The organism is Polaromonas sp. DSP2-3-2b2 (assembly GCF_049895905.1).
Lineage (GTDB): Bacteria > Pseudomonadota > Gammaproteobacteria > Burkholderiales > Burkholderiaceae_C > Polaromonas.
This window is the reverse complement of the sequence record NZ_JAFCTH010000008.1, coordinates 1-111,337: the sequence shown is the minus strand read 5'-3', so window position 1 is coordinate 111,337 and position 111,337 is coordinate 1. Positions and strand designations below refer to the sequence as shown.

Below are 111,337 nucleotides of genomic sequence, written 5' to 3'. Positions count from 1 at the left end.
GTGCCTATTTTTGCCGCGCGTGCTGCCTGACGGAACACCGAATGCAATCTACATCCAGCGTTTGAAAGACAAACTCGGCAACAAGGCCAATGCCAGCGCCGAAGTCGAGTTCAGCGGCGCCAGCGCCTGGCTGGTCGGCGAAGACGGCCGGGGCGTGCCGCAGATCCTGGCGATGGGAACGATGACGCGGCTTGACTGCGCACTGGGCACCAGCGGGTTGATGCGGCAGGCGCTCAGCCTGGCGCTCAACCACACGGCCCAGCGCCAGGCGTTTGGCAAGCTGTTGATCCAGCAGCCGCTGATGCGCAATGTGCTGGCCGACTTAGCTATTGAAAGTGAAGCTGCCTGTGCCCTTTCCATAAGGCTCGCAAGGTGTTTTGATCATCAAGAAGATGCGCATGAGCAAGCCTTGTCGCGCCTGCTCACGCCGGTCGCCAAGTTCTGGATCTGCAAGCGCGGCAGTGCGTTTGCCCAGGAAGCCATGGAATGCCTGGGCGGCAATGGGTATGTGGAGGAGGGCGGCGAAGGCGTCATGGCGCGCATCTACCGCGAAATGCCGGTCAATTCGATCTGGGAAGGCGCGGGCAACATCATGGCGCTGGACCTGCTGCGCGCCTTGCGCAAGCCCGATGCCGTGGCTGCGCTGGCCCAGGAGTTGCTGGCAGCCAAAGGCGCGCATCCGGCGCTGGACCGGCTGGCCGCCGTGCTGCCCGTCCGCCTGAAAGAAATGGCGTCCGAGTTGCAGGCACGGCGCCTGACGCAGGATGTGGCGCTGGCCCTGCAGGCCGCTCTGCTCTGCCAGAGTGCTTCAAGCGCGGTGGCGGACGCCTTTTGCGACTCGCGCCTGGCGGGCCACTGGGGCCATACCTTAGGCACGCTGCCTTCTGGCACCGATTTCGACGGCATCATCGGCCGGGCCATGCCCTTGCAGGCCTGATACGTTGAATAATTCCAGTTTTCAGGAGCCCCGCATGACCACGCCGCCGACCTTGATCCTTCACCACTATCCATCCTCGCCCTTTTCGGAAAAAGTTCGGCTGATGCTGGGCTACAAGAACATTCCCTGGAAGTCGGTGGTCATCCCGATAGTGAGCCCCAAGCCCGACCTGATCGCCCTGACCGGTGGCTATCGCAAGACGCCGGTGCTGCAGATTGGCGCCGACATCTACTGCGACACAGCGCTGATTGCCGACGTGCTGGAGCACATCGAGCCGTTGCCCGCGCTTTACCCCGAACCCAGCAAGGGTCTGGCGCGCATCCTGGCGCATTGGGCCGACACCACGCTGTTCTGGACGTCGATGGCGTACAACCTGCAGCCCAGGGGAATTGCCCAGCTGTTCGAGCACGCACCGCCTGAATCAGCCCAGGCCTTTGCCCAGGACCGCAAGGCGATGAGCGCCGGCATGGCCCGCCAGCGCCCGCAGGATGCGGCTGCGGCGTACCGGTCGTATTTTCGCCGCCTGTCCGACATGCTCGACGACCGGCCTTTTTTGCTGGGCGACATGCCGTGCATCACCGACTTTGCGGTGTATCCCCCGCTGTGGTTCACGCGGGTCCGCACCTCGGTACTCGCCGGCTTGCTCGACGCCACGCCGGCGGTGCTGGACTGGATGGACCGCATGGCTGCGATTGGCCATGGCGCCATGGAAAAGTCGAGTGCGCAGGACGCCATCGCGGTGGCTGCCGCTTCCACACCGTCGGCGCTGCATGGCGATGTTTTTCAGGACGAGCACGGCATTGCGCTGGGCAGCGAGGTGCGGGTCTGCGCCGAGACTTTCGGCCAGGAGCCCAGCCAGGGCGAACTGGTGGCCGCCACCCGGATGCATTACACGCTGCGTCGCACCGACCAACGGTCCGGCCTGGTGCATGTGCATTTCCCGCGCATCGGCTATTCGCTGAAGGTTGTTGAAGCAGCATGAACGGCATTGAATGGCGTTACCTAGCGTTCGATGAACTGAGCGCTGCCCAGCTTTATGCCGTGCTTCAGCTGCGCAGCGAAGTCTTTGTTGTCGAGCAGGCCTGCATTTTTCAGGACATGGATGGTGCCGACACGCAGGCCAAACATTTGCTGGGCAGCTTGCAAGGCCGCCTGGTGGCCTACGCCCGCTGCCTTGAAGCGGGACGCACGTTTGCCGAGGCGAGCATTGGCCGCGTGGTGACCCGGGCGGCTGTGCGGGGCACCGGGGCAGGGCATGCCTTGATGCGCCAAGCCATCTCCTGCCTGTTGCGGGAACGGGGCGCCCAGGCGATCAGGATAGGCGCGCAGGCCCATCTGGAGGCGTTTTACCGTCAGCATGGTTTTCACCCGGCCGGACGGGTTTACCTCGAAGACGGTATTGCCCATGTCGAAATGCTGCGTAGTGTTTAATTTTTAAGGAGTTGCAGATGATCACGAATTTCAAAGGCAAGACAGCCGTGCTGACCGGTGCCGGATCAGGCTTTGGCCTCGAATGTGCACGGATTGGCGCAAAACTGGGCATGAATCTGGTACTGGTTGATGTGCAGCAGGACGCGCTGGACCAGGCCAGCGCCGAGATGATGGCGGCGGGCGCGGAGGTGCTTTCCTTCAGGCTCGACGTAGCCAGTGCACAGCAGATGCAGGCCATGAGCCAATCGGTGTTCGAGCGATTTGGCGCGCCGAATTTTGTCTTCAACAACGCCGGCGTCGGCTCGGGCGGGCTGGTCTGGGAAAACACCGTGAAGGACTGGGAATGGGTTCTGGGCGTCAATCTGTGGGGCGTGATTCACGGCGTTCGGCTGTTCACTCCCATGATGCTCGACGCAGCGGCCAAAGACCCGTCATGGCAGGGCCACATCGTCAACACCGCCAGCATGGCTGGGTTGCTCAATCCACCCAATATGGGCGTTTACAACGTCAGCAAGCATGCTGTGGTGTCCCTGAGCGAAACGCTTTATCAGGACTTGCGGCTGGTTAGCGACCAGGTTGGCGCCAGCGTGCTGTGCCCGTATTTCGTGTCCACCGGCATCAGTCAGAGCAAGCGCAACCGGCCCGCTGGCCTGGACGCCGAAAAACCGACCCGAAGCCAGCTGATCGGCCAGGCCATGACCGAGAAGGCCGTCGGCTCGGGCAAGGTGACAGCGGCTGAAGTCGCGCAAAAAGTGTTTGACGCCATGGCGGTCGACCAGTTTTACATTTTCAGCCATCCCAAGGCGCTGGGCAATGTGCAAAGCCGCATGGAGTGCATCGTGCAGCAGGCCAATCCGACGGATCCGTTTGCGGAGCGGCCCGAGATTGGCCGTGATCTGAAGGCGGCGCTGCGGGCTGGCTAGCCGGCCTTTAGCCTTGCCATTCCCACAGGCGGTTTCTTCTGCTGTTTTGGCAAGGCTTCATCGAACCGGCGCTCAGACGCCAGCCCTGGCGGCCCCAATGCATACCATCAGCAAGAGGCAAACCATCAGCCCTGCCACGACCGAAAGCCGGAATCGGAGGCGGCGCTTCAGACGCGTCCGGTGATCGCAGTAATCGCGGTAATCCCAGTTGCTTCGACGTTCACACATGCCGCGAAAGAACATAGCGTTGTTTCCTTTTGGATTGCAAGGCCGCGTCTGCAGGTAAAAAGGAAATTGCAAAATGCTGGGAACGACAAGCCCCATTCTTCAAGCAAAGTCCCGAGAAAAATTTACCGAATTTCACCGAAAGTCTGAAAAACTGCAAAAAATCATTGGCCTGATCTGCCACTGATGCCTAAAAGCGGCTATTTGTTTTTGCACACCTTGTGCCGTTGTGGTGCAGTTTCCTTAAAACCACGATTTCGACCAATCACTTCAATCGGTTACACAGTTTCTTGTAGCTCGAAAATACTTTCAAACTCATCCGTTCTCGGCAGATAAATTAAATGTCGGTCTTTTCATGTGTTTTTGTAAGATTTAAAACGTGAGTTTCCGTGAGAAATTTTAGTAACTGAACGTAATTAAGACCAGTGAGTGATGGATTTTTTCCTTGTTTTGCGTATCAATGCACCCTACGGTGTAAGTGTGAGAAGTTAATAAGTAACAATTTTCCAGACGAAGATCCGTAAAAGTCAGTAAGCTGACAGCCAACTGTCTCATGCTTAAACAATCTTCTGGAAGCGAAAGGCAAGGTAGGAACCATGGAAATTCGTAACGAGTCACAAGTCGCTTCAGACTTTTTGGTAAAAAACACTGCTGTGTCGTCCAGCCACAATCTGGCGCCTCACAGCGGCTTGCCGTCGATGTGGCCTGGTTTTTTAACGGGCCAAGCGGAGCAACCGGTTCGCGTCTTGTTGATTGACGATGATCCGCATATGAGCCGCGTCATCGCACATGAATTATTGGCCGATCTGCGTATCAATCTGCTGGGCCAGGGAAGCAGCGTTAAGGAAGGCCGTCGCCTGATCAGCCAAAACGAGTTTGATGTGATGCTGGTCGATCTCAATTTGGGAGACGGCACCGGCTTTGCACTCATCGAGTACATGAAGACCGTTCGTCCCATGGCGGAAGCCATTGTTATTTCGGCAATGGAAGACGAGCAGCATGCCTTGCATGCGTTCGAATTGGGCGCTACTGGATACCTGGTGAAAAATTCCTGGTTCGGTAATTTTCCACAAGCTGTTCTCCAGGTTGTCAACGGTGGCGCGTCGATCACTCCCAACTTGGCGCGACGATTACTCAACAAGTTTGAGCAGCCCCAGACCAACACTCAAGCACTGCAGGAAAGCAAAAATAAGGAAAAGCTGTCAGAGCGCGAAAAGCAGGTTCTTAAACTGGTTGCATCAGGCTACACGAGCACCGAAATCGGTTCCCGGCTGATCATCAGCGCACAAACTGTCAACACGCACATCAAGAACATTTACCGCAAACTCAATGTTCGCACACGCGCCCAAGCGGTAAGCTTTGCAGCAAGTCGCGGTTTGTTTTGATTCAAGTTTGCTGCTCGGTCTGACTTCATCAACGCAACAAACTCGAGAGCCGGTGCGAAATCTGAAAAAATTGTATTGGTGCCAGCGCTTTTAAACAGAGTGGCCTGTGCCTGCAGTGTCCGGAGCATGGGTTCGATTTGTTGTTTGCTGTCGGGGTCTGCGTAAAACCGCGGCGACCATTGCTTGCAGGGTGTAAGCGCCCGCTTCCGCCATCACGTTGCGGCACTGCCCAATGCCGACATTCCTGACGGCGTCAACCACCACCTTCGCTTTTAACAAACCACCGCTGGCCGGGCGGATCAAGAAAAAGAGACGGGCAAAAAGCTGTATGACAAAGCCCCTCTCGAGTCTTAACCAGCCGTGCGCAGCACCGACCAGATAGCCTGACAAACAAACAGTAGCGCATCGTGCCGCCCAGTAGGGGCGGCACTGTCGGCTTGCTCCGCCAAGGTCAGCAGCGCTTGAACTTTGCGCCATGGGTATGCTTCCAACTTGACGATGTGGCCGTGCAATAGTGCACTGTGGCACGACCGGCTGGCGTGAATCTTAGTGCCGTTCAGCTTAAGGAACTTCATGCGAGTTCATCGACAAAGCGTCGGCGAAAGCTCGCCAAGGCGTCGCGATCCGTGGTGGCTGCCGGCGGCTATGTAGCGAAAGCCCACCAAGTCGTTAGTCGGCCTTTGCAGTTTTCGGCCGGAGAGTACGCCCGTCGAATAGCCACACGCCAAAGTGGCCGGGTGGTAGGTCTTGGAGCCGCGACCGGCATACTGGCGCGTGACTTGGGAGAAATCGAGCTTGCTCTATCACCTCAACGACGAAGCGTGCCAGATGATTCGATGAGGGTAGGCATTGTTGTAGATTTTGGCTTATCGCCTTATGGGGCTGAATAGTCACCAGATTTCTATAAATCAGACTCGAAAAGACAGGATAGTCTTTCGGAAACGGTATCAAAGTGGCACAATCATTGTTGTTTCTGAAGGTCCTTCCTTGCCACAGTCGCATCCGCTAATCGGTTCAGCCGTGTTGCGGAAGGTTAATCAACCAAGCTTTAACCAGCTAATGTTTCCTTAAGGGAAACGGAGGTCAGCGGATATGAGTTCAAACTCGCAGTTACCTGCGTCTGTCTACACAGCCTACGAAGGCAATACCTATCTTTTCGGCGGCAACGCGCCTTACGTCGAAGATATGTATGAAAATTATCTTGCCAATCCCGGGAGCGTGAGCGATAACTGGCGTGAGTATTTCGACGCTCTGCAGCATGTAGCAGCAACGGACGGCAGCAATGCCAAGGACGTTCCGCATTTGCCCGTCGTCAATGCCTTTGCCGAACGTGCCAAGCAGGGCCAAACCAAAGTCGTGGTCGCCAGCGGCGCTGACTCTGAAATGGGCCGCAAGCGCACATCCGTCCAGCAACTGATCGCCGCTTATCGCAATGTCGGCGCACGCTGGGCCGACCTTGATCCGCTCAAGCGCGCCGAGCGAGACAATATTCCTGAGCTGGATCCGTCTTTTTACGGGTTCACCGATGCCGATCAGGAGATCGTGTTCAACACCAGCAACACATTCTTCGGCAAGGAAACCATGAGCTTGCGCGAGCTGCTCAACGCGTTGCGTGAAACTTATTGCGGCACGATAGGCGCTGAGTACATGTACGCCACCGACCAGAACCAGAAGCGCTGGTGGCAGCAAAAGTTAGAGAGCATTCGCAGCAAACCGAATCTATCCAAGGAAAAGAAGCTTCATCTTTTGGACCGTCTCTCGGCGGCCGAAGGTCTTGAGCGGTTTTTGCATACCAAATACGTTGGCCAGAAGCGTTTCTCCCTCGAAGGTGGCGAAAGCTTCATTGCCAGTATGGACGAGCTGATCCAGCGCGGCGGCGAAATCGGCGTGCAGGAAATCGTGATTGGCATGGCGCATCGAGGCCGGCTTAATGTGCTGGTCAATTCCCTAGGTAAAGTTCCGGCCGACCTGTTTGCCGAATTCGACCATACCGCGCCTGAAGACCTGCCCAGCGGTGACGTCAAATACCACCAAGGTTTCAGCTCCGACGTAATGACGCCTGGCGGTCCGGTTCACCTGTCGCTGGCGTTTAATCCGTCGCACCTTGAAATCGTAAATCCGGTGGTGGAGGGCTCTGTTCGTGCCCGCATGGACCGCCGTGCCGACCCCAAAGGCTTGCAGGTGTTGCCCGTGCTGGTGCATGGCGATGCGGCGTTTGCCGGGCAGGGCGTGGTCATGGAAACATTAGCACTGGCTGAAACCCGAGGTTATTCCACGGGCGGCACAGTCCACCTCGTGATCAACAACCAGATCGGCTTTACCACCAGCGATCCGCGCGACAGCCGTTCCACGCTGTATTGCACCGATGTCGTCAAAATGATTGAAGCGCCTGTGCTGCACGTCAATGGCGATGATCCGGAAGCCGTGGTGCTGGCAACACAGCTGGCACTTGAGTTCCGCATGGAATTCCAGAAGGATGTCGTGGTGGACATCATCTGTTTCCGCAAACTGGGCCACAACGAGCAGGACACCCCGGCGCTGACCCAGCCGCTGATGTACAAAAAGATTGCGCAGCATCCCGGCACGCGCCGAATCTACGCCGACAAGCTGACGGCGCAAGGCTTTGGCGAAACGCTTGGTGACGACATGGTCAAGGCCACGCGCGCCGCGCTGGACGCCGGCAAGAGCACATTTGACCCGGTAGTGACCAATTTTAAGAGCAAGTACGCAGTGGACTGGAGTCCCTTCGTCGGCAAGAAGTGGACCGATGCAGGCGACACGGCCATTCCCATGGCCGAGTGGAAACGTCTGGCCACCAAGATCACGACCATTCCTGCAACCGTCACGCCGCACAACTTGGTCAAGAAGGTGTATGACGACCGCGCCGCCATGGGACGTGGTGACATTCCGGTGGACTGGGGCATGGGTGAGCACATGGCTTTTGCATCCCTGGTGGCCAGCGGCTATCCAGTGCGCCTGTCAGGCGAAGATTGCGGACGCGGAACGTTCACGCACCGCCATTCCGTGATCCACGACCAAAGCCGTGAAAAATGGGATACGGGCACTTACGTGCCGTTGCAAAACGTGGCTGACAACCAGGCTCCGTTCGTCGTCATCGATTCCATCCTGTCTGAAGAAGCCGTGCTGGCCTTTGAGTATGGCTACGCGTCCAACGATCCAAGCACCATGGTGATCTGGGAAGCGCAGTTCGGCGACTTCGCCAATGGCGCTCAAGTGGTGATTGACCAGTTCATCGCTTCTGGCGAAGTCAAATGGGGCCGGGTCAACGGCATCACGCTGATGTTGCCGCACGGCTACGAAGGCCAGGGTCCGGAACACAGTTCGGCGCGTCTTGAGCGTTTCATGCAGCTGTCTGCCGATGCCAACATGCAGGTGGTCCAGCCGACCACCGCCAGTCAGATTTTTCATGTGTTGCGCCGTCAGATGGTACGCAACCTGCGAAAACCGCTGATCATCATGACGCCGAAATCGCTGCTGCGTAACAAGGATGCAACCTCGCCGCTGTCCGAGTTCACCAAGGGGGCTTTCCAGACGATCATTCCTGAAAACAAGGAAGAAATCATCAAACGGGGTGACAAGGTCAAGCGCGTCATTGCCTGCTCGGGCAAGGTGTATTACGACTTGGTCAAGAAACGTGAAGAAAAAGCAATTGACGATGCCGTGATTCTGCGTGTTGAGCAGTTGTATCCTTTCCCGCACAAGGCCTTTGCTGCCGAGTTGAAAAAGTACCCCAACGCCTCCGACATCGTGTGGTGTCAGGACGAGCCACAAAATCAGGGCGCCTGGTTCTTCGTGCAGCACTACATCCACGAGAACATGCTTGACGGCCAAAAGCTGGGCTATTCGGGACGCGCTGCGTCGGCTTCTCCAGCCGTCGGTTATTCGCATCTGCATCAGGAACAGCAAAAGGCGCTGGTGGACGGCGCATTTTCCAAATTGAAGGGTTTTATCCTGACCAAATAAGGGTCAAGTTATTTCCTGAAATACAAGAAAACACTCGAAAGAATCAAAATGGCAATCGTAGAAGTTAAAGTTCCCCAACTGTCCGAGTCCGTGGCCGAAGCCACCATGCTGCAATGGAAAAAGAAGGTCGGCGACGCAATCGCAATTGACGAAATCCTGATTGAAATTGAAACAGACAAGGTTGTCCTGGAAGTACCGGCGCCCTCAGCCGGTGTGCTGGTCGAACTGGCAGTCGCCGATGGTGGCACGGTGGTGTCGGATCAGGTGATTGCAAGAATCGATACCGCAGGCAAGGCCGGTGCAACGGCGCCTGCCGCTGCTGCGCCAGCCGCAACAACAGCATCGGTGGCCGCAGCAACGGCTCCGGTTGCAACGGGCGGCTCCATGGCGGGCGTTCCCATGCCTTCCGCTGCCAAGCTGATGGCGGACAACAGCCTGGCTGCAGGCAGTGTTCCCGGAACCGGCAAGGATGGACGTGTCACCAAGGGTGACGTTTTGGGTGCCACTGCTGCAGGTGCTATTAAACCGATAGCTGCTAGCGTAATACCGACGGGCGCACCGACCGTTTCCTTGCCTAAAGTGGCATCGCCAGTGAAAGCTGCCGACCTGGGTGACCGTCCTGAGCAGCGGGTTCCCATGAGCCGCCTGCGCGCCCGCATTGCCGAGCGTCTTTTGCAGTCGCAATCGACCAATGCCATTTTGACAACCTTCAACGAAGTCAACATGGCGCCGGTGATGGAGATGCGCAAGAAGTTCCAGGACGCCTTCAGCAAGGAGCATGGCGTCAAGATCGGCTTCATGAGCTTCTTTGTCAAGGCTGCGGTGCATGCGCTCAAGAAGTTCCCGATGATCAACGCATCGGTCGATGGCAACGACATCGTCTATCACGGCTACTTTGACATTGGCATTGCAGTGGGTTCTCCGCGTGGCTTGGTCGTGCCCATCCTGCGCAATGCAGACCAGATGAGCTTTGCAGAGATCGAGAAAAAAATCGCTGAATACGGCCAAAAAGCCAAGGACGGCAAGCTGGGCATTGAAGAAATGACTGGCGGCACCTTCTCTATTTCCAATGGCGGTACTTTTGGCTCGATGCTTTCCACGCCGATCATCAACCCGCCGCAGTCCGCCATTTTGGGCGTTCATGCCACCAAGGACCGCGCGGTTGTCGAAAACGGCCAGATCGTCATTCGTCCGATGAACTACCTCGCCATGAGCTATGACCACCGCATCATTGACGGCCGTGAGGCTGTGCTGGGTCTGGTCGCCATGAAAGAGGCGCTGGAAGACCCAGCCCGCCTGCTGTTCGATATTTAAACCTTGTTGGAGCCCAAGGCCACAGCCATGTGGCTTTGCGCCTCTGTCCCCTATTTACTGGAAAAGAACATGTCCAAACAATTTGACGTGATCGTCATCGGCGGCGGTCCCGGCGGCTACATTGCGGCCATTCGTGCCTCCCAGCTGGGTTTTAACGTTGCCTGCATCGACGAGTGGAAAAATGCCAAGGGCGGTCCCGCTCTGGGCGGAACCTGCACCAACACGGGCTGCATTCCCTCCAAAGCGCTGCTGCAATCGTCGGAGTATTTCGAGCACGCGGGCCACCACTTTGCCGACCACGGCATTGAGGTCAAGGGTCTGGGTCTCGATGTTGGCAAGATGATTGGCCGCAAGGACACGGTCGTCAAGCAAAACAACGATGGCATCATTTACCTGTTTAAAAAGAACAAGGTGACTTTTTTCCATGGTCGCGGCTCTTTTGCTGCCGCCAAGGATGGTGCCTACGACATCAAGGTCGCAGGCGCTGCTGAAGAAACCATCTCTGGCAAGCACGTCATTGTGGCGACCGGCTCTAATGCCCGAGCCTTGCCTGGTGCGCCTTTCGATGAAATAAACATTTTGTCGAATGACGGTGCCCTGCGCATCGGTGCAGTTCCGCAGAAACTGGGCGTCATCGGCGCTGGCGTGATTGGTCTTGAAATGGGTTCGGTCTGGCGCCGTCTGGGTGCCGACGTGACGATTCTTGAAGGACTTCCCACCTTTTTGGGCGTCGTTGATCAGCAGATCGCTAAAGAGGCGCACAAGGCATTCACCAAGCAAGGCCTGAAAATCGAGCTGGGGGTGAAAGTCGGCGAGATCAAGGATGGCAAGACGGGCGTGTCCATCGCTTATGCCAATGCCAAGGGCGAAGCGCAGACACTGGAAGTTGACAAGCTCATCATTTCCATCGGCCGCACTGCCAATACCATCGGACTGAATCCGCAAGCTGTCGGCCTGAGCCTGGACGAGCGTGGCGCGATTGTGGTCGATGGCGACTGCAAAACCAACTTGCCCAATGTGTGGGCGGTGGGTGACGCGGTGCGTGGCCCGATGCTGGCGCACAAGGCTGAAGAAGAAGGCGTGGCGGTCGCCGAGCGCATCGCCGGTCAGCATGGCCATGTCAACTTCAACACCATTCCCTGGGTGATCTACACCAGCCCCGAGATTGCATGGGTTGGCCAGACCGAGGAACAGCTGAAGGCAGAAGGGCGTGCTTACAAGTCCGGCACGTTCCCCTTCATGGCCAACGGCCGTGCGAGAGCGCTGGGCGACACCACCGGCATGGTCAAGATGCTGGTAGATGCCGCAAGCGACGAGATCCTGGGGGTCCACATTGTCGGACCGATGGCCAGTGAATTGATTGCCGAGTGTGTCGTAGCGATGGAATTTCGCGCCAGCAGCGAAGACATTGCCCGCATCTGCCATGCCCATCCTTCGCTGAGCGAGGCCACGAAGGAAGCAGCGCTTGCCGTTGACAAGCGCACACTCAATTTCTAAGGCCATCACCTAGTGTCATATCCGGTTCGGTCAGCTTACGACGCTGAATTATCTGCGCGGGGCTACGCAAGTGATCCCGCGCAGCTGCTGGCGATCGATGCGCTGGAGCGCTGTGCCACCGAGTGGGCAGCCTACAAGGGGAAGCGGTCCAATGCGTTGAAGAAGCTGATCAATCGCCCGCCCATCCCGCGCGGTGTGTACATGTACGGCGGGGTGGGGCGCGGCAAAAGTTTTTTAATGGACTGCTTTTTCAATGCAGTGCCACTCAAGCGAAAAGTTCGGCTTCACTTCCATGAATTCATGCGCGAAGTCCACCGGGAATTGCTGGATTTGCAAGGCACGCCCAATCCGCTTGATGCCTTGGGAAAGCGAATGGCGAAACGGTTCAGACTGATCTGTTTTGACGAGTTTCATGTGGCCGACATCACCGATGCCATGATCCTTCACCGCATGCTTGTGGCCCTGTTTGACAATGGCGTGGGATTCGTGACGACATCGAATTTTCATCCTGACAAGCTTTATCCCAACGGCTTGCACCGCGATCGTATTCTTCCGGCCATTGAACTGTTGAAGACGCAAATGCATGTCATCAATGTCGACAACGGCACCGACTATCGCCGGCGCACGCTGGAACAAGCCCGGCTCTATCATTCACCGCTCGGTCCCGGGGCCGACGCTGAAATGACTGAAACCTTCAACCGGCTGGCGGCCTGCCAAGATGAAAATCCGGTGCTTCAGATCGAATCCAGACAGATCCAGGCAAGGCGAAAAGCAGGCGGAGTGGTGTGGTTTGACTTCAAGGTTTTGTGCGGCGGGCCGCGCTCCCAGAATGATTATCTTGAAATCGCAACCCAGTTCCATACGGTTTTGGTCAGCGACGTGCCTTGCATGCCGCTCCGGATGGCCTCGGAGGCCCGGCGTTTCACATGGCTGGTGGATGTGCTGTACGACCGCCGGGTGAAACTGATCCTTTCGGCGGCTGTGCCGCCTGAAGCTTTGTACACCGAAGGTCCTCTGGTGCATGAGTTTGCGCGGACTGTCTCGCGGCTCAATGAAATGCAGTCCATGGAATTTCTGGCGCTGGAGCACAGAACGGTGGATACCACGTTGACATGAAATCTTTCGCCATTGCATTTTTGCTGTTTTCGCTTGGCGGTTTTGCAACATCGCAAACCGGTCCCGTGAATGTGCCAACTGCCGATATCGACGCGCAGAGATCCGCCATTGCCGCCGAGCGGGGCAGTCTGGAAGCCGGTTTCTTAAGCGAAGATGCTGCCTGCTACAAAAAGTTTGCTGTAAACAACTGCCTTGAGAACGTCAACGCCAGGCGCAGGGCCATCATGGCAGACTTGAGGCGACAGGAAATCCTGCTCAATGACGAGCAGAGAAAAAGCAAGGCTGAGCAGCAGATTCGCAAGAGCCAAGAGAAGTCATCTCCTGAAAGCATGCAGCAGGACAGCGACCGTCGGATCAAGGCGGTTGAAGATTTTCGAAGTCGGCAAGAGCGTGGCCATGAAAACGTGCAGCGACGTAGTGCCAATGTTGCGAATGAAGCGGCGGCCCGCGACGCAAACGCTACCCGACTTGAAAATCACGAGAAAAAAATACAGGCGCGCGCCGAGAAACAGGCCAACGCAGTGGAAGAAGGAAAAAAATTCAAGGAGCATCAGATTCAAGCACAGGAGCGTCGAGCCCGGCACGAATCTGATCGGGCAAATCGTGTCGGACCTGCTTCGAAACCGTTACCCTTGCCTCAGTAGCAGAGGCGGCCTAATCCAGCGACTCAAACTTAACAATCACCAGCGACAGATTGTCGCCAACGCCCCGTGCGCGCTTGCATGCTTTTTGAATCAGGAATTCAGTTCCTTCGCGCGGCGACAGCATTGACAGTGCAGACCCCATTTCACTGGTATTGAAGTAATGCCAGACGCCATCGCTGCAAGCCATCAACACGTCATTAGGCTGGAGTTTTGGAATGTAATGCTGGGCAATGGGTGGTGCTTCTTCCGCCCCCAGGCAACCCATGAGGATATTTGACTGAGGGTGATTGTTGGCTTCTTCTTCACTGATCTCGCCCTTGTCCACCAGCGTTTGAACATAGGAATGGTCCACCGTTTTGTAGACCAGTTTGCTGCCATGGAAGTGGTAAATCCGCGAATCCCCGGTGTGGACCCAATGGCATTCGCCACTCGGATTAATGAGGAATGCCGCCAGCGTGCTGTGGGGCTCCTGTTCAGAAGAAATCGCTGTCAGCTTGATGACGATATGGGCTTCCTCGACAATCTGCCTGAGCATCGATGGGCCGTCGTCCGTGTCGGGTGAATAGCGGTCAAAAAGCTGCTTTGCCGTCAGCATCACTTGGTCAGATGCTTTGCGTCCGCCGCTCCGACCGCCCATTCCGTCGGCAACGATGCCCAAAATACATTCGGGAATGCGGTGATGGCTCAGCAAGCTGACCTGGTCCTGCTGGTAGTCACGGTCTCCCTTGTGGATACCCGTGGAGGCTGTGATGCGGTAACTTTTGGTCATTGTGAAATTGGCAGTTTCGCTGTTTCTCGTTGTTTCTATTAACAGCGGCAATCGACGTATTATCAAGCTGCGTAAACGGAAAAACCCATTGATCCTAAATCATTCCTCTCCCCACCGACTGCTAATACAGCTCAAAATCGAACACGCAGACCTGAACGCACTTGTAGACAAGGCCGTGCATGCTCCGCACATCGACGAATTGCTGATGAAGCGACTGAAAAAACGCCGACTTCAGCTTCGGGACCGTATCTCACGGCTGGAAGCTTCATTGACTCCTCCCGAGCCTGCCTGATGAGTCTTGCATCCGAAGTGGATCAGGCCTTTTTGCCTGGAGGCGTCTTGTCGCGGACAACGGAGCATTTTGTTTCCCGCAGCGGCCAGAAAGAGATGGCATTGGCAGTTTCGCAGGCCATCGAGGGCGGGTTTCCGCTCGTCGTGGAGGCCAGCACAGGCGTTGGCAAGACTTTTTCGTATCTGGTGCCGGCCCTGCTCAGCGGCGAGCGGATACTTTTGTCCACTGCAACCAAGGCCTTGCAGGATCAACTGTTTGGACGCGATTTGCCTCGTCTGGTTGAAGCGCTTGAATTGCCAGTGAAGACTGCGCTGCTCAAAGGCCGGAGCAGCTACCTCTGCCTTCATCGAATGGAATTGGCCAGACAGGAGCATTTTTTGCCTGAGGGCGTATCGATGCGCTCGCTTGCCAGGGTGGAGGAGTGGTCGCAGGTCACGCGAACAGGCGATCTGGCGGAACTTCCCGGCCTCGACGAGCGTTCATCCATGATTCCCCTGATCACTTCTACGCGGGATAATTGCCTCGGTTCGCAGTGCCCACGTTTTCGTGCCTGCCATGTCAATCTTGCCCGCAGGGAAGCCATGGCGGCGAACGTCGTTGTCATCAACCATCATCTGTTTTTTGCCGATCTGGCAGTTCGCGAATCAGGCGTGGCTGAGTTGCTCCCCTCGGTGCGGATTGCCATTTTTGATGAAGCGCACCAGTTGAATGAAACGGGCGTGCAGTTTCTGGGAAACAACCTGAGCACTGGCCAACTGCTCGATTTTTCCCGGGATATGCTGGCAGCCGGCCTGCAACTGGCGCGCGGGCTGGTTGACTGGCAGGAAGTGGTTGCTGCCACCGAACAGGCAGCCAGGGAATTGCGCCTTTGTGCCGGAAAGCACTATCCCGGTACCAAGCTTCGATGGACTGATTTGGTTCCGGACGGTTTGCCCGCAAGCGATTGGCAGCAAGCCCTGGAGTCTGTCCACGCCGCATGCCTCCAAGCGTGCGCAGCACTTGACACGGTCAGCGAGATCGCGCCGGATTTTGTCCGTCTTCATGAGCGTGCAGCCCAACTGGCGGAGCGGGCCGAAAGCTTTTCCAATGCCTGCCAGGCCGGCTTTGTACGCTGGATCGACGTGGGTACGCAGTTACGCCTGGTCGAGTCGCCACTCGATATTTCTGCAGCTGTGAAAGGCAAAATGCTGGGTACGCCGGGAGAAGGCGTCAAGACTTGGATATTTACCTCCGCAACGCTGGGCGATGACGAAAAACTCAGCTGGTTTACGCAACCTTGCGGGCTAGAGGATGCCAGCGTACTGCGGATTGGAAGTCCATTCGACTACCAGCGCCAGGCCGCGCTCTATGTTCCGCCCAGCTTTCCCAAGCCTGGCGATCCAGCGCATCCTGTCAAGGTTGCTGAATCCGTGGCGATGTGGTCGCGCCAGTTGGGCGGGCGCACGATGGTGCTGACAACGACCTTGCGTGCCTTGAGAACGATTGGCGAGGCGCTGGTCGCTGCTTTTACGAATTCAGAAGACCCGCTGGTGCTGATGCAGGGCAGCATGCCGAAACGTGCGCTGATCGAGCGTTTTCGCGAAGGCGATTCGCTCGGCGGGAAAGGCTGCGTCCTGGTGGCATCAGCATCATTCTGGGAGGGCATTGACGTTCCCGGCGATGCACTGCAACTTGTCATCATCGACAAGCTCCCTTTCCCGCCGCCCAATGACCCTTTGGCCGAGGCCCGGGCAAAGATGCTGGAGTCGCAAGGGCGCAGTGCCTTTACCGATTACTTCCTGCCCGAAGCTGCTGTCGCGCTCAAGCAGGGGGCCGGTCGCCTGATACGCAGGGAGACGGATCAAGGTGTGCTGGTGGTTTGCGACAGCCGGCTGGTTTCGATGGGTTATGGACGCCGCCTGGTCAGAGCGCTGCCACCGATGCAAAGACTGCCATCGGAACAGGCGCTGATGGACAGGCTGGCGAGTCTCACCAGAACTTGTACCACGGGTTCTCCGCCGTCCTGAAGCCTTTGCTCATGTACTGGCTTTGGGGATAGCTTTTTTCCAGGATGCGGCGCATGTCGTCACGCAACTCAGTCATGCCAAGGGCATCGTAGGATTTGTAGAGAATGAAGGTGGCTTCTTCGAGCGCCGGAACGTCGCGGTAGTCGGCGATGGCGCTTTGCGCGCGGTTGATGGCGGCGACATAGGCGCCGCGTGAGTAGTAGTAGCGCGCAACATGGACTTCCGACTGCGCCAGCGAATTGACAATGTAATTCATACGCAGGCGTGAATCAGGCGCATAGCGCGAATCGGGAAACCGGGCGACCAGTTCCTTGAACGACTCGAACGATTCCTTTGCCGCATTCTGGTCACGCTCGGACAGGTCCTGACGCGAGATGAATCCGAAAAGGCCCAGGTTGTCATTGAAGTTCACCAGCCCTTTCAGGTATAGCGCGTAGTCCATGGCCGGGCTGGCGGGGTGAAGTTTGATGAACCGGTTCAGCGTGGCCAGGGCCTGGGCTTGCTCTCCGCCTTTATACTGGGCATAGGCCTTGTCGAGTTGCGCCTGCTGCGCCAGCGGCGTTCCAGCCGCGCGGCCTTCGAGCTTTTCGTAAAGCGGAATGGCCTTGTCGTAGGCGCCTGAACTGGCTTCGTCCTTGGCTTCGGCGTAAATCTTGTTCGGACTCCAGGTTGCAGTCTTGTCGGGCGCCGGTGTGGTTGAGCAACCCGACAACACAAACAAGCCTGCGCAAACGATTGCCACAAGCGGCGATGCTTTCGGGAAATCCGACAATTTGGCAAAAAACATAGCAATCGACCTTCTTGATGACTGATTCAGAACTGAGAAAATTTATTATATCGGGCAGCGTTGATGCCAAATCGCCCGACGACGATGCCCAGGACGAGGGATACGCCGCTGCAGAAATGGAATTGCGCCATGTCAGCGTCCCGGTTGAGAGCCACGGCAGCCGGCTCGACAAAGCCCTGGCCGGACTGGTGCCGGAGTTTTCACGCAACTACCTTCAGCAATTGATTGAAGCCGGCGGCGTAACGGTCAAAGGCATTAAAACCGTCAAGACCTCTGCGAAGGTGAAGGCCGGCGATGAATTGTCAATCGAGTTGCGGCCCACGCCCCAGAGCCAGGCTTTCAAGCCTGAAGCCATGGCGCTCGAGATTGTGTATGAGGACGCTCACCTCTTGGTGATCAATAAACCAGCCGGCCTGGTGGTCCATCCGGCCCCCGGCAACTGGAGCGGCACCTTGCTCAACGGCTTGCTTGCCCACGATCCCCAGGCTTCCTTCATGCCGCGCGCCGGCATTGTGCATCGGCTCGACAAGGACACCAGCGGCCTGATGGTGGTGGCGCGCCAGCGTCAGACCATGGACCAGCTGGTGGGCATGATTGCCGCCCGCACAGTGAGCCGGGAATACATCGCGCTGGCGCATGGCGCGTGGGAAGGCGCAAAAACCCGCCAGGTCGAGGCACCCATCGGCCGCGACCCGCGAAACCGGCTGCGCATGGCGGTGGTTGACCTGGAGAAAAATTCGGGCAAGACGGCTTCCACGGTGGTTTCCCTGATGGGCAACGCCGAAAAGCATTGCCTGGTCAAGTGCCGGCTGCATACCGGCCGCACCCACCAGATTCGCGTTCACATGGCATTTCTGGCCCATCCGCTGGTGTCGGATGCGTTGTACGGCGGCGCCCTTGCAGGCGACATGGCGCGCCAGGCGCTGCATGCCTGCCGGCTGGCATTTGCCCATCCGGCAACAGGCGAACCGATGGAATTCAAGTCGCCACCGCCGTCCGACCTGCTGTCTGCAATGGATGCTTTGGGCCTAAGATACAATCATTCCCTGTAGTTTTCTGCTACCGGCAATATGGCTTCCTGATCCAGGTAGAGCCCGCATGAACGCGATGCGCTGACAAAAGCGCCTTAATCCGCTTTCCTCCCGTTTATTTCGGAACGACCAATCATGAATACGACGGATGCCAGGCGCATCCTCGAAACAGCCCTTATTTGCGCACAGCAACCCCTGACGTTGCGCGAGCTTGGGGTTTTGTTTCAAGGGGATGTTGCGGCGGACAGCATAAAACTGGCACTTGGAGAGTTACAGGCCGAGTGGTCGGGCCGGGGTGTTGAACTGGTGCGTGTGGCCAGTGGATGGCGCTTTCAAAGCCGGCCGGAAATGCGTGAGTACCTGGACCGGCTAACCCCTGAAAAACCGCCCCGCTATAGCCGGGCGACGCTGGAAACTTTGGCCATCATTGCCTATCGGCAACCGGTCACGCGGGGCGACATGGAAGATATTCGCGGCGTGACGATCAACAGCCTGCTGCTCAGGCAACTTGAGGATCGAGGCTGGGTTGAGGTCATCGGTCACCGCGAGACAGTTGGGCGCCCGGCGCTGTATGCGACGACCCGCCAGTTTCTTGATGACTTAAGCGTTGAATCCCTGGCCGGGCTGCCGTCGATGAACGATACGCCGGCGCAAATTGCAAAGCTTGAACAGTTCGAGTTGGGCATGGAAGAAGTGCCTGGCAGTTTTTTGCCCTTGAGCCCGCCAGAATTGAAAATTTCGACCTATACCGAGGACTTGGCGCCGGATGCCGGTAAAAGTTCTCCACCTGATCCGCAGTAATCCGTCTGCCCGCTATCCACAGGAACGAATGTAAAAGCATGAACTCAAACGACAATCCGGCCAGCAAGCCATCGCCCATGCCAGAAAATGATTCAAATAGTGCTCTAGCGCACGACCAGCAAGCGCAAGCAGCTCCTGAATCAATAGCAATTGAAGAAAATGGCCGGGCGATGTCACCACCGGCCGGTGCGCGGCGACATGGCGCCAAACCGCTGCCGGCAACCATTCGCTTCGAAGACGTGATCACCGGCCAGTTCGATGCCGACGAAGACGATACCGCGCTCGACCTGCCCAAGCGGGTTCTGCTGCCTCAGCCGGAAACGCCCAAGCTGCACAAGGTACTGGCCCAGGCCGGACTGGGCTCGCGTCTGGAGATGGAGCAATTGATTCTGGAAGGGCGGATTTCCGTCAATGCCGAGCCGGCGCATATCGGCCAGCGCATCCAGTTTGGCGACACCGTCAAGGTCAATGGCAAGCCCATCCGCGTGCAGATCGAGCCACCGCCGCCGCGTGTCATTGCCTACCACAAGCCTGCCGGCGAAGTGGTGACGCACGATGACCCGCAAAACCGCCCGACCGTGTTCCGGCGCCTGCCCAAGCTGTTTCAGGGCAAATGGCAATCCGTCGGACGGCTCGACCTGAACACCGAAGGCCTGTTGCTTCTGACTAGCTCCGGCGAACTGGCCAACAAGCTGATGCATCCGCGCTTCGGCCTGGAACGTGAATACGCCGTCCGGGTGCTCGGTGCGCTGAACAACGAAGAAAAAAAGCGCTTGCTCGACGGCGTAACGCTGGACGATGGCGTGGCGCAGTTTGGCTCGATAGAAGCCGGTGGCGGAGAAGGCGCCAATTGCTGGTACCGGGTGACGATTTCCGAAGGCCGCAACCGCGAGGTGCGCCGCATGTTTGAAGCCGTGGGCCACGCGGTGAGCCGCCTGATCCGTATCCGTTATGGCGCCATGGTGCTGCCGCGCGGACTGAAGCGGGGTGCGTTTGTCGAACTCGACGAAAACGACATCTATGCATTGACCAGCGCGGTCAGCCGGTCAGAATCGCGGCCTGACCCGCGTGGCGACGCTGCCGTTCCGGGCCAGCCCGACGCTGAGGGCGGAGCCCCGCAGCGCCGCGATCCGCGCAGGAACGACCTTCCACGCAATACCGGCGGCCGGCGCCCCAATGCTGGCGCAGGCCAAACCGGCATCGTCCAGCCGCTCGATGATTCGCAGCCGCCGATGAACCGCAACGACGCGGCGCAGCGAGGCAACCGGCGTGGCGCCAATCCTGGCGCTGGCGGCGCCAGAGGCCGCAGCCAGGGCGGCAATGCTGGTCCGGCGACGCGCTTTGGACCTCCCGGCGCGGGCGGGCCGCAAGGCCAGAAGCGTCGCGACGACCGGGGTACTCGCAGCGATAAACCGGCTGGAGGCGCCCAGCCTGATCCCATGAAGACCTCATTTGGCTATATTGGCGCCGACACCTTCACCCGGCAGCGGCAAGACCAGGGCCAGCGCCGGGGCAGCGGCGGCAATGCCGGCGGCTTTGGTGGTGGCAGCAGCGGGGGACCGCGTCGCAATGGCGGCAATACGGGCGGTAATCGCGGCGGTGGCAGCCGGGGCGGAAACCGCTAGCCCTTTGCCGTTAGCTTTCCATTTCGCAGGGTTGCTCTGGAAGGAGCAAACCAGCGGGTTAAAATCACAGGCTTTATTCAGTCCTTGAATAATTTAAAAAACCCAATAACTCCAACATCTCTTAGGAAAACCCATGGCTATCGAACGCACACTCTCCATCATCAAGCCTGACGCCGTCGCCAAGAACGTGATCGGCCAAATCTATGCACGCTTCGAAGCCGCCGGCCTGAAAGTCGTCGCCGCCAAAATGGTTCATCTGTCGCAAGCCGAAGCCGAAGCTTTTTACGGCGTGCACAAGGCCCGTCCTTTCTTCAAGGACCTGGTCTCTTTCATGATCTCCGGCCCGGTGATGATCCAGGCGCTCGAAGGCGAAGGCGCCGTGCTGAAGAACCGTGACTTGATGGGTGCGACCGACCCGAAGAAGGCTGACGCCGGCACCATCCGCGCCGACTTCGCCGACAGCATCGATGCCAATGCCGTCCATGGTTCCGACGCTGTCGAAACCGCCAAGGAAGAAATCGCTTTCTTCTTTGCCGGTCTGAACGTTTACTCGCGTTAATCAGTGCGTACCGTCCTCATGCTTTGCCGCCCTTTGACGGGGTCGCCGCTTGTGTGGGGCGACCTATTGCATCGCTGCCTGCGATGACAACCAATCTTCTTGATTTCGATCTGGAGGGCATGGCAGCGTTTTGCGAACAGCTGGGCCAGAAGCGCTTTCGCGCGACCCAACTGTTTCGCTGGATTCACCAGAAGGGTGCGACCGATTTTGAGCAGATGACCGATCTGGCCAAAGCGCTGCGCGAAAAGCTGGCGGTCTCGGCCAATATCACCGGCCTTAAGGTGGTGTCCCGCTACGAGTCAACCGACGGCACCATCAAGTGGCTGTTTGACGTGGGCGCAGGCGATGTCATCGAAACAGTTTTTATCCCTGAATCCGACCGTGGAACGCTGTGTATTTCATCTCAGGCCGGATGCGCTGTGGGTTGCCGGTTTTGCTCGACCGGCCACCAAGGCTTCAGCCGCAACCTGACGACCGGCGAAATCATTTCGCAGCTTTGGTTCGCCGAGCACTTCCTGCGCAAGCACTTGGGCCGCGACGAACGTGTCATTTCCAATGTGGTGATGATGGGCATGGGCGAGCCCTTGCAGAATTATTCTCAGTTGCTGCCGGCGCTCAAGGTCATGCTCGATGACCATGGTTATGGTTTGTCGCGCCGTCGGGTCACGGTGTCAACCTCCGGCGTCGTACCAATGATCGACCGCCTGGCCAAGGATTGCCCGGTCGCTCTTGCCGTTTCGCTCCACGCGCCGCAGGATGCGCTGCGCAGCGACCTGGTTCCGCTGAACAAGAAATATCCGATTGCCGAACTGCTGGAAGCCTGCACGCGCTACCAGTCGGCAGCGCCTCGCGACTTCATCACGTTTGAATACTGCATGCTCGACGGCGTTAACGACCAGCCTGAGCACGCTCGCCAGCTGGTGGCATTGATGAAAACCCACGCGGCCAACGGCCTGTCGTGCAAGTTCAACCTGATTCCCTTCAACCCTTTTCCAGCTTCCGGCCTGGTGCGCTCGCAAATGCCGCAGGTCATGGCATTTGCTCGAATCCTGATGGATGCCGGCATCGTTACCACCGTGCGTAAAACGCGCGGCGACGACATCGATGCGGCCTGCGGCCAATTGGCGGGCGACGTGCAGGACCGCACCGGCGTGGACCAGCGCATGGCAGCACAGCGCCTGGGCATGTTGGGCGGCATCAAGGTGGTGGTACTCAACAAGGACGCGGTATGAAGAACATCCCACGTCCTGCCTGGGTTTTCGCCTGCTGGATGGCCGTGCTGCTGGGCGGCTGTTCCAGTCAGCCCGGCGCAATAGACGGGCTGGGCAACCGGACTGACCTGATCACCGATTCCGATGAAACAGACCAGCGCCGCCGGGCACGCCTGCGCGTCGAATTGGCCACCGGTTATTTTGAACAGGGCCAGACCAAGGTGGCCCTGGATGAAATCAAGCAATCGCTGGCTACCGATCCGAATTTTGTCGATGCCTACAACCTGCGCGGGCTGGTCTACATGCGGCTCAACGACATTCCGCTCGCGGAAGACAGTTTTCGCCGTGCGCTTGCCCTCAACGCGCGTGATGCCGGCGTTGCCCACAACTACGGCTGGCTGTTGTGCCAGCAGGCGCGCTACCCTGAATCATTCAAGCTGTTCGCCCAGGCCGCCGCCAATCCCACCTACACGGGCAAAGCCAAGACCCTGATGGCTCTGGGTGTGTGCCAGGTGAACGCCGGACAGTTAAGCGAGGCTGAGCAAAGCCTCATGCACTCCTACGAGCTTGATGCGGGCAATCCGGTGACCGGCTACAACCTGTCCAAGCTGTTGTATGCGCGTGGTGATCTGACGCGCGCCCAGTTTTACATCCGCCGCCTGAACAACAGCGAACTGGCCAACGCCCAGACGCTCTGGCTGGGCATCAAGACGGAGCAAAAGCTCAACAATCAGGAGGCGATGGTGCAACTCGCCAGTCAGTTGAAGAAACGCTTTGCGCAGTCCCCCGAGGCCGCAGCGTATGAAAAGGGCCTGTTCAATGAGTAAGGATGAAGCGGTGCTGGCGTCTGGTATTGTGATAAATCGTGAAGCGGCGGGCCAGCAGGACACCGCCGGTGCCTTGCTTCGCACCGCCCGGCAGTCGCAGGGCCTGGACATTGCCACGCTGGCCGCGCTGCTGAAGGTTCCGGTTCACAAGCTGCAAGCGCTTGAACAGGACCAGCCCGAATCGCTGGCCGATCCGGTGTTTGCGCGGGCGCTGGCCTCCAGCATGTGCCGCATCCTCAAGCTCGATCCGGCCCCCGTGCTGCATCGGTTGCCCGCGATAGCCGCGTTCAAGGTAACGTCACAGAACCGGGGAATCAACGCGCCGTTTCGCGGGCGTAGCGGCAGCCGGAATGCGATACCTTTTTGGGTGCATATTTCGCGGCCAGCCGTTCTGCTGGGCCTGGCTTTGCTGCTAGGTGCACTCGTGCTGATGTTCTTGCCGTCCATTCAAAAGGAAATTGCCAGCTACCGGCAAGCAGGCCAGCTTGAAACTGTCCCGGGCCAGGCGCTGGAATCTGGCTCTGCGACGACGACCGTGATCACCCCGACATCTCAGGGCAGCGATGTTCCTGGCGCGTCTTCCACCACGCTGACGCCTACCGATGTCCCGACAGCGATCACAGAGGCGGCGGCTTTGCCGCTCGCAACTGCTTCAGAAAGCGCCAACGGTGCCCCTGCTGAACCCACGGTGAACTTCAGCGCAAACAGCGCATCAAAAATAAAGGTGACTGATGCCAGCGGCCAGGTGCTTTTAGACCGCACGCTTCGCACCGGCGAGTCTGTCAGCCTGTCGGGCGTGCTGCCGCTGGCCGTGGTGGCGAGCCGTGCCAACGTCCTACAGGTTCGGGTGCGTGGTCAGGCGTTTGATCTCGCCAGCGTCACCAAGAACAACATTGCCCGTTTCGAGGTGAAATAGTGCAAACCTGCCTTCCCATCGCGTCTGCTTTTCCAAAACCGCATCATTCCATCCAGTCCCGGGTCGTCTGGGGTTCGCGCGTGGTGACCGTTGGCGGTGACGCGCCGGTGCGTATCCAGTCCATGACCAACACCGACACCGTGGACGCGATTGGCACGGCCATCCAGGTCAAGGAACTGGCCCTGGCCGGGTCCGAAATGGTTCGCATCACGGTCAACACGCCTGAAGCTGCCGCCGCGGTTCCCTATGTGCGCCAGCAACTCGACCGCATGGGTGTCGATGTTCCCTTGGTTGGCGACTTCCATTTCAACGGCCACCGCCTGCTGACCGATTACCCGGCCTGTGCGCAGGCGCTGTCCAAGTACCGGATCAATCCGGGAAACGTCGGCAAGGGCAACAAGCGCGATACCCAGTTCGGCCAGATGATCGAAGCAGCCATGCGCTGGGACAAGGTCATCCGCATCGGCGTGAACTGGGGCAGCCTTGACCAGGAACTGCTCGCCAGCCTGATGGATGAGAACAGCTTGCGCAGCACGCCCTGGGATGCCCGACAGGTGATGTATGAGGCGCTGATCACCTCGGCCATCGATTCGGCCAGGCGTGCCGAAGACATGGGCATGCGGCGCGACCAGATTATCCTGTCGTGCAAGGTGAGCGGTGTCCAGGATTTGGTGTCGGTGTACCGGGAACTGGCCCGGCGCACCGATCACACCCTTCACCTTGGACTGACCGAAGCTGGCATGGGAACCAAGGGCACGGTCGCTTCGACAACGGCGCTCGCTATCTTGCTGCAGGAAGGCATTGGCGACACGATTCGCGTTTCCCTGACGCCCCAGCCCGGCGAGGCGCGAACCCAGGAAGTGGTCATTGCCGCCGAAATTTTGCAGGCGCTGGGCTTGCGGACCTTTGTGCCCAGCGTAACGGCCTGCCCCGGTTGCGGGCGCACCACCAGCACCACGTTCCAGGAACTGGCCAAGCAGATCGACGACTTCCTGCGCGCCCAGATGCCAGTCTGGCGCGAGCAGTACCCGGGCGTGGAAAGCCTGCGGGTGGCCGTGATGGGCTGCATCGTCAACGGACCCGGTGAAAGCAAGCACGCCGACATCGGCATCAGCCTGCCCGGATCGGGCGAAGCGCCGGCTGCGCCGGTGTTCATCGATGGCGAAAAAAGACTGACCCTGCGCGGCGACAGCATTGCGCAGGAGTTTCAGGTGATCGTTGAAAACTATATTGAAAAACGCTTTGGCTCGCCTGCGCCGGCCCAGGCTTCCTGAACCACATGCCTGAAAAAATGAATGCCGGCCCGGCAGAAAAATCCGCGCCGGTCAAAATCGAAAAACTCGCCGCCGTCAAGGGCATGAACGACATTCTGCCGCCGGACTCGGCGCGCTGGGAATGGCTGGAAGACAAGGTTCGCGCACTCATGGCGCGTTATGCCTACCGCAACATCCGCACACCAATTCTTGAGCACACCCAGCTTTTCGTGCGCGGCATTGGCGAAGTGACCGACATTGTCGAAAAGGAAATGTATTCCTTTGAAGACCGTTCGGACAAGCATGGCGACCACGACCACCTGACCATGCGTCCGGAAAATACCGCCAGCGTGGTGCGCGCCGTGACCGAGCACAACCTGCTTTACGACGGGGGCAAGCGGCTTTACTACATGGGGCCGATGTTTCGCCGCGAACGGCCGCAACGCGGGCGCTACCGCCAGTTTCACCAGATCGGCGCCGAGGCCCTGGGATTTGCCGGTCCGGAAGTGGACGCCGAACTGATCCTGCTGGCTGCCGCGCTGTGGAAGGAACTTGGCTTGAGCGACTGGCGCCTCGAAATCAACAGCCTGGGCCAGCCTGAAGAACGCGCCCAGCACCGGGCGCAACTGATCGCGCACTTTGAACGGCATGCCGACGCGCTCGACGACGAGGCGAAAAGGCGCCTGCACAGCAACCCGCTGCGCATCCTTGACACCAAGAACCCGGCGATGAAGTCCGTGGTCGAGAGCGCACCGCGCCTCATCGACTTTCTTGGCGCCGAGTCGCTGGCGCATTTCGACGGACTCAAGGCCATCCTGGACGCCAACGGCATTGCCTGGACGCTCAACCACCGACTGGTTCGCGGGCTGGACTATTACAACCTGTCGGTCTTTGAATTCGTGACCGACCGCCTGGGCGCTCAGGGCACCATTTGCGCAGGCGGCCGGTACGACTGCCTGATCGGGCAGATGGGCGGCAAGCCGGCGCCTGCCGTTGGCTGGGCGCTGGGCGTCGAGCGCGTGCTCGAACTGATCAAGGAGGAGGACGCTTTTGGTGAACTCCCGGTGCCCGATGCCTATGCGGTAATTTCCGAAGCCTCTGCGCTGCCGGTTGTTCTGAAAACCCTGCAGGCCCTGCGAAGCGCCGGAATCAGTGTGCAAATGCATGCCAGCGCGTCACCGGGCAGCATGGGCAGCATGAAATCGCAGTTCAAGCGAGCCGATGGCAGCGGCGCACGATTTGCGCTCATTTTTGGCGAAGCCGAACTGGCCGAAGGCCGCGTTGCCGTCAAGCCGCTGCGCGGCGACAGCTCCGGGTCGGCCCCCGGCCAGACGCTGCAGTCGCTGGACGACGTGGCGGCATGGGCCCACTTGCTGAGCAGCAGCCCTGCGGTTTAAGCGCCAGCTCGGCGCTCTACAATCCCCCACTCAATCCAGTCCGCCCCGCGTCGGGCAGAACCTCTAGATATTTATGGCAAAACACCTCGATTTGGAAGAACAGGAACAGCTTGACGAGATCAAGCATTTCTGGAAGCAGTACGGCAACCTGATCACCTGGGCGCTGATTGTCGTCTTGGGTGCGTTTGCGGCCTGGAATGGCTATCAATACTGGCAGCGCAGCCAGGCGGCACAGGCATCGGTGATGTTCGAGGAGATCGAGCGCGCCATTGTGTCGGGCGACGCTGCGCGAATCGACCGTGCGCTGGCCGACATGAAGGATCGTTTCGCGAGCACTACCTATGCCCAGCAAGCTGGACTTCTCGTGGCCAAGGCCCATCACGACAAGGGCAACGCCGACGCCGCCCGCGCAACGCTGGCCTGGGTGGCCGACAAGGCATCCGATCCCGGCTACCAGGCCATTGCCAGGCTTCGGCTTGCCGGACTGCTGCTTGAAAAGAAATCTTATGACGAAGCCCTGCTGCAGCTTTCCGCTGCTTTTCCGAAGAACTTCGAGGGGCTGGTCGCCGACCGGCGCGCGGACATCCTGATGGCGCAAGGCAAAAAGGCCGAAGCCAAAGCTGAATACGAAAAAGCCTGGAAGGCGTTCGACGAGCGTACCGAATACCGGCGCCTGGTCGAAGTCAAGCTCAATGCACTGGGCGTTGATCCCACCGCCGGGCAGACCCATCTGGCAACTGCCGAAAAGGCCGGAGAAAACAAATGAAAATTCAATCATTTTGGCCATTTGCGCTTGCTGGGCGAGCGCCACTAGCTATCATTAGCATAGCGCTGCTGGCGGGCTGCTTTGGGGGCGTCAAAAAGCCGCAGCCCACGGAACTGCAACCGGTGACAGCGCTGGTTTCCGTGCGCCAAAGCTGGACCAGTCGCATTGGTCCGGTCAATTTCCCGCTCGATGCCGGTGTAGCCGGCAACAGCGTGGCTGTGGCCAGCGACGATGGCACGGTCGCGCTGCTCGATGCCCAGACCGGCCGCGACGTGTGGCGTCTGACCCTGAAAACGCCGATTGCCGCAGGCGTGGGAAGCGATGGAAAAGTTCTCGCCGTCGTCACGAAAGACAACGAAGTCATTGCCATGCAGGCAGGCCGCGAGTTGTGGCGTCAAAAGCTCACTGCCCAGGCGTTCACCGCCCCGTTCGTGGCAGGCGAGCGCGTGTTTGTGCTGGCGGCGGATCGTTCGGTCAATGCCTTTGATGGGCAGACTGGCCGAAAGCTGTGGGCGCAGCAGCGATCAAGCGAACCGCTGGTGCTGCGCCAGTCCGGCGTGATGCTGGCCGTTGGCGACACGCTGGTGGTTGGTCTGGCTGGTCGGCTGGCAGGCATGAACCCGTCAAATGGCAGCATTCAGTGGGAGGCGCCTATTGCCACCCCGCGCGGCATCAATGACATCGAGCGGCTCGTGGACCTGGTCGGCAGCGTCAGCCGGGTGGGTGACAGCGTTTGTGTGCGGGCGTTCCAGTCCAGCATTGGTTGCGTGAACACCACCCGTGGCAATGTGCTCTGGACCCGGCCTGCCAATGGCGTGCAGGGTATTCAGGGCGATGACCGGCTGCTGTTTGGCACGGAAGCCGATGGCACCGTGCTGGCCTGGAAGCGCAGCGATGGCGAGCGTGTCTGGTCCAGCGAGCGGCTGCGTCACCGGGGGCTGACCGCGCCGCTGCTGGCCGGCCGTTCCGTGGTGATTGGTGATGCCACCGGATTCATCCACCTGCTGTCGCGTGAAGACGGCTCCCTGCTCAACCGCCTGAGCACCGATGGCTCGCCCATTTCCGCTGCGCCGGTGCTGGCGGGCAACACCCTGGTCGCCTTCACCCGCAACGGCGGCATTTACGGCTTTAAGCCCGAATAACGGCATTCTCGCCAGAAACTTATCTACTCATTTTGATGAAACCTGTCATTGCGTTAGTTGGCCGCCCGAACGTAGGCAAGTCAACCCTTTTTAACCGGCTGACCAAGACGCGGGATGCGATCGTGGCCGACTATGCCGGACTGACGCGTGATCGTCATTACGGTAACGGCAAGCTCGGCCCCCATGAGTACATCGTCATTGACACCGGAGGCTTCGAGCCCGATGCCGTCACCGGCATCTACAAGGAAATGGCCCGGCAGACCCGCCAGGCAGTTGCCGAATCCGACGTGGTGATTTTCGTGGTCGATGCCCGTGCCGGCATCAGCGCGCAGGACTACGACATTGCCAACTACTTGCGCAAGCTCGGAAAACCGACGGTGCTGGCGGCCAACAAGGCCGAGGGCCTGCCCGAAGGCACGCAGGTTTCGGAGTTCTTCGAACTCGGGCTGGGTGAAATGCTGGCAGTGTCGGCATCGCACGGGCAGGGTATGCGGCTGCTGGTTGATCTGGCACTGGCGCCCCTCAATCTGCCTGATCCGTCGGAGGCGGTGGAGCAGGAAGACCCCGCGGTGATCAAACTGGCGGTGGCCGGGCGCCCCAATGTCGGCAAATCGACACTGATCAACACCTGGCTTGGTGAAGAGCGTTTGGTGGCCTTTGACCTGCCGGGAACCACCCGCGACGCCATCTCGGTGCCTTTCGAGCATGCCGGCCAGCGGTTTGAGCTCATTGACACCGCCGGACTGCGCCGCAAAGGAAAAGTTTTCGAGGCCATCGAGAAATTCTCCGTCGTCAAGACCCTGCAGGCGATCGAGAATGCCAACGTTGTGCTGTTGCTGCTCGATGCCACCCAAGGCGTGACAGACCAGGATGCGCACATTGCCGGCTACATCCTTGAAAGCGGCCGGGCTGTGGTGCTCGCCGTCAACAAGTGGGATGCGGTCGATGCCTACCAGCGCGAACTGCTTCAGCGCTCGATTGAAACGCGGCTGGGTTTCCTGAAGTTCGCGTCGATTCACCACATCTCTGCCATCAAGCGTCAAGGCTTGGGGCCGGTCTGGAAATCAATCGTCCAGGCGCACGCTTCGGCCAACCGCAAGATGTCTACGCCGGTGCTGACCCGCTTGCTGATGGAAGCGGTGCAGTTCCAACAACCCCAGCGTTCGGGCGTCTTCCGCCCCAAGCTGCGCTACGCGCACCAGGGCGGCATGAACCCGCCCATCGTGATCATTCACGGCAACTCACTGGAGCATGTGACCGAGTCCTACAAGCGTTACCTTGAAGGCCGGATACGCAAGGAGTTCGATCTGGTTGGCACGCCTTTGCGGATCCAGCTCAAGAGCTCGCACAATCCTTTCACGGATAAAGAATAGACCCAATATTACAAGGTCATGTAAATCGCTGTGGTATGGTCAAACTCCTATCAACTTCTGAACACGGAAAATATCGTGAGCAATAACAAAGGCCAACTTTTGCAGGACCCATTTCTCAACACCTTGCGTCGCGAGCATGTTCCTGTTTCGATCTATCTGGTCAACGGCATCAAGCTTCAGGGTCAGATTGAATCGTTCGACCAGTATGTGGTCCTGCTTCGCAACACTGTCACGCAGATGGTTTACAAGCATGCAATTTCCACCATCGTCCCAGGCCGCGCCGTGAATTTTTCGACGACCGAGTCTGAAGAATCACCGACCAGCTGAGAAGCCGTGACGCTCCGGTGAAAACACAAGCATTTGCCCTTCTGGTAGGGGTCGATCTGGGCCTTCCCAATTTTGATACTGATTTACTGGAACTTGGCCTGCTTGCGCAAACCGCAGGCTTGGAGCCCGTGGCGCGCGTTACTTGCAAGCGCAGGGCGCCAGATGCCGCGTTGTTCATCGGGTCGGGCAAAGCCGACGAGATCAAGATGCTCGCACTCGACACAGGCGCTACAGAGGTCCTGTTTGATCAGTCGCTCAGCCCGGCCCAGCAGCGCAACCTTGAGCGGCATCTTGAAATGCCGGTCAACGACCGAACGCTGTTGATCCTGGAAATCTTCGCACAGCGGGCCCGCAGCCATGAGGGAAAGCTGCAGGTGGAACTCGCTCGCCTGCAGTATGTCTCGACGCGGCTTGTGCGGCGCTGGTCGCACCTTGAGCGCCAGACGGGCGGCGCTGGTGTGCGCGGCGGTCCGGGCGAAAAACAGATCGAACTCGACAAACGCATGATTGGCGATGCCATCAAGCGAACCAAGGAACGCCTGACCAAGGTGAAAAAACAGCGTCAGACCCAGCGAAAACAGCGCGAGCGGCGCAATTCGTTTTCGGTTTCGCTGGTGGGCTACACCAATGCAGGAAAATCCACTTTATTCAATGCCCTGGTCAAGGCCACGGCTTACACCGCTGACCAGCTGTTTGCAACGCTGGACACTACTACGCGCCAGCTTTACCTGGGCGAGGCCGGACGCTTCGCATCGCTGTCGGACACCGTAGGCTTTATTCGCGATTTGCCGCATGGTCTGATCGATGCCTTTGCGGCAACCCTGAAGGAAGCGGTTGATGCTGATTTGCTGCTGCATGTGGTCGATGGCTCCAATCCGGACTATCTTGAGCAGATCGAGCAGGTGCAGCGCGTGCTTTGCGAGATCGGTGCCGAGGATGTTCCGCAAATACTCGTGTTTAACAAGCTGGACGCTATTGAAAAAAGCAGCTTGCCACTGCATTTGCAGGATATGTTCGAGCTCAAGGATGCCTTCGAAGGCGCCAGTCGCAGTGTCGAACGCGTATTTGTGAGTGCCAAAACCGGCGAGGGCCTGAGTCTGCTTCGTGAATTGCTGGCGGTTCAGGGTTCCCGTGTGCAGGCAGGCTATAGCCCCCAAACACCCCAATGATATTGCCCGACCTGGCAGTTTCATTAGGCACAATGTCGGTGTAACAAAAAAAGCGAGTTTTTTTCCATGAATTTGAATCCCGTGCTGCAAACGCTGACAAACTTTCCGGGTCGGCTCAAACATCGCGCCCAAGGCATATTCAATCTGAATGATCCGCGCTGGGGCCGGGATGAGGACAAACCAGCGTCCGATGGCTCCAGGCCCGAGGGATCGCGCGATGACCGGCAGCCGCCCAAGCCTCCGAATCGCCCGCAGGGCTCCAATCAGGGTCCGCCCGATCTTGACGAGTTGTGGCGCGACTTCAATCGCAAACTGGGCAACTTGTTTGGCGGTGCGAAGAACGGAGGCAACCGCGATGGTTTTGGCGGCGGCAACAACAAAGGCGGTGGCTTTCAGCCCGACATGAAAAATGCCGGAATAGGTGTTGGCCTGATTGCGGCAGTGGTGGCCTTGATCTGGCTGGGCACCGGCTTTTTCATCGTGCAAGAGGGTCAGCAAGCGGTGATCACACAGTTTGGCAAATACCGGTCCACGGTAGGCGCCGGCTTCAACTGGCGTTTGCCTTACCCCATACAACGTCACGAGATCGTCGTGGTCACACAGATTCGTTCGGTCGATGTCGGCCGTGACACCGTTCTCAAGGCGACCGGCCTGCGCGATTCGGCCATGTTGACGGAAGACGAAAACATCGTCGAGATCAAGTTTGCCGTGCAGTATCGCCTGAACGATGCTCGCGCTTACCTGTTCGAAAGCAAGGACCCGGCAGCTGCAGTGGTCCAGGCGGCCGAAACCGCCGTGCGCGAAGTCGTAGGCAAGATGAAAATGGACATGGCGCTTGCCGAGGAGCGTGACCAGATCGGTCCGCGCGTCAGGACGCTCATGCAGACCATTCTGGACCGCTATAAAGTCGGTGTCGAAGTGGTCGCCATCAATTTGCAGCAAAGCGGCGTGCGTCCGCCGGAACAGGTCCAAGCAGCTTTCGACGATGTGCTGAAGGCTGGACAGGAGCGCGAGCGCGCCAAGAATGAAGCCCAAGCCTACGCCAATGACGTGGTTCCCCGCGCGGTCGGTTCGGCTTCCCGCCTGAAGGAAGAGGCGGATGCCTACAAGGCCCGTATTGTGGCGCAGGCTCAGGGCGATGCGCAGCGCTTCAGTTCGGTGTTGACCGAATACCAGAAAGCCCCGCAGGTCACCCGCGACCGCATGTACACCGACGCGATGCAGCAGGTTTACACCAACGTGACCAAGGTGCTGGTTGAATCTCGCCAGGGTTCCAACCTGCTCTACCTGCCGCTCGACAAGATCATGCAGATGACCGGAACTGGCGGCGCGGCGGCAGGCAGCGATGCGACGGCGCCACTGTCAACATCGCCTGCAGCGCAAGCCCCGCTCAATGGGGTCCCTGTAGATTCCCGAGCTCGGGACGCTTCCCGCACCCGCGAACGTGAAACCCGCTAAGGAATACAAAAGTGAATAGAGTTGGACTTGTCGTTTCTTCATTGCTGGTGCTTCTGGCATTGCTCAGTTCCACGCTGTTCGTGGTGGACCAGCGCCAGTTCGGCGTTGTGTACGCCCTTGGACAAATCAAGGAGGTGGTTCTTGAGCCGGGCCTCAATTTCAAGCTCCCGCCTCCGTTTCAGAACGTTTCGTACATTGACAGGCGTTTGCTGACGCTGGACAGCACCGACTCCGAGCCGATGCTGACAGCCGAAAAGCAGCGTGTCGTGATCGACTGGTATGTGCGCTGGCGCATCATCAACCCTTCGGAATACATCCGCAACGTCGGGCTTGATGAAAAAGCCGGTGCCAACCAGTTGAATCGCGTGGTTCGCAATGCGTTCCAGGAAGAAATCAACCGGCGCACCGTCAAGGATCTGCTCTCGCTCAAGCGCGAGCAGCTGATGGCCGATGTCAAGAAAGAAGTGCTTGGCGTGGTACGGGGCGCCAAGCCCTGGGGCATCGATGTGATCGACGTGCGCATTACCCGCGTCGATTACGTGGAAGCCATTACCGAATCGGTTTACCGCCGCATGGAGGCCGAGCGCAAGCGCGTCGCCAATGAGTTGCGATCGACAGGTGCGGCAGAAGGTGAAAAAATTCGCGCCGATGCCGATCGCCAGCGTGAGATCACTGTCGCCAACGCCTATCGTGATGCGCAGAAGATCAAGGGCGAGGGCGATGCCGAGGCGGCCAGCACCTTTGCCCAGTCTTTTGGACGGGACCCCCAGTTTGCGCAGTTCTATCGCAGCCTGGAAGCCTACAAAGCCAGCTTCAGCAAGAAAAGCGACGTGATGGTAGTCGATCCTTCGTCGGACTTTTTCAAGGCCATGCGTGGTGCCAACAGTGGCAGCGCTTCAGGGGCCGCCTCCCGTTAACAAACGTCAGCTTTCCGGCACCCAGGCGATATGAATTGCCTTCACCAGCGGGCGGCGTTTATCAAGCAAAAGGGCAGTCTGCCCTTTTCTGTTTTTTGATCCAGCCCATGCCGGTAAAATCCTGTTTTTAACAGCTTACTAAATCTACATGCCCGCCTGGTCGTCATCTTGGCAATTGCCTGATCAAATTGCCGATGTCCTGCCTTCCGAGGCGCGTCACATCGAAGAACTACGCCGTCTGTTCCTGGACACCGCCCGCAGCTATGGCTATGAACTGGTCATGCCGCCGCTGCTGGAGCATCTGGAGTCGCTGCTCACCGGAACCGGTGAAGCGCTGGACCTGCAGACCTTCAAGCTGGTCGATCAGCTGTCGGGCCGCACACTGGGGCTGCGCGCCGACACCACGCCGCAGGTCGCCCGAATTGATGCGCATTTGCTCAACCGCAGCGGCGTGGCCCGCCTTTGCTATTGTGGTCCGGTGCTGCATACTCGCGCCGACCGGCCGCATGCGACCCGCGAGCCCTTGCAGTTCGGCGCTGAAATTTACGGCCATGCCGGTCTGGAAGCCGATCTGGAAGCCCAGCGGCTCGCGCTGGACTGTCTGAAGGCAGCGGGCGTCACCGATCTCATGATGGACATGGCGGACGTTCGCATCGTTGCCAGCCTGCTAGCCGGCGCCAGTCTTGGCCCTTCAATCCTGGCGCGCATCCATGCGGCGCTGGCGGCCAAGGATGCGAGCGAATTGGGCAGTTTGCTCGCTGGCCTGCATGGCGGCATTTCATCAGAAGCACGCGAAGGCATGATGGCGCTGCTGCAGCTCTACGGTGATGAACATGTGTTGTTTGAAGCTGAAAAATGCCTTCCGCGCTTGCCTGGCGTGCATGAAGCGCTACAAAATTTGAAGTTGCTCGCCGCCTATCTTCCTGATGTCAAGGTCAGCTTTGATCTGGCTGACCTGCGCGGCTACGCCTATTACAGCGGTGTCCGCTTCGCCATTTATGGCCAGGGCGCCGAGTTGGCCCGGGGCGGGCGTTACGACGAGGTCGGCGCCGTTTTTGGTCGCAACCGTCCGGCCGCCGGCTTCAGCCTTGACCTGAAGGAACTGGTCAGCGTGCTGCCGCCGCGACCCCTCAAGGCGGCCATTTGCGCGCCCTGGGGTGACGATGCCAGGCTCAATGCCGCCATTGCCCGCTTGCGGGCCAGCGGCGAAACCGTGACCTGCCTGTTGCCGGGCCATGACAATGAAGTCAATGAGTTTGACTGCGACCGCGAGTTGGCCCTGACGGCCGGCCAGTGGGTGGTGCAGCCCCGCCCTTAAGCCGCAACCCTGAAGCGGTACAAAATGCTGTGCGAAGGGCCGAGCCCGGCGCCAGCTTTATCCATTTGATCCTTAACGAGAACTGAAGATGACAAACAAACCAAGCGCAGCCACCGGCCGCAATGTCGTGGTCGTGGGCACCCAATGGGGTGACGAAGGCAAGGGAAAACTGGTCGACTGGCTGACCGAAATGTCGCAGGGCGTGGTGCGCTTCCAGGGCGGCCACAATGCCGGCCACACGCTGGTCATCAATGGCGTCAAAACCGCTCTTCACCTGATTCCGAGCGGCATCATGCGTCCCGGCGTGAAGTGCTACATCGGCAACGGCGTGGTGCTGTCGGCGGCCAAGCTGTTCGAGGAGATCGAAGGGCTGGAAAAAGCCGGCGTCGAAGTGCGCTCGCGCCTGCGCATCAGCGAAGCCTGCCCCTTGATCCTGCCTTTCCATGCAGCCATCGACATTGCCCGCGAAACCTTCCGCGAAAAAGGCGGCACCGAGAAAATCGGCACCACCGGCCGCGGCATCGGCCCGGCCTACGAAGACAAGATCGCCCGTCGCGCGCTGCGCGTGCAGGACCTGAAATACCCCGAGCGCTTTGCCGCCAAGCTGCGCGAGCTGCTCGACCTGCACAACTTCGTCCTGACCGGTTTCCTGAATGCGCCGGCCGTTGACTTCGACACGGTGTACGACGAAGCCATGCGTCACGCCGAACTGCTCAAGCCGATGATGGCCGACGTGTCGCGCGAGCTCAATGACGCGCACCAGGCCGGCGCCAACCTGCTGTTCGAGGGTGCGCAGGGCACGCTGCTCGACGTGGACCACGGCACCTATCCTTATGTCACTTCCAGCAACTGCGTGGCCGGCAATGCGTCGGCCGGTGCCGGCGTGGGGCCGGGCATGCTGCACTACATCCTGGGCATCACCAAGGCGTATTGCACCCGCGTGGGCGGCGGGCCGTTCCCGACCGAACTCGACTGGGAAGTCGAAGGCACGCCGGGCTGGCACATGAGCACCGTCGGCGCCGAAAAAGGCGTGACGACCGGGCGCAGCCGCCGCTGCGGCTGGTTCGACGCGGCGCTGCTCAAGCGCTCGGCGCAGGTCAACGGCCTGTCGGGCCTGTGCATCACCAAGCTTGACGTGCTCGATGGCCTGGACGAGTTGAAACTATGCACCGGCTACGAACTCGACGGCCAGACCACCGACATCCTGCCAATGGGCGCCGACGACATTGCCCGCTGTGTGCCGATTTACGAAACCCTGCCGGGCTGGAGCCAGAGCAGCGTGGGCGTGACGCAATATGACAAGCTGCCGGCCGCCGCACAGCGCTACCTGCAACGGATCGAAGAAGTCACCGGCGTGCCGATTCACATGATCTCGACCAGCCCGGACCGCGACCACACCATCCTGCTGCGTAACCCCTACGCGCTCTGAAGCCTTTAAATTTAGAAAAACAGGCCACTTGCGCAATAACTACGGGCGCAGGCAGCTATTAAATCAGGAGTAACTCCATGTTGACCGAAGACGGCAAGCATCTCTATGTCAGCTATGACGAATACCACAACCTGATCGAAAAACTGGCCATCAAGATCCACCAGTCGGGCTGGCAGTTCGACACCATCCTGTGCCTCGCGCGGGGCGGCATGCGCCCCGGCGACATCTTGTCGCGGATTTTCGACAAGCCGCTGGCCATCATGTCCACCAGTTCCTACCGCGCCGACGCCGGCACGGTGCAGGGCAATCTGGACATTGCCCGTTTCATCACCACACCCAAGGGCGAGATCGCCGGCAAGGTCCTGCTGGTCGATGACCTGGCCGATTCGGGCCATACCCTGAATGCGGTGATCCACCAGCTTCGCAACAACTACCAGCCGATCACCGAACTGCGCAGCGCCGTGATCTGGACCAAGGGTGTTTCGACCTTCCAGGCCGACTATTCGGTCGAGACGCTGCCAACCAACCCGTGGATTCACCAGCCCTTCGAGAGCTACGATGCGCTTTCGCCGGAGCAACTGATGGACAAGTGGAGGGTGTAGTAGCCCCCACGGTCGCTCACTGCGTGTAGCTTCCTGCCCCCCGAGGGGGCCACTGTGCCTGCGGTCCGGCGGAGCCGGTTCCGCAGCCCCGGTTGGTAGGGAAGGGAAAGCCCCCACGCCCTCGATTTCGTGTGGTTCGCTTCCCGCCGAAGGATTACTGCGCCTGCGGCCTGGCAAAGCCAGTTCCGCGGCCCTGGCTGATCAAAAGCGCATGCCGTTAACATGCGTGGATGAGCGATTTGTCCACCCAGCTGATTCACCATCCCTATCATCCACCCGCCGGCTTCGAGTCGGTGTCCCCCCCGGTCCACAAGGCCTCGACGATCATCTTCCCCAACGTGGCAGCCCTGCGCAGCCGCGACTGGAAGCACAAGACCGGTTACACCTACGGCCTGCACGGAACGCCGACCACCTTCACGCTGGAAGCGCGCATCGCGACGCTCGAAGGCGGCAAGTTCTGCACGCTGGTTCCGAGCGGGCTGGCTGCGGTCGTGCTGGTGGACATGGCCCTGCTGAAGTCCGGCGACGAGGTGCTGATTCCGGACAATGCCTACGGCCCGAACAAGGCCTTCGCGCAGTCCGAACTGGCGGCCTGGGGCATCAGCTGCCAGTTGTACGACGCGATGAACCCGGCCGACCTGGCCGCGCGGCTGAACGGCCGGACCCGCCTGGTCTGGCTGGAGGCGCCCGGATCGATCACGCTGGAGTTTCCTGACCTTCCCGCGCTGGTGGCCGCCGTCAAGGCGCACAACGCATCGGGCGGGGCACATCCACAGGCCGCCATCACGGCACTCGACAACACTTGGGGCGCGGGCCTGGCGTTCAATGCCTTCGCGCTGGGCGCCGATATCTCGGTGCAGGCGCTGACCAAATACCCGAGCGGCGGTGCCGATGTGCTGATGGGCTCGGTGGTGACGAACAGCGAAGCGCTGCACCACCTGATGCATTTTTGCCATATGCGCGTCGGCTACGGCGTCAGCGGCAATGACGCCGAACTCGTGCTGCGCGGGCTGAACAGCATCGCGCTGCGCTATGCCGCGCAGGATTCCGCCACGCGCCAGCTCGCCGGCTGGCTCCAGGGCCAGCCGCAAATCGCCGCCGTGCTGCATCCGGCATTGTCTGACTCGCCAGGCCATGCGCAATGGAAGCGCGACTGCACTGGCGCGGCCTGCCTGTTCAGCGCGGTCTTCCGGCCTGACATCACGCCCGTGCAGATCGACCGGTTTTGCGACAGCCTGCGGCTTTTCAGGCTTGGCTACAGCTGGGCCGGGCCGATGAGCCTGTGCGTGCCTTACGACATGGCGGCGCTGCGTGCCGTGCGCCCCTGGCCCCACCAGGGCGGGCTGGTGCGCTTTTCCGTCGGGCTCGAAGCGGTTGCCGACCTGCAGGCCGACCTGGCCCAAGCGCTGGCCGGCCTGTGAGCAAGGCCTGATGGCAATGCATTACAGTCAGGGCTACCTATTCACGAAAGCAAGCTGTGGCAACTCCCAATTACTCCTATGAAAAGCGCCAGAAGGAGCTGGCGAAAAAACGCAAGAAAGAAGACAAGCTCAAGCGCAAGGGCGAAGGCAAGCCTGAAGATGGCGATGTGTCCCCTGACGGCGTGCCGGATCAGGACAACATCAGCGAAGCCCAGCTTGACATACCGCCCGCCGGTTCCCCTCCCTGAGTCCTGAATTCAAGAAAAAAGCCTTCCAGCGCAACAGGGGTGTGCGCAACCAGCTATTGATCTGATAGCAAATTCACGACTGACCCGGCATCACCGCCACTGGTGATGCTGGGTTTTTTGCATCAAGCCTCGGCCAGCAGCGAACGGGCAAGGTCGGTCATGGCTTGCGCGCTGTGGTCGCGTGGCGCCAGGGCTCGCGCCGCTTCGTACTGGGTGAAGTTGCGCTGCATCGACTGCAGGTAGCCCGGGTCGTAATGCTTGACAAGCAATTCGAGCACCACCGACGCCACGTCGCCGCCGCGCGCACACACCTGCCAGTCCAGCACGGTGGCCTTGCCGCGCGCCTCGGTCAGGGCGCCGAGCCGATCGCAGAAGAATTCGATGTCCCGGACAAAAAAGTCATAGTCTTCCAGCAGCAGCGCCACGCGCTCGCCTTCAGGCAAATCAATGCGCAGGCAGGGGCTGGCGCGCATGGCGGCAATCAGCCCTTCGGGAACGGCCACGTTGCCGACCTTCTTGCTCTCGCTCTCGATATAGACCGGCCGCGCCGCATCGAAGCTGCACAGCGCCGTCCAGATGCGGCTGTCGTAAGCCTTCTGGCTGGGCTGGGCCACGCCCGGGATCATGCCAAGCACCGAACTGCGGTGGTTCGCCAGCGCTTCAAGGTCCAGCACCTGCGCCCCCTGCGCTCCAAGGGCCTGCAGCAGCCGCGTCTTGCCCGAACCCGTGGGGCCGCACACCACGCGGTAGCGGTGCCGCGCGGCGACTTGCGGCAGGTCCGCGACCAGCGCCGCCCGGAAGGCCTTGTAGCCGCCATCGACCAGCGTGACCCGAAAGCCGATCTGGTCCAGTACCAGCGCCAGCGAGCCGCTGCGCTTGCCGCCGCGCCAGCAATACACCAGCGGCTGCCATTCCCGGGGCTTGTCGAGCACATCGCGCTGGATGTGCTCTGAAATGTTCTTGGCGACCAGCGCCGCGCCCAGCTTCTTGGCCTCGAACTGGCTGATCTGCTTGTATTGTGTGCCGACGATCTTTCGCTCGTCGTCGTGCAGGCTGGGCCAGTTCACCGCGCCTGGCAGGTGGTCTTCGGCGTATTCGCCCTCGGAGCGGGCGTCGATGACGGTGGAGAACTGCCCCAGTTGGGCCAGGGCGTCTGCGGCGGAAATGCGGTCAAGGCTCACGGGATGATTTTCTTCAGTTCTGGCCAGACATTGGCCAGCATTCTGGCTTGCGATGACTCGTTGGGGTGGATGCGGTCGGCTTGGAAATTGGCGGCGGCATTGTCGCCGTCGGCAACGCCCTTGAGGAAAAAGGGCACGAGCGCGACTTTCTCCTCCTTGGCGACCTTGGAGAAAAGGCCTGAAAAGGTGGCGGCGTAGGCGCCGCCATAGTTGGGCGGCACTTCCATGCCGACCAGCAGCACGCGGGCGCCGGCTTTCTTGGACGCCTGCGTCATGGCCGTCAGGTTCTTTCCGGTCATGTCCAGCGGCAGGCCGCGCAGCGCGTCGTTGCCGCCCAGTTCGATCACTACGGCGGTCGGCTTGTGCTGAGCCAGCAGGGCCGGCAGGCGCGAACGGCCACCCGAGGTGGTGTCGCCGCTGATGCTGGCATTGACGACCCGGACATTTTTGTTTTCGCTGGCCAGCTGCTTTTCAAGCAGCGGAACCCAGCCGGTGCCGCGCCTGAGGCCATATTCGGCGCTCAGCGAGTCGCCCACGATCAGCACGGTCGGCTGCGCCTTGGCCTGCGCCGGCGCCTGGGCAAATGCGGGCACTGCCAGCAGGGCGCTGATCAACACGCTTCCCAAGGATTTGGCCCAGCGGTTTCGCGCGCCCAGGCCAGGCTTGCTACAGTCGGCAGCAATCGATTTAACGTTTTCAGAGAGGGTTGACATGTTTGAACCTGTGGTTTCCGGGATGGGTGAAGTTTTATCCAGGCCTTCAATCGCGTTGGAGCCTGCCAGCACTCCAATTGTTTCCGTTGAGCATGTTTTCAAGTCGGTCACCGACTCGACCGGCACCTTGACCATTTTGCGCGATATCGACTTTGCGCTGAATGCGCGCGAAACCGCCGCCATTGTCGGTGCATCGGGATCGGGCAAAAGCACGCTGTTGACGATCATTGCCGGGCTCGACACGCCCACGACCGGCACGGTGCGGCTGGCCGGCCAGGACATCTTTGCCATCAGCGAGGACGACCGCGCCGCCCTGCGGGCGCAAAAGATCGGCTTCGTGTTCCAGAGCTTTCAGCTGATGGCCAACCTGACGGCGCTGGAAAACGTCATGCTGCCGCTCGAATTGTCGGGAATGAAGCAGGCGCGCGCGCTGGCAACCGACATGCTCAAGCGGGTGGGGTTGGGCGAGCGGCTGGGCCACTACCCCAAGGTGCTGTCGGGCGGCGAGCAGCAGCGCGTGGCGCTGGCGCGGGCCTTTGTCGTCAAGCCGGCCGTGCTGCTGGCCGACGAGCCGACCGGCAGCCTGGACTTTGCCACTGGCGAGACGGTGATGAAGCTGATGTTCGACCTGAACCAGGAACTCGGCACCACGCTGGTGCTGGTCACCCACGATCCGGCGATTGCGGCGCGCTGCCAGCGGCGCATCACCATCGAGGCCGGGCAGATTGCTGTTTCTTAAGACAAAAAGGGCTGTTCCGCTTGCCTGGCGTGTGCTAAGTGCTATCTAAAAAATAGCTAACTGAGTGGCTGCGCTTTTGAGTCGGCCCAGCTCCACGCAGACTGCAAAACCCAGCAGCGATAATTGCCGGATGTCTTCTTCCCCCCACAAAGTTCTTTTCGGCTTCCATGCCGTCGGTGTCCGTCTCAAGACCGCGCCCAAGTCGGTCATTGAAGTTTTTTACGATGCCTCGCGCCGCGATGCCCGGATGCGCCAGTTCACCGACCGCGCTAGAGAAGCCGGCGTGCGGCTGATCGAGTCCGATGGCCTGCGCCTGGCCAAGATGTGCGGCAGCCACGGCCACCAGGGCGTCATCGCCCGGGTCGATGTGGTCGCCCAGGTCACCTCGCTTGACGAGTTGCTGGAGCAGCTTGAAGCCGCCGGCGCTGCCCAGCCGCTGCTGCTGGTGCTCGACGGCGTGACCGATCCGCACAACCTGGGCGCCTGCCTGCGGGTGGCAGACGGCGCCGGCGCGCAGGCGGTGATCGCGCCCAAGGACCATGCGGCCGGCATCAATGCCACGGTGTCCAAGGTCGCCAGCGGCGCGGCTGAAACCGTGCCGTATTTCATGGTCACCAACCTGGCGCGCACGCTGGGCGAGTTGAAGGAACGCAACATCTGGTGCATCGGCACCAGCGACGATGCCGAAAAGACGATCTACGACGTGGACTTGAGAGGCCCGGTGGCCTTGATCCTGGGCGCCGAGGGCGAAGGCATGCGCCAGCTGACGCGCAAGACCTGCGACGAGCTGGTCCGCATTCCGATGAACGGCGCGGTGGAAAGCCTGAACGTGTCGGTCGCCAGCGGCGTCTGCCTGTACGAGGCGCTGCGCCAGCGCCGCCCTGCAGCCGATTTAGCCGCCTAAATCAGCCCGTACCAGCCGAGCAGCGCGCCTGCGCCCAGCAGCCAGAGCAGATGCGTCCGAGTGCGCCAGACGATCAGCGCCGTCACCACCGTCACCAGCCACACCGGCCAGTCCTTCAGCGAACTGCCGTTGGCGCTGGCCAGAATCCAGCCGGTGGCAATCAGGAGCGCCACGACGATGGGCGCCATGCCCTGCTTGAAGGCGCGCACGGCGCGCAGTTCGCGGTTGCGGTGGCCCCACTGGGCGGCGGCATAGGTCAGCACGGTGCTCGGAATCAAAATCCCCAGCAGCGACAGCAGCACGCCGAGCAGGCCGGCCAGCATGCCGCCGGCGTTCAGGCCGACATTCCAGCCCAGCAGGGCGACAAACAGCACATTCGGGCCGGGGGCTGCCTGGGCAATCGCGATCGAGGCGTTGAACTGCTCGTCGCTCAGCCAGTGCTGCTGATCGACCAGAAAACGATGCATGTCGGGTGCGGTGGTGATGGCCCCGCCCACCGACAGCAGCGACAGCGTCAGGTAATGCAGGAACAGCGTGAACCAGTCCTGCAGGCTGAACACCAGGGTGAGCGGTTCGGTCATGGTTTGAGCTTTTGAAAGGCCACGATGCAGGCAATGCCGCCCAGGCCCAGCAGCACGTAGACCAGCGGCCAGCGCAGCAGCGCGATGGCGACAAAACACAGCACGCCAAAGCCGATGCACAGGCGCAGGCCAAGCACGTTTTTCAGCAGGGCGCCAAACAGCTTCAGGCCGGTCGCCGCGATCAGCCCTGCCGCCACTGCGCCCATGCCGCGCAGCGCGCCAGCCACGCCGGGATGGCCGGCGAACTGGGCATAGACCAGTGCCAGCCCCAGCACGATGACCAGCGGCACGGTGAGCATGCCGGCCAGCGCGGCCATCGCGCCTTTCAGTCCGAAATAGCGCCCGCCAATCATCAGGGACAGGTTGACCACGTTCGGGCCGGGCATGATCTGCGCCACCGCCCAGTCTTCGATGAATTCCTCGCGCGTCATCCAGCGTTTTTTTTCGACCAGTTCGCGCTGCACCACGGCCAGCACGCCGCCAAACCCCTGCAGCGCCAGCAGGGTGAAGGACACAAACAGGTCGGTCAGGGATTGGGGTTGCGGATGGTCTTGCGCCGGCAGGGAACTCATGCGGCAATTATCGCCGCAGGCCTGAAAACCGCCTTGAACTGTCAGGCCGGATGCAGGCGGCTTCAAGCTATGAAAATAATAGCTGTAGATACCCGCTGGATATGCGAAAAAAGCATTAAACATGCTGAAGTGACGGCTGCAGGTCGGCGCGGCGCCCAACTGCCCACGCGATTCACGACACCGGCCATCGCGCGCTGGCGTGCCATCACACCGTCATGCCGCCCGATACCTCGATCACCGCGCCGTTGATGTAGCTGGCCTCGTCGCTCGCCAGGAAGGCGTAGACGTTGGCGATTTCCTCGGGTTTGCCCAAACGCTTGAGCGGAACGCGGTGCTCCATTTCCTTCAACACGTTGTCGGGGATGGTCGCCAGAATCGGCGTGGTGACAAAGCCCGGCGCGACGGCGTTCACGCGGATACCCTTGGGGCCGAGTTCGCGGCTCCAGGTTTTGGTGAAGCCGATCACGCCGAACTTGGTCGCGGCATAGTTGGTCTGGCCGAAGTTGCCGTAGATGCCGACCACCGAGCTGGCGTTGAGGATCACGCCGCTGCCTTGCGCCACCATGGCGTCGGTCACCGCCTGGGCGCAGTGGAACACGCCGCGCAGGTTGACGTCGATCACCCGGTCGAACTGCTCCAGCGTCATTTTCTGCAGCCGCGCATCCTGCGTGATGCCGGCATTGTTGACCAGCACGTCGATGCGGCCGAACTGTTCCAGGACCTGCGCGACCACCGCATCGACCCGGCCCCGCTGTGTCACGTCCATGACATGGCCGACCGCCTGCGCGCCAAGCGCTCGGCACTGGCTGACCGCCTCGTCAATGGCGGCCTGCCGGATGTCGCAAACGATGACGATGGCGCCTTCGCTGGCGAACTTGAGCGCGGTGGCCAGGCCGATGCCCTGCGCTGCGCCGGTGACGAGGCTGACCTTGTTTTGGAGTCTTGGCATGCGGATTTTCCTGGGTTGGGGTTATAGGTAAAAATGGAGGGGGTCGACCGGCGGGCGGATGTGGCTGCCGTTGGCCTCAGCGAATCACCAGCACGGGCAGGGGCGACAGCCGCAGGATCTGCTCGGCGCCGCTGCCCAGCAGCATCCGCCCGAAGCCGCGCCGGCCATGGGTGCCGACCACCACCAGGTCGGCGTTCCATTCCCTGGCGGCGTCGGCGACCACTTCGGCCAGCCGCTCGCCGGGCTTGTCGCACAGCAGGCTGTCGGCTTCGCTGCCGGCCGACCGGGCAATCGCCATGGCATCTTCGAGCACCTTGGCGCCGGCTTCGCGCATCGCCGAAACCAGACCGCCCGAATAGCCGCCGTACTGCTCGTAGCCGCTCAGGTAGGCGAGTTGTTCGACCACGTGGATCAATCGCACCCGGCCGCCCGAATCCCTGGCCATCTGCAGGGCGGCGACCAGCGCCTTGTTGGAACTGTCGCTTCCGTCGACCGGGACAAGTATTCGCTGGTACATGGGCTGCTCCTTGTGCAAACTGGGCAGACCATTTTGGCCGGGCTTGCGGCCTGCCCGATTGACGTGAATCAAGCAGCCCGCAGGGACAGCCGGGCGCCGAAGGACTTGCGTCCAGTTGCAGGCATCGGCAGTGGGCGCTGCTTGATCTGCGTCAAGCCGGAGCAGCTTGCCAGTCGATATCGTTTCAGCATCACCACTTCCTGATGGAGTCGGCCATGAACGAATCGTTTGCACAACTGCTGGTACACATGGACGCCCTGCCGAAGGCGCAGCAGCGCCTGGAAGCCGCCAGGCGGCTCGGACAGGCGCAAGGCGCTGCGGTGACGGCGCTGTACGCGGTGATGTCGCATTTCGTGGAATTGCCTTTCGCGCCGGAAATCGGTCCCGGCATCGCCTCGGCGCTACAGGACATCGACGACCAGCAGCGCCGGCTGGCGCGCACCGCCTTCGACCAGGCGCTGGCAACGCCTGGAACAGCCGTCGAATGGGCCGAGATCCGCCAAGACCCGATGATGGCGGCGTTCGCGCAGCAGGCTTTTTATGCCGACCTGATGGTGCTGGGCCAGCACGACCCGTCTACTGCTTCATCGTCCGGCGTGCCGTCCGATTTTGCCGAGAACGTCATGGTCATGAGCGGCAAGCCGGCGCTGATCCTGCCGTATGCCGGCATGCCGCCTGCCGTGATCGGCGAAACCGTGGTGATCGCCTGGAAACCGGCGCGCGAAGCGGCCCGCGCCGTGAGCGTGGCCATGCCACTGCTCAAGCGCGCAAGACGCATCGTCATCCTCTCGTGGTCCGGCGGCGATGCCAAGGTGGTGGGCAAGCGGCTTGACCTGCGCGGCTACCTCCGGCTGAACGGCATCACGGCAGACTGGCTGGAACAGGGAGACGAGCCGTCGGCGCTGGGCGAAGTGCTGCTTTCGCGTTCCTTCGACATGGGTGCCGACCTGCTGGTGATGGGCTGCTACAGTCACAGCCGGGCGCGCGAGTGGGTGCTGGGCGGCACCTCGCGCACCGTGCTGGAGTCGATGACGCTGCCGGTCCTGATGGCGCACTGATTTCAGGGCCGGCGCAACCGGACTTTGCGGCCATCTGCCAGCGCTTCGGGCGGATAGACCACCACTGTCTGGCCGGGCGCCAGTCCTTGGCGCAACACCTTACTGCACCGCGATCTTCTTCGATTCGGGCGATGCTTTTTTCGGCAGTTCCAGCGTCAGCACGCCATCGGTGTATTTGGCGACCACCTTGGTGTCGTCCACATCCTGCGCCAGGCTGAAGGTGCGCGAAATATTGCCCCAGTAGCGCTCGCTGCGCAGCACCTTGCCGCTCTTGTCCTTGGACTCCTTCTCGCGGTTCACCTCGGCGTCGATCTGCACCACATTGCCGTCGATGCGAACGTTGATGTCCTCTTTTTTGACGCCGGGAATGTCGGCCTTGACTTCGTAGGCATCGTCTTTTTCGGACACATCGACGCGCATTTTCAACGCCGGCGTGTCGGTTTCCAAGGCCATGGGGTTGAAGAAGCGGCGCAGCGCCGTGTTGAAGGTGTCGCTGATTTCGGAATCAAGTAAACGCAGGTTGCTCATGAAGAATCTCCTTGGGTTGATTGAAAATCAAAAATTGAAAAGCCGGCCTTGCTAGCCGCCGACCTTCAGCTTGTCCACGACGCGCGAGACACCTGGCGCCGAGAACGCAGCGCCAACGGCCGCTTCGCGCTCCGCCAGCGAATGCACCGTGCCTCTCAGGGTGACCACGCCGCCCTCGACCTCGACCTGGATATGCCTAGCCTCGCGCATGGCCTGGCGCGTCAGGGCGGCGGTGATCTGCTCGCCGATGTTCCTGCCGCTGGCGCGCGGCTTGATGGTGATGCGGTTGTACAGCCCATGCACGCCGGCCAGCGGCCGGATGCACTGCTCGGCGCGGGCCAGCTGGTAGCTCCAGTCCACCTCGCCGCTCAAGGTGACCCAGCCGTTCTCGACCATGACCTTGACCTTGTCGAAGGGCACCAGGCTGTTGAGCCGCAGGGCCGTAGCGGCAGCCTGCGCAATCTCGGAGTCGCTGCGCTTGTGTTCAGGCGCGAGCTTGACGTCCAGCTCCAGGGCGATGCTGCGCACGCCCTGGACACGCTGGATGGCGCGCTCCACCGCTTCCTTTTCCGCAAAACTGTTGAGGTGGCCGGTGAGCGTCACCACGCCCTCCTGAACAATGACGCCGATGCCGGTGGAATTGACGGCCGGATCCCACGCCAGTTCGTCGGTGACATCGGCCTTGAGTTGACTGTCGGATTTCATGCTTGCACCCGCTTTCCTGAAAGATTCCGATTCCGTGGGTTTCGTGGCTTTAGCTTTTAATTTCAATATATTGGGTCTGGCCTAGCGCCGTTTGATATTTCGCAAGCCGGCTGGTGGCGCTGAAAGTGAGCGGCCAGTGCTTGATCTTGAGCAAACGAGCGATGCCGCATCCGTTGTGATCCGCTGGCCTCGCGCTCAGGGAACCAGCACCGCCGCCCCGTTGACCCGGCTATCGCGCAAGGCCTGCACGGCCGCGTTGGCATCCTGCAGCGCAAAGGCCTGCACATGGGTTTGCACCGGCTGCTCGTCGATCAGGGCGAAAAAGGCATCGCCGTCCGCGCGCGTGAGGTTGGCCACCGACTTCAGGACCCGCTCGCCCCAGAGCAGCCGGTATTCGAAGGACGGAATCGGGCTCATGTGAATGCCGGCGCAGACCACCGTTGCGCCCTTTCGGGTCGCCGCCAGCGCCGCCGGCACCAGGGCGCCGACCGGCGCGAAGATCAGCGCCGCGTCCAGCGGCGCGGGCGGCATTTCGTCCGAGCCGCCGGCCCAGGCCGCGCCCAGGCTGCGGGCAAAACGCTGACCGGCTTCATCGCCTGGCTGGGTGAAGGCATGGACCTGCTGCTGCTGGCTGACGGCGATCTGGCAGACGATGTGCGCGGCGGCGCCAAAGCCGTACAGGCCGAGCCTGCGCGGTGCGGCTTCACCCGCGAGGCGCCAGGCGCGAAAGCCGATCAGGCCGGCGCACAGCAGCGGCGCCGCATGGATGTCGTCATAGCGTTCGGGCAGGGCGAAGCAAAAGCGCTCGTCGGCCGCGGCGTATTCGGCAAAGCCGCCGTCGCGGTCATAGCCGGTGAACACCGGAAAATCGCAGAGGTTTTCGCGCTGCATGGCGCAAAACGCGCACCTGCCGCAGGTGCCGCCCAGCCACGCAATGCCCACGCGCTGGCCTACGGCAAAGCGCGTGGCCTGAGCGCCCCGGGCAACGATCTGCCCGACCACCTCATGGCCGGGCACCACGCCGGGGCGATGCGGCGGCAGGTCGCCGTCGATGATGTGCAGGTCGGTGCGGCACACACCGCAGGCCAATACGCGCACCACCACGTCGTGATTCCCCGCCTGCGGCGACGGTTTGAAACCGCCCAGCAGCCTGCGCCCTGAAGGGTCCGTGGTCATCGCGAACATGGTGGTGGGCAGCATGGAGTCATGGTACGCAAGGGGTCGCTGGCGCGTGAAGATTTCAGGTTTCTACTTGACCTTGCGCAAATGCCATCAGGCAAAAAGCCGAAAAGATGCCTTTTTCAACCCAGGAGCCACCTCATGCCCAGTTTTCACCAGATCCTTGTCGCGGTTGATGGCAGTCCCACGTCGGAAAAGGCGCTCGATGAGGCGATTCGCCTGGCCCGGCTGAACGGCGCCCGCCTGCGGCTGCTGCATGTGGTCGATGAACTGAGCTATGTCAGCGGTTTCGAGTCGGCGGTGAACTACCTGAACGAAATCATCCCGCTGATGCGTGTGGCCGGGGAAAAGTTGCTGGCGCACTACCTGAAAAAGGCCACGGACCAGGGCGTCGAGGCGGACAGTGTGCTGATCGACGAAGGCCCGGGGCGCATCTGCGACCATGTGGCCGCGCAGGCCATGCGGGCCAAAGCCGACCTGATCGTCGTCGGCTCCCACGGCCGGCGCGGCGTCGGCCGCATTTTGCTGGGCAGCGATGCCGAGCAGATCGTGCGGCACGCGCCGGTTCCCGTGCTGGTGGTTCGGGCGCCTGCTGAAAGCGTCACGACTTAGCGCCGCCCGGCTTCAGTCCAGCATGACCGATTCCAGGTAGTCGGGCATGTGGCAGTTCCAGTGCAGTTCGCGCTCGATGCGCTGGCGCATCGCGTCGGCCGCAGCCGGCTCGCCATGGGTGATGAAGGTCTGGCGCGGCGCCGAGGTGAAGTGTCGCAGCCACTCGATGATTTCCGCGCCGTCCGCATGGGCCGACAGGCTACCCAGCATGGCGACCTCGGCGCGAATCGGCACATCCTGGCCGAAGATGCGCACCGCCCGTGCGCCGCCGGCAATGGTGGCGCCGCGCGTGCCGCCCGCCTGGTAGCCGGCGAACAGGATGGTGTTGCGCTTGTCCGGGCCAAACGCCTTGATATGGTGCAGCACCCGCCCGCCGGTGGCCATGCCGCTGGCCGAGATGATGACCATTGGCCCGCGCCGCGCATTGAGCAGCCGCGACTCCTCGGCCGATTGCACGATTTGCGCGGTGTGTGCCATGGCCCGGCATTGCGCCGCCGTCAGCCGCAGCTCGGCGCGGTGGCGCTCATAGACCTGCGTGGCATTGGCGGCCATCGGGCTGTTCAGGTAAACCGGCAGGCTGTCATGGATGACGCCCTGCGCCTTGAGCAGGTGAATGCAGTACAGCAGGCTTTGCGCACGCCCGACGGCAAACGCCGGAATCACCACCACGCCGCCGCGCGCGGCCGTGCGGTTGATGATATGGGCCAGTTCGAGTAGCACGTCGGTCTGCTGGTGCAGGCGGTCGCCGTAGGTGGATTCGACCACCAGATAATCGGCGCCGTCCATAGGCGTTGGACCGGCCAGCACCAGGTCGTTGGGCCGGCCGATGTCGCCGGAAAACAAAATGGAGCGCGTGCCGTTGTCCAGCCGCACAAACGACGAGCCGGGCATGTGGCCCGACGGCGTCAGCGTCGCGCTCAAGCCTGCAGCGGGCTGCCATTCGGCGTGGTAGCCGACGGGCTCAAACAGCTTGAGGCAGCGCCGGGCATCGTCCCGGGTGTAGAGCGGCAGCGCCGGCGCGTGCTTTGAAAGCTTGTGCCGGTTCAGGTATTCGGCTTCTTCTTCGAGCAGGTAGCCGCAGTCGGGCAGCAAAATGCCGCACAGGTCGCCGGTCGCCGGGCTGCAAAACACCTTTCCCCTGAAACCCTGCCGGGCAAGCAGCGGCAGGTAGCCACTGTGGTCAATGTGCGCATGGGTCAGGATGACCGCGTCGATGCTGGCCGGCTCGACCGGCATGGGCGCCCAGTTCCGCAGGCGCAACTGCTTGTAGCCCTGGAACAGCCCGCAATCGACCAGCACGCTGGACGAGCCCTGCCGAAGCAGGTATTTGGAACCGGTGACGGTGTCGGTCGCACCTAGGAACTGGAGTTGCATGCCCGAGTTTAGGAAGCCGCGCAGCGGTCCGGCTTGATATGCATCAAGTCCACCGGCCGGTGGACAATGCTTGAAAAACTGCACAAAAACCAGCAAACTGGCCGTTTTTGACCAACCCGCCCTGACTTGCGGCAAAACCCATGACCACTGTTCTCAAGATCGACTTTGTTTCTGACGTTTCATGCCCCTGGTGCGCCATCGGCCTGAAGGCGCTGGACATGGCGCTGGCTAGAGTGGCCGACGACATCACGGCCGAGCTGCATTTTCAGCCCTTCGAGCTCAATCCGACAATGGCGCCCGAAGGCCAGGAGATCAACGAACACATCACCGAAAAGTACGGCATCACGCCCGAGCAGGCCGATGTCAACCGCGAAAACATACGCCAGCGTGGTGAAAAGGTCAGCTTTGCCTTCAGCCGGGCGGACCAGCCTGGAGGCGGGCGCAGCCGCATCTACAACACTTTTGACGCCCACCGCCTGCTTCACTGGGCCGGGCTTCAGGGAAGCGGCGTGCAAAAGACCTTGAAGGAAGGCCTGCTGAAAGCCTACTTCACCGATGGCCAGAGCCCCGCTTCGCATGAGGTGTTGGCCAAGGTTGCTGGCGAGAGCGGCCTTGACCCGTTGCAGGCAGCCGAGGTACTGGCAAGCCATGCCTATGCCAAGGAAGTGCGGGAGCGCGAGTCGTTTTACCTGACCCAGGGGATTCATTCGGTGCCAGCGGTCATCATCAACGACCGCCACCTGATTTCCGGCGGACAGCCGGTCGAGGTGTTCGAGCAGGCGCTGCGCCAGATTGCGGCGGGGGGCTGATTTCCATCGGCGTTAGCCCGGCGGCTTCACCCGGAACTTGACACCTGAACCCAAAATGCTATGGGTTTGATAGCTGTCTGCGAAGGCTGGGCGTGCGCAAAAGGCTATTTTTATATCAAAAAAACTGGCTTCAACCGGCGCGCGTGCCGCCATCGGCTGGGCGCTGTCTGCAACGGCGCAACGGTTTTCGCCTACAGCGCCGTCTGTGCTTGCCTGACCGAGCCTGTTTTTCACCCAGGCGATCATGAGCCTTGCACTGAAAAGCGCCGCTGACCGGTTTTTCCTTCCGAGCATTCAGCCAGGGCGCCATTGGGCAAACATCTTTCAACCATCAACCTGACGGAGAAAACACCATGACAGCCAGCAACGATGAAGTGATCAGCACGCTGAACGACCTGCTCGAATCCTGCCGTGACGGTGAATATGGATTCACCGCCTCTGCCGAACACACCCAGACCGCCGACCTGAAAAGCCTGTTGATGCGCCATGCGGCCGAATGCCGCACCGCCGGCCAGGAACTGCAGGCGCTGATCCGCCAGATGGGCGGCGAGCCTGACGAGGGCGGTTCCATGACTGGCGCGCTGCACCGTGGATGGGTGTCGGTGCGCGGCGTCCTGAGCGGCCACAGCGACCAGGCCATGCTCGACGAATGCGAGCGCGGCGAAGATGCCGCCGTGGCGAGCTACCGCAAGGCGCTCAAACAGGACTTGCCGCCGGCCATCCGCAATGCTGTCGAGCAGCAGGCCCAGGGCACGCAGAAAAACCATGACGAGATCAAGGCCCTGCGCGATTCGTACAAAGCGCGGCACTGAGCAAGGCGGAATTTTTGAGTTTGCTTGCCGCGTCTTGTGATGCGCCAAGTCGGGGCCGCAGCGGGATTTTTCCGCTGCGGCCCTCTTTTTGGGCGACGTGTTCCGCTAGTTTTCCAGGCCGCCCGCGCAGCTGACCTGTGCGTCGAACTGCCTTCCCTGCCGTGAATAATCGCTGTCGGTCACGCTGCAGCCCGAAACCATCTCCACTGCTTTCTGGAGCGACGCCATGGCTGCCGGCGTTCCCGCCAGGATTTTCTGGCTTCCGGCTGCGCTGGCCGTCCAGGTGCTTTCGGTGATTTGCCTGACGACGTAGGATTCGCCGCCCAGCGTCACGCTGCGTGCGGGCGGCCCCGCAGTTTCTGCAAGCATGGCGCAGCCGCTCATTCCCAGACTGGCCATGGTCAGCAGCAAGAGGCCACGCGGTTTCATGAAAGGCTGGCTTTCACCAGCGTTGCGGCCAATGGCCGATGCCATGCAACGGTTTGCGGCAAGCCGTGACGAACGGATTCCTGTGCCTTGGGTGTGGGCACCATGGGGTTGGGCGTCGGCAGCTTGGCATCGGGACAGCCTGAAAGCAGCAGGGCCGCGCAGGCCAGAGGCAGCACTAAAAAAAGGCGTTTCATCGGGTTCTCCAGGCGCAGACCTTCTGCAGGGCAAATCATAGGCGGTCACTCGCTGGCAGACCATAAGGCGCAGCCATGTTGCGGCCAAGGCCTACAAGCGAATCCACCCGGCAGGCCGTGCTTGGCGCGCCTTGTGGGTTGGGCGCAATCGTTACCTCGACAACCGGGATATGCACCAGTTCGAAGCTGATGACGCCTTTTCAGACCGCGCGAACTGCCATGTTCAGCCGCTTTCACCGGCAGACGATGGAATGTCATCGGACGTGCCGCGGATGTGCTGGCGCGTGCGCTGGGCCAGGACGCTCTTGAAGGCCGCATTGAAGGCGGGAATGTCCTCAGGCGTGCGGCTGCTGACCCAGTTGCGGTCCACCACGGCCTTTTCATCGACCCAATGCGCGCCGGCTTTTTCAAGCTCTTGCCTCACATCGGGGGAACTGGTCATCTTGCGGCCCCGCACCAGGCCGGCCGAGATCAGCAGCCACGGCGCATGGCAGATCACGGCGATCGGCTTGCCCTGCGCATCGATCTGCCGGACCAGCGCCTGCGCGTCGGCATTGTCCCGCAGGCGCATGGCATTGACTTCCCCGCCGGGCAGCAAGAGCGCATCGAATTCGTCGGCCGTGACCTGGTTGAAGGTCGTGTCCACATCGAACAGGTCGCCCGGCTGGTCATGGTGGACGCCACGAACCTGGCCGGTTTTATCGGACAGCATGCGAATCAGCACGCCTGATTCCTCAAGCGCCGCGCGCGGACCGGTCATCTCTGACTGCTCGAAGCCGTCGGTCAGCACAATGCCAATGCAAAGGCCTCCCAGCTGGTGTTGCGGTGGGTTGGACATGGATTCCTCGCGTCTTGACCATTGCCTGACTTTGATCCGCGCCATGCGCAACGCTTGTCGGCGCGCCGGGGTCCGTGGCGTAGGAGAAAAGCGCAAGTGCAGCCCGCGCAGGCCCAGATGGCCAACCCCGCGAACGATCGGGTTTATCCTAGGCCGACGCTCTGCGCGCACGACCACAATCACCTCTTTACCCATCGAAAGACCCCATGATTCCACGCCGCCAAGCCCTTCGCCTTTCCCTTGCCACGCTGACCGTGTCGGCGCTTGCCGTGATCAGCGGCTGCGGGATGATGAAACCGTCATCGACCGCCATGCCAGGCGCCAACCTGGTGGCCCTGAGCACCCAGCTGAGCGCCGCCAACGAGGTGCCGCCCAATGCCAGCCAGGCTACCGGAACCGTCGATGCCGTGCTGAACAAGGACACCAACCTGCTGCGCTGGAAGGTCAGCTACACCGGCCTGAGCGGCCCCGTCACGGGTGCGCATTTTCATGGTCCGGCCGCCGTCGGCGCGAATGCCGGCGTGGTGCTGCCGTGGCCCGGCCCCGTCACCAGCCCGATGGAAGGCAGCGCCACCCTGACGCCTGCGCAGGTGGCCGAACTCGTCGCCGGCCGCTGGTATGCCAACATCCACACCGCCGCCAACCCGGGCGGCGAAATCCGGGGCCAGATGATGGTGCGCAACTGATCCTTGATCTTTCAGTTTGCTATTTTTTGCATAGCTGACCATGCCCGTGGGATGTGCGTAAAAAGCCTTTTTTGCTTGAAAATGAATAGGCATCAGCTTTTGCGCATCAATCCTTTCCGCTTTGGGGGGGAACCTGCCCAAGCCCCCCAAATCGAAGCGTGCATGCCGGGTCTGGCCGTCAGGCCCGCTGTTACCAACCGTACCGGAGACCCGCCATGGCATTGCAGGAACAACACGAACTCAACCAGCAACTGGAACAGTTCCGCCTGGCGTTCGACACTGACGACCTGCATGGCGCGCTGCGTTACCTGAACGCCCGCACCACGTTTCGCTACACGGCAATCTACCGGCTTGACGGGCAGATGATGCGCAACATCTATCTGTACGACCGGCAGGGCGAGAACCCGACCAGCTTGTGCGAAGTCCCGCTGGGCGACAGTTTTTGCCAGTTCGTGATGCGGGACAACGGCTTCAACACGGTCAATTCGGCTGATGATGCGCGGCTGCTTGGCCATCCTTACCAGGGTGTCATGAATTCCTATTTCGGCCTTCCGCTGTCGCGCAAGGCCGGCACGATCTTTGGCACCTTGTGTCACTTCGATGTTGAACCCATGATGATTCCTGATGGCGAAATTTCCTTGCTGGAAGCGGTCAGCCCGGTGCTGATGGACCAGCTCGACTGACGGCGATCCAGGGCTTTCAGCCCATCATCGGCGCCTGAAATCGCTCCAGGTGGAGCGCCATGGACTTTCATTTCCAGGGCGTATGCCATTGCGGGCTGACCCCGAGGCCGTTAAAACCTTAAAATCGCCGGTTAATCAAAAATCGCAGGCGTTGTCATTCGGCAGTCCGCGCGATTTCAACCAAGAATCGCCCGCCATGAACGCCCCCATCGATGTCTCCTTTTTCAACCGCGCCGCCAAGCCGCTGACCAGTTACCGCAAGTACTGGGCCGCCCGCTTTGGCACTGCCAAATTCCTGCCGACCAGCCGCGCCGAGATGGATGCGCTGGGCTGGGACAGCTGCGACGTCATCCTGGTCACCGGCGACGCCTATGTGGACCACCCCAGCTTCGGCATGGCGGTGATTGGCCGGGTGCTGGAGGCTCAGGGCTTTCGCGTCGGCATCATTGCCCAGCCCGACTGGCAAAGCGCCGAGCCCTTCAAGGCGCTGGGCAAGCCCAACCTGTTCTGGGGCGTGACCGCCGGGAACATGGACTCGATGATCAACCGCTACACGGCCGACCGCAAAATCCGCAGCGACGATGCCTACACGCCCGGCGACATCGGCGGCAAGCGGCCCGACCGCGCCGCCATTGTGTACAGCCAGCGCTGCCGCGAAGCCTACAAGGACGTGCCCATCATCCTGGGCGGCATCGAAGGCAGCCTGCGCCGCATCGCGCATTACGACTACTGGAGCGACAAGGTGCGCCGCTCCATCGTCGTCGATGCGAAAAGCGACCTGCTGCTCTACGGCAACGCCGAGCGCGCGCTGGTCGAGATTGCCCACCGCCTGGCAGCGCGCGAACCCGTGCAAAGCATCACCGACGTGCGCGGCACCGCGTTCGTGCGTCGCCAGGACGACGAGACGGGCCGGGGCTGGTTCGAGATCGACTCCACGCAGGTCGATGAGCCCGGCCGGGTCGAGTCGCACATCAACCCCTACATGACCACTAGCGAGCAGGCGGCCGGGCAGGGCGCGACCTGCGCCAAGGAAGACGCTGAGAAGGATGCTACTGATAGCATAGCTGTTGGCGCCCTACCAGCAAGCGCTGCAGGCCCATCCGGCTTGAAAAACGAGGTGAATCCGGCGATCAGGCCGCTGACCTTCTTCCCGAATCCCGCGCTCTACGGCAAAGGCAGCCTGAAGGTTCCGCCACGCGACCGCACCGTGATTCGCCTGCCGAGCTACGAGCAGATCAAGGCCGACCCGGTGCTGTATGCCCACGCCAACCGCGTGCTGCACCTGGAGACCAACCCCGGCAACGCCCGGGCGCTGGTGCAGGCGCACGGCGAAGGAACGACCGCGCGCGATGTCTGGATCACGCCGCCACCGATTCCGCTCACCACGGCCGAGATGGACTATGTGTTCGACCTGCCGTATGCGCGCGGCCCGCACCCGAGCTACGCCGACGAGAACGGCCGGCACGACGGCGCGACCAAGATCCCGGCCTGGGAGATGATCCGCTTTTCGATCAACATCATGCGCGGCTGCTTTGGCGGCTGCACCTTCTGCTCGATCACCGAGCACGAAGGCCGCATCATCCAGAGCCGCTCCGAGGAATCGGTAATCCGCGAGATCGAGGACATCCGCGACAAGGTCGAAGGCTTCACCGGCACCATCTCCGACCTGGGCGGCCCCACGGCGAACATGTACCGCCTCGGCTGCAAGAGCCCGGAAATTGAAGCCGCCTGCCGCAAGCCGAGCTGCGTCTACCCCGGTATCTGCCAGAACCTGACCACCGACCACGGCCCGCTGATCAAGATCTACAAGCGCGGCCGTGCGCTGCGGGGCATCAAGAAAATCCTGATCGGCTCGGGCTTGCGCTACGACCTGGCGGTGCAAAGCCCCGAGTACGTCAAGGAACTGGTGCAGCACCACGTCGGCGGCTACCTGAAGATCGCGCCCGAGCACACCGAAGCCGGCCCGCTGACCAAGATGATGAAGCCGGGCATCGGCAATTACGACAAGTTCAAGACCTTGTTCGAGAAGTTCAGCCTCGAAGCCGGAAAGAAGCAGTTTTTGATTCCCTACTTCATCGCCGCCCACCCCGGCACCAGTGACGAGGACATGATGAACCTGGCGATCTGGCTGAAGAAGAACGGTTTTCGCGCCGACCAGGTGCAGACCTTTTACCCCAGCCCGATGGCCACGGCCACGGCGATGTACCACAGCAACAAGAACCCGCTGCGCCGCATCACCCGCGACAGCGAAACGGTCGACATCGTGCGCGGCGACAAGCGCCGCCGCCTGCACAAGGCGTTTTTGCGCTACCACGACGCCAACAACTGGCCGGTGCTGCGCGAGGCGCTGAAAACCATGGGCCGCGCCGACCTGATCGGCAATGGCAAGCACCACCTGATTCCGACCTTCCAGCCGATGACGGACGGCACCTACCTAAGTGCGCGGCGCAAGAACTCGACCGCCACCGTGACGACCAAGGCATCGCCAGTCATCAAGGGCCGGCTGCTGACGCAGCACACCGGGCTGCCGCCACGCGACAACGGCTCTGGCAAGGCGCCGGGCAAGCTGGCGCGCAAGCCGCGCTGAAGCGCTTTGCATTCCGAAAGGCCCTGCGTGTCCGAGGATGCGCAGGGCCTTTTTCTGTTTTTGAAGCCAAATAGCCCTGTAGCGCACGGCTCATAAGCGCGGACAGCTATCGATTAAGTAGCAGGATTTGCAGTTGCGGACTGAACACAAAACCCGCCAGCACGAGGCAGTGAAGCACCACGGTCGCCCAATAAGCGGCCAGAAACGAGGCTTTGCTCGACTTGTGGCGCAGCAGCGCTTGCGCCCACCATGCGCCGGGCCAGCCTCCCAGCAAGGCGAGCAGATGCAATGTGCTTTCAGGCGTGCGCCACCGGCCGGTTTGCGCCGCATGCTTGTCAACCCAGTACATGAAAAATGTCACCAGGTTCAGCAGCAGCGCGATGGGCAGCGCCATGGCGGGCAAACGGCCGGCACGGCTTTCCCAGCCCAGCAGCACGGCCCAGCCGAGCATCAGCAGCAGCGCGGGAGCGGCCGGCCTGGACGGAGCCGTGCGAGTCAACGGCCGGTTGCGGGTGGTCGTGCGACTGCGCGCTTGAGTAGGCGGCATTGCCGCGCGCGCGGTTGCGCGGCTGCCTGTTGCGTCCTGCAAGGACATACCCGCCTGAACCGACATTGCGCGCGGCCCTTTGCCGCCCACGTGGATTTCCTCGAAGGTCACCGGCGTGCCTTCCTGCGGAGCAGCCGCACCCCGAAAGTCCTTGAGATGGAAAAAAATGTCGGCTGGCGTGTCTGGGCTGCGGATAAATCCGAAGGCGCGTGCGCTGTCCCAGCGCACGACTTTTCCTTGTTTTTTCATGTTTTTCGTGATGGGTGTCTGGGTGGAATCAAGCGATCCTTTCGCCTGCGTTCAAGCAAGTTAGCAGGCCAGCTTGACCCGGTTTTCAGTCATCGCTTGCCCAAGTCAATCTTCCAGCGTGAACAGCGGAATATCCTTCTCCACCGCCAGCGCATCGAGTTCGCGGCGCGTGCGCGTCAGCAAAAAGGCGGCGACCGCCTCGTGCGTGGCGGGCTCGAACATCGCCTGCATGCTGGCCGCTTCAATGCTAGCTGCCGCGCACAGCCTGAGCGCGAAGTGCGGCTCCAGCGCGGCCAGCGCCACGCGGCCATCCTGGCACGGATAAACCCGGTAACCCGCATGGCCGCCGCCGATGGCCGCGCCGGGCTGGGTCAGGCCCCAGGCGCGGGGCAGGGCGAGATAGCCCGCCGCGCTGGACAGGGCGATTTCAAGGTAAACGCCTGTGCCCTGGCGGCGCTGGTGCATCACGGCCTGCAGCACCGCTTCGCTGGCCATCAGCGATCCGCCCATGTCGGCGTAAAGCGTGGCGGGCAGGTCCAGGCCGGTGACCAGACCGCTTTCGGCCAGGTAGGTCAGATCGTGACCGGCTTCTTCGCCACGTTCGCCGGGCGCGCCGACGATGGCAACCTGGCTCAGTTGCGGGTGTTGCCGGTGCAGCGCCGGCCACGTCAGCCCCAGTTTGGTAAGTGCCGAAGGGCGAAACGAGGTGATCAGCACGTCGGCTTGCGCCAGCTCGCGGTGCAGCAGCAGCTGGCCCGCCTCGGTCTTCAGGTCCGCCGTCAGCATCTCGATGTGTTCATGCAGCTGGCGGTAAGCGGCCAGGTTGTACTGCTGCATCGGGTCGCCGCCCGGCGGTTCGAGCTTCAGGCAGGCGGCGCCCATCTGGCGGCATCGCATCAGCGCGGCCGGACCGGGCAGGTTGAGCGCCAGGCTCAGGATGCGGACGCCTTGAAGGGGCTGGAAAGCTGCGGGGGCTGTGGGTGTCATATGCTATTAAAGTTGTAGCTGCTTATGCAGGATGGATGAGCGCAAGGGGCAGAAATGACACCTAATTTACCGCAAAAAGGCATGGCCCACGAAAAACGGGCGACAACGCCGCTCGCGCATAGCCGACCGCCGTCGGGCCAGCGGTGCCTTGTTCGCCGGAATCCAGCGGCAGGCCGTGAATTGCGACCACTGCTCCAAGACGGAAAAAGCGCACGGTAAACTCATTGGCCTTTTGGCATCCGCCGCGCCTGACCTTGAATGACCCCCATGCTCCCTGACGAAATTGCCCGGCTGGCTTTGCAAGCCTTCGACCACGCCGTGCAAGCCTCCGGCGCTTTTCGCGACCGGCCCGGCCAGCGGCTGATGGCGGAAAAAGTCGCGCAGACTTTCAGCGTCGCCACGCTGGGCCGCGTCGAGGAAGACGACGACGAGCCCATCCGCGCCATTGCTGTGGTCCAGGCGGGCACCGGGGTGGGCAAGTCGCTGGCTTATTGCGCGCCGGCCATCGCCGCCGCCTTGGCGCGCAACACCCGGGTGATGATTTCGACCGCTACCGTCGCCCTGCAGGAGCAGCTGGTCAACAAGGACCTGCCGGCGCTGGCCGCGCTGATGCCACAGGAATTCAGGTTCGGCCTGGCCAAGGGGCGCGGCCGCTATGTCTGCAAGCTCAAGCTGTCGCGCCACGCGGGCGACGCTGGTGAAGCGTATGACGACGACCTGTTTGCCGATGAACTCGCCGCCGCCGCACCGCTGCATGTGATGGAGGCGCGCGTGGTGTTTTATGCCGCGCTGGTGCGCGATTTGCTAAGTGGCGCCTGGGACGGCGACCGTGACAGCCTGGCCCGCCCGCCCGAATCCGATCTGTGGTCGCCGGTGGCGGCCGAGGCGAGTTCCTGCACCGGCAAGCATTGCCCGGTGTTCAACCAGTGCACCTATTACGAAAAGCGCAAGGAACTGGTCGGCGCGCACGTGATCGTGGTGAACCACGACTTGCTGATGTCCTCGCTCGGTTCGCGCATGCTGCCGGAGCTGGACAACTGCCTCTTGGTGCTCGACGAAGGGCATCACCTGCCGGCCGTGGCGCTCGACCATTTCGCGGCGTCGATGGACCTGAGCCGCACGCTGTGGATCGAAACGCTGGCCAACCGCGCGCGCCGCATCGGCGGCTTGATGACGGTGTCCGAATCGGCCGACGTGCCGCGACTGGCCGCGCAGTTGCGCCAAGGCATGACGGACCTGAGCCGCCTGCTGATGGACCTGCATGGTCAGGCTTTCAAGGAAGCGCGCTCCCAGCAGGGACCGATTCGCTTTCGCCTGCCGCGCGGGGTTCTTCCTGAAGCGCTGGACGAACCGCTGCGGCTGCTGCGCCTGCTGGCGGAAAGCTTTCTGGCGGTGCTCAGCACCATCGCCAAGGCCTTGCGCACCGCCATGCGCGACCAGCCCGACGAAGCGCGGCGACTGTCCATCCTGTATGCCCAGCTGGGCATGCTTTCACCTAGGCTGGAAAAAGTCCAGGCGACGACCGAACTGCTGCTGAAAGCCGCCGAAAACGACCAAGACAGCGTGCCGGTGGCCAAATGGTTCACCTTCGAGACCGGCGAGGGCGGGCTGGACAACGGCCTGGTGGTCATCAAGGCGCATGCCAGCCCGATCTTGCCCGGCAGCACGCTGCGCCAGCATTTCTGGTCGCGGGTGCGCGCGGCGGTCGTCACCTCGGCCACGCTGACCAGCTGCGGGCAGTTCGATTTCTTCCTGCGCGAATCCGGACTGGACAAGGACCCGGCGGCCAGCGCGCTGGAAGTGGCGAGCCCGTTCGACTACGCCAGCCAGGGGCGCTTCGTGACGGTGGAAACGCTGGCCGACCCCCGGCATGCTGAAGCCTTCACGGCAGAAATGGTCGCGTCGCTGCTGGGTGATCTGGCGCTGGTCGAGCACGGCGCGCTGTGCCTGTTCACCTCGCGCGAACAGATGCGCGTAGCGGTGGCGGCGTTGGCGGGCAGGCTGAAGGACACGGTGCTGGTGCAGGGCGAACTGCCGCGCGCGCTGCTGCTCAGCCGCCATCGCGCGCGGGTCGAAGCCGGCGCGGCATCGGTCATCTTCGGCATGCAGTCCTTCGGCGAAGGCCTGGACCTGCCGGGCCAGCTGTGCGAGTCGGTGTTCATCGCCAAGCTGCCGTTCGCGCCGCCGGACGACCCGGTGGGCGAGGCGCGCGCCGAGTGGCTGCGCTCGGTGGGCCGCGACCCGTTCAGCGAGCTGGTGGTGCCAGCCACGGCGATCCGGCTGGCGCAGTGGGCCGGGCGAGCCATCCGCCTTGAAACCGACCGGGCTTTCGTCTATTGCTATGACCGCCGGCTGGTCAGCACCTCCTATGGCCAACGTTTGCTGCAAGGGCTGCCGGCCTTCACGCAGCAGCGTCGCAGCGCTGCTGGCGCGGTGTCGCCGGCCTGAAAGGGTTTGACCGCTCGCAACGGTTGGAGCGTATTCGGTTTGGGCAGTGAACGCATTTTCAAGCATCAGATAAGCTGTTTGCGCATATCCAGCATGCGCAAACAGCTATAAACTCGATAGCAATTGAGTTTCAAGCGCCTTCAACCCATTGATGCAAGGGCGGGGTGCGCTCGGATGAGGTGCGATTTCATTTCGCATGAAAAACGATAACTGCATTGCTTCGCCTTGCCGTGCTGAAATCTGTTCTCCGGTTTCGCATCTTGTTTTTGCATCGAATGCGAAATGGAATTAGGGCAGAAAAGCCGGGCAGGGCATTAAAAAGTTTGGTGCTGCCTAAAGCAGCGCATTTTTACGGACTATAATAATCAACTTGTCGGAGTGTGGCGCAGTCTGGTAGCGCACCTGGTTTGGGACCAGGGGGTCCAAGGTTCGAATCCTTGTACTCCGACCAAAAATCAATAAAAAAGCTCACTTAGTGGGCTTTTTTTATATCTGTCCGTAGCTCAGTTGGATAGAGCATCAGCCTTCTAAGCTGAGGGTCGGGGGTTCGATCCCCTCCGGACAGACCAAATCCTGGTTCACCAAAATCTCCACCACGGGTTCCGATTTTCGCTTCCATTGAGCAGGTTGGCCGGCGAATACTGATCGGTCAGGATTCTGGTGCCAGCGGGCCAGTCGGCTTTGATTGAAAACAGCGGCAGCAACCAGTCCTTTCCCGTTCCAAAATGATTGAGCTTTTGCTCAAGCCGGCCTGCGTTGGCCTGAATTTGCGCCATGGGCGGCAATCCATCATTCTTGGCTAGGATCACACGGTTTTCTGTCTTCAGGTTGTAGAAACCGCCAAACACGCCTGCATAGGTTGCCGATTCGGCATCGTAGAGCCTGGACGATGAAAAGGTGTTGGCCGCCAGCACACCGTCCTTTTCAAGCAATGACTTCACCTCCAGCAGATACTCCCGCGTCAGCATGTGTTCCGGCACATAGACATGGTCAAACGCATCAAGAATCACCAGGTCGTACTTCTTGCCCTGCTTTTGCGCTCGCTTGACAAACACCCGGCCATCCTCGATGGCCACCGCGTTGTCCTTGCCTGGCATGAAACCAAAAAAGCGCTCTGCGACTTTTGCCACCGAAGGGTCCAGCTCGACTGTTTCAATCATTGCCTGCGGAACGATTTTTTTCAATGCGGAAGGCAGGCTGCCGCCGCCCAGACCGATGATGAGGATTCGCTGCGGTTCAGGCTTGAGGTAAAGCGCGCCGAGCAGCATCTTGGTGTAGTTGAGCACCAGTGCATCAGGGTTTTTCAGGGAAATGCAGGTTTGTCGTCCCGTGCCTTGCCGGCCGAACTTCATGCAGCGAAGACCTTGTTCCTCGTACACCACAATGTTGCGGTACAGGGACTTCTCCTGATAGATTTCCTGCGCGCTTGCCACGCTGGCCGTCAGTGCAAGGGCCGCCCCCATCAGCCATTCAGGCAGTCGTCGCATTCCTGACCTTTCCCCGGCGAAACACCAGCCCTGCCATGCCTATCAACAAGGAAATGGCCATCATTCCCCACAAAATCTGGTCCAGCTCGAACAGCAGCACCAGGTAAAAAGACGTCAGCAGCGTGCCCAGCATGCTGCCGAAGGTTGATACAAAAAAGACTTTGCCGGCGACCTTGCCGCTGGTTCCCAACCCGTCGACCAGCAACCGGACGGCATAAGGCGACACAGCGCCAGAAACCGTGATCGGCAGAAAGAAAAGCGCGACCGAGGCGCACAGCGCACCGTAGCGGGGATCGGGCACCCGGTCAAAAATGAATTCCAAAATGGGATTGGCTGCCAGCACGCAGGGAAGGGATGCCAGGACGGCCAGCAGCAGGATGCCGCTCAGTTTTTCCAGGCTTGGCCGGCTGGCGGACAGCGAGCCGCCGATCAAATAGCCGATGGACAGCGACAGCATGAACAGCGTGATGATCGCGCCCCACACATAAATGCCGGTTCCGAAAAACGGCCCCAGCGCCCGGCCCCCGAGCAGCTCAAGCGCCATGACAAAAAACCCCGACCAGCCGGCAAGAAGGTAGACAAAGAATTTATACGCTGTCATCTGGCTGGGCTTTCCAATCGATTGCGCCGCTGTCATGGCGGGTTGTTGTGGCGACGACTGCGTGCACCTGTTGAAACCGTCGCCCATGGAATCATGATACCGGCCGGCCTCGCAAACACGTGCGTCGATGTCACGTATAAGCCAGCAGCCGGCCGCAACCAATCACCGCGATCCACACTGCCAGTGACGCCAGCGCGTGAAGCCGTGCCGTCAGGGGCGCGCTGCGGTCGGCATTCCATGCCGCGACAGAGCGGTAGACTCCCCTGTGAAACAGCAGGGCGTTGATGCCGGCGGCGGCGATCAGTGAAAGTTTGAGCAAGAAGACTTGGTTGTTGGCAAAGTCGTGCGGATGGGCGGAAAACATCATCAACCCGGCCGGCACGATCAGCAACAGGCCGGCAGCCGACCAGGACAGCAAAAACCTGCCCAGTTTATCCACCGGCAGGGACCGTGACCAGCCCAGTACCCGCAGGTCAAACATGGCAACGGCGCCAACCAGCAGCGTGAATCCGGCAATGTGGAATATTTCAACGATGGGATAAAGCCACAGGCTGGTGCGCATGGCATCGGCCAGGAACGTCGATCCGAGCCAGCCCAGCAAGCCGGCCGCTTCCTGCATCAGCGAAGCTCCGTCGTTTTGCCATCGATCGTGATGCGCTCGGCGCGCAATTCGCCGGGATTGTTGCGATTGGGGTATCCGTAGGCTGTTGCACGCTTGCCCGGTGCCAGCATTTCCTGGTTCAGGCCACGGTTTTGCATGCGGCTGGGCGGCGCCAGGACGACTGTCCAGGTCTTGTCCGCCGTTTTGAGCTTGACCACGCCATGCGGATGAACGTAACCGGACTCCTCGATGCTGCCGGCCAGTTCGAGCGGGTGGCCCGTGTCGTATTCGTTCCATCCGTAGTGCGCAAAGGCCTGCGCCGCAAGGAAGATCGAAAGAAACGCAATCTTTTTCATCGCATGGTCTCCTGTGATTCAAGCCGCAATGCAAACCGTCCCGCTGGGCAAAACCCAGGTTTCGCAGGCAAGGGAGCTTGATGCGCTTTTGTAATTCAATGCCGCCCTGCCTGTCAATTATCCAGGCGGCCGATATCGAACTTCAGCGTCTTTGGTATTGCGTGCGGCCAAACAGGATTTCGCGCTCCTTGTCGTCACGAATCGGCTTGCGCAATTCGGCCAGCACTTCGACGCCGCGCCTGACGGCCGGCCTGGCGCTGACCAAGTCGAACCAGGCTTTCAGGTGCAGGTAATCAGCCCAGTCGATGCCCTGGTGATAAATAATAGGGGTGTTTTATGCCTTTTGCGCATATGGAACGGACGCATGATGCTATTTAATTAATAGCAGCATGCGTCCGAAAAAGCGCCCGAGGCAATCAGCAGCCGCGCGTCACCGGCATCTCGACCTCGCGTGCAATAGCCAGGTGCTTAGCCAGTTCGAGCTTGGCCAGCGACGCGCGGTGTACTTCATCCGGTCCGTCGGCCAGGCGCAGCGTGCGCTGGCTGGCATAGGCGTAGGCCAGCGGGAAATCGTCCGACACGCCGCCGCCGCCGTGCGCCTGAATGGCCCAGTCGATGATCTGGCAGGCCATACTGGGCGCAACCACCTTGATCATCGCAATCTCGGCCTTGGCGACCTTGTTTCCCACGGTGTCCATCATGTAGGCGGCCTTGAGCGTCAGCAACCTAGCCTGCTCGATCATGCAGCGCGACTCGGCAATGCGTTCGCGCCAGACCGACTGCGCGGCGATGGGCTTGCCAAAAGCAATCCGGCTGTTGAGCCGCTTGCACATCAGCTCGACCGCGCGCTCGGCAATGCCGATGCTGCGCATGCAGTGGTGGATGCGTCCGGGACCCAGGCGGCCCTGGGCAATCTCAAAGCCGCGCCCTTCGCCCAGCAGCAGGTTGCTGGCGGGCACGCGAACGTTGCTCAAGCGCACTTCCATGTGGCCGTGCGGCGCGTCGTCATAACCAAAAACACTCAAGGGGCGGATCACGGTGACGCCCGGTGAATTGGCGGGAACCAGGATCATCGACTGCTGCTCGTGGCGGCCGGCTTCGGGATTGGTCTTGCCCATCACGATGTACACCGCGCAGCGCGGGTCGCCGGCGCCGGACGACCACCATTTCAGGCCGTTGATGACATAGTCGTCGCCGTCGCGCTCGATGCGGCACTCGATGTTGGTGGCGTCGGAAGAGGCGACTTCAGGCTCGGTCATCAGGAAGGCTGAGCGGATCTCGCCCTTGAGCAGCGGGTCCAGCCATTCGTCCTTGTTGGCTTCCGAGCCGTAGCGAGCGATGGTTTCCATGTTGCCGGTGTCGGGCGCCGAGCAGTTGAAGACTTCAGCGGCAAACGGCACCCGGCCCATGATTTCGCACAGCGGCGCGTATTCCAGGTTGGACAGGCCTTCGGGCGCGCGCGGCGAATGCGGCAGGAACAGGTTCCACAGACCGGCGGCGCGCGCCTTGGGCTTGAGTTCCTCGATCAGCGTGGTAGGAACCCAGGCATTGCCTTTGGCACGGTTCTCGGCGATTTCGCGGAAAAATCGCGCTTCGTTGGGATAAACATGTTCATCCATGAACTTCAACAGGCGCGCCTGAAGCTCTTTTACTTTGGGGGTGTAGTCGAAGTCCATGAAATATCTCCTGAAAGGGCGGGTTGTTATCGGGAAAGGCTTGTTGGCAAAATAGGTGGATCGGTCGGGCGGGCGGTGAATGTGTTGCGCAGCGCGTGTTCAGGCTTGCGCCTTGAGCGCAAAATCCCAGGCCATGCGGGCCAGCAGCGGCGCGCCCGCGGCAGAACTGACCGCCTGCGCGCTGGACGCGGTGCCGGCTTCCACCCGCTTGGCGATGCCTTGCAAGATGGCGGCGATGCGAAACAGGTTGTAGGCGAGGTAAAAATTCCAGTCGGCCTGAAGCGCCCTTGGCGTGCTCAAGCCGGTGCGCTCGCAATACCGGGCGATGTACTCGGCCTCGGTCGGAATGCCCAGGCTGGCCACGTCCAGCCCGCCGATGCCCCGGAAGGCACCGGGCGGAATATGCCAAGCCATGCAGTGGTAGCTGAAGTCGGCCATCGGATGACCCAGCGTGGACAGTTCCCAGTCCAGCACCGCCAGCACTCTAGGCTCGGTAGGGTGAAACAGCAGGTTGTCGAGCCGGAAGTCGCCATGCACGATGGACACCATGCTTTCGTCGCGGGCGCTGGCCGGAATGTTCGCCGGCAGCCATTGCATCAGGCTGTCCATCTCAAGGATCGGCTGGGTGACGGACGCCTGGTACTGCTTGCTCCAGCGGCCGATCTGGCGCTCGAAATAGTTGCCGGGCTTGCCGTAGCTGGCCAGGCCGCGTTCGGCAAATTTGACCTTGTGCAATTCGGAGATGACACGGTTCATCTCGTCGTAGATTTCGCCGCGCTGCGGCGGCGTCATGCCCGGCAGCGATTGGTCCCACAGCACGCGCCCTTCGACAAACTCCATGACATAAAAAGCCCGGCCAATGACGGATTCGTCCTCGCACAGGCAAAACATCTTGGGCACGGGAACGGCTGTGCCCTGCAAGCCCTGCATCACCTTGAATTCGCGTTCGACCGCATGCGCTGACGGCAGCAGTTTGGCGACCGGGCCGGGTTTGGCGCGCATCACGTAACTGGCATGGGGCGTGATCAGCTTGTAGGTTGGATTGGACTGGCCGCCCTTGAAAATCTCAACATCGAGCGGGCCGCTGAAGCCGTCGAGATGCGCGCTCAGGTAGGCGCCAAGCGCTTCAATATCAAACGCCTGGCCGGCGGTGACGGCCCGGGTGCCGACAAAATGGTCAAAGTTGCTCATGGGGTTTGTCTCCTTCGTAGCGGGTCTTGTTATTTTTCAGTATCTGCTTCTGAAATGCGCAACAGCGCCTGTCGGTTGCGCACCACCAGGCCGCCCGGCTCGATGCGGATGGCTTCCTCGCGCTCCATCGCCTTGAGTTCCTGGTTGACCCGCTGGCGCGAGGCGCCCAGCAGTTGCGCCAGTTCTTCCTGCGCCAGTTGCAGGCTGATGCGGGTGTCGTTTCCGTTGGCCAGGCTGGGAACGCCGTAGCTGCGCACCAGGTGCAGCAACTGCTTGGCCAGCCGCGCCCGCAAGGGCAGGGTGTTGAGGTCTTCGACCAAGCCGAACAGCTGGCGGATGCGCCTCGCATGCAGGCGCAGCATGGCTTCGTACAGCTCGACATGCTGATTCAGGATCTTGCGCAGGTCGGCGCGCGCCACGCACAGGGTGGTAGTGGTGCCGTGGGCATAGGCATCGTGGGTGCGTCTTTCGCCATCGAAGATCGCCACATCGCCGAACCAGATGCCCGGCTCGACATAGGTCAGCGTGACCTGCTTGCCGGAAATCGACGTCGAGCTGACGCGCACCGCGCCCATGGCACAGGCGATCCATTCCTCGGGCGGATCGCCGCGCGCCGCGATGAGGTCGCCATCTTTGAATCGTTTGACATAAGCGCATCGGAGGATGTCGTGCCTGAGGGAAGGTGAAAGGGATGAGAACCAGCGGCCGCTGTTGATAGCCGCTCTTTCATCTATCGTAAGAATGGGATCGTCCATGGTCTGTCTTTTGGGTGACTAACAAGGTTTGCATTGTCGCTATCGCGACCTGCAGCGCATATGCCTGCTGTCGCATGGGTGTCGCATGGCCAGGAAAGCAGCAGCCCGTTTCAAGCTGGAATCCTGCGGGGGGGGGCGGATCGGGCAATTCTTGGCCGGTGGCGATGTCAAGTCAATCGTAAAAACCAGCACGGACGGATGGCCTCTGGTCGCACCGCTGGCGCACGGCTGTCAATAGCAGTGATGCCACTTTTTAACAGAAATAGGCCGTTTGCGCTTGCTGCATATGCGCAAGCAGCTATTGAATCAGGAGTGGTGCTAGCGGTAATGCGGCAAGCGTTTTTGCAAAAAAGCCTCGATGCCTTCGCCGCCATTGGCATGGTGCAGGTTTCGCACGAAATGGTTGCGTTCGCTGTCGAGCTGCTGACTCAGGGTATTGGCCGGTGCGTCGTTGATCAGGTCTTTGATGCTGGCCAGCACATTCGGTGCGCGCGCGTTGAGCCGCGCGGCCAACACCAGCGCTTCACCGATCGCGTCGCCGGCAGCGGTAACGCGGTTGACCAGGCCCAGCGCGTGCAGCCGCCCGGCGCTGATGCGCTCCGCACCCATCAGCAGTTCGCTGGCCAGGGCGCGGGGCAGGGCGCGCGCCAGGCTCCAGCTGCCGCCGCCGTCGGGCGACAGCGCCACGCTGCTGTAGGACATCACGAACACGGCGTTGTCGGCGGCGACGATGAAGTCGCAGGCCAGCGCCAGCGAGAAGCCGGCACCGGCGGCTGCCCCTTCGACCGCCGCAATCACCGGCTTGGGGTAGGTGCGAATGGCCTCGATCCAGTTGTGCAGCGCCTCGATGCTCTGCGCCTGCACTTCGGGCGCCAGGTGCCGGTTGGTCTGCAGCCGCTGCAGGCTGCCGCCGGCGCAAAACATGCTGCCTTCGCCGGTGATCACCACGCTGCGGATTTCCGGGTTGTTCTCGGCGGCGTTCAGCGCCTCGATGCCTGCGGCGTACATGTCGGGGCCGAGTGCATTCTTGTGTTCCGGGTTGCTCAGCGTCAGGATGAGCGTGCCGCTTTCGCTGGTGCTTTTCAATGCGCCGGACATGTCAGTTTTCCTTGTGCATCAGGCTCAGGCCGATGGCGCCCCGGCGGCGCAGCCAGGGCGAGGGCCGGTAGCGCTGGTCGCCATAGACGGTCTGCAGGTTGAACAGCACTTCCAGCACATTGGTCGGCCCGTAGCGGTCGCCCATGGCCAGCGGCCCCATAGGGTAGCCCAGGCCCAGCGTGACGGCGGTCTCCAGGTCTTTCGGGCTGCAGATGCCCTGCTGGCAGATGTCGCTGGCAATGTTGACGATGGTGGCCACCACGCGCTGCGTCACAAAGCCACCACTGTCGCGGATCACGCTGACCGCCTTGCCGTCGCGCGCAAACAGCGCATGGGCGGCATCGCGCATGTCGCTGCGCGTGGCCGGGTTGGTGGCCAGCACGCGGCGCTTGGTGGCGGCGTCATCGATCAGCATGTCGATGCCGACGGTGCGCGCCGGGTCCAGGCGCTCGACCACGGCGACCGTGGTGATGTCGAAACCGAGCGGCGCAACCAGCGTCAGCGCCTGCTGGGACGGCGACGCGCCGATCTCGATGTGGGCGCCGAGGTTTTTCAGCAATTGCAGCAGTTCCGGGCGACGCGACGCGCGGGGCGACACCCAGACCGGCGGCATTTGGGCCACCTCGGGAACGGGGGCTTCGGCAGGCACCTGGGCAACGCCGCCCTCGTAGCGGTAAAAGCCCTCGCCAGTCTTGCGTCCGAGCAGGACGCCCGCCAGGCGCTGCGCGGTGATGACGCTGGGGCGGTAACGGTCTTCCTCGTAATACTGGTGGTAAATGGATTCCATCACCGGATGCGACACATCGAGTCCGGTCAGGTCCATCAGCTCGAAGGGGCCGAGCCTGAAGCCGGCCTGGTCGCGCAGGATGCGGTCGATGGTGGCGAAATCGGCAATGCCTTCGCTGACGATGCGCAGCGCCTCGGTGCCGTAGCCGCGCCCGGCATGGTTGACGATGAAGCCCGGCGTGTCTTGCGCCTGCACCGGCGTATGGCCCATTTGGCGCGCATATTCGCTCAGCCCATGACAGGTAGCGGCGTCGGTTTTCAGGCCGGCAATGACTTCCACGACCTTCATCAGCGGCACCGGATTGAAAAAATGGTAGCCGGCAAAGCGGACCGGATGCTTGAGCCTGGCCGCCATCGCCGTGACGGACAGAGACGATGTGTTGCTGGCCAGCACGGTTTGCTCAGGCACGATGGCCTCCAGCTGGGCGAACAGCGCTTTCTTGATGTCCAGCCGCTCGACGATGGCTTCAATCACCAGATCGCAATCGGACAGGTCAGCGAGCGTGTCCGCGACCTGGACCCTGGCTTTGTGGCCCTCGGCGGTGTCGGCGCTGATGCGTCCTTTTTCGGTCATGCGGTCCCACTGGCTGCACAGCGCCTCGCGCGCTTTCTGCGCGGCGCCCGGCTGCGCATCCATCAGTCTGACCGTGCTGCCGGCCTGCGCGGCAATCTGGGCAATGCCTCGTCCCATGGCGCCTGTGCCCACGATGCCGACTGTTTGATAAAAAGTTGCTTGCATGGTGAACTCGCTGGCCAGGAAAAAAAGTTGTACGCCGGGCGTGGCAATGCAGGGGGCTAGCGCCTGACCTGCAGCGCGCCTGGATTGACGATATTCGTCGGCGTGCCCTTGATGAAATTGATGACATTGTCAAAGGCTGCGCCAAAGTACATCTCGTAGCTGTCCTGCTCGACATAGCCAATGTGCGGCGTGCAGATGCAGTTTTCCAGCCGCAAAAGGGCATGCCCCTGAAGGATGGGTTCGGATTCAAACACGTCGATCGCCGCCATGCCCGGACGGCCCCGGTTGAGTGCAGCAATCAGCGCTTCGGACTCAATCAGCTCGGCGCGCGATGTGTTGACCAGCAGCGCGCTCGGTTTCATGTGCGACATGTCTTCCAGCGTGACGATGCCGGTGGTTTCTTCTCCAAGCCGCAGGTGCAGGCTGAGCACGTCGCATTGTTTGAACAGCTCGATTTTGCTGGGCGCGAGTTCAAATCCGTCGGCCTGGGCGCGCTCGCGCGATGCCGGGCTGCCCCAGATGATCACCCGCATGCCAAACGCCCGGCCGTAGCCGGCCACGAGCTGGCCTGTCTTGCCGTAGCTCCAGATGCCCAGCGTCTTGCCCTTGAGCACGGTTCCGAGGCCAAAATTTGGCGGCATGGACGCCGATTTCAGCCCCGACTGCTGCCACGCGCCGTGCTTGAGATGCGAGACATACTGCGGAACCCGGCGCATGGCCGCCATGACCAGCGCCCAGGTCAGTTCCGCCGGTGCAACCGGTGAGCCTGTGCCTTCGGCCACCGCAATGCCGCGCTCCGTGCAGGCGGCCACATCCACATGGCTGCCGATCCGGCCAGTCTGCACGACGAGCTTGAGCTTGGGCAGTTTTTCAATCAGCTGGCGTGTCAGGTGCGTGCGCTCGCGGATCAGCACGATCACGTCTGCGTCTTTCAGCCGGACCGACAACTGGCCCGCGCCCTTGACGGTGTTGGTGTAGACCTTGGCCGGATAGGCTTCAAGCCTGGAGGCGCAAGCGAGCTTTCGCACCGCGTCTTGGTAATCATCAAGAATCACAATATTCATGCAGATATTGTGCCTTCAAGATTCCTGTTTTTTTGAAGATCAGCGGCTCGTACTCTGAATAGGACGCTTCCTGTTCACGTCAAGGTTCAAGGTGCTGGGGCTGGCAGCCTGGTTCTGCTTCATTGCAGTTGCCAGGCGTTTTTGCCTGGTGCTGGAAAAATCATCAATCGGCCATATTGGCTGCTGCTTGCAAGGCCATGCGATCTAGTTCCGCACAGACGTCGGCCATTCGCCCTGAAATGACCATGCGTCCTGCGCAATCGGGCCTGATGGCTGCGTCGGATTCGCGCACGACGCGCAGTGTGCTGCGGGCCGGTTCCGGTGACACCGCTAGACGGGGCGGCTCGGCCATTTCAGGGGGTATGTCAAAAATGGCGTCATTGCTTGCAGTGGCGGTGCAAGGCAGAAAAGACGATGGTGCTGCCCCGGCCGAGCGCTGAGTGATGGATGAAGCTGCGCTGTGCCCAAAAGAGTGCCTGATCCGGGTGATCCATGGCGCCAGCGCCTGAACCGGTGCCGTCCAGAAGGCTTGCATGGGGGCATGTGAAAAGCTGATGATTCTCATAAAGAACTCCAGTTGATAAAGTTTGGACACAGGCGTGGCAGGGTCTGCCAATAGAAAGGCGGATCGTTTTCAAAGGGAGGCAGTTTTGCTGCCGATACCGGGTAGCAGCAACGCGAGCAGGAGGCGCAGGAAGTCCGGCAGGATTAAATCGACAGCCTGCCGCGAATCAACCCGACGGCCAGGCCTTCAAGCTCGAAGGGTTCGCCGGGCTGGACCACGATAGGCTTGAAGTCGGGATTTTCGGACAGCAGTTCGATCAGGTGCTTGTTGCGGTGAAAGCGTTTGACGGTGACCTCGTCGCCGAGCCGGGCGACCACGATCTGTCCATTTTGGGCTTCCCTGGTCTGCTTCACGGCCAGCAAGTCACCGTCCATGATGCCCGCATCGCGCATGCTCATGCCACGCACCTTGAGCAGGTAATCGGGCTTCTGATCAAACAGAGAACTTTCGAAATGGTAGATATGTTCAATATGTTCCTGCGCAAGGATCGGGCTACCCGCTGCCACGCGGCCGACAAGTGGCAGGGCCAGCTGGGCAAGCCGCTCGGGCGGCATGACAAACGGGTCCATCCGCGACTCGTTCAAGGCCCGCAGGGCATCGGTTCGAAGTCGAATGCCTCGCGAAGTGCCACTGATGAGTTCGATGGCGCCTTTTTTGGCGAGCGCCTTCAAATGCTCTTCGGCTGCGTTAGGCGAACGAAAACCGAGCTGGGCCGCGATTTCTGCCCTCGTGGGAGGAGCGCCTGTCAGGGCGATGGCATTCTGGATTAATTCCAGGATTTGTGCCTGTCGGGCGGTTAGCTTGGGTCTGTCAGCAGGCAAAGCGGAAAAATCATTGAAAGTGCGCATAAGCTTTGACCTTGGATTAAAACGGGACATGCCTGAAATCAGCGCAATGGGAAAATTCAACAGGTCTGTATGAATAGCCAGTAGCTGTATTTTCATACAGCTTTTATTAAAAAGCAACCACATCTTATGAAGCGTCGCAAACTGGTCATTTTGGGAACCGGCGGAACCATTGCCGGGAAGGCTGCCCATGCCGCTGACAACATTGGCTACACGGCTGCACAGGTGGGAATTGACCAACTGCTTGCAGCCATTCCTGGACTGGCCGGAAGCGGCTTGATCGTCAGTGAACAGGTGAGTCAGATCGACAGCAAGGACATGAGCTTTGACGTGTGGGCGCAACTCGCGGCCCGCGTGCGCCATTTTCTTGCGGATGACGATGTCCAGGGCATTGTCATCACGCACGGCACCGACACGCTGGAGGAGACGGCTTATTTTCTGCAATCGGCATGCCAACCGACCAAGCCGGTGGTACTTACCTGCGCCATGCGTCCTGCCACCGCGCTGGCGCCCGATGGCCCGCAAAACGTGATGGATGCCGTGGCGGTCGCCCGGCATCCAGGGGCCTGCGGTGTCGTGGCCGTCTGCGCCGGAACGATACACAGTGCGCTTGATGTGCAAAAAGTGCATCCATACAAGCTCGACGCTTTCAGTTCCGGCGATGCCGGTCCCGTCGGCTATGTTGAGGAATGCAAGCTTAGATTGTTAAGAAATTGGCCTATTCCGCATGCTGGTATTGCGTCTATAGCTATTGAAAACATAGCAATCTGGCCCCGTGTCGAGATTGTCATGAGTTACGCTGGCGCGAGCGCGCTCATGGTTCAGGCACTGGTCGATCAGGGGGTGCGGGGGCTGGTGGTGGCCGGCACGGGCAACGGCACGATCCATGGGGACCTGCAAGCCGGTTTGCTCAATGCCCAGGCCGCCGGCGTGCGGGTCGTTCGTTCGACGCGTTGCCCTGATGGCCGTGTTTTGCCGTTGCCGGGCAATACGATCGCCGATTCGCAGGGGCTCAGTCCGGTCAAAGCGAGGATTGCGCTGATGCTTGATTTGGTCGCTAAAGACGCGCAGTTTTCAGCTGCCAGGCAGGCATAAAAAAAGCCATCCCGGGGGGATGGCTTGGGCCGGCTTTTGAACCTGTTCAGTCCGCCAGCGCTTTGATGGCTCTTTCGGTGATCTCTTCAACACTGCCCGTACCGCTGATGGCGCGGTATTTTGGCGCTTCGTCGGGTGCGGCTTCTGCCCAGTTGGAGTAATAGGCCACCAGCGGGCGAGTCTGGGCGCTGTACACCTCAAGCCGCTTGGCGACGGTTTCTTCCTTGTCGTCTTCACGCTGGATCAGCAGCTCGCCAGTCAGGTCGTCACGGCCCTCGATCTGGGGCGGGTTGTATTTGACATGGTAGGTGCGGCCCGACACGCTGTGCGAACGGCGTCCGCCCATGCGCTCGATGATGGCTTCAAACGGCACGTCTATTTCCAGCACGTAATCAATCTTCACGCCGGCAGCCTTCATCGCATCGGCCTGTGGAATGGTGCGGGGGAAGCCGTCGAACAGGAAACCCTGCGCGCAATCGGGCTGGGCAATGCGTTCTTTGACCAGGTTGATGATCAGGTCATCGCTGACCAGGCTGCCTGCATCCATGACTTTTTTGGCCTCAATGCCCAGCGAGGTTCCTGCCTTGACCGCAGCGCGAAGCATGTCGCCAGTGGAAATTTGCGGAATGCCGTATTTTTGGCAAATGAACGTGGCTTGTGTGCCTTTGCCCGCGCCAGGCGCGCCCAACAAAATAAGTCTCATGAAGGTCCTCGGATTATTATGAATTCTGCAAGCCAAACTGGAAATTTGACGGGCCGATGGGCCCACTTTCGCTTTGCGTCTTGTCCGGTTTTTGGCATTGGCCGCAGCCGGACTATTTTCCGGTCGAGGATAGCATGCACATTCCTGACGGCAGCTTACACAGACGCCGCCAGATACAGCTTTTAAGCTGTCAGACGCCGGACACGCTCCAGGTCTTCAGGCGTGTCCACTCCAGTGCCCGGCGCCTGATCGGTGATGTGAACGGCTATCCGGTAGCCATGCCACAAGGCACGCAACTGTTCGAGCGACTCAAGCTGCTCCATGGGCGCTTGGGGTAACTGGGGAAACCGGCGCAAAAATCCGACCCGGTAGGCATAGATTCCAACGTGACGCAGCGGCCTAGGAAACCCGCCTTGCTCCCACCATGCCTGGCCGGCCAGGTCGCGCGCAGCAGGAATTGGCGCACGGCTGAAGTACAGGGCCGTCTGCTGTGTGTCCAGTACCACCTTGACGACGTTGGGATTTAAAAAATCAGCCAGTTCATCGATAAAGTGAGCGGCTGTTCCCATAGCGCAATCGGGACGGCTATGAAGCAGGCGGGCCACCGCATCGACCAGGGCTGGGTCAATCAGCGGCTCGTCGCCCTGCACGTTGACCACGATATCGTCGTCCGCCAGTCCCAGCACATCGCAGGCTTCGGCAAGCCGATCGCTGCCGCTCGGGTGGTCGACACGGGTGAGTACCGCCTGGATGCCGAAAGCCTTGCATTGATCAATGATTTCCACGCTGTCAGCAGCAACGACGGTCTGCAGCGCACTGCTTTGCAGGGCGCGCTGCGCCACGCGCACGACCATGGGCAGGCCATTGATGTCTGCCAGTGGCTTGTTGGGAAGGCGGGTGGACGCCAGGCGCGCCGGTATCAGGACGGTGAAGCTCATGCCTGCTTACAGGTCAAGCTCTTCGTCGGTCAGCGGCCGCGCCTCGTTTTCCAGCATGACCGGGATGCCATCACGCACCGGATACGCCAGGCGGGCGCTGCGCGAAACGAGTTCATGCTTTTCGCGGTCGTATTCAAGATGACCCTTGGTCACGGGGCAGACCAGCAATTCAATAAGTTTGGTGTCCATGGCTTGATGGTAATTGAGAAAGCAGGGGCGTCAGCAGCGTATCCAGCGCGTCGAAGAACGCTGGCTCGGGCAGAAATTCGAGCGGGACTGCCAGCAGTTTCAACCCGGGCGGGGCTGGCAGGGCGAAAAGCTTGACCGCATCCTTTTCCGTGCATAAAACGGTTCGGTCTGAAAGCGCATCCAGGTCGCCCTTTTTGAAGTCATGATGATCGGGAAAAGTAAGAGTTTTTTCAAGCGTCAGCCCGCGCGCCGTGAGCATGTTGAAGAACGCCACGGGATTGGCGATGCCCGCAAGCGCCACCAGGGGCTGATGCTTCAATGATGTCAATGCCAGCCGGCTGCCATCGGCCGCCACCGCATGGTCGGCCAGTTGGCGCCGGGAGACGTAGCCTGCAAACGCGGCCTTCTGGCCGGTGTGCAGGACCAGGTCGATGCCTTCGCCCAAGCGACCGGGCCACGGCTCGCGCAGCGGTCCGGCGGGCAGCAGCCAGCCGTTTCCTGCGCCTTTGTCATCGAACACGGCAATTTCGATGTCGCGCTGCAAGGCATAGTGCTGCAGGCCGTCGTCGCACACGACAGCGGAGGTCGCCGGGTAAGCCGCTAGCAAATCGCGCAAGGCATCGGTTCGCCTGTTTGCTACAAAAATAGGAGCACCTGTCGCCCGCTGGATAAGCGCAGGCTCGTCACCAGACTCATAAATCGGGGTGTTCGGCCTGACTTCAAGGCTTTGCCGGCCGGCACGCCCGTAGCCGCGAGACACCACGCCGACACGCAAACCCTGTGCCTGGAAATGCCTGACCAGTGCTATTACCAGCGGTGTCTTGCCGGCGCCGCCCACCACGACATTGCCCACCACGATGACCGGCACGTCAAAGCGCTTGGACCAAAGAATGCCGCGCCGGTACAGTACCCGGCGTAATCTGACGAGCAGGCCGTGAACCTGCGCCACCGGCCAGAGCAGGCATGCCAGCCAGCCACGCCTGCGCCAGGCGCCTGTAAGGATATTTTTCACGCCGCTGCCATGTCGTACCGGAAGGTCAAGGCCCGTAGGCTTACCTGGCGCCTGACGGAGCCGTGCCCTGGGTGGCGAAGGTGATCTGCGTTAGCCCCTGGCGCCGCGCGGCTTCCATCACGGTGATCACGGCCTGGTGCGTGGCAGCAGCATCCGCGCTGATGATGATGACGCTGTCCTTCCCGGCCTTGGCGGCCTGGGTGAGCGCCGCGCCCAGCGGCTCGATTCCACGGCCATCGACCATGGTTTTGTTGACCATGTATCGGCCGTCGCTGCTGACGGCAACGATGACTTCTTTCGGATAGTCGCGCAGTTGCTCGGCGTCGGCGGCTGGGAGTTTGACCTGAAGCTCGGTGAATTTGCTGTAGGTGGTAGACAGCATCAAAAAGATGAGCACCACCAGCAGCACATCGATGAACGGAATCAGGTTGATTTCCGGCTCGGGGCGTGCATGCGGCCGAAAGTTCATTTGCGCAATCGGTTCAGATGGCGAACGAACTGCTCTGCCGCCAATTCCATCGACAGCAGGTAGCCATCCACCCGGGCACGGAAATAGCGCCAGAAGATCAGCGCCGGAATGGCCACCATGAGGCCGAAGGCGGTGTTGTACAGCGCGATTGATATTCCTTGTGCAAGCTGCGCCGGGTTCCCGCCGCCAGCGTTGCTGGCGTTGCCGGACTGGGCGCCAAAAATCTCGATCATGCCTATCACCGTGCCCAGCAGGCCGAGCAAGGGCGCTGCCGACGCAATGGTGGCCAGCGCGGCCAGGTAACGCTCCAGCTTGTGCGCCGCCTGCCGTCCCGCGCCTTCCAGCGTGGAGCGGAGATCGGCTTCGCTGATTCGGGGATTGGCGCCAAGGGCCCGCAACCCGCTGGCCAGCACCTCGCCAAGCAGTGAATTTTGCTCCAGCTTCAGCACCACGTCTGGCGGCGGAAGGGTGTTTCGCGAAACCACCATGGCTTCGCCGAGCAGCTTCGGAGGGGCGATCTTCATGGTTTTCAAGCTTGAAAACCGTTCAATGACCAGTGCCAGCGCAACGATGGAGCACGCCAGCAAAGGCCAGATGGGCCAGCCGGCTGCTTGTATGATCGAAAACAATGCGCATCTCCAGACAGATATTGGTGCTGGATTATGGCGCAGCTCCCGTGCGAAAAAGCTGCTTGCCGCTGCTTGATCCTGAATGTTTTGTATACCGGTTTCAACCGATGTAACGCACAAAATCTGTGGATAACTTTGTGGGTAAGTGAGTACCTAGACGGCCCAAACCCGCGCCAGAGCGTCGCTTTGACAGAACGATTAAAATATAGGCAGACTTTTTTCTTTTTAAATCAACAGGTTACGCGATTTTTCGGGGCTGTTCAAAGGGCGCCGCGTGTGCCTGCAGCCCCATTTCACCATCTGTGGAGTACTGGTTTTTCAAACATTCTGGAGATAGCTGTGGTTGATGCTTACTCAGCGCGTGAAAGGCTGCCTGCGCCCTTGGCTGGAGGGGGGGCTCGGGTCTGGCCGGTGGGATCATTGCTACGAGCCATCGCGGACAGCCTGGGAGCCCGATTCAATCCCGTGGCGGTTCAGGGCGAGCTTTCTGGCTTTTCACGCGCGCCCAGCGGGCACTGCTATTTTTCGCTCAAGGACGAGCAGGGGCAGGTCCGCTGTGCCATGTTCCGGCGGGCTTCAAGCCTGCTGGATTTTTCACCGCGCGATGGCCAGCTGGTCGAGTTGCGCGGCCGGCTGGGCGTGTACGAGCCCCGGGGCGAACTGCAACTGGTCGTTGAGTCCATGCAGCAGGCTGGCCAGGGCAGCCTGTTCGAGCAGTTCCTGCAACTCAAGGCCAAGCTTGAAGCCGAAGGGCTTTTCGCTACTATCCGAAAGCGCCCGCTGCCGGTGATGCCGCGCGCCATCGGCGTGGTGACCTCGCTGGGCGCCGCTGCGCTGCATGACGTGGTGACGGCTCTGCAGCGCCGGGCGCCGCACATTCCGGTGGTGCTCTATCCGGCCAGCGTGCAGGGGGCGCAAGCCGCCGGCGAACTGCGCGGCGCATTGCTCAAGGCCGCCGAGCGGCAGGCGACGGACCAGGTCGATGTGCTGCTGCTGGTTCGCGGCGGCGGTGCGATGGAGGATCTGTGGGCTTTCAACGATGAGTCGCTTGCCCGGGCCATCATTGCCTCACCCATGCCGGTGGTTTGCGGAGTGGGCCACGAAACGGATTTCACCATCGCCGACTTCTGCGCCGACGTGCGCGCTCCAACCCCCACGGCGGCAGCCGAGCTGTGTGCGCAACCGCAAACCGCGTGGCTGGCTGCGCTGGAGCAGGCTTTTTCGCGCCTGCAAAACGGCGTGGACCGGCAGATGCAGGCGGCCAGCCAGCGACTCGACCGGGCGGCGGCCCGCGCCAGTCAGCCTTCGCATCTGATCACGCGTCAGCATGGCCGCTTGGGCGGTATTGCCCAAAGCCTGGGCCATGCCATGCAGCTGGCGCTAAAACAGGAAAAGCATAAGCTGGAGAGCCTGAGCCGTGATTTGCCAAAGGTACTTGACGGCCGTTTGATGCACAGCCGGCACCGACTGGAACGCGCCCAATTGCGGCTTGACATGCTGGACCCGCAACTGGTGCTCCAGCGCGGCTATGCCTGGCTGGCCGACCTGGAGGGACATGCCATCACCAGCGTGAAAACCACCCATCCCGGCCAGCCGGTGCGCGCTACCCTTGCCGACGGGCAGGTCGATTTGACGGTCGCTGCACGGCGGCTGATTTAGTTTTTACAATGTCTTTTGCATATCAATCGACATCTCATCAACCCCACGAGGAAATATATGGAACACACGCTCCCTTCGCTGCCTTATGCCATGGACGCATTGGCTCCGCAATACAGCCAGGAAACCCTTGAGTATCATTACGGAAAACACCACAACGCCTACGTCACGAACCTCAACAACCTGCAAAAAGGCACTGAGTTTGAATCGATGACGCTCGAAGAGATCGTCAAGAAATCCAGTGGCGGCGTCTACAACAATGCGGCCCAAGTCTGGAACCACACGTTCTTCTGGAACTGCATGAAGCCCGCCGGTGGCGGCGAGCCGAGCGGTGCGCTGGCCGAAGCCATCAATGCAAAATTTGGCTCTTACGCCGCGTTCAAGGAAGCGTTTGTCAAGTCAGCCGTTAGTAATTTCGGTTCGGGCTGGACCTGGCTGGTGAAGAAAGCCGACGGCACCGTGGATATCGTCAATACCGGCGCCGCCGGCACCCCGCTGACCACGGGCGACAAGGCACTGCTGACGGTTGACGTATGGGAGCATGCTTACTACATCGACTACCGCAACCAGCGGCCCAAGTATGTCGAAACCTTCCTGTCCAGTTTGGTGAACTGGGAATTTGCCGAAAGCAACTTTGCCTGATAGCTGACGACTGATCCCGTTTAGCCATAAAAAGCCGACTTTTTAGTCGGCTTTTTGCTGTGCTGGATGCGCGCTGCTCAGCGCGGCACTTCAAACATCGGACCCGACAGCTTGCTGCCCTGTGTAATGCCTTTTTTGACAAACCATCCCTTGTTCATTTCCAGAACATAGCGAACCGGCTTGGCCGAACAGTGCGAATCAGTGGTTTCAGGTTTCATGTCTGCCGTGTTCACAATGGTGCCGTCATCGGCCACAAAGGCGGCCGTCAGAGGCAGCAGGGTGTTTTTCATCCAGAAGCACTGTACGCTGGCCTGCTCGAAAACGAAAAGCATGCCTTCATGCTGGGGCATGTTCTTGCGCTGCATCAAGCCGATCTGGCGCTCCTGCGGGGTTAGGGCCACCTGCGCATCAATCACATGCATGCCGGCGTTCAGCTTGACACGCTGGAGATTGAGTTGCGGCGCTTGCTGTGCGACTGTCCAGCCAGGCAGGAACAATGCCGTGGCCGCTGCCATGCAAACCATGAAGCGGGAGGCCTTTGCTGGCATTTTGAAAAAGCAGTTCTTGAACCCCATATGCACACCGTCGAAGTTTGTTCACAAGCATAAACACCGGCCGTTAAAAAGCCCGCACTAGGCGGGCATTTTGACTGAAGCGGAAAACCGTTTCCCTATTTTCAGCTTTTCTTGGCGGCGGCTTCTTTCTTGGCCATGGCAGCATCGGCTTTTGCCTTCTTGGCGGCAGCGGCTTTTTCCTTTTTAGCAGCGTTGGCGGCGGCTTTTTCTTCCTTGGTCATGGCCGCTGGCTTGGCTTTGGCAACTGGAGCAGAGGCAGCCGGGGTAGCGGCCACGGCAGGCGTCGCTGCAGTTGCTGGTGTTGCAGGCTTCGCCGGTGCGGCAGCAGGCGCTTGTGCATAGGCGCCGGCAGCAAAAAGGGTGGCAATCAGGGTGGCGAGAATCTTGTTCATTTGCATTTCCTTGGGAAATTGGTAACGTCAGTTATCGTTTGAAAACACCCCGAACCTTTCGGAGTCCTTCCCATAACGAAGCAGTTTTCATTGCGTTGACAGATGTTCAAAATATCTTTGCAAAAATTTTTGAGACTAGAATTTAAGCGGCCTTTACCTCAATTCCCTGAAGCAACGTGCCCATCGGGTGCGTCATCCAGGCTTACCGGAGACTTCAGTACATGTACCAGCACATCAAGGTGCCCGCTCAGGGCGAGAAAATCACCGTCAACGCAGACAATTCACTGAATGTGCCTGACGAGCCCATCATCCCGTTCATCGAGGGCGACGGCACGGGTGTCGATATTTCTCCGGTGATGCTGAAGGTGGTCGATGCCGCGGTTGCCAAGGCCTATGGCGGCAAGAGGAAAATCCAGTGGATGGAAGTGTTTGCCGGTGAAAAGGCCACCAAGGTTTATGGACCTGACGTATGGCTGCCTGAAGAAACGCTGCATGCCGTGAAGGACTATGTGGTGTCGATCAAGGGGCCGCTGACGACGCCCGTAGGTGGCGGCATACGCAGCCTGAATGTGGCGCTGCGCCAGGAACTGGACCTGTATGTCTGCCTGCGCCCCATCCAGTACTTTGCCGGCGTTCCGTCGCCGGTCAAGGAGCCGCAAAAGACCAACATGGTGATCTTTCGCGAAAATTCTGAAGATATCTATGCCGGCATTGAATTTGAATCAGGCAGCGACAAGGCCAAAAAGCTCATCAAGTTCTTGCAGGATGAACTCGGTGTCAAAAAGATCCGCTTTCCTGAAACCTCGGGCATTGGCATCAAGCCGGTGTCCAGCGAAGGCACCGAGCGCCTGATGCGCAAGGCGATCCAGTACGCCATCGACAACGACAAGTCCAGCGTGACCATCGTGCACAAGGGCAACATCATGAAGTTCACCGAAGGCGGCTTTCGCGACTGGGCCTATGCCCTGGCGCAGAAGGAGTTCGGTGCTGAAATGATCGACGGCGGCCCATGGTGCCAGTTCAAGAACCCAAAAACCGGCAAGGACATCGTCATCAAGGACGTGATCGCCGACGCCTTCCTTCAGCAAATCCTGCTGCGCCCGGCCGAGTACAGCGTGATTGCCACGCTCAACTTGAACGGCGACTACATTTCCGACGCGCTGGCGGCACAGGTCGGCGGCATCGGCATTGCACCGGGGGCCAATTTGAGCGACACGATCGCCATGTTCGAGGCTACGCACGGCACCGCGCCCAAATACGCCGGGAAGGATTACGTCAACCCCGGCTCCCTGATCCTGTCGGCCGAAATGATGCTGCGCCACATGGGCTGGCTTGAGGCCGCTGACCTCATCATCAGTTCGATGAAAAACTCGATTGCGTCCAAGAAGGTCACCTATGACTTTGCCCGCCTGATGGACGGCGCCACGCAGGTGAGCTGCTCGGGCTTTGGCCAGGTCATGATCGAGCACATGTAAGCGGGTTGTCCCGACAAACAATGCAGACCGCCCGGGAGCGATCCCGTGGCGGTTTTTTTATCCCAGTCAAACATGCAGATATGAAACCATCGTCTCATGCTTGAACCTTGTCCGCGCACCACCAATTGATTTGTCTGATGCAATGAACGGTACCGATGGCTAGAATGATTTCCATGGTAACAAAACCCCCCAAATCGCCGGCCCAGCCGCCAAGTCCTGCTGTCGTCAAGCCTGCCGATGTCAACGGCGGAGACTCGGTGGTGCTGGAACGCCGTCCGCAAAAAACTAAACCACCGCAAATGCACCAGGTTGTGTTGCTCAATGACGACTACACGCCCATGGAGTTCGTGGTGGTGGTCATACAGGAATTCTTCAACAAGGATCGCGAGACGGCGACCCAGATCATGCTCAAGATCCACCTCGACGGAAAAGGCATCTGCGGAGTTTTCTCCAGGGACGTCGCGGCCACCAAGGTGGATCAAGTGACCGAAGCCGCCCGGAAAAATGGTCATCCGCTGCAATGTGTCAGCGAGCCCATTGAATAACGGCAAAATCGGCCAATATCCTCTTAAGCGTCGAATAGACCAATAAAGTAGTTACCCAAGCAAGCCGAAAGGAAAATCTATGATTGCCCAGGAATTAGAAGTCAGCTTGCACATGGCCTTTGTCGAGGCACGCCAGCAACGCCACGAGTTCATCACCGTCGAACACCTGCTGTTGGCCTTGCTGGACAACCCCAGTGCCGCTGAAGTGCTGCGCGCCTGCTCAGCCAACGTGGATGACTTGCGCAAGTCGCTTGCCAATTTCATCAAGGACAACACGCCGCAGGTGGCCGGCAGCGATGATGTCGATACGCAGCCCACGCTCGGTTTCCAGCGAGTGATCCAGCGCGCCATCATGCATGTGCAGTCCACCGGCAGCGGCAAGAAGGAAGTGACCGGCGCGAATGTGCTGGTCGCCATTTTTGGCGAAAAAGACTCGCATGCGGTGTATTACCTGCACCAGCAGGGCGTCACGCGCCTTGACGTGGTTAATTTCATTGCCCACGGGATCAAGAAAAGCGATCCGCCCGAGCCGACGAAGACTGGCGAGAGCGCTGCCGAAAATGAAGAAGGTGGTGAAAAGAACGAGAAAGCCTCGCCACTAGAGCAATACACGGTCAACCTGAACCAGTTGGCCAAGGAAGGCAAGATCGATCCGCTGATCGGTCGCCATTACGAGGTCGAACGCGTTATCCAAATTCTGTGCCGCCGCCGCAAGAACAACCCGCTGCTGGTGGGCGAGGCTGGTGTGGGCAAGACGGCGATTGCCGAGGGCCTGGCCTGGCGCATCACGCAAAAGGACGTGCCTGAAATCCTGGCAGAAGCGCAGGTCTACTCGCTCGACATGGGCGCGCTGTTGGCCGGCACCAAGTACCGCGGCGACTTCGAGCAGCGGCTCAAGGGCGTGCTCAAGTCGCTGAAGGACAAGCCCAACGGCGTTCTTTTCATCGACGAGATCCACACGCTGATCGGGGCTGGCGCTGCTTCGGGCGGCACGCTGGACGCGTCCAATTTGCTCAAGCCGGCGCTCAGTTCGGGCCAGCTCAAGTGCATCGGCGCCACCACCTTCACGGAATACCGTGGCATCTTCGAGAAAGACGCGGCCTTGTCGCGGCGCTTCCAGAAAGTCGATGTGGTCGAGCCGACAGTGCAGGAAACGGTCGATATCCTCAAGGGGCTGAAGTCGCGCTTTGAAGAGCACCATGGCGTCAAGTACGCGCTGGCTGCGCTACAGGCAGCTGCCGAACTCAGCGCCAAGTACATCAATGACCGCCACTTGCCCGACAAGGCGATCGACGTGATCGACGAGGCGGGCGCCGCTCAGCGCATTTTGCCGGCCAACAAGCGCAAGAAAACCATCACCAAGACCGAAGTCGAGGAAATCGTGGCCAAGATCGCCCGGATTCCGCCCGCCAACGTTTCGAACGATGACCGCGGCAAGCTCAAGACGCTGGAACGCGACCTGAAGAGCGTGGTGTTCGGCCAGGACAAGGCGCTTGACGTGCTGGCGTCCAGCGTCAAGATGGCGCGCTCGGGCCTTGGCAAGGAAGACAAGCCGATCGGTTCCTTTCTGTTCTCCGGCCCCACGGGCGTCGGCAAGACCGAAGCGGCCAAGCAACTCGCCTACATCATGGGCATCGAGCTGATCCGCTTTGACATGTCCGAGTACATGGAGCGCCATGCCGTGAGTCGCCTGATTGGCGCGCCTCCGGGTTATGTCGGGTTCGATCAGGGTGGCTTGCTGACCGAGGCGGTGACCAAGAAGCCGCATTGCGTGCTGCTGTTAGATGAAATCGAAAAGGCGCATCCGGACATCTTCAACGTGCTGCTGCAGGTCATGGACCACGGCACGCTGACGGACAACAACGGACGCAAGGCCGATTTCCGCAACGTGATCATCGTCATGACGACCAATGCCGGCGCCGAGACGATGAACAAGGCAACCATCGGCTTCACCAATCCGCGCGAAGCCGGCGACGAAATGGCCGACATCAAGCGGCTGTTCACGCCCGAGTTCCGCAACCGCCTCGACGCGGTGGTGAGTTTCAAGGCGCTCGACGAAGTGGTCATCCTGCGCGTGGTGGACAAGTTCCTGCTGCAACTTGAGACCCAGCTGGCCGAGAAGAAGGTTGAGGTCACGTTCACCGACAAGCTGCGCAAGTACCTGGGCAAGAAGGGTTTTGATCCCCTCATGGGCGCGCGTCCGATGCAGCGGCTGATCCAGGACACGATCCGCCGCGCGCTGGCTGACGAGTTGCTGTTTGGCCGGCTGACCGAAGGCGGCCGCTTGACGGTGGACATGAAAATCACGACCGACGAAAAAGGCGTGGAAACCGGCGAAGTCGAGTTGGACATCCAGCCGCTGGCCAAGCGCGAAGGCCGCGCCAAGCCGGAGTCGGAAGCCGCCGAGGCGAGTTGATCATCTCAACCCAGCCGAATCCAGCCTGAACCGGCTGGCAGGCTCGAAAAGGCCGGTAGCATCTTGCTATCGGCCTTTTTGCATTACGCTATCAAAAAAATAGCTACTGGCGCCCGTGCTGACTGCGCAAAAGGCCTGTTTGACTTAAAAATCTTGGAAAAACCCCAGCCCATGGATTCCCACACCTTTCTCTGGCACGACTACGAAACCTTTGGCTTGAACACGCGCCGCGACCGGCCGGCGCAGTTTGCCGGCATTCGCACCGATGCCGAGCTCAACGAGATCGGCGAGCCACTGATGATCTTCTGCCAGCCGGCCAACGACTACCTGCCCGACCCGGAGTCGTGCGTGCTGACCGGCATCACGCCGCAGCATTGCCTGCAGCACGGCGTGCCCGAGCATGCGTTTGCCGCGCAAATCGAGCAGGTGCTGGCGCTGCCCGGCACGATTGGCGTGGGCTACAACACCATCCGGTTTGACGACGAGGTGACGCGCCACCTGTTCTGGCGCAATTTGATCGACCCGTATGGCCGCGAATGGCAAAACGGGTGCGGCCGCTGGGACTTGCTCGACGTGGTGCGCATGGCCTATGCGCTTCGCCCCGACGGGATTCAGTGGCCACTGAAGGAGGGCGGCAAGCCCAGCTTCAAGCTCGAAGACCTGGCGCGCGCCAATGGCCTGATGCATGAGGCCGCGCACGACGCTCTGTCGGATGTACGCGCCACGATAGCGCTGGCCCGGCTGATTCGCACGGCGCAGCCCAAGCTGTTCGATTTTTGCCTGGGGCTGCACAAGAAAACCCGGGTGCTGGCCGAACTGGGGCTGCCGGCAACGGCGCATCTGTCGCGGCCCTTTCTGCATGTCTCGGGCATGTTTTCGCCAGAGCGCGGCTGCCTGGCGCTGATGTTTCCGTTGGCGACGCATCCGACCAACAAGAACGAGATCCTGGCCTGGGACTTGGCGCACGACCCGAGCGAGTTGCCGCTGCTCGACGTGGCCACGCTGCGCCTGCGGCTGTTCAGCAAGTCGGCCGACCTGCCCGAAGGCGTGCAGCGCCTGCCGATCAAGTCGGTGCACCTGAACAAGTCGCCCATGGTCGTACGTAATCTACAAACTTTAACGTCCACCATGGCGGCGCACTGGGGCGTGGACAAGGAACAGGCATTGCGCCACGCCGAAATCGCCGCCGGCCTGCCCGACATGAGCGCGCTCTGGTCCGAGGTGTTCCAGCGCCCGGCGCCGGACACGCCCGATGTGGATGAAAACCTGTATGGCGGCTTCATCGGCAATGATGACCGCCGCCGGCTGAACCAGCTGCGCGAGATGTCCGCCGCTGAGCTGGCGCACAGCCGCATGGGGTTTGACGACGAGCGCCTGCCCGAGCTGGTGTTTCGCTACCGTGCCCGGAATTTTCTGCAAACCCTGAGTCCGGAAGATTTTGAGCGCTGGGAAGCGCACCGGGCCGCGCGGCTGCTCGAAGGCGAGGGCGGTGCGCGCAACGTCGATGCGCTGTTTGCAGAGATCGATGCCCTGGCCGAAACCGCCGACGAGCGGGCCGAGGCGATTCTGGGCGCCTTGTATGACTATGCCGAGTCGATCGCACCGGAACTCTAGAAAATCCGTATTTGCTATTTTATTGATAGCTTGAAACGCCCGTAGAATATGCGCAATCGGCCTAAATGACTTGAATTTCAGCGATTCAGGTCAGTCGCCCGGTCGGCTAGGAGCCCAAACGCGATGCCCGGTTGACCTGGCTGCCACGGCGGGTATTTTTCCATGACTTGCTGAAACAGCAGCCCGGTCTCCCAGCAAACCAGCCACGCCTTCAGATGCGGCCACGGCTGGGCCACAAACCAGGCCGGGTCGGTGTGCGCAAACTGGCGAACAAAGGGCACGATGGCCATGTCGGCCTGGCTGGCCGCATCGCCGAACAGCCAGGCGTGGCGGCCAAAATTGTTACCGCTTAACCGGCTTTCAAGCTCCATCAACCAGCTGCCAGCGTCCGTCCGGTGCGCCTGGGCAAAGGCCTGCTCGTCGCCCGCATATTCGTGCCGGTAGCGGTTCGGGTATTTGTAGCGGTCCAGGTGCTGCTTGAACTCGCCGTCGTTGATGGCGATCAGCGCCTGCATGGCGGCCAGCGTTTTGTGATCCGCCGCAAGCCAGCCCTGCGGGTCGTTCTGCGCCAGTGCCCAGAGCATGATGTCCAGGCTTTGCTCGATCACCCCGCCGCCGGGCAACACCAGCACCGGCACTGTCGCCTTGGGGGAGGCGGTCAGCATGTCGGCGGGTTTGCTGCGCAGCACGACTTCACGCAATTCGCAGCGCAGGCCGCTGGCTGCGATGGCCAGCCGCGCCCGCATCGCATAGGGGCAGCGGCGAAAGGAGTACAGCACCGGCAGGGGCTGATGCGCTTCTAAAAAAGCGGGCAGGTCTGCCTTGTTCATGCTACTGGCTGCCCGGCTGCCGCACGCCAATGTGCGCTTGATGCCGCGCGGCGGCCAGTTCGACCTGGCGCTGGCGCTCGCGGTAGCCCTGCTTTTGCTCGTCGGTGGTGCGGGCATGGCAGTGCGCGCAGCTCACGCCGAGTTCATACAGCGGCGACAGGCGGTCTTTTGCGCTCAGCGGGTCGCGGCAGGACCGGCACAGCGTGAAGTCACCCGGGTGTAGCCCATGGCCGACCGAGACACGCTCGTCGAACACGAAGCATTCGCCCTGCCAGCGGCTTTGGGCCTCGGGCATGGTTTCAAGGTACTTGAGGATCCCGCCTTCCAGGTGGTAAACCTCGTCAAAACCCTGCGCCCGCATGAAGGCGGTGGATTTTTCGCAGCGGATGCCGCCGGTGCAGAACATCGCGACCCGGGGCTTCTTGCCATCGACCGGTGCCAGCGCGCCGCCTTCGGACATTTCCTTTTCAACCCAGGCGGGAAGTTCCGAAAAGCTGTGCGTGGCCGGGTTGATGGCGCCCTGAAAGGTGCCGATGGCGACTTCGTAGTCATTGCGGGTATCGACCAGTACCAGGCCAGGGTCGGCGAGCAGTGCGTCCCAATCCTGCGGCTTGACGTACTGGCCGGCCATCAGCGCCGGATGCACATCAGGCACGCCCAGCGTGACGATTTCCTTTTTCAGCCGCACCTTCATGCGGTGAAACGGCATCCGCTCGGCATGCGCTTCCTTGTGTTCCAGCGTGGCCAGGCGCGGGTCGCCGCGCAGGAAGCAGAGCACCGCATGCACGCCTTCGGGCGTTCCGGCAATCGTGCCGTTGATGCCTTCGGCTGCCAACAGCAGCGTGCCCTTGACGCCATGCGCTTCGCAGCACGCCAGCAGCGGTGCCTGCAGCGCGGCAAAGTCAGGCAATTCGACAAATTTATACAGTGCGGCGGTCAGGAAGTCGGGCGTGATCATAAGAAAAATCCAGGCGAAATAAGGTTGGGCGTGGTCGTGCCCCGGTGGGCCAATTATCCCGCCACCCCGGTTTTGTATCGCTGCGCCTTGCTTCTGGGGAAAAGGGCTTACAACAATTAATGCTGCATTGCAGCAAAATACAGCGAACGGCTGAGGAGCCGTGAGCCGGCGCATGGCGTTTGCGGCATCGGCCCCAGCCCAGCCCCCTGAACACTTCACAACGCCAAAGATCCCATGACAAAAAGTCTGACCAGCTTCTGGCTCAAGAATCTGCGCCGTGCCGGCAAGGCACAGCAGGCGCAGGGCCAAAAGCTCTTCAAAAGCCTGCTGATGACAGCGTCCCGCACACCCGCGGCCAAAAGCGTCAAGCCCGCCAAAGTCGCCAAGACCATTCGTTCGGTCACCCTGAAAACCGCCAAGGTGGTCAAGGCCGTGAAGTCGTCAGTCGCAAAAACCGCCAAGCCGCGCCGCAAGGCGGCTGCTCGGCCCGCCGCGCCAGTGGCCACACTGCTGCCGGTGCTGCCTGGAAGCTGGAAGAAATCATTCTTCAGCCTGCCGGGCACGGGGCTGGCGCCGGCACGCCGGATGATGTACTGGCTTTACCTGCCGTCGGGCGTTTCCAAGGGGCCGCTCCCGCTGGTCGTCATGCTGCACGGCTGCAAGCAGACCGCCACCGATTTTGCCGCTTCCACCCGCATGAACCAGCTGGCCGAGCGCAAGGGTTTTGCGGTGCTGTATCCGCAGCAGTCGGCCGCCGCCGACGCGAACCGCTGCTGGCACTGGTACCGGCGCGCCACCCAGCAAGGCAATGGCGATGTCTCGCTGATCGCCGAAATGATTGCGCAGGTGCGCGCCCGGCATCGGCTGGACACGACGCGAATTTTTGTGGCGGGGCTGTCGGCCGGCGCTGGATTGGCGGCCATCCTGGCCTTGCGCCATCCGCAGCTGATTGCCGCTGCTGGCCTGCATTCGGCGCCGGTCTTTGGCACCAGCGACTCGCCTATGAGCGGATTCCAGGCCATGCAGCAGGGCGCCGGCGTGCATCACAAGGAGGCGGTGCGCGAGTTCACCGACAGTAAGCTGCAGTTTCCCGGCATGCCGGTCATGCTGATCCAGGGCAAGAGCGACTCAGTGGTGCGCCGTGTCAATGTGGACCACCTGACCGCCCAGTTCTCCATCATTGACGCTCCCTGGATCACCAGCGCAGAACCGGCGATGCGCAGCTATGCCGGGCGAAGCAGCGGCCGGAGCCCGCGCCATGCCTACAAGACGGCGACCTATTACGCCGGCCGCAAGCCGATGCTGGTGAAGTGCGAGATTGACCTGCTGGGCCATGCGTGGAGCGGCGGCGAGGGCAGCCTGGACTACAGCACGCCCGAAGGCCCGGATGCGACGCTGCTGATGTGGAATTTTTTCTCGCGCCAGCAGCGCCTGCAGTCGGTGCCAGTGGTGATGTAGGCGCGGTGCTGGCCTGTCGGCATCCCTGTTTCAAGTCGAATAGGGTGTTAGCGCAATATCGGCGGATATTTACAGCTATCATTTTAGATGACGGAAAAATCCTGGCCTATTTGTGCCCGCCTGATCTTGCGGTCTTGAATGCGTTCCATAAACGGACAAGCACGGCCCTTGCCCTGTGCTTGAGCCGCCGTCCCAGGCGCCAGGGCCATGAAACGCGTACCTGCCTCAGCATCCGGTCCTTCCATGCTTTCCAGGGCGGGTAGGCACGCGAAAACCAGCCCAGTTGCATCAGGGCCGGTTCGGTCAGCTGGAACAGGCGTGCGGCCAGCGCCGTGCCTGCGATCTTTGCCGAAATTACCAGGCTCAGCCCCATGCCAAGGTGGCCCTTGCCCAGCAGGAAAAGCGCCAGCAGCTTGACGGGAACGAGCACAAGCACCGGGATGCCAAACGCCAGCAGGGCCGCCCAGGGCGGCAGGCGAATGATCAGCCGTTCGAGCTGCCGCCAGACGGGTAGTCGGCCCAGTGCCGCAAAGCCTGCGGCCAGGGGTTGCCAACCCCATTCCTCGAACAGCAGGAATAGGGCAAGCGGCGCGAGCGCGATGCCTTGAAGGATCCGTTTGAGAAGATTGATCAAACCGCATCAGCCATGCCTGCCATGGCCTATGCTTATCTGAACGTGGTGTTACTGTCGTTTGGGAGGGTGTGAGTGACGGTTGCAGCGCCGCGCTGCGCCAGGCGCTGTTCCAGCTCGCCCATGTAGGCGGCCAGGGTGTTGTCCGTCTGCTCCATGCGGGCCAGCAGGACTTGCTGCTGCTGGGCAAAACGGTCGGAAAGCACCGTTCCCGATGCGGTTTCGCGCTGCTGCTCGGCCAGCACCTGTGCTTCCAGGTAGGAACGCAGTTCGGTGAAGCGCGAGGCTTCGGCCTTGTCGGCCAGTTCGCGCTGGGCATTGAGTTCGCGGGTATGGGTGCGCGATTCAAGCACGTGGCGGCTCTGCATGTAGATGGTGCTGCCCAGGAAGATGACCAGCGCGAGCACAAGCAGCCCCAGCATTACCAGTCCCAAGGGCACATTGATGGTGGTGAATCCCAGGCTCAAGGGGCTGGGCTGGGTGAATACATCGACGTTCAGGGCGACGAAGCCGGCCAGCAGCAAGAGGGCGACAACCAGAAGAATGGTGCGAAAACGCATGGAGAACTCCCTTTTTGATTGCTATGAATGACGTGGACGCAGGTCAAAATTATGGGGGCACAGGCCTGTTTTGACTGTGGGACAATTCCGCCCTTTGGCGTCAGCAGGCACGGGAGGCGGCGCTGGCATCAAGCCGAAAAACCTCAACCCCACACCCCATGCAAAAAATCATTCGCCAGATCGCGGCCGAAATCAAAGTCCATGAACACCAGGTCAAGACTGCCGTGGAACTGCTTGACGGCGGGGCAACAGTGCCCTTCATTGCGCGCTACCGCAAGGAAGCGACCGGCGGGCTCGACGACATCGAGCTGCGCGAACTTGAACAGCGCCTGTCTTACCTGCGCGAACTGGAAGACCGCCGCGAAACGGTGCTGAGAAATATTGACGAGCAGGGCAAGCTGACGCCCGCGCTGCGCGCGTTGATCGAAGCGGCAGACACCAAGCAGGATCTGGAAGACCTCTACCTTCCCTATAAGACCAAGCGCCGCACCAAGGGCCAGATGGCGCGCGAAGCCGGCATCGAGCCGCTGGCCGACCGGCTGTTTGCTGATCCGTCACTCCATCCCTTGGAAGAAGCCCAGGCCTTCGTCAAGGCTGAAAAAAATGAAAGCGGCGACGACTTCACCACCGTGCAGGCGGTGCTTGACGGCGTGCGCGACATCCTGAGCGAGCGCTGGGCCGAGGACGCGCCGTTGGTGCAGTCGCTGCGCCAGTGGCTGTGGAGCGAAGGGCGGCTGTCGTCCAAACTGGTCAGCGGCAAGGACGAGAACCTGCTGGACAACGCCAAGTTTCGCGATTATTTCGACTACGACGAGCCGATTGGCCGCGTGCCGTCGCACCGCGCGCTGGCCGTGTTCCGGGGCCGGGGGCTGGAAATCCTGGACGCCAGGCTCGTGCTGCCGGTGCCGCCCGAGCCCGGCAAGCCAAGCATCGCCGAAGGCAAGATCGCACTGCACCTGGGCTGGAGCCACAAGGCGCGCCCGGCCGACGACCTGATCCGCAAGTGCGTCGCCTGGACCTGGCGCGTCAAGCTTAGTTTGTCGCTGGAGCGCGACCTGTTCACTAAGCTAAGGGAAGACGCCGAGAAAGTCGCCATCAAGGTGTTTGCCGACAACCTGCGCGACCTGCTGCTGGCCGCGCCCGCCGGGCCGCGCGTGGTGATGGGGCTGGACCCGGGCATTCGCACCGGGGTGAAGGTGGCGGTGGTGGACGCGACTGGCAAGCTGGTCGAAACCGCCACGGTGTTTCCGCATGAGCCGCGCAAGGACTGGGATGGCTCGCTGCACTTGCTGGCCAAGCTGTGCGAAAAGCACGGCGTGAACCTGATTGCGATTGGCAACGGCACGGCCAGCCGCGAAACCGACAAGCTGGCGGCTGATTTGATCAAAATCATGTCAAAAACGGCTTTAGCGCAGGCGGGGCATGCGCAAGCAGCTATCGAAAAAGTAGTGGTCAGCGAAGCCGGTGCTTCGGTCTATTCGGCCAGCGAATTCGCCAGCCAGGAAATGCCCGATGTCGATGTAAGCCTGCGCGGCGCCGCCAGCATTGCCCGGCGCCTGCAGGACCCGCTGGCCGAACTGGTCAAGATCGATCCGAAATCGATCGGCGTTGGCCAGTACCAGCACGACGTGAACCAGAGCGACCTGGCACGCAGCCTGAGCGCGGTGGTCGAGGACTGCGTGAACAGCGTCGGCGTGGACCTGAACACCGCCAGTGTGCCGCTGCTGGCGCGCGTGTCGGGGCTGAGCCAGACTGTGGCCAAGTCGGTGGTGCGCTGGCGCGATGCCAACGGCGCGTTTGCCAGCCGCGCCGATTTGCTCAAGGTGACGGGGCTGGGCGCCAAGACCTTCGAGCAAAGTGCGGGCTTTTTGCGGCTGCGCGGCGGCTCCAATCCGCTGGACATGACCGGCGTGCATCCGGAAACCTATTCGGTGGTCGAGAAAATCATGGCGCACACCGGCCGGCCCGTGGCCGAGCTGATGGGTCGCGCCGAGATGCTCAAGACGCTGAAACCCGAGTTGTTCGCCAATGAAAAATTTGGCGTCATCACGGTCAAGGACATCCTGGCCGAGCTGGAAAAGCCGGCTAGAGACCCGCGCCCGGACTTCAAGGTGGCGCGCTTCAACGACGGCGTGGAAGACATCCGGGACTTGAAGGAGGGCATGCTGCTCGAAGGCACGGTCAGCAATGTCGCGGCCTTTGGCGCCTTCATCGACATTGGCGTGCATCAGGACGGTCTGGTGCATGTGAGCCAGCTGTCCAACAAGTTCGTGACCGATGCGCGCGAGGTCGTGAAGACCGGCGACATCGTCAAGGTGCGCGTGACCGAGGTCGATGTGGCGCGCAAGCGCATCGCCTTGAGTATGAAGCTGGACGCCGCGCTGGCGCGCCGCGACGCCCCGCGCGACAACCGCTTTGAAGGCGCCCGGCCCGGCGCGCAAAACCGTGGCGGAGCGCGGCAGGGCGCGCCACAGCCAGAAAGCTCAACGGCGATGGAATCGGCGTTCAGCAAGCTGGCGGGTCTGAAAAAATAGCCTTGCGGTTTCTTTCTGTCATTGCGCGCTTGCCCCGCAATCTATAGCGCCCAAATCAGGTTGCACAGCCTGCGACTGGTGATGTTGCGGCGATGGATCCCGGGTCCCCGGATCAAGTCCGGGGCAGGCTCAGCCCGGGATGACCGCTTTACTTTTTGGCATGGCGCCCCAGCCACGGTCATAGGCGGGCTCAACCGGCCGGCGATCTCAGCGCTTCCAGCCTGGCCTTGAGGAAGCCGCCCGTGCCGTAGCGCGTCACGCGGCTGTAATAGTGCGCGCTCAGGCGCTGGACCATGGCCGAGTAGTCGTCGATCAGCAAGGGCTGGATGCTGAAGCTGTCGTAATTGACCACCGCCGCCACGCGCTCGCCCAGCGGCGCCAGCAGGGCTGTGAGATGCTGCTCGATGGCATCGATGTCCGACGCGCTGTCCACGGCCAGCCCTTCGAAGTTGATGAACAGCATGCCGTGCGCGCGGTCCAGCTCGAAGCGCTGGGCCAGCGGCGTTGCCAGCAGGCGATGGCGCAGTCCGATGGGCTCGCTTTGGAACAGCGCCGCATCCATCAGTTTGAGTTGCGGGCTGATGGCTGGCATGAAGTCCATCTGCGCCAGCACGCCCTGCTCCAGGTTGATGCCTGGCGCGATCTCGATCAGTTCGAGCCGGCCCTGGCCGCCATCGCCGCCATCGGGTTTCAGTTCGAACACGCAGCGCTCGGTGACATAGAGCACGCGCTGGCCGCGTTTGCATGCCTCGCGGCCGCTGAAGGTGCGGTGCTCGACCTGCCGGACAAACTTGCGCGTGGTGCCTTCGCGGTGGATATGCAGCCGCCCATCCTGCACGCGCACGTCCAGGTCGCCCGCCGTGAAGGTTCCCACGAACACAACGGTGGCTGCGTTCTGGCTGATGTTGATGAAGCCGCCCGCGCCCGCCAGCCGGGGGCCGAACCGGCTGACGTTGAGGTTGCCCTGGGCGTCGGCCTGCGCCAGGCCCAGCACCGCGATGTCGAGCCCGCCGCCGTCGTAGAAGTCGAACTGGCTGGGCTGGTCAATCACCGCCTGGGCATTGACCGCCGCGCCAAAGCTCAGGCCGCTGGCCGGTATGCCGCCAATCACGCCGGGCTCGGCTGTCAAGGTGACCAGGTCGATGATGCGTTCCTCAGCGGCCACGCTGGCCACGCCCTCGGGCATGCCGATGCCCAGGTTGACCACGTCATTGGCGCGCAATTCCAGCGCGGCGCGCCGGGCCATCACCTTGCGCTCGTTCAGCGCCATGGCCGGCAGCGAATCCATCGGCACCCGGATTTCTCCGGAATAGGCGGCGTTGTAGGCTTCGGAAAACGTCTGCATGTGGTGCGCCAGGTCGGTGGCCAGCACCACCGCATCGACCAGCACGCCCGGCACCTTGACGCTGCGCGGGTGCAGCGTGCCGCGCTCGGCAATGCGCTCGACCTGGGCTATCACGATGCCGCCTGAGTTGCGCGCCGCCATGGCAATCGCCAGCGCTTCGAGCGTCAGCGCTTCGCGCTCCATGCTCAGGTTGCCGTCGGGGTCGGCGGTGGTGGCGCGGATGATGCCGACCGAGATCGGAAAAGCCTTGTAGAACAGGTATTCGCGGCCGTCAATGTCCATCAGCCGCACCAGGTCCTCGGTGGTGCGGGCATTGATCTTGCCGCCGCCCCAGCGCGGATCGACGAAGGTGTCGAGTCCGACGTGGGTGAGGGTGCCGGGCTTGCCGGCGGCAATGTCGCGAAACAGGTGGGTGATCACGCCTTGTGGCAGGTTGTAGGCTTCGATCAGGTTGTCGACCGCGAGTTTTTGCAGGGCCGGCACCAGCCCCCAGTGGCCGCCGACGACTCGCTTGACCATGCCGGCATGGCCGAGGTGGTTCAGGCCACGCTTGCCGCCGTCGCCCTGGCCGGCGGCGTACACCAGCGTCAGGCTGCGCGGCGCGCCGTATCCAGTTTCCGCCTGGGTGTCCAGGAAGCGCTGCTCCAGCGCCACGGCAATGGTTTCGGCAAAACCGATGCCGACGAAGCCCCCCGTGGCCACAGTGTCGCCGTCGCGGATCAGGCGGACCGCGTCGGCTGCGCTGACAACCTTGTTGCGCCGGGCGCCGGTGGGGCTGGATTCGTTGAAGTGGTGGTGCATGCTGGTTTTCGCGGGCGGGGCTGGGTTCCCCATCATCCATTCATCCGCCCTGCAGGTGTCACCGGGAAAACCACGCCCTGCGCAGACGCGCCGTCGATTACATCGAATCTTCCAGCATGGCCTCGTAGTCCTGAACGCTGGCCAGGCGCGGATTGGTCAGGTGGCAATGATCGGCCAGCGCGCCTTCGATGATCTGGCCGAACTGCTCACGCCGCACGCCCATTTCAGCCAGGCCTGACGCCAGCCCGAGGCGGGCGTTCATGTCCTTGATCGCTTGGGCAATGTCGCCGCCCGAAGCCAGCCCCATGGCGCGTGCCATGCGGTCGAGGCGATGATCTTTCTGCACCGACTCGGCCTGGGCGTTAAAACGCACCACGGCGGGCAAAAACATCGCGTTCAGCGTGCCGTGGTGCAGGCGTGGGTCCACGCCGCCCAGGCTGTGACTGAGCGAATGCACGCAACCCAGGCCCTTCTGGAAAGCCATCGCGCCCTGCATCGATGCGCTCATCATGTTCAGCCGCGCCTTGCGGTCGCTGCCGCCCTGCGTGGCGCGCTCGATGTGCGACCAGCCGCGCTCCAAGCCATCGAGCGCAATGCCGTCGGCCGGCGGGTTGAAGGCCGCCGACATGAAGGTTTCCATGCAGTGCGCAATCGCGTCCATGCCGGTGGCTGCGGTCAAGCGGGCGGGCAGGCCGAGCGTCAGTTCGGGATCGCAAATGGCGGTTTTCGGCACCAGGTGCCAGGAATGAAAGCCCAGCTTGCGGTGGTCGCCGACAATGATGATGGCGCCGCGCGCCACTTCGCTGCCGGTGCCGCTGGTCGTCGGCACGGCGATCAGCGGGGCGACGCGCTCGGTGATTCTGGACGAGCCGCCTTCGATGGTGGCGTAACTCGTCAGCGGGCCTTCGTGCGTCGCGGCAATCGCCACGCCCTTGGCGCAGTCAATGGCCGAGCCGCCGCCGACGGCGATCAGGCCGTCGCAGCCGCTGGTCTTGTAAAGTTCGGCCGCCGCCAGCACCGCCGCTTCGGTTGGGTTGGAGGGCGTCTGGTCGAACACCGCCACGCTCAAGCCGGGCAGGGCGTCCAGTGCCTTTTGCAGGATGCCTGCCGCCTTGACGCCGGGGTCGGTCACGATGAGCGGGCGTTTGATGCCGACGCGCTCGCATTCCTGCTTGAGCAGCCTGATGGCACCGAATTCAAACTGGACCTGGGTGATGTAGTAGATGAAGGCCATGGCTGGGTGTCTTTCTGCGTTGTACGATGCGAAGCTGTTGACGTAATCCTTACTTTAATGGCTGGAGCCGACCTTGAATTACCAGCAAACCCTGACGGCGGCCACTTTGGCGACAAATCCTGTGGCGGCCGCCATGCCACCAATTTCTTCCAAACCGGTTTCCTGAATGCATTTCCGGCCTCCTGAAAGCCTGCTGACGCCGGCCATGCGCGATGTCCTGAACCGCATGGCGCGCGCCAATCGCCCACCGTTTCACACCTTGACGCCCGACCAGGCCCGCGCCGCCTACGAAGCCGGATCGGGCGTGCTGGAGCTTCCCAAGTTGGAGCTCGCGTGGGTTCGGGATTTCAGCATTCCGGTGCGCGATGGACATATCGTGCCCGCCCGGCTGTATGCGCCATCGACGGAGAAACTGCCAGTGCTGCTGTACTTTCACGGTGGCGGCTTCACCATTGGCAGCATCGCCACGCATGACGTGTTATGCCGCCAGTTCAGCCATCTGGCGGGCTGCGCCGTGGTGTCGGTGGATTACCGGCTTGCACCTAAGCACCAGTTCCCAACGGCGGCGCATGACGCCTGGGATTCTCTGCAATGGCTGGCCGGCCACGCCGCTGAACTGGGGCTTGATGCTCGGCGTCTAGCCGTTGGCGGCGACAGCGCAGGCGGCACGCTGGCCGCGATGTGCGCCCTGCAGGCCCGGAACGCCGGCCTGCCGCTGGCGCTCCAGTTGCTGTTTTACCCCGGTTGCGCGTCGCATCAGGACACCGCTTCGCACCGCAGGTTCGCCAAGGGTTTTGTGCTCGATGCAGCCGACATCACCTGGTTTTTCAACCATTATTTGCGCAGCCCGGCTGACCGCGAAGACTGGCGCTTTGCCCCGCTCAACGCGGACCATGTGGACAATGCGGCGCCGGCCTGGTTCGGGCTGGCCGAATGCGATCCGCTGTTCGATGAAGGGCTGATGTATGCCGACAAGCTGCGTGCCGCCGGTGTGCCGGTGGACCTGGAGATCTACCGGGGCGTGACGCATGAATTCATCAAGATGGGCCGCATCCTTCCTGAGGCGCGCCATGCCCATGCCGACGCCGCCCGGGCGCTGCGCCATGCCTTTCATTTAAAACATCGACCATGAAGCCAGATGATTTCCGGATGCTCCACTGCCTGCGCGTTCGCTGGGCCGAGGTGGACATGCAAAAGATTGTGTTCAACGCGCACTACCTGATGTACTTCGATACCGCCATCACCGATTACTGGCGTGCGCTGGCACTTCCCTATGAAGAGGCCATGACTCAGTTGGGCGGCGAGCTGTATGTCAAGAAGGCCAGCGTCGAGTACCACGGCTCCGCACGTTTTGACGACCGGCTTGACGTCGCGCTGAAGTGCGAACGCATCGGTAATTCATCGATGGTTTTTGCCGGCGCGATTTTCAAGGGCGAGGAATTGCTCATCACCTGTGAGCTGGTGTATGTGTTCGCCGACCCGGCGTCGCAGACCTCACGGCCCGTGCCACCGGGCCTGCGCCGCCTGATCGAGCGCTTTGAGGCGGGCGAGTCGATTCTTGAGGTCAAGCTCGGCGACTGGGCGGAACTGGGGCTGGCTGCCGCCGGAATCCGAAAGTCTGTGGTTGTGCAAGGGCAGGGCATTGCGCTTGAAAGTGAATGCGATGAAGCTGACCGTTCAGCCCTGCATGCCGTAGCGTTCAATGCCTTGGGGCAGGGCATTGCTTCAGGCCGGCTGGTCAGTCAAGGCAATGCTTCGGGCAAGATAAGCCGCCTGTCGGTGCACCGCGCCTTGCGCGGCGAAGGCATCGGCCACGCTGTTCTGGAAGTGCTGGTCGGCGCGGCCCGGCAACGCGGTGATCATGAAGTCATGCTGCATGCGCAACGCAGTGTCGAAGGGTTTTATCTGCGCGAAGGCTTTGTGGCGCGTGGAGAGTCATTTATTGAGGAGGGTATCCCGTACAGGGAAATGTTCAAAACGCTTTGAGGCAGCAGGCTGTATAGATGTTCAAAGGTGCCCCCTGAACAATGCCATTGTTCAGGGGGCTGCGTACTTAATTTTCAATTTGAATGTAATCTACAAATTATTAAAAAAATTTAGTATAAATCAAGGGCAGATATCGACAGAAATTTTGGATATGGAAGAGGGCTCATCAACAAATGAAAAAAGGTGAGTCTGCTCTGTCAGGTCGATTCGCAAAAGTTGTCTTGAAATTGAGCCTGACGCCCTGCCAGCCACCAGCACCGTGCTGCTGCGCGTGCCGTAGCCATGCTCTGGAAAATCGACAAATGCACTGGACAAGGCCGCTTCCATCGCCTCGGAAACCCCGGTTGTCGGCAAACTGTGAAATGGGACGCGTGCACGATTGCCTAGTGCCGTCCAGAGCGAGCGTTGCCATGAATCATCCTGCGAGTTGGCCTCGTCCGCCTTTTGCAACGACGCCATCAATGCGGTTTTCAACGCTAATGTCTTGGGCCATGGCGTATCAAGCGCTGCATTTGACAACCCGTAGACACCGGGCACCAGCGTTTCAGAATGCCAGCCTGAATCAGATGAAACCGATCTGTTCGTTATCCAGGTCCAGGCATTTCGCTGCACATCACCCAGCACCAGGTTGAACCCGCCGTACTGGTGCTTGTTTTTTTCAAGCAAGGCTGAAAATGCTGCGCCATCGCTGTGGCTTTCAAGCCAGCGTGTCACCAGTTCACCCCGCGAAAACGGAACAACCTTAGGCCCGGCTTCGCGCACATTGGTCAGAAATGCCACGCGCCCAGCCGGCGTTATTCCCAGCCAGGTTCCACCTGCGCGCAGATCGCGTCCTGAAATGATTTCCTGTCCGCAAGTCGTTTGCCACCGGTCAAGCGGCAGCGTCGGGCGGTCCAGGAATTCGTCACGGTTGGAGGCAATCACCAGGGGCCAGCGCTTTGATGCGCCGATGGCAAACGCAATCAGGCACATGCCCAAGCCTTTCGCGACATGGTTTCAGATATCTTCAAGTAAAGGGTAGGGCAGCGGCAACAAGGCCATGGCAACGCCTGTCGCACTGCCCAGCGTCAGACGCATTTCCCCGGAATGTGCCGCCGCATCCGCCGCCGCTGCGGTTTGAATCGACACAATCGCATCGAAACCGCCCGCCGGATGCGCAGCGCAGGCAGCCACCAGACCGCAGGGTTGCTCGCTGTCTTGCGCATGGAAGACTTCCTGCCCCGGCGCAGGCGCCGCATCTGCATCGGTATGCACCAAGTAGGCACGGCGTTTGAGCGTTCCGCGAAACTGGCTGCGGGCAACGATTTCCTGTCCGGGGTAGCAGCCTTTCTTGAAATTCACGCCGCCGACCGATTCATAGTTGAGCATTTGCGGCACAAAAGACTCGAAAACCGGCTGGCTGATCATGGCGATTCCCGATTGCACTTCAAGCCAGTTCCAGGTGTTCAGGTCGATGGGCTCGCCCTCGGGCGCCAGGCAACCGGTCGGCGCGCACCACATCGCCCGTGCCTGGCCTGCGCCGGGATAAAGAAAAATCAGGTTTGCATCATCAATATCGACTTTGGTCCAGGCAGTCTGAGCGCTGGCTGCTATAGGATCAATAGCGGTTCCAATGAGGCCATAAAGCAGAAAATCGTCACTGGCATCGCTGAGTTTTGCCTTTGCGCGCATGACAAACATCGACAGCCGCTTGAGCGTAGCTATCAAAAGATCGCGGCTGCACACCAGCAGGACTTCCTCTTCACTGCGCTTAAACAGCACAAAGCTGGCCTGCATCCGGCCCTTGGCATTGCAAAATGCCGCGAGCCGGGCCTGCGTCAGGTCCAGCAGCGCCACGTCCTGTGTCAGCTGGCCTTGCAGGAACTTGACAGCGTCTTCGCCGACGGCGCGAATGATTCCGAGATGCGTCAGCTTGACGACGCCAGAAATTGGTGGGGCTGAACGGGTCATGGTCATGAGGGATTCGCTGTAAGGTTGAAGATGGCCTGAATTATCATTGCCCGGTGTTTGGTGATGCTGATGTTGAAAAGGTAGCTGGGTTGTGCGTCGTGTTTTTACAAGTTTATTGATTCTGCTGTTTACCACAGCGCTGCTGCTATTTGGCGCGGCCCTGTGGTGGCTCCACGAGCCCATGCCGTTGCGGCTGCAGCCGGGAAGCCAGGTCGCAGACCTGGAAATTGAGCACGGCACCACGGCCAATGGCGTCGCTGACGCCGTGGTGGCCAGCGGCGCGAACGTGCCGGTGCTGCTGTTGCAGGCATGGTTTCGTTTGTCGGGACAGGCCCGGCTGATCAAGGCGGGTAGCTACGAAATTGTTCCGGGGACTTCGCCTAGACAACTGCTAAGCATGCTGGTTCGCGGCGAGGAAACCCTGAAAAGCGTCACGCTGGTTGAAGGCTGGACCTTTAGCCAGGTTCTGCAGGTACTACAAAAAGCAGAGCAGCTAATGCCCGACACGCTTGCGCTAAGCCCCGAAATGATCATGGAAAATCTGGGAAAGCCCGGAGTTCATCCGGAAGGCCGCTTTTTCCCTGACACCTACACCTACGCCAAGGGCTCCAGCGACTTGGCCGTGCTCAAGCGCGCTGCCCGCGCCATGGACAGGCGACTCGAAGCTGCCTGGAGTTTGCGCAGCCTTGAGACGCCGCTTAAGTCTGCCGATGAGGCACTCATCCTGGCCAGCATTGTCGAAAAGGAAACCGGTAAGCCCTCGGACCGTGGACAGATTGGCGGCGTCTTTACCAACCGCCTTCGCATCGGCATGCCCTTGCAGACGGACCCGACCGTGATCTACGGCCTGGGCGTCCGGTTTGACGGCAACCTGCGCAAACGCGATCTCCAGCAGGACACGCCTTATAACACCTATACCCGAACGGGCCTTCCGCCAACACCGATTGCCATGCCTGGCAAGGCCGCCTTGCTGGCGGCCGTCCAGCCGGCACCGACCAAGGCGCTTTATTTTGTCTCGCGCGGTGACGGCACCAGCGAGTTCAGCGAAAACCTTGACGGGCATAACCGCGCCGTCGACAAATACATTCGAGGCCGATAGATATGACCCCCACGCTTGTCGCTTCGCGTACTGCGCTGCCCCCCGAGGGGGCGCTGCGCCTGCGGCCCGGCGAAGCCGGTTCCGCGGCCCCTGCTGGTATGGAAGAGGCTTCTGCATTGCCTGACGCTACAAGTTCTGTGCTGCTCCCCATTGGGGCTGGCCCTGATGGAAAAAGCCTGGCGCGGCGGCCTTCGCATTCCCAGGGCTTGTTCATCAGTTTTGAAGGCATCGACGGCGCCGGAAAATCAACACACATTGAAGCCCTAGCCAATGCCTTCCGGTCCGAAGGACGGGCGGTCACGCTCTCGCGCGAACCGGGTGGAACCTTGCTGGCTGAAAAGCTGCGCAGCCTCGTGCTCGAAGAGGCAATGGACCCGCTGACCGAGTCGCTGCTGATCTTTGCGGCCCGGCGCGACCATGTGGTGCGCGTGATCGCGCCCGCGCTGCTGCGCGGCGAGGTGGTGCTGTGCGACCGCTTCACCGACGCGACCTTTGCCTATCAGGGCGCCGGGCGCGGATTTGACCTTAACGTGCTGTCAACGCTTGAGCGCTGGGTGCAGACCGATGAAGGCCTGCTGGGCGACCCGGCGGGCAATCAGCCAATGAAGTCCGAGGTTGACACGGTGATCGAGCCCGACCTGACGATCTGGTTTGACTTGCCGCCGGAGGACGCCGCCCTGCGCCTGGCGGGTTCGCGCGTTCCCGACCGGTTCGAATCGCAGCCGGTGGAGTTTTTTCGCCGTGTCGCGCAAGGCTACGCGAAACGCCAGCTCGGCCATGCTGAACGCTTCGCGCGGATTGACGCTTCCCGGGTGCGTGATGCTGTCTGGCAGTGCGTCCTGCAGGCAGTGGTTGAAAAAGGATGGTTAACAGCCACGACCCGATCATGAACACCCTGAATTCATCCGCCCATCCCGGCCGGCGCCTGGCCCCATGGCTGCAAACGCAGCTTGAGAGCCTGCTGACGCAGCGCGGCCATGCCTGGCTGCTGGGCGGACCGTCAGGGCTGGGGCAGTTCGAGCTGGCGCTGGCGCTGGCCACCGCATGGCTGTGCGAGCAGCCAACGGCGCAGGGCGCCTGCGGTCATTGCGGCAGTTGCCATGCGGTCGAGGTTCATACGCATGCGGACCTGTGCATGCTGCTGCCTGAAACCCTGTCGCTGTCGCTGGGCTGGCCGCTCGACGAAAAAACACAGGACGACCTTGATGGGAAAAAGCGCAAGCCCAGCAAGGAAATCAAGGTGGACGCGGCGCGCGAAGCCGTGTCGTTCACCCAGTTCACCCGCTCGCGCGGAACGACCAAGGTCGTTTTGGTATTTCCCGCCGAACGCATGAATCACGTCACGGCCAACACGTTGTTGAAAACCCTGGAAGAGCCACCAGGCGCGGTCAAGTTCATTCTTGCAACGGAAGCGGCGCACCAGCTGTTGCCGACGATTCGCAGCCGCTGCCTCGGCCACAACATGCTGTGGCCTGATTTTGAGCAGGCCTTGAACTGGCTTGGCAATGAAACGGCTCGACCGAACAGCACGGACAATAAGCCACAAAAATCGCTTCGTCCGCCAGATGCCGCTGACTTGAAGACGCTTTTGCGCAGAGCGGGCGGCCGGCCGGCGGACGTGCTCAACTGGGCGCAAAGCAGCCCAGCCGCAGAGACGGCGCAGCGATGGCAAGATTTCCCCAAAGCCATGCTGCGCGGCGACGTGGGTGCGCTGGCCGACTGGCCACCAGCCATGGCAGTAGATGCTTTGCAAAAGCTTTGCCATGATTTATGGGCTGTCCGGGTCGGTGCTGATCCCCGGTTTTTCACCGCCAAAGACTTGGCTGCAATCCCTGAAAGATCGTATGGCAAAACGGGCCGTGCGTTTCAAGAACTGGTTGAAACCGGGGCGCATGCGCTGGCAAGCTGGTCCAGGGACCTGAGCGCCATTGCGCGCACCGTGGATCGTCCTTACAACCCTGGGCTGCTGATTGAATCGCTGGTCAGCCGTGCAAAGACGGCGCTGACTGCCGCATGAGTCGGTATGCAAGCAATTCAGATTGCTGCAACTAATCGACAGCATTCCAATATTCATAAAGCAATCGCATGAGTACAAAACCCATTCCCAGTCCTGCTGCTACGGCATCCCGGCCCAGCATTGTCCAGTTGGTCATCAAGGCCGAGGCTGAACTTTATGCCGCCTACATTCCGTTATTCAAAGAGGGAGGCATTTTCATTTCGACAACTCGCGACTACAAGCTCGGCGATGACATTTATCTGTTGCTGACACTTCCAGAGGAAACGCAACGACATCCCGTCACGGGTAAAGTCGCATGGATCACTCCGGCCCAAGCAGCAGGCAATCAGACGCAGGGAATAGGCGTTCGGTTTCCATCAGACGAAAAATCGCGCATGCTCAAAGCTAGGATTGAAGAGGTCCTGGGCGCAAGCCTGGCTTCCAATCGGCCCACAAAGACTATTTGAATCTTATCTACATATTTTAATTTATCAATGTTTACTGATTCACATTGCCACCTGAATTTTCCAGAATTGATGGCAAACCTTACAGAAATCAGACAGGCCATGCAGGAAGCTCAAGTCAGCAGAGCATTGTGCATCTGCACCACGCTGGAAGAGTTCGACGCCATTCATCAGCTAGCTGCTGCCTACGACAACTTCTGGTGCACGGTTGGAGTCCATCCTGACAATGAAAATGTGCAGGAACCAGGAATCGAGGACCTTCTCAAGCGTGCAGTGCTTGAGAAGGTTGTGGGTATCGGCGAAACAGGCCTTGACTATTACCGTCTGGGTGAGCGAACGGTTGCTGACATGGAATGGCAACGCGAACGCTTCCGGGTGCATATCCGGGCTGCTCACCTGACCGGAAAACCTCTTGTTGTCCATACCCGAAGCGCTTCAGATGACACGATTGCCATTTTGAAAGAAGAAAGTGCTGATGCCCAAGAGGGCAGGCAGGTGCGCGGTGTTTTCCACTGCTTCACGGAAACCCTGGCAGTAGCGAGAGCCGTCTTGGACCTTGGCTTTTACATCTCTTTTTCAGGCGTAATCACGTTTAAAAATGCAGGTGACATTCGGGAGGTTGCACGCTTTGTGCCGCTTGACCGGCTGTTAATCGAGACGGACAGTCCCTATCTAGCCCCGATGCCTTATCGGGGAAAAACCAACAACCCGTCTTATGTGCCTTTTGTGGCGAAACAACTTGCAGAAATCAGACCGGAATCGCTTGAAGTGATTGCCAACGCGACCAGCCGAAATTTTGAGCAGCTTTTTACTGGTGTAAATGCATGACGGATTTCTTTGCTGAATTTACTAGAAAACTTTGCCTTTTATTTTTTCTTGTGGGTAACGGCGCAGCGTGCGCGGGTTCCTTTGAAGATTTCTTTGATGCCATCAGGCAGGACAACGCTGGAAAAGTCAGTGAGTTGCTTTCCAAAGGATTTGATGCAAATACGACTGATCCAAAGGGCCAAACCGGCCTGTATCTTGCCTTGCGAGAGCCGTCGCCGAAAACTGCCCAGGTTTTGATTGAATGGCCAAAAACCAATATCAACAAGCTCAACTTACAGGGAGAAAGCGTCTTGATGCTGGCAGCGCTCAGAGGACAACTGGAGTTGGCGGACAGGCTTATCAAAAAGGGGGCCGATGTGAACAAAACAGGCTGGACGCCGCTGCACTACGCAGCCAGCGGGGGCCATGCTGCGCTGATTGGCCTGTTGCTTGAGAACAGCGCCTACATCGACTCAGAGTCGCCCAACGGCTCCACGCCCTTGATGATGGCCGCCATGTATGGCTCTGAAGCATCGGTAAAAATATTGCTCCAGGAAGGCGCTGATCCAAATCTCAGAAATCAGCAAAAACTCACGGCATTGGATTTTGCCCAGCGCGGAAAAAGGCCGGATGCCGTGGAAGCGATTGCTGCAGCGATAAGAAGCAAACGGCCGGCTGGACGATGGTGAAAGATTGACTCTGGTATCTTCCACGATGTATATTATGTTAAGCTATATGCTATATGCTATTAAAGCTGATGGTCTTTTTCCGACAGCGTCGCAAACAACCGCTTCATCTTCACCTCGATGTCTTGCCCATAACCCGTCTGTGTGCCCATCCCAGGATTTTACGTGCCTCACCTACCGCTTCAAAAACTATCGGGCAACGCCGGATTTTGATCCGGTCTGGGAAGTTATTTCTGGCCGCATCCTTATCGTTTACGAATGCTACGAATCCGCTTGAACTTTGACTGCAGAAATTTCGATCCTGCTGTTTGCCCAGCCTCCCCGCTGAGTAAAGCCTCTGTCAATCGTGCAACAGTATTTTTACTATCGTCCAGTTGCACCGTCAACAACGCTTGAATTTCATTTGAACTTGAATCAGAAAGAGCGAATGTTTCCCGGAGTGAATGAAGATCGGCTGATTGAGCCGCGTACAGTGCTTGGGCTTTTGCCTGCTCTTTCTCGTTAGTCTGAATTCTTTTTTGCAGCGAAAATTTTTCTTCGGCAAATAGCTTCCCAGCTATTTGGGTTTCGCTGGACATTTTTTTTATTTCCTGCCTGGCACGATCGATTTCTTCAAGCAACCTATGTTGCATAACCTGGGTGCGCTCTTCAATTCTCTGTCGTTCCTGGTGGTAATCGTCAGTTACTTGCTGATGTCGGCGCATTTCTGAGTCCCGCGCTGTTTCAGTTTCAGCTAGTCTGGCGTGAAGGTTTTGAATTTCCGCATCACGCCTGCTTACCATATGCTGCACTTCACTCAACCTTGCAAGTGCATCTTCAGTACTATTTCTTGCTGAATTGACAGCTTCCTCAAGCGCCTGTTGTTTCACCGCGCGCACCTGCTCTCTTTGGACAAGTTCGGCCTCGCGTTCTTGCAGCGCCTCGGTGGCCTGCGTCAGATCAGCTTGCGCTTGGACGATCTCTAATGCGGCTCCTTCACGGCCTTTTGTCAAAGCGACTTCCCAAGCAACTTTGAGCGCCTGTTGAAGTGCCTTTGGAACATGGTCGGACGCATCTTCTTGCTTATTGACTCCAAGTCGAGTGGACAACGTCGCGAACCACGTCTCCAGCATCGGGCTGACCGTGTTTGGCGATCCCCGGCCAATTTTTTGACGGACACGCTCGATGGTGGGCCTGAGGCCATCCGCTATCAGGCTATCTGCGGCCAACCACACATCTTCCTGTTGAACACCCCTGCTGCTAAAACTTCTGGATTCCATCTAATTTTCCCAATGCTATATTTACCCTCGATAAAAGAATGTTATCGAGGTTTAATTTAATTAATTGTTATACATCGTACATTTTATGTATGTTTTTATAGAAAAGCTCTAAACTTATGCAAATCACCCTTGACACCCATATTTCTGCTTTAAATCCGTCTGTACTAGATGTCGCAGCCCAAAACGCAGTCGAGGATTTACTGCGGGAAGGTGAGTCCGAAAATACTCTTTCAAGTTACCGCAGCGCACTAAAGTACTGGGTAGCGTGGCATGTGATGCGCTACGGTTGTCCAATACAGTTACCTGTGCCTGTATCTTCGGTTTTGCAGTTCATAGTTGATCATGCACAGCGCGTTACTGAAAAAGGGCTGGTGTCGGAACTCCCCCCTTCAGTTGACATGGCACTCGTCAATGGCGGCTACAAGGGAAAACCAGGGCCGCTCTCCCACAACACTTTGGTGCACAGAATTGCAGTTTTGTCCAAGGCTCACCAGATTGGCGAAAAGACAAATCCCTGCCATGACGCCAAGATAAAGGAGCTGCTTTCTCGCATACGCAAGGCGTATGCGAAACGTGGCGTCCTTCCTAATAAAAAAGACGCACTTACCAAGGATCCACTCCAACTGATTCTGGCTAGCTGTGATGACAGCCTTCGCGGCCGTCGGGACCGTGCGTTGCTACTCTTTGCCTGGGCCAGTGGGGGACGACGGCGGTCTGAAGTTGCCAATGCGGACATGAAATTTTTAAAACTTATCCCCAACGGATTTAGCTATACCCTGGTTCATTCGAAAACTAACCAGACTGGGCGGGAACGGCCGGAAAATGAAAAACCGCTGTTAGGAAGTGCTGCAACCGCAATGACAGCATGGCTTCAAGCCTCAGGAATTTTTGAAGGTCTTATCTTCAGACAGGTCCGAAAAGGAGGACAACTTGGCCCGGCGCTCGCAGCAGCCGCTGTACGTGACATCGTGAAATACCGTTCTGCCCTTTCCGGTGTGGAAGGCAATTTTTCAGCACACTCACTTCGCTCCGGGTTCATCACAGAAGCGGGTCGTCAAAACATGCCATTAGCCGAAACCATGGCGATGACCGGGCATCAAAGTGTCGCAACAGTGGTCGGTTACAGCCGCGCAGGTGCTGTATTGTCAAGCCAGGTAGCCCGCCTTTTTGATGGTTCCTTATAAGCAAATTTTTCATTAAAAGTGTTTCAATTTACTTACTTGTTGGCCGCTGCGAAAGATAGTGTTTGTAGAGCGAAAAATATTTTCACCAAAGCTTAGGTCTGTTACTGGCAAACTTGGAAAATGATAAAAATTACCAATTCTATTTTTAAAAAAACTTTGCTGCTGTTGCTACGTGCGTCTGCAATCCTCGCCTGCGCCCATATTGGAAATGCTTTTTCGCAAGTAATTTCGACCCCGAACGACGAGTCAAGTTCTGCAGCGTTACTTGAAAGGTATGCGATGCTGAAACCGCAGTTGACGCAAAATGTTTACCACCGTCCTTTGGTTTTTGAATCAGCCGATAACGGCAGTAAAGTGACCAGCGACATTTACGCTGTTTTAGACTCGCCTTTTAATACGGTAACTGCAACCTTTATAAAGCCTCATCTTTGGTGCGAAGTACTAATACTGCACCTAAACACCAAGTACTGCCAGGCAAGTCCTGAACTAGTCAAGCCAGCTAGGCTTTTAGTTAACATAGGAAAAAAAACGCCCCAACAGCTCGGCGACACTTTCGTTCTCGAATTTTCTCATCGTGTTGCTGTTGAAACATCTAAATATCTAACAGTCGAATTACACGCAAATAAAGGTCCTTTGAATACTACTGCTTATCAGCTTCAACTGAGTGCTATCTCTTTGCCTGAAGGAAAAACGTTTATTAATCTTAGTTATTCCTATGAGTATGGTTTGGCGGGAAAACTGGCTATGCAGACTTATCTTTCCACCCTGGGTCGCGGTAAAGTAGGTTTCACCAAAGTGATGTCCGATGAAAAGTCTGTTTATGTCGGAGGAATGCGCGGCGCCGTAGAACGAAATACCATGCGTTATTACCTTGCAATAGAGGCTTACCTCGTATCGCTTAAGCACTCTCCGATGCAATCACCAGAGGCAAGATTGCAATACTGGTTCGATGCAACCGAAGAGTATCCCCTGCAGTTACGTGAAGTTGACCGCTCCAGCTATCTGGCGATGAAAAAGGATGAATATCAACGCCAGCAAGCTAGCCAACTTAGAAATCGTTAACTCAGTAACTTCTACTCACCGCTATCGACTCTTACAGCCTGCGGCTGTGGCGTTGTTGCATAAATCCCCGTGATGGCGAAGCATCCCCCTGGCCCCCATTTTTTAGGCAACCTGACCTTGCCCCTGAAAAACGTATCCCTTGCTGAGTGGTTCAATTCAGACAAGGAAAACGGAAATGGCAAAAATATCAAGAGCGCGCTACACGCTCGAATTCAAGCAAGAGGCGGTTAGGCTGGTCGAGGGTGGACAAACTATTGCTGCGGTGGCCAGAACGCTGGGGGTGGTTGACCAGACGCTGTTCAACTGGGTGAAGGCGCATAAGGGGCATGGCCGCCATGGACAGTCAAACCCGGGCCGATCTGCTAGAGATCATTGACGACCGGGCCAGCCAGCGCGCC

The 111,337-nt window shown here is 60.4% G+C and carries 110 protein-coding genes, 2 tRNA genes and 3 pseudogenes (1 of these 115 cut by a window edge); 66 read left to right on the top strand and 49 right to left on the bottom strand.

From position 1 onward, the window contains the following. The 5 genes from ACP7AD_RS09290 to ACP7AD_RS09270 all read left to right on the top strand — a co-directional run. Positions 1–937, top strand: partial view of an isovaleryl-CoA dehydrogenase gene (locus ACP7AD_RS09290; RefSeq protein WP_426146169.1) — the 3' portion only. It extends 713 nt beyond the left edge of the window; the window shows 937 of its 1,650 coding nt (coding positions 714–1,650); the start codon falls outside the window, past its left edge; its stop codon occupies positions 935–937. Positions 938–971: 34 nt separating this feature from the next. Further along, entirely contained in the window at positions 972–1,919 is a 948-nt protein-coding gene (locus ACP7AD_RS09285) for a glutathione S-transferase family protein (RefSeq protein WP_426146171.1), read from the top strand. After that, entirely contained in the window at positions 1,916–2,368 is a 453-nt protein-coding gene (locus tag ACP7AD_RS09280; RefSeq protein ID WP_426146173.1) for a GNAT family N-acetyltransferase, read from the top strand. The genes ACP7AD_RS09285 and ACP7AD_RS09280 overlap by 4 nt, the downstream gene beginning before the upstream one ends. Before the next feature lie 17 nt (positions 2,369–2,385). Next, a complete protein-coding gene (locus ACP7AD_RS09275; protein ID WP_426146175.1) occupies positions 2,386–3,291 on the top strand; it encodes an SDR family oxidoreductase in 906 nt (301 codons plus the stop codon). Positions 3,292–4,112: 821 nt separating this feature from the next. Continuing rightward, on the top strand, positions 4,113–4,901 hold the full coding sequence (locus ACP7AD_RS09270) for a LuxR C-terminal-related transcriptional regulator (RefSeq protein ID WP_426146177.1): 789 nt from the start codon (positions 4,113–4,115) through the stop codon (positions 4,899–4,901). 90 nt (positions 4,902–4,991) lie between these two features. On the opposite strand, the gene ACP7AD_RS09265 is transcribed toward ACP7AD_RS09270, so the two are convergent. Beyond that, positions 4,992–5,378 (bottom strand): hypothetical protein, encoded by a 387-nt coding sequence (locus tag ACP7AD_RS09265; protein WP_426146178.1) that lies wholly within the window; start codon positions 5,376–5,378, stop codon positions 4,992–4,994. A gap of 615 nt (positions 5,379–5,993) precedes the next feature. On the opposite strand from ACP7AD_RS09265, the gene ACP7AD_RS09260 reads away from it, so the two are divergent. The 5 genes from ACP7AD_RS09260 to ACP7AD_RS09240 all read left to right on the top strand — a co-directional run bounded on the left by ACP7AD_RS09260 (position 5,994) and on the right by ACP7AD_RS09240 (position 13,456). Further along, complete coding sequence (locus tag ACP7AD_RS09260) at positions 5,994–8,885, top strand: 2-oxoglutarate dehydrogenase E1 component (protein ID WP_426146180.1); 2,892 nt, start codon at positions 5,994–5,996, stop codon at positions 8,883–8,885. A gap of 48 nt (positions 8,886–8,933) precedes the next feature. After that, complete coding sequence (gene odhB, locus ACP7AD_RS09255) at positions 8,934–10,199, top strand: 2-oxoglutarate dehydrogenase complex dihydrolipoyllysine-residue succinyltransferase (RefSeq protein WP_426146182.1); 1,266 nt, start codon at positions 8,934–8,936, stop codon at positions 10,197–10,199. 69 nt (positions 10,200–10,268) lie between these two features. Then, on the top strand, positions 10,269–11,696 hold the full coding sequence (gene lpdA / locus ACP7AD_RS09250) for a dihydrolipoyl dehydrogenase (RefSeq protein ID WP_426146184.1): 1,428 nt from the start codon (positions 10,269–10,271) through the stop codon (positions 11,694–11,696). A gap of 12 nt (positions 11,697–11,708) precedes the next feature. Beyond that, the gene (gene zapE, locus ACP7AD_RS09245; protein ID WP_426146186.1) at positions 11,709–12,812 is read left to right on the top strand and encodes a cell division protein ZapE; all 1,104 of its coding nucleotides are present in this window, start codon (positions 11,709–11,711) and stop codon (positions 12,810–12,812) included. Then, positions 12,809–13,456, top strand: coding sequence for a hypothetical protein (locus tag ACP7AD_RS09240; protein ID WP_426146188.1), 648 nt, complete (start codon positions 12,809–12,811; stop codon positions 13,454–13,456). Before zapE ends, ACP7AD_RS09240 begins: the two co-directional genes overlap by 4 nt. Positions 13,457–13,466: 10 nt before the next feature. Here the strand turns inward: ACP7AD_RS09240 and ACP7AD_RS09235 are convergent, their stop codons facing one another. Beyond that, positions 13,467–14,225, bottom strand: coding sequence for a PP2C family protein-serine/threonine phosphatase (locus tag ACP7AD_RS09235; protein ID WP_426146189.1), 759 nt, complete (start codon positions 14,223–14,225; stop codon positions 13,467–13,469). Between the two features lie 88 nt (positions 14,226–14,313). Between ACP7AD_RS09235 and ACP7AD_RS09230 the strand changes: the two genes are divergently transcribed. Both ACP7AD_RS09230 and ACP7AD_RS09225 read left to right on the top strand, forming a co-directional pair. Further along, entirely contained in the window at positions 14,314–14,517 is a 204-nt protein-coding gene (locus tag ACP7AD_RS09230) for a YdcH family protein (protein WP_426146337.1), read from the top strand. Next, on the top strand, positions 14,517–16,523 hold the full coding sequence (locus ACP7AD_RS09225; RefSeq protein WP_426146191.1) for an ATP-dependent DNA helicase: 2,007 nt from the start codon (positions 14,517–14,519) through the stop codon (positions 16,521–16,523). Before ACP7AD_RS09230 ends, ACP7AD_RS09225 begins: the two co-directional genes overlap by 1 nt. On the opposite strand, the gene ACP7AD_RS09220 is transcribed toward ACP7AD_RS09225, so the two are convergent. Continuing rightward, positions 16,486–17,310, bottom strand: a complete 825-nt coding sequence (locus ACP7AD_RS09220; protein ID WP_426146193.1) for an outer membrane protein assembly factor BamD — start codon at positions 17,308–17,310, stop codon at positions 16,486–16,488. The genes ACP7AD_RS09225 and ACP7AD_RS09220 overlap by 38 nt on opposite strands. Positions 17,311–17,327: 17 nt before the next feature. Here ACP7AD_RS09220 and ACP7AD_RS09215 point away from each other — a divergent pair, with 17 nt between their 5' ends. The 21 genes from ACP7AD_RS09215 to ACP7AD_RS09115 all read left to right on the top strand — a co-directional run bounded on the left by ACP7AD_RS09215 (position 17,328) and on the right by ACP7AD_RS09115 (position 39,100). After that, entirely contained in the window at positions 17,328–18,362 is a 1,035-nt protein-coding gene (locus tag ACP7AD_RS09215) for an RluA family pseudouridine synthase (RefSeq protein ID WP_426146194.1), read from the top strand. 114 nt (positions 18,363–18,476) lie between these two features. Continuing rightward, positions 18,477–19,142 (top strand): SMC-Scp complex subunit ScpB, encoded by a 666-nt coding sequence (scpB, locus tag ACP7AD_RS09210; RefSeq protein ID WP_426146196.1) that lies wholly within the window; start codon positions 18,477–18,479, stop codon positions 19,140–19,142. Between the two features lie 38 nt (positions 19,143–19,180). Next, positions 19,181–20,767, top strand: coding sequence for a pseudouridine synthase (locus ACP7AD_RS09205; RefSeq protein ID WP_426146198.1), 1,587 nt, complete (start codon positions 19,181–19,183; stop codon positions 20,765–20,767). Between the two features lie 133 nt (positions 20,768–20,900). Beyond that, positions 20,901–21,326 carry a nucleoside-diphosphate kinase gene (ndk, locus tag ACP7AD_RS09200; protein ID WP_029524748.1) on the top strand — a complete coding sequence of 142 codons (426 nt, stop codon included), beginning with the start codon at positions 20,901–20,903 and terminating at the stop codon, positions 21,324–21,326. A gap of 83 nt (positions 21,327–21,409) precedes the next feature. After that, positions 21,410–22,558, top strand: a complete 1,149-nt coding sequence (rlmN, locus tag ACP7AD_RS09195) for a 23S rRNA (adenine(2503)-C(2))-methyltransferase RlmN (RefSeq protein WP_426146200.1) — start codon at positions 21,410–21,412, stop codon at positions 22,556–22,558. Further along, positions 22,555–23,364, top strand: a complete 810-nt coding sequence (gene pilW / locus ACP7AD_RS09190) for a type IV pilus biogenesis/stability protein PilW (protein ID WP_426146201.1) — start codon at positions 22,555–22,557, stop codon at positions 23,362–23,364. The genes rlmN and pilW overlap by 4 nt, the downstream gene beginning before the upstream one ends. After that, entirely contained in the window at positions 23,357–24,280 is a 924-nt protein-coding gene (locus ACP7AD_RS09185) for a helix-turn-helix domain-containing protein (protein ID WP_426146203.1), read from the top strand. Before pilW ends, ACP7AD_RS09185 begins: the two co-directional genes overlap by 8 nt. Beyond that, positions 24,280–25,554 (top strand): flavodoxin-dependent (E)-4-hydroxy-3-methylbut-2-enyl-diphosphate synthase, encoded by a 1,275-nt coding sequence (gene ispG, locus ACP7AD_RS09180; RefSeq protein ID WP_426146205.1) that lies wholly within the window; start codon positions 24,280–24,282, stop codon positions 25,552–25,554. The genes ACP7AD_RS09185 and ispG overlap by 1 nt, the downstream gene beginning before the upstream one ends. 5 nt (positions 25,555–25,559) lie before the next feature. Further along, complete coding sequence (hisS, locus tag ACP7AD_RS09175) at positions 25,560–26,930, top strand: histidine--tRNA ligase (RefSeq protein WP_426146207.1); 1,371 nt, start codon at positions 25,560–25,562, stop codon at positions 26,928–26,930. Positions 26,931–27,003: 73 nt separating this feature from the next. Beyond that, a complete protein-coding gene (locus ACP7AD_RS09170) occupies positions 27,004–27,696 on the top strand; it encodes a YfgM family protein (protein ID WP_426146208.1) in 693 nt (230 codons plus the stop codon). Beyond that, a complete protein-coding gene (bamB, locus tag ACP7AD_RS09165) occupies positions 27,693–28,838 on the top strand; it encodes an outer membrane protein assembly factor BamB (RefSeq protein ID WP_426146210.1) in 1,146 nt (381 codons plus the stop codon). The genes ACP7AD_RS09170 and bamB overlap by 4 nt, the downstream gene beginning before the upstream one ends. A 35-nt stretch (positions 28,839–28,873) precedes the next feature. Then, complete coding sequence (gene der, locus ACP7AD_RS09160) at positions 28,874–30,211, top strand: ribosome biogenesis GTPase Der (protein WP_426146211.1); 1,338 nt, start codon at positions 28,874–28,876, stop codon at positions 30,209–30,211. Positions 30,212–30,268: 57 nt separating this feature from the next. Beyond that, positions 30,269–30,538, top strand: a complete 270-nt coding sequence (gene hfq, locus ACP7AD_RS09155; protein WP_349276452.1) for an RNA chaperone Hfq — start codon at positions 30,269–30,271, stop codon at positions 30,536–30,538. Between the two features lie 17 nt (positions 30,539–30,555). After that, on the top strand, positions 30,556–31,707 hold the full coding sequence (hflX, locus tag ACP7AD_RS09150) for a GTPase HflX (protein ID WP_426146213.1): 1,152 nt from the start codon (positions 30,556–30,558) through the stop codon (positions 31,705–31,707). Positions 31,708–31,773: 66 nt separating this feature from the next. After that, positions 31,774–33,165, top strand: a complete 1,392-nt coding sequence (gene hflK / locus ACP7AD_RS09145) for an FtsH protease activity modulator HflK (protein WP_426146214.1) — start codon at positions 31,774–31,776, stop codon at positions 33,163–33,165. Positions 33,166–33,176: 11 nt separating this feature from the next. After that, the gene (gene hflC, locus ACP7AD_RS09140) at positions 33,177–34,082 is read left to right on the top strand and encodes a protease modulator HflC (RefSeq protein WP_426146215.1); all 906 of its coding nucleotides are present in this window, start codon (positions 33,177–33,179) and stop codon (positions 34,080–34,082) included. 148 nt (positions 34,083–34,230) lie between these two features. Next, positions 34,231–35,400, top strand: a complete 1,170-nt coding sequence (locus tag ACP7AD_RS09135) for an ATP phosphoribosyltransferase regulatory subunit (RefSeq protein ID WP_426146217.1) — start codon at positions 34,231–34,233, stop codon at positions 35,398–35,400. Positions 35,401–35,488: 88 nt separating this feature from the next. Continuing rightward, positions 35,489–36,829: an adenylosuccinate synthase gene (locus ACP7AD_RS09130; protein WP_426146219.1), complete on the top strand. Its 1,341-nt coding sequence runs from the start codon at positions 35,489–35,491 to the stop codon at positions 36,827–36,829. Positions 36,830–36,906: 77 nt separating this feature from the next. Continuing rightward, positions 36,907–37,431, top strand: coding sequence for a phosphoribosyltransferase (locus ACP7AD_RS09125; RefSeq protein ID WP_426146221.1), 525 nt, complete (start codon positions 36,907–36,909; stop codon positions 37,429–37,431). A gap of 230 nt (positions 37,432–37,661) precedes the next feature. Beyond that, positions 37,662–38,852, top strand: a complete 1,191-nt coding sequence (locus tag ACP7AD_RS09120) for a PLP-dependent transferase (RefSeq protein ID WP_426146223.1) — start codon at positions 37,662–37,664, stop codon at positions 38,850–38,852. A 56-nt stretch (positions 38,853–38,908) separates the two neighbouring features. Beyond that, entirely contained in the window at positions 38,909–39,100 is a 192-nt protein-coding gene (locus ACP7AD_RS09115) for a hypothetical protein (RefSeq protein ID WP_426146225.1), read from the top strand. Between the two features lie 122 nt (positions 39,101–39,222). Here ACP7AD_RS09115 and mnmH read toward each other — a convergent pair whose 3' ends face one another. Continuing rightward, positions 39,223–40,281, bottom strand: coding sequence for a tRNA 2-selenouridine(34) synthase MnmH (mnmH, locus tag ACP7AD_RS09110; protein ID WP_426146227.1), 1,059 nt, complete (start codon positions 40,279–40,281; stop codon positions 39,223–39,225). Continuing rightward, positions 40,278–40,994, bottom strand: a complete 717-nt coding sequence (locus ACP7AD_RS09105) for an arylesterase (protein WP_426146229.1) — start codon at positions 40,992–40,994, stop codon at positions 40,278–40,280. The genes mnmH and ACP7AD_RS09105 overlap by 4 nt, the downstream gene beginning before the upstream one ends. 22 nt (positions 40,995–41,016) lie before the next feature. Between ACP7AD_RS09105 and ACP7AD_RS09100 the strand changes: the two genes are divergently transcribed. After that, complete coding sequence (locus tag ACP7AD_RS09100; protein WP_426146339.1) at positions 41,017–41,733, top strand: ABC transporter ATP-binding protein; 717 nt, start codon at positions 41,017–41,019, stop codon at positions 41,731–41,733. Positions 41,734–41,863: 130 nt separating this feature from the next. After that, positions 41,864–42,637 (top strand): 23S rRNA (guanosine(2251)-2'-O)-methyltransferase RlmB, encoded by a 774-nt coding sequence (gene rlmB, locus ACP7AD_RS09095; protein ID WP_426146231.1) that lies wholly within the window; start codon positions 41,864–41,866, stop codon positions 42,635–42,637. Here the strand turns inward: rlmB and ACP7AD_RS09090 are convergent. The 4 genes from ACP7AD_RS09090 to ACP7AD_RS09075 all read right to left on the bottom strand — a co-directional run bounded on the left by ACP7AD_RS09090 (position 42,634) and on the right by ACP7AD_RS09075 (position 45,256). Continuing rightward, complete coding sequence (locus ACP7AD_RS09090; RefSeq protein WP_426146233.1) at positions 42,634–43,218, bottom strand: chromate transporter; 585 nt, start codon at positions 43,216–43,218, stop codon at positions 42,634–42,636. The genes rlmB and ACP7AD_RS09090 overlap by 4 nt on opposite strands. Next, a complete protein-coding gene (locus ACP7AD_RS09085) occupies positions 43,215–43,790 on the bottom strand; it encodes a chromate transporter (protein WP_426146235.1) in 576 nt (191 codons plus the stop codon). Before ACP7AD_RS09085 ends, ACP7AD_RS09090 begins: the two co-directional genes overlap by 4 nt. A 205-nt stretch (positions 43,791–43,995) precedes the next feature. Further along, positions 43,996–44,739, bottom strand: a complete 744-nt coding sequence (gene fabG, locus ACP7AD_RS09080; protein ID WP_426146236.1) for a 3-oxoacyl-ACP reductase FabG — start codon at positions 44,737–44,739, stop codon at positions 43,996–43,998. A 76-nt stretch (positions 44,740–44,815) separates the two neighbouring features. Further along, complete coding sequence (locus ACP7AD_RS09075) at positions 44,816–45,256, bottom strand: universal stress protein (protein WP_426146238.1); 441 nt, start codon at positions 45,254–45,256, stop codon at positions 44,816–44,818. Positions 45,257–45,471: 215 nt separating this feature from the next. Between ACP7AD_RS09075 and ACP7AD_RS09070 the strand changes: the two genes are divergently transcribed. After that, positions 45,472–46,314 carry a universal stress protein gene (locus tag ACP7AD_RS09070; protein ID WP_426146240.1) on the top strand — a complete coding sequence of 281 codons (843 nt, stop codon included), beginning with the start codon at positions 45,472–45,474 and terminating at the stop codon, positions 46,312–46,314. A 99-nt stretch (positions 46,315–46,413) separates the two neighbouring features. Here ACP7AD_RS09070 and ACP7AD_RS09065 read toward each other — a convergent pair whose 3' ends face one another. From ACP7AD_RS09065 to ACP7AD_RS09055, 3 genes are all read right to left on the bottom strand, one after another. Continuing rightward, on the bottom strand, positions 46,414–46,842 hold the full coding sequence (locus ACP7AD_RS09065) for an Hsp20/alpha crystallin family protein (protein ID WP_426146241.1): 429 nt from the start codon (positions 46,840–46,842) through the stop codon (positions 46,414–46,416). Positions 46,843–46,893: 51 nt separating this feature from the next. After that, the gene (locus ACP7AD_RS09060; RefSeq protein ID WP_426146243.1) at positions 46,894–47,547 is read right to left on the bottom strand and encodes a BON domain-containing protein; all 654 of its coding nucleotides are present in this window, start codon (positions 47,545–47,547) and stop codon (positions 46,894–46,896) included. Positions 47,548–47,742: 195 nt separating this feature from the next. After that, positions 47,743–48,732, bottom strand: a complete 990-nt coding sequence (locus tag ACP7AD_RS09055) for a zinc-dependent alcohol dehydrogenase family protein (protein ID WP_426146341.1) — start codon at positions 48,730–48,732, stop codon at positions 47,743–47,745. 135 nt (positions 48,733–48,867) lie between these two features. Between ACP7AD_RS09055 and ACP7AD_RS09050 the strand changes: the two genes are divergently transcribed. After that, positions 48,868–49,338 carry a universal stress protein gene (locus ACP7AD_RS09050; RefSeq protein ID WP_426146244.1) on the top strand — a complete coding sequence of 157 codons (471 nt, stop codon included), beginning with the start codon at positions 48,868–48,870 and terminating at the stop codon, positions 49,336–49,338. A 12-nt stretch (positions 49,339–49,350) separates the two neighbouring features. Here the strand turns inward: ACP7AD_RS09050 and ACP7AD_RS09045 are convergent, their stop codons facing one another. Continuing rightward, entirely contained in the window at positions 49,351–50,712 is a 1,362-nt protein-coding gene (locus ACP7AD_RS09045; RefSeq protein WP_426146246.1) for an MBL fold metallo-hydrolase RNA specificity domain-containing protein, read from the bottom strand. 140 nt (positions 50,713–50,852) lie between these two features. Here ACP7AD_RS09045 and ACP7AD_RS09040 point away from each other — a divergent pair, with 140 nt between their 5' ends. Then, on the top strand, positions 50,853–51,521 hold the full coding sequence (locus ACP7AD_RS09040) for a DsbA family oxidoreductase (RefSeq protein ID WP_426146247.1): 669 nt from the start codon (positions 50,853–50,855) through the stop codon (positions 51,519–51,521). Positions 51,522–51,533: 12 nt separating this feature from the next. Here the strand turns inward: ACP7AD_RS09040 and ACP7AD_RS09035 are convergent, their stop codons facing one another. Then, positions 51,534–51,767 (bottom strand): hypothetical protein, encoded by a 234-nt coding sequence (locus ACP7AD_RS09035; protein WP_426146249.1) that lies wholly within the window; start codon positions 51,765–51,767, stop codon positions 51,534–51,536. A gap of 113 nt (positions 51,768–51,880) precedes the next feature. On the opposite strand from ACP7AD_RS09035, the pseudogene ACP7AD_RS09030 reads away from it, so the two are divergent. Beyond that, positions 51,881–52,333, top strand: a pseudogene (locus ACP7AD_RS09030) (ferritin-like domain-containing protein); the annotation flags it as partial. 105 nt (positions 52,334–52,438) lie between these two features. Here ACP7AD_RS09030 and ACP7AD_RS09025 read toward each other — a convergent pair. From ACP7AD_RS09025 to ACP7AD_RS09015, 3 genes are all read right to left on the bottom strand, one after another. Further along, positions 52,439–52,762 carry a hypothetical protein gene (locus ACP7AD_RS09025; protein WP_426146251.1) on the bottom strand — a complete coding sequence of 108 codons (324 nt, stop codon included), beginning with the start codon at positions 52,760–52,762 and terminating at the stop codon, positions 52,439–52,441. After that, positions 52,759–52,956 carry a hypothetical protein gene (locus ACP7AD_RS09020; RefSeq protein WP_426146253.1) on the bottom strand — a complete coding sequence of 66 codons (198 nt, stop codon included), beginning with the start codon at positions 52,954–52,956 and terminating at the stop codon, positions 52,759–52,761. Before ACP7AD_RS09020 ends, ACP7AD_RS09025 begins: the two co-directional genes overlap by 4 nt. Positions 52,957–53,179: 223 nt before the next feature. Continuing rightward, a complete protein-coding gene (locus ACP7AD_RS09015) occupies positions 53,180–53,794 on the bottom strand; it encodes a type 1 glutamine amidotransferase domain-containing protein (RefSeq protein WP_426146255.1) in 615 nt (204 codons plus the stop codon). A gap of 206 nt (positions 53,795–54,000) precedes the next feature. Here ACP7AD_RS09015 and ACP7AD_RS09010 point away from each other — a divergent pair, with 206 nt between their 5' ends. From ACP7AD_RS09010 to ACP7AD_RS09000, 3 genes are all read left to right on the top strand, one after another. Next, a complete protein-coding gene (locus ACP7AD_RS09010) occupies positions 54,001–54,480 on the top strand; it encodes a CHRD domain-containing protein (RefSeq protein WP_426146257.1) in 480 nt (159 codons plus the stop codon). Positions 54,481–54,695: 215 nt separating this feature from the next. Continuing rightward, positions 54,696–55,163: a guanylate cyclase gene (locus ACP7AD_RS09005; protein ID WP_426146259.1), complete on the top strand. Its 468-nt coding sequence runs from the start codon at positions 54,696–54,698 to the stop codon at positions 55,161–55,163. 196 nt (positions 55,164–55,359) lie between these two features. Next, on the top strand, positions 55,360–57,750 hold the full coding sequence (locus tag ACP7AD_RS09000) for a YgiQ family radical SAM protein (RefSeq protein ID WP_426146261.1): 2,391 nt from the start codon (positions 55,360–55,362) through the stop codon (positions 57,748–57,750). A gap of 106 nt (positions 57,751–57,856) precedes the next feature. Here ACP7AD_RS09000 and ACP7AD_RS08995 read toward each other — a convergent pair whose 3' ends face one another. Together ACP7AD_RS08995 and ACP7AD_RS08990 are read right to left on the bottom strand one after the other, a co-directional pair. Next, entirely contained in the window at positions 57,857–58,546 is a 690-nt protein-coding gene (locus tag ACP7AD_RS08995) for a DUF1294 domain-containing protein (RefSeq protein ID WP_426146263.1), read from the bottom strand. Positions 58,547–58,651: 105 nt separating this feature from the next. Next, positions 58,652–59,533 carry a CoA transferase gene (locus ACP7AD_RS08990; protein ID WP_426146265.1) on the bottom strand — a complete coding sequence of 294 codons (882 nt, stop codon included), beginning with the start codon at positions 59,531–59,533 and terminating at the stop codon, positions 58,652–58,654. Positions 59,534–59,800: 267 nt separating this feature from the next. Here ACP7AD_RS08990 and dinG point away from each other — a divergent pair, with 267 nt between their 5' ends. The 3 genes from dinG to ACP7AD_RS08975 all read left to right on the top strand — a co-directional run bounded on the left by dinG (position 59,801) and on the right by ACP7AD_RS08975 (position 62,550). Beyond that, positions 59,801–61,981 (top strand): ATP-dependent DNA helicase DinG, encoded by a 2,181-nt coding sequence (gene dinG, locus ACP7AD_RS08985; protein ID WP_426146267.1) that lies wholly within the window; start codon positions 59,801–59,803, stop codon positions 61,979–61,981. Between the two features lie 374 nt (positions 61,982–62,355). Next, positions 62,356–62,432, top strand: a tRNA-Pro gene (locus ACP7AD_RS08980). A gap of 41 nt (positions 62,433–62,473) precedes the next feature. Beyond that, positions 62,474–62,550: transfer RNA gene (locus ACP7AD_RS08975), tRNA-Arg, on the top strand. 9 nt (positions 62,551–62,559) lie between these two features. Here the strand turns inward: ACP7AD_RS08975 and ACP7AD_RS08970 are convergent. The 13 genes and pseudogenes from ACP7AD_RS08970 to lexA form a co-directional block, all read right to left on the bottom strand. Continuing rightward, positions 62,560–63,468, bottom strand: coding sequence for a spermidine synthase (locus ACP7AD_RS08970; protein ID WP_426146269.1), 909 nt, complete (start codon positions 63,466–63,468; stop codon positions 62,560–62,562). Continuing rightward, on the bottom strand, positions 63,452–64,105 hold the full coding sequence (locus tag ACP7AD_RS08965) for a fused MFS/spermidine synthase (protein ID WP_426146271.1): 654 nt from the start codon (positions 64,103–64,105) through the stop codon (positions 63,452–63,454). The genes ACP7AD_RS08970 and ACP7AD_RS08965 overlap by 17 nt, the downstream gene beginning before the upstream one ends. A gap of 94 nt (positions 64,106–64,199) precedes the next feature. Then, positions 64,200–64,688 (bottom strand): DUF6644 family protein, encoded by a 489-nt coding sequence (locus ACP7AD_RS08960; protein ID WP_426146272.1) that lies wholly within the window; start codon positions 64,686–64,688, stop codon positions 64,200–64,202. Further along, positions 64,688–65,026 (bottom strand): DUF6152 family protein, encoded by a 339-nt coding sequence (locus ACP7AD_RS08955; protein WP_426146273.1) that lies wholly within the window; start codon positions 65,024–65,026, stop codon positions 64,688–64,690. Before ACP7AD_RS08955 ends, ACP7AD_RS08960 begins: the two co-directional genes overlap by 1 nt. A 142-nt stretch (positions 65,027–65,168) precedes the next feature. Next, a pseudogene (locus ACP7AD_RS08950) lies at positions 65,169–65,321 on the bottom strand (glutathione S-transferase family protein); the annotation flags it as partial. A 121-nt stretch (positions 65,322–65,442) separates the two neighbouring features. Beyond that, positions 65,443–66,702 (bottom strand): acyl-CoA dehydrogenase family protein, encoded by a 1,260-nt coding sequence (locus ACP7AD_RS08945; RefSeq protein WP_426146274.1) that lies wholly within the window; start codon positions 66,700–66,702, stop codon positions 65,443–65,445. A 99-nt stretch (positions 66,703–66,801) separates the two neighbouring features. Beyond that, the gene (locus ACP7AD_RS08940) at positions 66,802–67,893 is read right to left on the bottom strand and encodes a phosphotransferase (protein WP_426146275.1); all 1,092 of its coding nucleotides are present in this window, start codon (positions 67,891–67,893) and stop codon (positions 66,802–66,804) included. 29 nt (positions 67,894–67,922) lie between these two features. Beyond that, on the bottom strand, positions 67,923–68,648 hold the full coding sequence (locus ACP7AD_RS08935; RefSeq protein ID WP_426146277.1) for a Crp/Fnr family transcriptional regulator: 726 nt from the start codon (positions 68,646–68,648) through the stop codon (positions 67,923–67,925). A gap of 318 nt (positions 68,649–68,966) precedes the next feature. Further along, positions 68,967–69,746 carry an oxepin-CoA hydrolase, alternative type gene (locus ACP7AD_RS08930; protein ID WP_426146278.1) on the bottom strand — a complete coding sequence of 260 codons (780 nt, stop codon included), beginning with the start codon at positions 69,744–69,746 and terminating at the stop codon, positions 68,967–68,969. A gap of 1 nt (position 69,747) precedes the next feature. Next, positions 69,748–71,271 (bottom strand): 3-hydroxyacyl-CoA dehydrogenase, encoded by a 1,524-nt coding sequence (locus tag ACP7AD_RS08925; protein WP_426146279.1) that lies wholly within the window; start codon positions 71,269–71,271, stop codon positions 69,748–69,750. Between the two features lie 56 nt (positions 71,272–71,327). Further along, positions 71,328–72,335, bottom strand: coding sequence for a D-2-hydroxyacid dehydrogenase family protein (locus tag ACP7AD_RS08920; RefSeq protein WP_426146280.1), 1,008 nt, complete (start codon positions 72,333–72,335; stop codon positions 71,328–71,330). Positions 72,336–72,498: 163 nt separating this feature from the next. Further along, positions 72,499–72,900 carry a hypothetical protein gene (locus tag ACP7AD_RS08915; RefSeq protein WP_426146281.1) on the bottom strand — a complete coding sequence of 134 codons (402 nt, stop codon included), beginning with the start codon at positions 72,898–72,900 and terminating at the stop codon, positions 72,499–72,501. Positions 72,901–73,043: 143 nt separating this feature from the next. Continuing rightward, a complete protein-coding gene (gene lexA / locus ACP7AD_RS08910; RefSeq protein ID WP_426146342.1) occupies positions 73,044–73,748 on the bottom strand; it encodes a transcriptional repressor LexA in 705 nt (234 codons plus the stop codon). A 126-nt stretch (positions 73,749–73,874) separates the two neighbouring features. Here lexA and ACP7AD_RS08905 point away from each other — a divergent pair, with 126 nt between their 5' ends. After that, positions 73,875–74,840 (top strand): asparaginase, encoded by a 966-nt coding sequence (locus ACP7AD_RS08905; RefSeq protein WP_426146282.1) that lies wholly within the window; start codon positions 73,875–73,877, stop codon positions 74,838–74,840. A 46-nt stretch (positions 74,841–74,886) separates the two neighbouring features. On the opposite strand, the gene adk is transcribed toward ACP7AD_RS08905, so the two are convergent. From adk to ACP7AD_RS08875, 6 genes are all read right to left on the bottom strand, one after another. Continuing rightward, positions 74,887–75,543, bottom strand: coding sequence for an adenylate kinase (gene adk / locus ACP7AD_RS08900; RefSeq protein ID WP_426146284.1), 657 nt, complete (start codon positions 75,541–75,543; stop codon positions 74,887–74,889). A gap of 182 nt (positions 75,544–75,725) precedes the next feature. Further along, positions 75,726–76,481: a 3-deoxy-manno-octulosonate cytidylyltransferase gene (gene kdsB / locus ACP7AD_RS08895; RefSeq protein ID WP_426146285.1), complete on the bottom strand. Its 756-nt coding sequence runs from the start codon at positions 76,479–76,481 to the stop codon at positions 75,726–75,728. 6 nt (positions 76,482–76,487) lie between these two features. Continuing rightward, positions 76,488–76,670 carry a Trm112 family protein gene (locus tag ACP7AD_RS08890; protein WP_426146287.1) on the bottom strand — a complete coding sequence of 61 codons (183 nt, stop codon included), beginning with the start codon at positions 76,668–76,670 and terminating at the stop codon, positions 76,488–76,490. Continuing rightward, a complete protein-coding gene (lpxK, locus tag ACP7AD_RS08885; protein ID WP_426146289.1) occupies positions 76,651–77,682 on the bottom strand; it encodes a tetraacyldisaccharide 4'-kinase in 1,032 nt (343 codons plus the stop codon). The genes ACP7AD_RS08890 and lpxK overlap by 20 nt, the downstream gene beginning before the upstream one ends. A 40-nt stretch (positions 77,683–77,722) precedes the next feature. Continuing rightward, positions 77,723–78,151: an ExbD/TolR family protein gene (locus tag ACP7AD_RS08880; RefSeq protein WP_426146291.1), complete on the bottom strand. Its 429-nt coding sequence runs from the start codon at positions 78,149–78,151 to the stop codon at positions 77,723–77,725. Next, positions 78,148–78,675, bottom strand: a complete 528-nt coding sequence (locus tag ACP7AD_RS08875) for a MotA/TolQ/ExbB proton channel family protein (RefSeq protein WP_426146292.1) — start codon at positions 78,673–78,675, stop codon at positions 78,148–78,150. Before ACP7AD_RS08875 ends, ACP7AD_RS08880 begins: the two co-directional genes overlap by 4 nt. Between ACP7AD_RS08875 and ACP7AD_RS08870 the strand changes: the two genes are divergently transcribed. From ACP7AD_RS08870 to ACP7AD_RS08860, 3 genes are all read left to right on the top strand, one after another. Then, complete coding sequence (locus tag ACP7AD_RS08870) at positions 78,674–78,856, top strand: hypothetical protein (RefSeq protein WP_426146293.1); 183 nt, start codon at positions 78,674–78,676, stop codon at positions 78,854–78,856. The genes ACP7AD_RS08875 and ACP7AD_RS08870 overlap by 2 nt on opposite strands. A gap of 263 nt (positions 78,857–79,119) precedes the next feature. Next, positions 79,120–80,439 (top strand): exodeoxyribonuclease VII large subunit, encoded by a 1,320-nt coding sequence (gene xseA, locus ACP7AD_RS08865; RefSeq protein WP_426146295.1) that lies wholly within the window; start codon positions 79,120–79,122, stop codon positions 80,437–80,439. Between the two features lie 57 nt (positions 80,440–80,496). Next, a complete protein-coding gene (locus tag ACP7AD_RS08860; protein WP_426146297.1) occupies positions 80,497–81,078 on the top strand; it encodes a superoxide dismutase in 582 nt (193 codons plus the stop codon). A 77-nt stretch (positions 81,079–81,155) separates the two neighbouring features. Here the strand turns inward: ACP7AD_RS08860 and ACP7AD_RS08855 are convergent, their stop codons facing one another. Both ACP7AD_RS08855 and ACP7AD_RS08850 read right to left on the bottom strand, forming a co-directional pair. Then, complete coding sequence (locus tag ACP7AD_RS08855) at positions 81,156–81,602, bottom strand: DUF192 domain-containing protein (protein ID WP_426146344.1); 447 nt, start codon at positions 81,600–81,602, stop codon at positions 81,156–81,158. Between the two features lie 152 nt (positions 81,603–81,754). Beyond that, positions 81,755–82,045: a hypothetical protein gene (locus ACP7AD_RS08850; RefSeq protein WP_426146298.1), complete on the bottom strand. Its 291-nt coding sequence runs from the start codon at positions 82,043–82,045 to the stop codon at positions 81,755–81,757. Between the two features lie 221 nt (positions 82,046–82,266). Between ACP7AD_RS08850 and icd the strand changes: the two genes are divergently transcribed. The 4 genes from icd (at position 82,267) to sbcB (ending at position 88,095) form a co-directional block, all read left to right on the top strand. Further along, on the top strand, positions 82,267–83,520 hold the full coding sequence (gene icd, locus ACP7AD_RS08845; RefSeq protein WP_426146300.1) for an NADP-dependent isocitrate dehydrogenase: 1,254 nt from the start codon (positions 82,267–82,269) through the stop codon (positions 83,518–83,520). 173 nt (positions 83,521–83,693) lie between these two features. Continuing rightward, positions 83,694–84,065 carry an ATP-dependent Clp protease adapter ClpS gene (gene clpS, locus ACP7AD_RS08840; protein ID WP_426146301.1) on the top strand — a complete coding sequence of 124 codons (372 nt, stop codon included), beginning with the start codon at positions 83,694–83,696 and terminating at the stop codon, positions 84,063–84,065. Positions 84,066–84,144: 79 nt separating this feature from the next. After that, positions 84,145–86,481 (top strand): ATP-dependent Clp protease ATP-binding subunit ClpA, encoded by a 2,337-nt coding sequence (gene clpA / locus ACP7AD_RS08835; protein ID WP_426146303.1) that lies wholly within the window; start codon positions 84,145–84,147, stop codon positions 86,479–86,481. A 171-nt stretch (positions 86,482–86,652) separates the two neighbouring features. Further along, entirely contained in the window at positions 86,653–88,095 is a 1,443-nt protein-coding gene (sbcB, locus tag ACP7AD_RS08830; protein WP_426146305.1) for an exodeoxyribonuclease I, read from the top strand. 77 nt (positions 88,096–88,172) lie between these two features. On the opposite strand, the gene ACP7AD_RS08825 is transcribed toward sbcB, so the two are convergent. Both ACP7AD_RS08825 and ACP7AD_RS08820 read right to left on the bottom strand, forming a co-directional pair. Beyond that, entirely contained in the window at positions 88,173–88,925 is a 753-nt protein-coding gene (locus ACP7AD_RS08825; RefSeq protein ID WP_426146306.1) for a glutathione S-transferase, read from the bottom strand. A 1-nt stretch (position 88,926) separates the two neighbouring features. Further along, positions 88,927–89,883: a rhodanese-related sulfurtransferase gene (locus tag ACP7AD_RS08820; protein WP_426146307.1), complete on the bottom strand. Its 957-nt coding sequence runs from the start codon at positions 89,881–89,883 to the stop codon at positions 88,927–88,929. A 234-nt stretch (positions 89,884–90,117) separates the two neighbouring features. On the opposite strand from ACP7AD_RS08820, the gene ACP7AD_RS08815 reads away from it, so the two are divergent. Beyond that, positions 90,118–91,341, top strand: coding sequence for an extracellular catalytic domain type 1 short-chain-length polyhydroxyalkanoate depolymerase (locus ACP7AD_RS08815; RefSeq protein ID WP_426146309.1), 1,224 nt, complete (start codon positions 90,118–90,120; stop codon positions 91,339–91,341). Positions 91,342–91,447: 106 nt separating this feature from the next. Here the strand turns inward: ACP7AD_RS08815 and ACP7AD_RS08810 are convergent, their stop codons facing one another. Further along, positions 91,448–91,975, bottom strand: coding sequence for a hypothetical protein (locus ACP7AD_RS08810; protein ID WP_426146310.1), 528 nt, complete (start codon positions 91,973–91,975; stop codon positions 91,448–91,450). 32 nt (positions 91,976–92,007) lie between these two features. Continuing rightward, the gene (locus ACP7AD_RS08805; RefSeq protein WP_426146311.1) at positions 92,008–92,532 is read right to left on the bottom strand and encodes a hypothetical protein; all 525 of its coding nucleotides are present in this window, start codon (positions 92,530–92,532) and stop codon (positions 92,008–92,010) included. Positions 92,533–92,690: 158 nt separating this feature from the next. On the opposite strand from ACP7AD_RS08805, the gene ACP7AD_RS08800 reads away from it, so the two are divergent. Then, positions 92,691–95,066, top strand: a complete 2,376-nt coding sequence (locus ACP7AD_RS08800) for a Tex family protein (protein ID WP_426146312.1) — start codon at positions 92,691–92,693, stop codon at positions 95,064–95,066. Positions 95,067–95,256: 190 nt separating this feature from the next. On the opposite strand, the gene ACP7AD_RS08795 is transcribed toward ACP7AD_RS08800, so the two are convergent. After that, positions 95,257–97,212 (bottom strand): acyl CoA:acetate/3-ketoacid CoA transferase, encoded by a 1,956-nt coding sequence (locus tag ACP7AD_RS08795; protein ID WP_426146313.1) that lies wholly within the window; start codon positions 97,210–97,212, stop codon positions 95,257–95,259. A 97-nt stretch (positions 97,213–97,309) separates the two neighbouring features. Then, a complete protein-coding gene (locus ACP7AD_RS08790) occupies positions 97,310–98,446 on the bottom strand; it encodes an iron-containing alcohol dehydrogenase (protein ID WP_426146315.1) in 1,137 nt (378 codons plus the stop codon). A gap of 166 nt (positions 98,447–98,612) precedes the next feature. Between ACP7AD_RS08790 and ACP7AD_RS08785 the strand changes: the two genes are divergently transcribed. Next, positions 98,613–99,578, top strand: coding sequence for an alpha/beta hydrolase (locus ACP7AD_RS08785; RefSeq protein ID WP_426146317.1), 966 nt, complete (start codon positions 98,613–98,615; stop codon positions 99,576–99,578). After that, on the top strand, positions 99,575–100,432 hold the full coding sequence (locus ACP7AD_RS08780; protein ID WP_426146319.1) for a YbgC/FadM family acyl-CoA thioesterase: 858 nt from the start codon (positions 99,575–99,577) through the stop codon (positions 100,430–100,432). Before ACP7AD_RS08785 ends, ACP7AD_RS08780 begins: the two co-directional genes overlap by 4 nt. Positions 100,433–100,552: 120 nt before the next feature. Here ACP7AD_RS08780 and ACP7AD_RS08775 read toward each other — a convergent pair whose 3' ends face one another. Together ACP7AD_RS08775 and ACP7AD_RS08770 are read right to left on the bottom strand one after the other, a co-directional pair. After that, on the bottom strand, positions 100,553–101,404 hold the full coding sequence (locus ACP7AD_RS08775) for an NRDE family protein (protein WP_426146321.1): 852 nt from the start codon (positions 101,402–101,404) through the stop codon (positions 100,553–100,555). A gap of 24 nt (positions 101,405–101,428) precedes the next feature. Next, entirely contained in the window at positions 101,429–102,388 is a 960-nt protein-coding gene (locus tag ACP7AD_RS08770; RefSeq protein ID WP_426146323.1) for a YgfZ/GcvT domain-containing protein, read from the bottom strand. 85 nt (positions 102,389–102,473) lie between these two features. On the opposite strand from ACP7AD_RS08770, the gene mltG reads away from it, so the two are divergent. The 6 genes from mltG to ACP7AD_RS08740 all read left to right on the top strand — a co-directional run bounded on the left by mltG (position 102,474) and on the right by ACP7AD_RS08740 (position 107,437). Next, positions 102,474–103,481, top strand: coding sequence for an endolytic transglycosylase MltG (gene mltG / locus ACP7AD_RS08765; protein WP_426146324.1), 1,008 nt, complete (start codon positions 102,474–102,476; stop codon positions 103,479–103,481). A 176-nt stretch (positions 103,482–103,657) separates the two neighbouring features. Beyond that, the gene (gene tmk / locus ACP7AD_RS08760; protein ID WP_426146346.1) at positions 103,658–104,371 is read left to right on the top strand and encodes a dTMP kinase; all 714 of its coding nucleotides are present in this window, start codon (positions 103,658–103,660) and stop codon (positions 104,369–104,371) included. Further along, positions 104,368–105,498, top strand: coding sequence for a DNA polymerase III subunit delta' (locus ACP7AD_RS08755; protein ID WP_426146326.1), 1,131 nt, complete (start codon positions 104,368–104,370; stop codon positions 105,496–105,498). The genes tmk and ACP7AD_RS08755 overlap by 4 nt, the downstream gene beginning before the upstream one ends. Before the next feature lie 68 nt (positions 105,499–105,566). After that, positions 105,567–105,944: a PilZ domain-containing protein gene (locus tag ACP7AD_RS08750; protein ID WP_426146327.1), complete on the top strand. Its 378-nt coding sequence runs from the start codon at positions 105,567–105,569 to the stop codon at positions 105,942–105,944. 27 nt (positions 105,945–105,971) lie between these two features. Next, the gene (locus ACP7AD_RS08745; protein ID WP_426146329.1) at positions 105,972–106,769 is read left to right on the top strand and encodes a TatD family hydrolase; all 798 of its coding nucleotides are present in this window, start codon (positions 105,972–105,974) and stop codon (positions 106,767–106,769) included. Next, positions 106,766–107,437, top strand: a complete 672-nt coding sequence (locus ACP7AD_RS08740) for an ankyrin repeat domain-containing protein (protein ID WP_426146330.1) — start codon at positions 106,766–106,768, stop codon at positions 107,435–107,437. Before ACP7AD_RS08745 ends, ACP7AD_RS08740 begins: the two co-directional genes overlap by 4 nt. Positions 107,438–107,679: 242 nt before the next feature. On the opposite strand, the gene ACP7AD_RS08735 is transcribed toward ACP7AD_RS08740, so the two are convergent. Continuing rightward, entirely contained in the window at positions 107,680–108,693 is a 1,014-nt protein-coding gene (locus ACP7AD_RS08735; protein WP_426146332.1) for a DNA-binding protein, read from the bottom strand. Positions 108,694–108,809: 116 nt separating this feature from the next. On the opposite strand from ACP7AD_RS08735, the gene ACP7AD_RS08730 reads away from it, so the two are divergent. The 3 genes and pseudogenes from ACP7AD_RS08730 to ACP7AD_RS08720 all read left to right on the top strand — a co-directional run. Continuing rightward, on the top strand, positions 108,810–109,877 hold the full coding sequence (locus ACP7AD_RS08730; protein ID WP_426146334.1) for a tyrosine-type recombinase/integrase: 1,068 nt from the start codon (positions 108,810–108,812) through the stop codon (positions 109,875–109,877). A gap of 120 nt (positions 109,878–109,997) precedes the next feature. Beyond that, positions 109,998–110,939 (top strand): hypothetical protein, encoded by a 942-nt coding sequence (locus ACP7AD_RS08725; RefSeq protein ID WP_426146335.1) that lies wholly within the window; start codon positions 109,998–110,000, stop codon positions 110,937–110,939. Positions 110,940–111,114: 175 nt separating this feature from the next. Next, positions 111,115–111,261: pseudogene (locus ACP7AD_RS08720) on the top strand (transposase); the annotation flags it as partial. Positions 111,262–111,337 lie beyond the last annotated feature (76 nt).

Bases quoted from the DNA above. Each gene is read 5' to 3' on its own strand.
- ACP7AD_RS09285 (WP_426146171.1), top strand. From the start codon at position 972: ATGACCACGCCGCCGACCTTGATCCTTCACCACTATCCATCCTCGCCC.
- ACP7AD_RS09280 (WP_426146173.1), top strand. From the start codon at position 1,916: ATGAACGGCATTGAATGGCGTTACCTAGCGTTCGATGAACTGAGCGCT.
- ACP7AD_RS09275 (WP_426146175.1), top strand. From the start codon at position 2,386: ATGATCACGAATTTCAAAGGCAAGACAGCCGTGCTGACCGGTGCCGGA.
- ACP7AD_RS09270 (WP_426146177.1), top strand. From the start codon at position 4,113: ATGGAAATTCGTAACGAGTCACAAGTCGCTTCAGACTTTTTGGTAAAA.
- ACP7AD_RS09265 (WP_426146178.1), bottom strand. From the start codon at position 5,378: ATGGCGCAAAGTTCAAGCGCTGCTGACCTTGGCGGAGCAAGCCGACAG.
- ACP7AD_RS09260 (WP_426146180.1), top strand. From the start codon at position 5,994: ATGAGTTCAAACTCGCAGTTACCTGCGTCTGTCTACACAGCCTACGAA.
- odhB (WP_426146182.1), top strand. From the start codon at position 8,934: ATGGCAATCGTAGAAGTTAAAGTTCCCCAACTGTCCGAGTCCGTGGCC.
- lpdA (WP_426146184.1), top strand. From the start codon at position 10,269: ATGTCCAAACAATTTGACGTGATCGTCATCGGCGGCGGTCCCGGCGGC.
- ACP7AD_RS09240 (WP_426146188.1), top strand. From the start codon at position 12,809: ATGAAATCTTTCGCCATTGCATTTTTGCTGTTTTCGCTTGGCGGTTTT.
- ACP7AD_RS09235 (WP_426146189.1), bottom strand. From the start codon at position 14,225: ATGACCAAAAGTTACCGCATCACAGCCTCCACGGGTATCCACAAGGGA.
- ACP7AD_RS09225 (WP_426146191.1), top strand. From the start codon at position 14,517: ATGAGTCTTGCATCCGAAGTGGATCAGGCCTTTTTGCCTGGAGGCGTC.
- ACP7AD_RS09220 (WP_426146193.1), bottom strand. From the start codon at position 17,310: ATGTTTTTTGCCAAATTGTCGGATTTCCCGAAAGCATCGCCGCTTGTG.
- ACP7AD_RS09215 (WP_426146194.1), top strand. From the start codon at position 17,328: ATGACTGATTCAGAACTGAGAAAATTTATTATATCGGGCAGCGTTGAT.
- scpB (WP_426146196.1), top strand. From the start codon at position 18,477: ATGAATACGACGGATGCCAGGCGCATCCTCGAAACAGCCCTTATTTGC.
- ACP7AD_RS09205 (WP_426146198.1), top strand. From the start codon at position 19,181: ATGAACTCAAACGACAATCCGGCCAGCAAGCCATCGCCCATGCCAGAA.
- ndk (WP_029524748.1), top strand. From the start codon at position 20,901: ATGGCTATCGAACGCACACTCTCCATCATCAAGCCTGACGCCGTCGCC.
- rlmN (WP_426146200.1), top strand. From the start codon at position 21,410: ATGACAACCAATCTTCTTGATTTCGATCTGGAGGGCATGGCAGCGTTT.
- pilW (WP_426146201.1), top strand. From the start codon at position 22,555: ATGAAGAACATCCCACGTCCTGCCTGGGTTTTCGCCTGCTGGATGGCC.
- ACP7AD_RS09185 (WP_426146203.1), top strand. From the start codon at position 23,357: ATGAGTAAGGATGAAGCGGTGCTGGCGTCTGGTATTGTGATAAATCGT.
- hisS (WP_426146207.1), top strand. From the start codon at position 25,560: ATGCCTGAAAAAATGAATGCCGGCCCGGCAGAAAAATCCGCGCCGGTC.
- ACP7AD_RS09170 (WP_426146208.1), top strand. From the start codon at position 27,004: ATGGCAAAACACCTCGATTTGGAAGAACAGGAACAGCTTGACGAGATC.
- bamB (WP_426146210.1), top strand. From the start codon at position 27,693: ATGAAAATTCAATCATTTTGGCCATTTGCGCTTGCTGGGCGAGCGCCA.
- der (WP_426146211.1), top strand. From the start codon at position 28,874: ATGAAACCTGTCATTGCGTTAGTTGGCCGCCCGAACGTAGGCAAGTCA.
- hflK (WP_426146214.1), top strand. From the start codon at position 31,774: ATGAATTTGAATCCCGTGCTGCAAACGCTGACAAACTTTCCGGGTCGG.
- ACP7AD_RS09135 (WP_426146217.1), top strand. From the start codon at position 34,231: ATGCCCGCCTGGTCGTCATCTTGGCAATTGCCTGATCAAATTGCCGAT.
- ACP7AD_RS09130 (WP_426146219.1), top strand. From the start codon at position 35,489: ATGACAAACAAACCAAGCGCAGCCACCGGCCGCAATGTCGTGGTCGTG.
- ACP7AD_RS09125 (WP_426146221.1), top strand. From the start codon at position 36,907: ATGTTGACCGAAGACGGCAAGCATCTCTATGTCAGCTATGACGAATAC.
- ACP7AD_RS09120 (WP_426146223.1), top strand. From the start codon at position 37,662: ATGAGCGATTTGTCCACCCAGCTGATTCACCATCCCTATCATCCACCC.
- ACP7AD_RS09105 (WP_426146229.1), bottom strand. From the start codon at position 40,994: ATGTCAACCCTCTCTGAAAACGTTAAATCGATTGCTGCCGACTGTAGC.
- ACP7AD_RS09100 (WP_426146339.1), top strand. From the start codon at position 41,017: ATGGGTGAAGTTTTATCCAGGCCTTCAATCGCGTTGGAGCCTGCCAGC.
- rlmB (WP_426146231.1), top strand. From the start codon at position 41,864: ATGTCTTCTTCCCCCCACAAAGTTCTTTTCGGCTTCCATGCCGTCGGT.
- ACP7AD_RS09090 (WP_426146233.1), bottom strand. From the start codon at position 43,218: ATGACCGAACCGCTCACCCTGGTGTTCAGCCTGCAGGACTGGTTCACG.
- ACP7AD_RS09085 (WP_426146235.1), bottom strand. From the start codon at position 43,790: ATGAGTTCCCTGCCGGCGCAAGACCATCCGCAACCCCAATCCCTGACC.
- fabG (WP_426146236.1), bottom strand. From the start codon at position 44,739: ATGCCAAGACTCCAAAACAAGGTCAGCCTCGTCACCGGCGCAGCGCAG.
- ACP7AD_RS09075 (WP_426146238.1), bottom strand. From the start codon at position 45,256: ATGTACCAGCGAATACTTGTCCCGGTCGACGGAAGCGACAGTTCCAAC.
- ACP7AD_RS09070 (WP_426146240.1), top strand. From the start codon at position 45,472: ATGAACGAATCGTTTGCACAACTGCTGGTACACATGGACGCCCTGCCG.
- ACP7AD_RS09065 (WP_426146241.1), bottom strand. From the start codon at position 46,842: ATGAGCAACCTGCGTTTACTTGATTCCGAAATCAGCGACACCTTCAAC.
- ACP7AD_RS09060 (WP_426146243.1), bottom strand. From the start codon at position 47,547: ATGAAATCCGACAGTCAACTCAAGGCCGATGTCACCGACGAACTGGCG.
- ACP7AD_RS09055 (WP_426146341.1), bottom strand. From the start codon at position 48,732: ATGTTCGCGATGACCACGGACCCTTCAGGGCGCAGGCTGCTGGGCGGT.
- ACP7AD_RS09050 (WP_426146244.1), top strand. From the start codon at position 48,868: ATGCCCAGTTTTCACCAGATCCTTGTCGCGGTTGATGGCAGTCCCACG.
- ACP7AD_RS09045 (WP_426146246.1), bottom strand. From the start codon at position 50,712: ATGCAACTCCAGTTCCTAGGTGCGACCGACACCGTCACCGGTTCCAAA.
- ACP7AD_RS09040 (WP_426146247.1), top strand. From the start codon at position 50,853: ATGACCACTGTTCTCAAGATCGACTTTGTTTCTGACGTTTCATGCCCC.
- ACP7AD_RS09035 (WP_426146249.1), bottom strand. From the start codon at position 51,767: ATGATCGCCTGGGTGAAAAACAGGCTCGGTCAGGCAAGCACAGACGGC.
- ACP7AD_RS09025 (WP_426146251.1), bottom strand. From the start codon at position 52,762: ATGAAACCGCGTGGCCTCTTGCTGCTGACCATGGCCAGTCTGGGAATG.
- ACP7AD_RS09020 (WP_426146253.1), bottom strand. From the start codon at position 52,956: ATGAAACGCCTTTTTTTAGTGCTGCCTCTGGCCTGCGCGGCCCTGCTG.
- ACP7AD_RS09015 (WP_426146255.1), bottom strand. From the start codon at position 53,794: ATGTCCAACCCACCGCAACACCAGCTGGGAGGCCTTTGCATTGGCATT.
- ACP7AD_RS09010 (WP_426146257.1), top strand. From the start codon at position 54,001: ATGATTCCACGCCGCCAAGCCCTTCGCCTTTCCCTTGCCACGCTGACC.
- ACP7AD_RS09005 (WP_426146259.1), top strand. From the start codon at position 54,696: ATGGCATTGCAGGAACAACACGAACTCAACCAGCAACTGGAACAGTTC.
- ACP7AD_RS09000 (WP_426146261.1), top strand. From the start codon at position 55,360: ATGAACGCCCCCATCGATGTCTCCTTTTTCAACCGCGCCGCCAAGCCG.
- ACP7AD_RS08995 (WP_426146263.1), bottom strand. From the start codon at position 58,546: ATGAAAAAACAAGGAAAAGTCGTGCGCTGGGACAGCGCACGCGCCTTC.
- ACP7AD_RS08990 (WP_426146265.1), bottom strand. From the start codon at position 59,533: ATGACACCCACAGCCCCCGCAGCTTTCCAGCCCCTTCAAGGCGTCCGC.
- dinG (WP_426146267.1), top strand. From the start codon at position 59,801: ATGCTCCCTGACGAAATTGCCCGGCTGGCTTTGCAAGCCTTCGACCAC.
- ACP7AD_RS08970 (WP_426146269.1), bottom strand. From the start codon at position 63,468: ATGCGACGACTGCCTGAATGGCTGATGGGGGCGGCCCTTGCACTGACG.
- ACP7AD_RS08965 (WP_426146271.1), bottom strand. From the start codon at position 64,105: ATGACAGCGGCGCAATCGATTGGAAAGCCCAGCCAGATGACAGCGTAT.
- ACP7AD_RS08960 (WP_426146272.1), bottom strand. From the start codon at position 64,688: ATGCAGGAAGCGGCCGGCTTGCTGGGCTGGCTCGGATCGACGTTCCTG.
- ACP7AD_RS08955 (WP_426146273.1), bottom strand. From the start codon at position 65,026: ATGAAAAAGATTGCGTTTCTTTCGATCTTCCTTGCGGCGCAGGCCTTT.
- ACP7AD_RS08945 (WP_426146274.1), bottom strand. From the start codon at position 66,702: ATGGACTTCGACTACACCCCCAAAGTAAAAGAGCTTCAGGCGCGCCTG.
- ACP7AD_RS08940 (WP_426146275.1), bottom strand. From the start codon at position 67,893: ATGAGCAACTTTGACCATTTTGTCGGCACCCGGGCCGTCACCGCCGGC.
- ACP7AD_RS08935 (WP_426146277.1), bottom strand. From the start codon at position 68,648: ATGGACGATCCCATTCTTACGATAGATGAAAGAGCGGCTATCAACAGC.
- ACP7AD_RS08930 (WP_426146278.1), bottom strand. From the start codon at position 69,746: ATGTCCGGCGCATTGAAAAGCACCAGCGAAAGCGGCACGCTCATCCTG.
- ACP7AD_RS08925 (WP_426146279.1), bottom strand. From the start codon at position 71,271: ATGCAAGCAACTTTTTATCAAACAGTCGGCATCGTGGGCACAGGCGCC.
- ACP7AD_RS08920 (WP_426146280.1), bottom strand. From the start codon at position 72,335: ATGAATATTGTGATTCTTGATGATTACCAAGACGCGGTGCGAAAGCTC.
- ACP7AD_RS08915 (WP_426146281.1), bottom strand. From the start codon at position 72,900: ATGAGAATCATCAGCTTTTCACATGCCCCCATGCAAGCCTTCTGGACG.
- lexA (WP_426146342.1), bottom strand. From the start codon at position 73,748: ATGCGCACTTTCAATGATTTTTCCGCTTTGCCTGCTGACAGACCCAAG.
- ACP7AD_RS08905 (WP_426146282.1), top strand. From the start codon at position 73,875: ATGAAGCGTCGCAAACTGGTCATTTTGGGAACCGGCGGAACCATTGCC.
- adk (WP_426146284.1), bottom strand. From the start codon at position 75,543: ATGAGACTTATTTTGTTGGGCGCGCCTGGCGCGGGCAAAGGCACACAA.
- kdsB (WP_426146285.1), bottom strand. From the start codon at position 76,481: ATGAGCTTCACCGTCCTGATACCGGCGCGCCTGGCGTCCACCCGCCTT.
- ACP7AD_RS08890 (WP_426146287.1), bottom strand. From the start codon at position 76,670: ATGGACACCAAACTTATTGAATTGCTGGTCTGCCCCGTGACCAAGGGT.
- ACP7AD_RS08880 (WP_426146291.1), bottom strand. From the start codon at position 78,151: ATGAACTTTCGGCCGCATGCACGCCCCGAGCCGGAAATCAACCTGATT.
- ACP7AD_RS08870 (WP_426146293.1), top strand. From the start codon at position 78,674: ATGGTTTTCAAGCTTGAAAACCGTTCAATGACCAGTGCCAGCGCAACG.
- ACP7AD_RS08875 (WP_426146292.1), bottom strand. From the start codon at position 78,675: ATGAAGATCGCCCCTCCGAAGCTGCTCGGCGAAGCCATGGTGGTTTCG.
- ACP7AD_RS08860 (WP_426146297.1), top strand. From the start codon at position 80,497: ATGGAACACACGCTCCCTTCGCTGCCTTATGCCATGGACGCATTGGCT.
- ACP7AD_RS08855 (WP_426146344.1), bottom strand. From the start codon at position 81,602: ATGGTTTGCATGGCAGCGGCCACGGCATTGTTCCTGCCTGGCTGGACA.
- ACP7AD_RS08850 (WP_426146298.1), bottom strand. From the start codon at position 82,045: ATGAACAAGATTCTCGCCACCCTGATTGCCACCCTTTTTGCTGCCGGC.
- icd (WP_426146300.1), top strand. From the start codon at position 82,267: ATGTACCAGCACATCAAGGTGCCCGCTCAGGGCGAGAAAATCACCGTC.
- clpS (WP_426146301.1), top strand. From the start codon at position 83,694: ATGGTAACAAAACCCCCCAAATCGCCGGCCCAGCCGCCAAGTCCTGCT.
- clpA (WP_426146303.1), top strand. From the start codon at position 84,145: ATGATTGCCCAGGAATTAGAAGTCAGCTTGCACATGGCCTTTGTCGAG.
- sbcB (WP_426146305.1), top strand. From the start codon at position 86,653: ATGGATTCCCACACCTTTCTCTGGCACGACTACGAAACCTTTGGCTTG.
- ACP7AD_RS08825 (WP_426146306.1), bottom strand. From the start codon at position 88,925: ATGAACAAGGCAGACCTGCCCGCTTTTTTAGAAGCGCATCAGCCCCTG.
- ACP7AD_RS08820 (WP_426146307.1), bottom strand. From the start codon at position 89,883: ATGATCACGCCCGACTTCCTGACCGCCGCACTGTATAAATTTGTCGAA.
- ACP7AD_RS08815 (WP_426146309.1), top strand. From the start codon at position 90,118: ATGACAAAAAGTCTGACCAGCTTCTGGCTCAAGAATCTGCGCCGTGCC.
- ACP7AD_RS08805 (WP_426146311.1), bottom strand. From the start codon at position 92,532: ATGCGTTTTCGCACCATTCTTCTGGTTGTCGCCCTCTTGCTGCTGGCC.
- ACP7AD_RS08800 (WP_426146312.1), top strand. From the start codon at position 92,691: ATGCAAAAAATCATTCGCCAGATCGCGGCCGAAATCAAAGTCCATGAA.
- ACP7AD_RS08795 (WP_426146313.1), bottom strand. From the start codon at position 97,212: ATGCACCACCACTTCAACGAATCCAGCCCCACCGGCGCCCGGCGCAAC.
- ACP7AD_RS08790 (WP_426146315.1), bottom strand. From the start codon at position 98,446: ATGGCCTTCATCTACTACATCACCCAGGTCCAGTTTGAATTCGGTGCC.
- ACP7AD_RS08785 (WP_426146317.1), top strand. From the start codon at position 98,613: ATGCATTTCCGGCCTCCTGAAAGCCTGCTGACGCCGGCCATGCGCGAT.
- ACP7AD_RS08780 (WP_426146319.1), top strand. From the start codon at position 99,575: ATGAAGCCAGATGATTTCCGGATGCTCCACTGCCTGCGCGTTCGCTGG.
- ACP7AD_RS08775 (WP_426146321.1), bottom strand. From the start codon at position 101,404: ATGTGCCTGATTGCGTTTGCCATCGGCGCATCAAAGCGCTGGCCCCTG.
- ACP7AD_RS08770 (WP_426146323.1), bottom strand. From the start codon at position 102,388: ATGACCATGACCCGTTCAGCCCCACCAATTTCTGGCGTCGTCAAGCTG.
- ACP7AD_RS08755 (WP_426146326.1), top strand. From the start codon at position 104,368: ATGAACACCCTGAATTCATCCGCCCATCCCGGCCGGCGCCTGGCCCCA.
- ACP7AD_RS08750 (WP_426146327.1), top strand. From the start codon at position 105,567: ATGAGTACAAAACCCATTCCCAGTCCTGCTGCTACGGCATCCCGGCCC.
- ACP7AD_RS08745 (WP_426146329.1), top strand. From the start codon at position 105,972: ATGTTTACTGATTCACATTGCCACCTGAATTTTCCAGAATTGATGGCA.
- ACP7AD_RS08740 (WP_426146330.1), top strand. From the start codon at position 106,766: ATGACGGATTTCTTTGCTGAATTTACTAGAAAACTTTGCCTTTTATTT.
- ACP7AD_RS08735 (WP_426146332.1), bottom strand. From the start codon at position 108,693: ATGGAATCCAGAAGTTTTAGCAGCAGGGGTGTTCAACAGGAAGATGTG.
- ACP7AD_RS08730 (WP_426146334.1), top strand. From the start codon at position 108,810: ATGCAAATCACCCTTGACACCCATATTTCTGCTTTAAATCCGTCTGTA.
- ACP7AD_RS08725 (WP_426146335.1), top strand. From the start codon at position 109,998: ATGATAAAAATTACCAATTCTATTTTTAAAAAAACTTTGCTGCTGTTG.